Here is a 112,187-nt window from a genome sequence, read left to right on the forward strand (position 1 = left end):
ACCGTGAAAATAGACGACGGTTCGTGTTGGATCTCCGGCTGTGTAGACCCGCACCGGGACACCATCAGCGGATTTGTCCAACACATCCACTCCGTCGGGTCGGGGCTGGCGAAAATCCTGACACATGGTGTTGTACAACCGCCGCTGATCTTCAATGGACAGATCAACCGCATCGTCAGGATAGCTTTCAGCCGTGCGCCTTATGAACGCCCATGTTTCCTCATCAATCAGACGTTCATAATCCATTATCCCTCCCGGTCAGGCGACCCAATCCCATGGCCGGGTATACGATCCCAGCACTTTGCTGACATCGTCCTCTGCCGAGCCGTTCGCGTCAAGCTGCGCGACCAGGCCGCGTTTTTTATCGTCGATCACGCTTACGACACGCGCGGTCAGCCCAGCCTCTTCCAACGCGCCATTGTATACGCGGGTTATGGCCTGTTTACGCAGCTCAGGCTTGAACACCTTTCCAACTGCAGTCTTTGGAAGTTCATCCAGAATGGTCATATGCTTGGGTTGCGCCGCGCGTTCGTGGACTTGCACCTTGCAATACTCTATCAACTCTTTTTCGGTGACGCTGGCTCCGTCGACCAATTCGACAAAGGCGCAAGGCACTTCCCCGGAATGCGCATCAGGCTGGCCGATAGCCCCTGCAAAGGCAACCGCGTCATGGCCCAGCAGGGCCTCTTCAATTTCGGCCGGGTCGATGTTGTGGCCGCCACGAATAATCAGATCTTTCGCGCGCCCAGTGATCCAAAGATAGCCGTCTTCGTCAAACCGCCCTAAATCGCCTGTTCGCAGATACTTGTCGAAATGGTAGAGGTCTTGGTTCTTGTCCGCCTCGGTATAGGTGTTGCCGACATACACACCCGGATTCGACACACAGATTTCACCAATCTCGTCCAGGCCACACTCCTTAGGCCCATCCGGTCCGTCTTGCAGGATTTTCACATCCGTGTAGGGGAAGGGAAATCCGATTGAACCGATCTTCTTTTCTCCGTCAACCGGGTTGCACGAGACCAGACAGGTCGCTTCGGTCAGGCCATAGCCTTCGACGATGGTCACACCGGTCGCTTCTTCGAAACGGCGAAACAGTTCGACAGGCAGCGGGGCCGAACCCGAGAAAGCAGTTTTGACGCTTGAGATGTCAGCGTCCACCGGGCGTTGCATCTTGGCGGAAATCGCTGTTGGAACCGTGATGATGAAGCTGACCTTCCAACGCTCGATCAGTTTCCAGAAATTATCGAAGACGCCATCGCCGCGATACCCGGCTGGGGTCGGGAAGACTACATGCGCACCAGACGAGACTGCAGCCATCATGATCACGTGGACTGCAAAGACGTGGAACATGGGCAACGGGCACATGATGACGTCTTTTTCCGAGAACAACAGCGTGTGGCCAAGCCAGCCATTATAGATCAGGCCGGAATACGTATGCTGCGCCACCTTGGGCATGCCCGTCGTGCCACCTGTGTGGAAATAACAGGCGACCCGATCCTCTTTGCTGTCTTCAAACGTCAGTGTCGTGGGTTGCTTGGCCAGCTCTTTGTTAAAGTTTTTGTAGTCCGCATGGGCCAGTTTTACCTTATCTCCCATTTTAGGGCGCAACAGCGGCACAAGCCATGATTTCGGCGGTGTAAGATAGCGATTGAGGTCGATTTCGAGAATGGTTTTGACCTTGGGCGCGTGGCGCACTGCCTCTTCGACCTTTTGCGCAACATCGGCCTTCGGGAAGGACTTGAGCGTCACCACCACCTTGGCCCCGGTTTCACGCAGGATCGCGGCGATCTGCTCGGGTTCCAACAACGGGTTGATCGGGTTCACGATACCGGCAACGGCACCGCCCATCAATGCAACCAGCGTCTCGTTGCAATTGGGCAGGACGTAGGCAACAACATCTTTTTCACCAATACCAAGTGAGCGGAACAGGTTCGCCGCCTGGTTGACCTTGCCCAACAGCGCGGACCATGTCAGCGTTTCCGCCTTGTCCGTCGGACCAGATAACAGCTGGAAGCTGATCGCATTGCTGTTTGGAAAATTTCCAGCTGTTCGCGACAGCATCTGGTGAAGGGTGACCGGAACATCTCGGTCCTCCCATGGCATTTCCTGCTCCATTCTCACCTTGTCTTCCAAACCCACAAAAGCCATCTGGTTCCTCCCTTATCTCTCCCATGTCCGGCACAGGTTCTGTCTCCACCGCCAAGATGGAAGCAAAACCGCGCAGGTTCAATAAATGCCTTAACTGTGAAGACCCTGAAGGGATAGAATTACGCTGCGGAGCGAATTGTGTTACCCCTGCGTCACGTCATTCGGCAGCCATGCCATCGGTGAATTGCAGACGCGCCAACCTTGCATACAGCCCGCCCTGTGACACCAGATCATCATGTGTCCCTTGGGCTACGATGCGCCCGGCCTCTAACACAACGATCCGATCAGCCTTTTTAACGGTTGCCAGCCGATGCGCCACGATCAAAGTGGTGCGCCCGGCGCGCATCTTGTCCACGGCACCTTGCACCGCACGTTCGCTTTCTGCGTCCAAGGCCGAGGTCGCCTCATCCAACAGCAAAACCGGCGCGTCCCGCAGGATTGCACGGGCAATTGCGATACGTTGCTTTTGACCACCTGACAGCATGACGCCCCGCTCACCTACGTAACTGTCATAGCCATCTGGCAGGGCCACGATGAAATCATGTGCGGCGGCCGCGTGGGCGGCGGCCTCAACCTCGGCATCGGTCGCATCCAGACGCCCAAAGCGGATGTTTTCACGTGCCGAGGCGGCAAAGATCACCGGGTCCTGCGGCACAAGCGCCATATGACGACGGAAATCCGCCCTGTCGATATCGCGAAGGTCGACACCATCCAGAGTGACCTTCCCCGAAGCCGGATCATAGAACCGCTGGATCATCTGGATGACGGTTGTTTTACCCGCCCCTGATGGCCCGACAAAGGCAACGGTTTCGCCGGGCTTAATGTGCAAGGTTAAGTGCTCAAGCGCCGCCAGCTTTGGGCGCGAGGGATAACGAAAAGTCACGTCATCAAAGTGGATTTCACCCTTAACCGGCGAAGGCAGAGCAATGGGCTTTGCAGGATCGCTGACCGTGTCCTGCGCATTCAGCAGCTCGACCAGCCGTTCGGTCGCGCCTGCGGCACGCTGAAGTTCGCTCCAGATTTCCGACAAGGCCGCCACGGAGCCGGCCATGATGATCGAATAGATCACGAACTGAATCAGAACGCCTTCAGTCATCACGCCGTCGCGGACGTCATTGGCCCCCATCCAAAGCACGCCAACAATTCCCGAAAACACCAGAAAGATCACAATCACCGTCAGCACAGCACGTGTTTGAATGCGGCGCAGCGAGACAGTGTATGACGTTTCAGTCATGTCCGAAAACTGCATGCGGCTGGCCTGTTCGTGGGTAAAGGCCTGCACTGTTTGCACGGCACTCAACGCCTCGCCCGCGTTGCCGGAGGACGCAGCAATCCAATCCTGGTTTTCCCGGCTGATCACCCGTAGCCGCCGACCCAACAGCAGGATAGGCACCACCACCAACGGGATCAGCAGCAAAACCATGCCGGTCAGCTTAGCCGAGGTCAGCAGCATCAGCGCCAAACCACCAACGAACAGCAGGACGTTGCGCAATGCGATGGAAACAGACGAGCCAAGTACAGACTGAATCAGCGTCGTATCCGTGGTAATCCGGCTCAGGACCTCTCCGGTCATGATACGTTCGTAGAATTCGGGGCTCATGCCGATAACGCGGCTGAACACGGCCTTGCGGATATCAGCCACGACACGTTCGCCCAATCGCGTCACCAGCGCATAGCGCAGACCAGTACCAACGGCCAGAAAGGCGGCGATGCCAAGGGCGGCCAGAAAGTACCAATCCAGCAGCTCGCCGTCTTCAATACGGAAATTGTCGACCACACGCCGCACGGCCAGTGGCAGCGTCAGGGTCATGCCTGCCGTCAGAACCAACGCCACGATCGCACTGGCCATCAAAAAGCGATACGGTCGCATAAACGGCCACAGCGACGCCAGAACGCCAATTTTCTTCGATCCCGCGCGTTCTTCGCTTGCACCGGGTGCAGATTGCTTTGCCGGACTGGCTGAGGCGGTTTTTGCCATGCGTGGCCTTTAAATCATGTTCGCGTTTGTGTGATCGCTTCTTGGCGGCAGCAAACGGCGGGGTCAAGCCGCGCGTCATTAATAGGCAACCCGTAAGGGCCATTTGACGCAGGATTTTAAGGCTGACTTGGAGCGGGCGGCGGGAATCGAACCCGCTTCATCAGCTTGGAAGGCTGAGGTAATAGCCAGTATACGACGCCCGCTCAGCGAAGGTCGGTTTAAGCGAAGCGCCAAGTGTCGTCAAGCGCAGTTCGCGGCTTGAAAGCAATTTCTGCGCCCTGCCCACTTCGCGCATGAGACAAGGCCGTTGCCGACCGGTTAGCCGTTCTCAGACAGCCATGTGCAGGCGGAAAAATCCGACGCTATCCGGATCATCGAATCGAATCGCAACGGCCGCATAATGGGCTGCCCGATCAGGGATGCCGGATATGTCGTCGCAGCAGCCAGCGCATCCTGCAACGACACACCGACCTGAGTCACCAAGACTCGAATGGCCGTGGTCAGATCCAAGTCGGCCCCAGCCAGCGTTCCGTCCTCAAGCGTCAGGCGCCCGTTGGCCCGCGTGATTCGACGGCCCTCCAGATCAAACGAGGCGTGATCCGTGCCTGCAACGGCCATGGCGTCACTTACCAGAAAGATCTGACCGGGTGCGGTTTTGGCGGCCCAGGCTGCACGCATCACCGCGGGGTGGACATGGATGCCATCAGCGATCATCCCCGCCGACAACCCCCCACTGGCAAGGCACGCCCCGACCAGACCGGGTTCGCGGTTTCCCATCTGGCTCATCGCGTTGAACAAATGGGTGACACAGCGCGCGCCAGCCTTGGCATAGCGCTGGCATGTCGCGAAATCTGCGTTGGTATGGCCCAACGACACCAGAACACCCGCCTCACACAAGGCTTGAACCTGCTGCTCCGAGACGGTTTCGGGTGCCAGCGTCACTTTCAGGCAGGGCAAGTTCTCTGCCGCCTGAATCAGCGCTGCCAAATCCGCATCCTCCATAGGCCGGATCAAGGCACCATCATGCGCCCCCTTGCGCGCCACCGACAGGTGCGGCCCTTCAAGGTGTAGCCCGACCACCCCCGGAACGCCGGCCTGGACCGCCAGTATAGCCGCAGCGATGGCAGCTTCGGTTTTCTCGGGCGTGTCGGTGATCAGAGTTGGTAGCAGTGCCGCAACACCCAACCGTCGATGTGCCTCGGCGATCCTCCGTATGGTTTCGACCGATGGGTCATCGTTGAACATCACTCCGTCGCCACCATTTACCTGCAGATCAACGAAACCCGGGCACAGAATATCGCCGTTCAGATCGATGACCTGCCCTTCCGGGCTTCCCGTCTGGTCAGGTATGATCGCTGACAGCGTGCCGTCGCGAAAGGTGATCGCATGGTTGAAGTGCACAGATTCGCCATCGAACACAGCACCGTTGCGATATGTCACTGAATTAGGGGTCATACCGTCTCTGTCACTTTCCTGAGATGCCGCGGTGCGTCGGGGTCAATTCCGCGGGCCAACGCAACAGCTTCGACCATGCTGTAAAACGAGGTGATGTTGGCAATGGGGTCGGTAAGCCAGTGACCGGTACGTATCACAGGCAGGCTTTCGGCCTTGGTCACCTTGTCGGTGGCAGCAAACACAGCGGCCCCCTTGCCCGCCAACGCATCGGCGGCCTCGGCCGTTGCCTGCTCTGCGGCGTCGGCTGCTGCGAAAACGATCGTTGGGAATCCTTCCTCCACGATTGAAACGGGACCGTGCAGCACTTCGGCGGCCGAATAGCTTTCGGCGTGAATCTGGCAGGTTTCCTTGATCTTCAGCGCAGCCTCATTGGACATGGCAAAGGAAGGACCCCGGCCCAAGGTAAACAACGACCGGCCCGTGATCGCCATTGCCGCAGCAGACCAGTCGCACTGCGCGGCCTGCGCCAGATGGGCCGGCAAGGAGCGGATCGCCGTTATCAATTCACCATCGCCCTTGACCTCGGCCAACACGCATAGACCTGCGACCAGTGAGGTGACGAATGTTTTGGTTGCAGCCACGCTCAGCTCTGGACCCGCATGAAGGGGCAGGACCGCATCCGCCACCTCGGCAAGGCGCGAGGTCGTGTTGTTGGTTATCGCAACGGTCAGCCCCCCTGAGGACTTCAACGATCGGGTCATTCCGACAATGTCTGGGCTTTGACCTGACTGCGACACGGACAGGCAAACCGCACCATCTGCGCGCAGATCAACCCCATAGATCGAATTGATCGATGGCCCGACCGAGGCCACAGGCAGGTTCAACAACAACTCGCTGGCATATTTCAGATAGGTACAAGCATGATCCGACGACCCCCGCGCCACGGTGATCAAAAACCGGGGGTCGACCTCTTTCATCAAATCCACTGCGGTATAAATGTTGGCGGCCCCCTGGCTTAGCAACCGATCAACCGCGTCGGGGATTTCCAAAATCTCCTGTCGCATTTTCGAGCTGTTTTCTGACATGCTTTTCCGGCCTTTCCGGTTACAACCGCAATTCGGCGACAAAGTCATAGGTGTCGCCCCGATAAAGGGATCGGGTCAGTTCCGCGACCCGCCCGTTTTTCAGAAATGAAATTCGTTCGATGTTCAGCCCAGCGGCCCCTTCGGGAACATCCAGTAATTCTGCCTCGGGTGCAGCAAGATTGACGGCGGAGATTTTTTGCACCGCACGCACGGGCCGCCGACCCAAATCGTCCAGAACCTCATAGAGCGAGGTAGTGACCTCGATAGGATTGGGCAGAATGTCCAGCGGCAGCGCGGCGCGTTCGAGCGCCAGCGGACGCCCGTCAGCCTCGCGCAGGCGGTAGATGCGCGAAATCTGCTCACCTTCTGCAAGGCTCAATGCCTCGATTTCCTCGGGGGTCGGAGCAAAGACGCCGCGCTCCAGCCATTTGGACGTGGTGCGCATTCCGCGGCTGGCCATGTCCTCGGTGAACGAAGTTAAATGTGTCAGCGATTGCTCGACACGCGGCATACGATCACGAATGAAGGACCCCGACCCCTGACGCTGTTCGATCAATCCTTCCTGCACCAGCTCTTGAATGGCCTTGCGAACTGTGACCCGAGAAAGGTCTGTTATTTCAACCAGTTCCCGCTCCGATGGCAGCGAAGAATTGGGCGGCAGAACACCACTGTCGATGCCTTCCTGCAAACGATGCCGCAACTGAACATAGCGCGGACCTTTGTCCGGGCTCAGCCACAAGTCAGACCGCAAAAAGTCAGAGATGCTCATGCCGAACCTCCTTTGCTAAAGCCAAGGCTCCGGTCAGCGGCTCCCCCAGCGGCGGGCGAATGGCGGACCTCATGTCATCTGGCAGGTAGTCGGCGTAGTGCCCGGCTATCCCCCCGGTCAGACAGATCGCCTGACCTCTCTGCCACCCTAAGCGCCTTGCGGTTCCTTCAAGATAGCCCGCCCCGGCTTGCATGATTTCAACCGCAGCGGTATCGCCGGTTTGCGCTGCGGATGTGACCGCAGGAGCAAGCGCCCCGAACTGGGCGGGTGTGGCCGTTCCTGCAAATCGCACAATGCCCGCCGTGCCGTGCAGTTCACCCAACAGCTTTCGCGTCAAACCGGTCTCAATCCGCGTTCCATCAACGGCGCACAGCGCTTCAGCCAAGGCTCGGCGCCCGACCCATTGGGCCGAGGCCTCATCCCCCAGAACCGCCCCCCACCCCCCGGCGAAACGCATTGCGCCGTGTATTTGGATGGCAAGGAAGGATCCGGTTCCGCAATGTGCAATCAAGCCATCTTGCGCGCCCAATGCCCCGCGCACTGCGGCGGGCCGGTCATCTTCGACCCGCGCGCAGGTTAACCCCAACGCATCCCGCAGCCGCTGCGCAATCTGTTTGTCAGTAACGCCCGCCAAACCGACATAGGCCGGAAAACCAAGCATCTTGGCCCCTAGAAAACCAATTCGATCCGACACCTGATCTAAACCCGACCGAATCTGCGCAAGAGCGCCGTCAAAATCGGTTGAGACATTGGCCGCTCCGGTCTCGACAGAATGGACCACGCCATCAATCATACAGGCAACACGACATCGCGTTCCCCCACCATCAACAGCCAAAACGGCACTATTCTGAGACTCGGTCATGACAATACCATTATAATACCTTTCAGCCCCATGAAAGCCCTAATTCGTGAAAATTGGCCCATAATGACGAAAAAAACACCCGAATAACGCGCCCAAACTGGAAGAAAATAAAATCTGGACAAGTGGTATTAAATAGGTATTGTATATGCAGAACCGGGGAGGATTCTCTTGACGCTGCCGTCTACAGAACAACTGCATCCTGATGCCGAACACTTGGCCCAAGGTGACTTGGCCATAGCGGCACGCGCCCTGGCCGAAGGTCAGATCGCTGCAGCCGCGGTCGTTCGCGACGCGTTGGGCTGCATCGCTCAAGGCGCCGCAGCGATGGCGGAAACCATACGTAGCGAAGGTGTGCTGCACTATGTGGCCGCGGGATCATCCGGCCTGATGGCCGCAGCCGATGCGCAGGAATTGGGTGGCACATTCTCGATCCCGCCTGCCCGTCTGCGCATTCACATGGCTGGCGGCCTGCCCACCGGGGTCGAGATGCCCGGCGACTCGGAAGACGCAACCGAAGGCTTGAAACAGGCGCTGAGCGCAATCGAGGCCAAGGACACGGTGATCGCGGTTTCCGCCAGCGGGTCAACGCCCTACACGTTGGCCGCCGTGAATATCGCCCGCGCGCAGGGGGCAACCGTAATTGGGATCGCCAACAACGCGGACAGCCCTTTGTTGTTGGGCGCGGACATTCCAATTCTTCTAGCCACGCCGCCCGAACTGATTTCGGGCTCTACACGCATGGGTGCTGGCACAGCGCAAAAGATTGCATTGAACATGCTGTCCTCACTGATGGCGGTCGAGCTTGGCCACGTGCATCGTGGCATGATGGTCAATCTGCGCGCCGACAATCACAAGCTGAGGGCACGCGCCGCCGGAATCGTTGCCCGGATCGCAGAAGTGGATACTGCCACCGCGCAACAGGCGTTGGACACCGCGCACGGGGACGTGAAACCCGCCATTCTTATTGCCGCCAAAGCCCTGTCACTGGACGAGGCACGTGCACGCCTTCAGGCGACAAACGGATTAATGAATGCCGCACTGGCACGGGACTGAAATCAAATAAAACGGGAGAAAGATATGAGACACAGAAACCTGAAGATAGCCTTGCTGGGTACGACCCTGATGGCGACAACCGCTTATGCAGAAGACGTGACGCTGACGATCGAAAGCTGGCGCAATGATGACTTGACCCTGTGGCAGGAACAGATCATTCCGGCGTTCGAAGCACAGCACCCCGGAATCAAGGTTGAATTCACGCCATCCGCCCCGGCAGAATACAACGCTGTTCTCAATTCCAAGCTTGATGCGGGCTCGGCTGGCGACCTGATCACCTGCCGCCCGTTCGACGCCTCGCTGGCGCTGTATGAGGCCGGCCACCTGTCTGATCTGTCCTCGGTCGAAGCGATGAGCAATTTCTCGGACGTTGCGAAATCGGCCTGGCAGACCGATGACGGCTCGGTCACCTTCTGCGTGCCGATGGCCTCGGTGATCCACGGTTTCATCTACAATAAAGAGGCCTTTGCCGAACTGGGCATCGAGGTTCCCACCACCGAGGACGAATTCTTTGCCGCGCTGGAAAAGATCAAGGAAGACGGCACCTACATCCCGCTGGCCATGGGTACGAATGATCAGTGGGAAGCCGCCACGATGGGCTACAACAACATCGGCCCGAACTACTGGAAGGGTGAGGAAGGCAGACAAGCCCTGATCGCCGGTGAGCAAAAGCTGACAGATGAGCCGTGGACGGCACCTTTTGCAACCCTGGCTCGTTGGGGTGAGTATATGGGTGATGGGTTTGAGGCGCAGACCTACCCTGACAGCCAGAACATTTTCACCCTAGGCCGCGCCGCCATTTATCCGGCCGGATCGTGGGAGATTTCGGGCTTTAACGCGCAGGCCGATTTCGAAATGGGTGCCTTCAAGCCGCCTGTTCGCAGTGCAGGAGACACGTGCTACATCTCGGACCACACTGATATCGGAATTGGAATGAACGCCGCCACGGAACACCCCGAGGCCGCCGAAACCTTCCTGACCTGGGTTGCAAGCCCCGAATTTGCTGAGATTTTCGGCAACGCCCTGCCGGGTTTTTTCCCGCTGTCCAGCACTCCGGTCGAATTGCAGGACCCGTTGGCCAAGGAAATCGCAGAGTGGCGGGACGAGTGTGAGTCCACCATCCGCTCGACCTATCAAATTCTCTCGCGCGGAACACCGAACCTTGAGAATGAGACCTGGGGCGCGTCGGTTGCTGCGATCAAGGGTGCCAAGTCGCCCGAGGAACTGGGTGCTGAGCTGCAGGAAGGCCTGTCCAGCTGGTACGCGCCGCACCAGTAACGCATGACCAAACCTACTCGGGCGGCGCGGGTCGCCCGGGTACTCCTGACACCCCTTTGAAAGCGATCCCATGAACCGCCCACGCTTCCGCTGGCATATCGTCGTGTTTCTTGCACCTGCCGTGCTTGTCTACACCGCAGTGATGATTTTTCCGCTGTTCAACACGCTTCGGCTGGCGCTGTACACAGAAGTTGACCAGAGCCGGGTGTTCGTCGGATTGCAAAACTTTCAGACGTTGTTCTTTGACCCGATCTGGTCCGAGCAGTTCTGGAACGCGCTGGGAAACAACTTCTGGTTTTTCCTGATCCACATGCTTGTTCAGAACCCCATCGGCATCGCGTTGGCTGCACTGCTCAGCCACCCGCGCCTGCGGTTTGCGGCGCTGTATCGGTCGGCGATCTTCATCCCCACGATCCTGAGCTTTGTGATCGTAGGGTTTGCGTGGAAACTGATCCTGTCACCGATCTGGGGCATCGCGCCTTCGATGCTGGACGCGATCGGTCTGAAATCCCTGTTTGCGCCGTGGCTGGGGAAAGAAGAATACGCACTGACCACGTTGGCGCTGATTTCGGTTTGGCAGTTCGTCGGGATACCGATGATGCTGATCTATGCCGCCCTGCTGACCATTCCCGAGGAAATCCTTGAGGCCGGCGAGATCGACGGTATCACCGGCGCAGCAGCTTTCTGGAAGATCAAGCTGCCTTTGATCCTTCCCTCGATCGGCATTATCTCAATCCTAACTTTCGTAGGAAATTTCAACGCGTTCGACCTGATCTATGCAGCGCAGGGCGCGCTGGCCGGGCCTGATTTTTCAACCGATATTCTGGGTACTTTCATGTACCGCACGTTCTTTGGCTTCCAGTTGCAACTGGGTGATCCGCATATGGGATCAGCTATCGCAGGGGCCATGTTCGCGATCATCCTGGTCGGCGTCTGCATCTACCTTTTCGGCATCCAGACCCGGATGCGCCGCTATCAACTGTGAGGGTCCAGCGATGAACAAAGCACGCCACAACCCCCTGAACACCGCCGCGATGCACGGAGCGTTGATCCTGTACACGCTGATCGCGCTTTTCCCGGTCTTCGTCATCCTGATCAACAGCTTCAAATCCCGCCGTGCGATCTTTCGCGAACCTTTGGCTTTGCCCAGCGCCGACAGCTTCTCACTGGTCGGGTACGAGACGGTTATGAAACAGGGTGATTTCTTCCTGTATTTCCAGAACTCAATGATCGTTACTGTCGCCTCATTGTTCTTTGTTCTGCTGTTCGGCGCCATGGCGGCCTATGCCTTGTCGGAATACCGGTTCAAGGGAAACCTTGTAATGGGCCTTTATCTTGCATTGGGGATCATGATTCCGATCCGCATCGGCACCGTCGCGATCCTTGAGATGATGGTAGCGACCGGGTTGGTGAACACGCTCTGGGCATTGATCCTTGTTTACACGGCGCAAGGGTTGCCGCTGGCTGTGTTCATCCTGTCCGAATTCATGCGGCAGGTCAGTGACGATCTGAAGAATGCAGGCCGCATCGACGGGCTGTCGGAATACACGATCTTTTTCCGGCTGGTTCTGCCTTTGGTCCGACCGGCGATGGCGACGGTTGCCGTGTTCAACATGATCCCGATCTGGAATGACCTGTGGTTCCCGCTGATCCTTGCCCCGGCCGAGGAAACCAAGACGCTGACGCTGGGCAGTCAGGTCTTTATCGGGCAGTTCGTAACCGACTGGAACGCGGTTCTGTCGGCCCTGTCGATGGCAATCCTGCCGGTGCTTGTCCTCTATGTCATCTTCTCGCGCCAACTGATCCGAGGCATCACGTCAGGAGCTGTCAAATGACCAAAGTTCTGATCGCTGGCCTTGGCAATATGGGGCAGAGCCACGCCTTAGCCCACCACAACCACCCGGACGCAGAAATCGTCGGGCTGGTGAACCGATCCGGTCGCGTGGATCACCCCGACCTCGCAGGGTATCGCGCCTTTTCGGACTTCGGCGTCGCGCTGTCCGAGACAAACCCCGATATGGTCGTGATCGCCACCTATTCTGATAGCCACGCCGACTACGCCTGCGCCGCAATGGAGGCTGGCGCGCATGTATTCGTGGAAAAGCCCTTGGCGACCAACGTGGCAGACGCGCAGCTTGTCGTGGAAACCGCCACACGGCTCAATCGAAAGCTGGTGGTCGGCTATATCCTACGCCATCACCCGTCGTGGATGCGCCTGATCGCCGAAGCCCGCGAACTGGGTGGACCATATGTTTTCCGTCTGAACCTGAACCAACAATCCTCGGGCGCGGAGTGGGAAACGCATAAAGCCCTGATGCAGACGACCTCACCCATCGTGGATTGCGGCGTTCACTATGTTGATGTGATGTGCCAGATCACAGACGCGCAGCCCGTCCGCGTGCATGGGATGGGGCTTCGCCTGTCTGACGAGATCGCCCCGGACATGTACAATTATGGCCAGTTTCAGGTGATCTTCGAGGACGGCTCAGTGGGCTGGTACGAGGCGGGCTGGGGTCCGATGATGTCAGAAACCGCATTCTTCGTAAAAGACATCGTCTCACCCAATGGCTCGGTTTCGATCACGGACGGGAACAAGGGCGCGTCGGCTGATATCGACGGACACACCAAGGTCGGCGGCTTGCTGGTTCATACCCCGCAGGGCGACCGCACCATCGAAATGCCGGATGAGCCCGGCCATCAGGAACTCTGCGATGCTGAACAGGCCTATATGCTGCGCGCCATCGCCGAAGATATCGACCTGACGCGCCATATGAATGACGCTGTCCAATCCCTCGCCATTTGTTTGGCCGCGGATGAAAGCATCCGCACCGGCCAACCCGTTTCCCTTGAGGAGCCCGCAAAATGACTGCCTTGACCCTGACCAACGTGAACAAGTCCTTTGGAAACGTACATGTTTTGAAAGACATCACACTTGAGGTGGAAGAAGGCGAATTTGTCGTCTTTGTTGGCCCGTCAGGCTGCGGCAAGTCCACCCTGTTGCGCGTGATCGCGGGGCTTGAGGATGCGTCCTCGGGCGAGATCAACATTGACGGACAGCAGGTTAATCTGGTGCCGCCGTCCAAGCGTGGGATCGCCATGGTGTTCCAGAGCTATGCGCTCTACCCCCATCTCAGCGTGCGCGGAAACATGACGCTGGCCCTGAAGCAGGAAAGACAGCCCAAAGCAGTGATTGAGGAACGCGTGGCCAAAGCCAGCCGCATGCTGAACCTTGAACCCTATCTGGATCGCTATCCGTCGGAACTGTCCGGCGGTCAACGGCAGCGCGTGGCTATCGGGCGTGCCATCGTGCGCGAACCCAAGCTGTTTCTGTTTGACGAGCCGCTTTCCAATCTGGACGCGGCGCTGCGGATGAACACGCGGATCGAGATCGCAAACCTGCACCGGGCGCTGGATGCCTCGATGATCTATGTGACCCACGATCAGACCGAAGCGATGACGCTGGCCGATAAGATCGTCGTGCTGCGCGATGGACGGGTTGAACAGATCGGCAGCCCGATGGAGCTTTACAACAACCCGGTCAATCAGTTCGTCGCGGGGTTTCTGGGCTCACCTTCAATGAATTTCCTGCCCGAGGGGCTATTGCAGGGCGGTGGTCAAACCACCATCGGTATCCGCCCCGAAGACCTGTTCTTGTCAGATGACGGCCCGTTGGTTGCACGGGTGAGCCACGTGGAAAAACTGGGCGGGGATACAAATGTCATCGCCAAGGTCAACGACCATGCCGTGACTGCACGCTTGTTTGGACAGCATTCAATTTCCGAAGGCCAGGAACTGCGCTTTGCCTATGCTGCGGACAAAGCCTATCGGTTTGATACGGAAGGGCACCGTTTAGGCTAAGTATCTATGATCATTCATTTCTCACAACGCGATCTCTGAAAGTTTCGCTACAACCCCGGACCTTTGCCGAGGGGGCAAAGCATCTTTCCGTTTCGTCGCATTCTGGCTTTCGACAGCCTTAAGCATATTTTTTTTACAGGGTTGTTATCAAGGCGTCACAATCTCGCCCTAACTCCTTTTCATGATCTTTTCTGACAGCCAGGAGCCATCCGTGAAAAACGTTGATCTCACTAATATGTCCGCCGACGACTGGGACGAGCTGCATTTCCCCCGCCCCGAAGAAAATGACTTTGACCGCGTTGTTGAACGCGCAATATCGCGTCGTGGTTTTTTGGGCGGCGTGCTGGCCTTTGGGTCGGGCGCCGCAGCCATGGGTACTGGCCTTTTGGGGTCGACCGCAGCCCACGCCATCAGCGCCTCGCGCTTTGCTTTCACTCCGATCCCAGCACAGACAGACGGTGCCGTTCATGTGCCCGAAGGGTATGAGTGGAAAATGCTGATGCGCTGGGGCGACCCGCTGTTCTCGGCGGCTGATGGATATGACGTCACCGATGGTGGCCCGGTCCAGAATTCCGACATGGTTTTCGGTGAAAACACTGATGGGATGGAGACCTTTTCGTTCAAGGGTCATGAGCTGATTGCAATCAACCATGAATATCCGAACCGCAAGATCAACTTGCCCGCCGCGCAGGAAGGTGTCCCGGCCAGTGCCGACGATGTTCTGAAATTCCAGAACATTCAGGGCGTGACCGTTATGGAGATTACCGAAGGTGTTGACGGATGGTCGGTCGTCAAAGACAGCCCCTTCAACCGCCGTATTCACCACAATACCCCGATGAAGATCGTGGGCCCGGCAGCTGGGCATGATCTGCTGAAGACCAAAGCCGATCCGACCGGCACCGCGTCGCTGGGTACAATGAATAACTGCGGTTCGGGCAAAACACCGTGGGGCACTTACCTGACCTGCGAAGAGAATTTTAACGGCTACTTCGGCTCGACCGATGAAAACGCCAGCTATGATCCGAAAGTCGCAGAGGGCTTTGCGCGGTATGGCATCAAAGCAGAAAGCTGGAATTTCTACGAGCTGTTCGATCCGCGTTTTGACACGTCGAAAAACCCGAATGAGCCACACCGCGCGGGCTGGATCGTGGAAATCGACCCGACAAAACCGGACAGCACGCCGGTCAAGCACACCGGTCTGGGTCGTTTCAAACACGAAAATGCCGAGGTGACACTGGCCGCCGACGGTCGCGTGGTCGTCTACATGGGCGACGATGAGCGCGGCGAATACTTGTACAAATTTGTCTCGAACGACACCTATCGACCGGGTGCTGAGACCGAGGGTCTGCTGAACGACGGAACGCTTTATGTCGCCAAGTTCAACGACGACGCGACCGGCGAATGGCTGCCCCTGACGCCGGAAACCACCGGTATGGACGCGGCCGAGATTCTGATTTTCACCCGCATGGCTGCATCGGCTGCGGGTGGAACGACGATGGACCGTCCCGAATGGGTGGCATCAAGCCCGGTCGCGGTCGAAGCTTACTGCTGCCTGACCAACAACAAGAATCGTGGTGTGAAGCCCAATGCCGGTGGCGATGACACCGCAGTCAACGGGCCCAACCCTCGAGAGGCCAACAAGTATGGTCAGATCGTGCGCTGGCGTCCGTCGAATGACGATCATGCCTCTGAAAGTTTTGACTGGGATCTGTATGTCATGGCGGGCAATCCGGCGGTGCATTCAGATGAGCGCGCCGGGTCGGCGAATGTCAACGAAGGCAACCTGTTCAACTCGCCTGACGGCATGGCCATCGACTCAACCGGCCTGGTCTGGATTCAGACGGACGGCAATGATGACAACGAAGAAGACTTCGCTGGTCACGGCAACAACCAGATGTTGGTCGGCGACCCGGTCACAGGTGAAATCGCTCGTTTCATGACCGGACCGAATGGCTGTGAGGTCACAGGTCTGGCCTGGTCAACCGATCTGAGGACCATGTTTGTTGGCATTCAGCACCCAGGCAGCAACTGGCCGGATGGCGGTACGCCGCGGTCGGCGGTGATTGCGATCAAGCGTTCTGACAACGGTCTGGTTGGTTAAGCCGATCTAAAACGCCCCCAAGCTGAGCAGCTTTGGGGGCGTTTTTTCATCAGATATCCTGACCCGGCGGCTCCAAGGGTCCGCCGGTCGCCAGCAGGTGACGTTCCGATAGCCACGGGTTCAGCTCCAATGCATCGTTCAAAGCCTCGCGCGCTTCTTCGATCCGTCGCAAACCCAACAGTGTCAGCGCGCGGCCACTTATGGCAGCAACGTGGTTCGGGGACAGCTCGATGGCCTTGTCCAGATCGGGCAATGCGGCTTTAAAGTCGTGCCGCAGGTAATTTGCAAATGCGCGCTGATTGTACCCTTCGGCGTAAGACGGGCAGTAAGCGATCAGCTTGTTGAAATCTTCAATCGCACCCGACAAGTCCGATGCTCTGAGGCGCGACATGCCCCGGTCCAGCACAGCCTGTGCGCTTTCATCTGGCGCGTCGGCCCAGAATTCCCACAATTGGCTCGACAGGGCGCGGGCAGCCTGTTCAGTGTCAGCCTGTTGGATTTGCGCCAACACGCCGCTGATGTCATCGGTATGATCCGGAGCGGCGGGGCAGTCCTGAGCAGTCGCGGCTGAAGACACGATGAGAAGGATTGAGGCGACGGCGATCTGTTTCATACACCAAAAGTGACGCCGTCAGTTCATTCGTCAACCCATCCCTTCAAGCGCCCCTGAAACGCCTGTTTCTTTCACGGCCTCCATCGCAACAAAAGTTGACGTGTTGGCGACATGCGGAAGGGACGAAATCTTTTCAGCCAGAACCGCGCGGTATTCCGACATCGAGCCTGTTCGGATTTTCAGCAGATAGTCGAAATTCGACGCAATCATATGGGCTTGCTCAATCTCTGCCACTTTGCGCACCGCTGCATTGAACTCAGCCAGTGCCTTTTCGCGCGTATCGGTCAGGCGCACCTCGACAAAGGCGACATGATCCAGCCCGAGGCGGATCGGGTCAAGCAAAGCGCGGTAACCGGCGATGATCCCTTCGGATTCAAGCCTTTTTACCCGCGCTTGAGTTGGCGATTTCGACAATCCGATGCGCCGTCCAAGATCAGCGACCGAGATGCGCCCATCCTCGGCCAGAATCTTCAGGATCAAACGGTCAAACCGATCCAGATCGGGACGGTTCATCTGCATTGTCACACCTCAAAATTTCAGGTCAATCGCCTGTCAGAATCGAGATTTAAACCGACTGTCCTGAAAAATCGACTGTATACTCTACAAAAGCCCGGAGGATACATGACACACAGCCTGCGCACGCATATCGACGGTCAGACCTATGCCGATCAGTCCGCCATTCTGGACCAATTGATCAAGCAGGCCGACCTGTCCAAAGCCGACCGCGCCGCCATTTGCGCAACCGCAGCGCAGTTGGTGCGCGACATCCGCTCAAGCACCTCGCCCGGAATGATGGAGGTATTCCTTGCGGAATACGGCCTGTCCACCGACGAGGGCGTTGCGCTGATGTGTCTGGCCGAGGCCCTGTTGCGCGTACCTGACGCTGACACGATCGACGCGTTGATCGAAGATAAGATCGCGCCGTCGGACTGGGGCAAACATCTGGGCCGCTCCTCGTCTTCGCTGGTCAATGCATCGACCTGGGCGCTGATGCTGACGGGCAAGGTTCTGGATGAGGGAAAAACCTCTCCGGTCAGCGCGTTGCGGGGGGCGATCAAACGGTTGGGAGAGCCCGTTATTCGTACCGCTGTGGGCCGCGCGATGAAGGAAATGGGGCGGCAATTCGTTCTCGGCGAATCTATCCAGTCCGCGATGGACCGCGCCCGCGGGATGGAGGCAAAGGGATACACCTATTCCTACGACATGCTGGGTGAAGCTGCACGCACCGAGGCCGACGCGGCCCGCTATCACCTGTCTTACTCGCGCGCGATTGCGGCGATTGCGGACGCCTGCACCCACGACGACATCCGCGCAAATCCGGGGATATCAGTGAAATTGTCGGCCCTGCATCCGCGCTATGAATTGGCGCAGGAAAAACGGGTGGTGGACGAGTTGGTCCCTCGGCTGCGCGCGCTGTGCCTGCTGGCCAAGGCCGCCGGTATGGGACTGAACGTAGACGCCGAAGAAGCCGACCGCCTTTCACTGTCCCTACAGGTGATCGAGGCGGTTATGGCCGAACCTGCGCTGGCCGGATGGCACGGTTTCGGGATCGTGGTTCAGGCCTATGGCCCGCGCGCCGGGATCGTGCTTGATACGCTGTACGAAATGGCCGCGCGGCATGATCGCAAACTGATGGTGCGGCTGGTCAAGGGCGCTTACTGGGATACGGAGATCAAGCGCGCCCAAGTCGAAGGCGTCGATGGCTTTCCTGTATTCACACAAAAGGCGGTCACCGATGTTTCGTATATCGCCAATGCCCGCAAGCTGTTGAGCATGACGGACCGGATTTACCCCCAATTCGCGACCCATAATGCCCACACAGTCAGTGCCATCTTGCATATGGCCGACGGGCAACCGTTCGAATTTCAGCGCCTGCACGGGATGGGCGAGACCTTGCACCGTATCGTGAAGGATCAAAGCAAGACCCGCTGCCGTATCTACGCACCGGTAGGCGCTCATCGGGACCTTCTGGCCTATCTGGTGCGGCGCTTACTGGAGAACGGCGCGAACTCGTCTTTCGTGAACCAAATTGTGGACGAGAATGTGCCACCGGAAACCGTGGCTGCAGATCCATTCGACGCAATCCACAAGCCGAAACCGCCCCTGCCAACCGGCCCCGAATTGTTTCAGCCCGAGCGGCCAAATTCCATGGGGTTCGACCTGCATCATACACCCACGCTTGACAAGATCGACGTCGCCCGTGATGCGTTTCGCGCGCATCAGTGGCACGCGCAGCCACTTTTGTCCGAAAAGGCGCATCCAGAGGATGACAAGCCTATTCTGAATCCAGCGCAACCCTTGGATCGACCCGGCGCAGTTGCCCCGGCCAGCGCGCGCGATGTTGAGCTGGCTCTTGCCTCTGCCTGCCCCTGGCAATCCCCGGCGGTCGAGCGTGCACGGATTTTGAACAAAGCTGCCGACCTCTATGAGGCACATTTCGGCGAGTTGTTCGCCCTTCTGGCCCGTGAGGCGGGTAAATCCGTTCCCGATGCAGTTGCTGAACTGCGCGAGGCGGTCGATTTCTTACGCTATTACGCGGCAAATATCCCCGATGCTGAACCGGCAGGTACTTTTACCTGCATCAGCCCATGGAACTTCCCACTGGCGATTTTCACCGGCCAAATCTCGGCTGCTTTGGCAACTGGCAATGCGGTTTTGGCCAAGCCTGCCCCGCAGACGCCGCTGATCGCGCATCGGGCTGTGCAACTGATGCACGAGGCCGGAGTACCGCGCGACGCGCTGCAACTGCTTCCCGGTGGTCCGTCGGTTGGGGCGGCGCTGACATCTGATCCGCGCGTGTCGGGGGTGGCCTTTACCGGATCGACGGCCACCGCGCTGAAAATCCGCGCGGCGATGGCCGAACATATGCGGCCGGGCACGCCCTTGATCGCAGAAACAGGCGGGTTGAACGCAATGATCGTGGATAGCACCGCCCTGCCCGAGCAAGCTGTGCAAGCCATCATCGAAAGCGCGTTTCAGTCGGCGGGGCAGCGATGCTCAGCCTTGCGGTGCCTGTACGTACAGGAAGATATCGCCAAAGACCTGCTGACCATGCTCACCGGCGCGATGGAGGCGCTGACGGTCGGCGACCCATGGCATTTGTCAACCGATTGCGGCCCGGTGATTGACGAGGATGCTCGTCAGGGTATTGCGGATCACATTGCGCAGGCACGGGCGAAGGGACAGGTCCTCAAAGAACTGAATACGCCGCCCGAGGGGACTTTCATCGCGCCAACCTTGATTGAAATCCCCGGCATTGCCGCGTTGGAGCGTGAAGTCTTTGGCCCCGTCCTGCATGTTGCGCGGTTCAAGGCATCTGAAATTGATCAGGTCATCGCAGATATCAACGCCACCGGCTATGGGCTGACCTTCGGCTTGCACACGCGCATCGACGACCGCGTGCAGCACATCACCGAGGCCGTTCATGCGGGCAACATTTACGTCAATCGCAACCAGATTGGTGCAATTGTCGGATCGCAGCCGTTCGGTGGTGAGGGTCTGTCAGGCACCGGCCCCAAGGCGGGCGGGCCAAATTACATGACACGGTTCTGCAGACCGGATCGCCAAAACAGCGCCGCAGATTGGGACAGCACGATGAGCACGCTACCCACCCCTGAGGGACGAGCCATTGCGGTACGCACCCAATCCTTGCCCGGCCCAACGGGCGAGTCCAACCGGCTCAGCGAATTCCCTCGTGCGCCCCTTCTGTGTATGGGGCCGGGTGCGGAAGCTGCACAGGCGCAGGCCAAAGCGGTCGAAGCTTTAGGCGGCGCCGCCATCCGGGCAACTGGCATGATCGACCTGCACAGGTTGGAAAACGTCACCGGAGTCTCGGGCGTTCTGTGGTGGGGGGACGAAGATACCGCGCGTGAAATCGAACGCCATCTGGCCCGTCGCACGGGGCCAATCCTGCCGCTGATCCCCGGTCAGCCCGACCGCGCGCGCGTTATCGGAGAGCGTCACGTTTGCGTTGACACCACTGCCGCGGGTGGAAACGCGGCCTTGCTTGGCGGTGCGGCGTAACAGGACCTTGACGCTGGGCCGGTAAAAGCCCAGCGTCGCCCCATGTTTCCGATCCGTGACCATAACCCTTCGGGGCGCACGCCCTATGTCGTATACCTGCTGATGGCCGCCAATATCCTGATTTTCTTCAGCTATGTCGGGATCATGGAGAACGCACGACTGATCAATCAGCTGTATTTCGACTACGCGATCATCCCAGCCCGGATCACGGACGGCTTCGCTTTCGAAACCCTTGTGACCTCGATGTTCCTACATGGTGGATGGATGCATCTGGCGGGTAACATGCTGTTTCTGTGGATTTTCGGCGACAACCTTGAAGATGAGATGGGGCACCTGCCCTTTTTGCTGTTCTACATGGCCGCCGGTATTGGCGCGGGTCTGATCCACATTGCCACCGCGCCGGGTTCCGTCGTGCCGACCATTGGCGCATCCGGTGCGATCGCAGGGGTGATGGGAGGGTATCTGCTGCTTTTCCCCAAGGCCCGCGTGGACGTCTTGCTGATCCTGATCGTGTATTTTCGGATTTTCACGATCCCGGCGTTTATCATGTTGGGCCTTTGGCTTGGCATCCAGTTCATTGGTAGCCTGGCCAGCAACCCTGATGAGGGCGGGGTCGCCTATTGGGCGCATACGGGTGGTTTCTTTGTGGGTCTGCTGCTGTGCATCCCCCTTTGGCTGAAACGCGGCGGGCCGGGGTTTTGGAGCCGTACCCACGGCCATCCACCCCACCCCGAACACAAATACACGCTGACACAATCCCGCATACCCAAAATCCCGCGCAAATAGGTCCTAACGCTTAGACCTTTCCGGCAATCGGCCACCACTTAGCTCTGTGATCTCCTGCGCTGCACGCATGACCAAGGCACCCAGCCCCGCTGCGCGGTCTTGGCTGAACCGGACAGAAGGACCCGACACTGAAACACCCGCACATGGTTCGCCGCGGTCATTGAAGATTGCGGCACCGATACAGGACATCCCCTCGTACCGTTCCTGATGGTCATGCGACCAACCCCGCGCGCGCGTTTCCGCCAGATCCGCCCGCAACCCCTCGCCGGGTAATAGCGTGAATGACGTAAAACGCTCGGCGTCCGCCGACATCACCTTGCTTGACGCTGTATCGCTCATCGCGGACAGGATCGCCTTGCCAGTGCCAGAGGCATACATCGGTGTCCGTGCGCCAGGCGGAAAAAACGCACGGATCGGGTTGGGTGTTTCGACCTGCCCGACGAAGACAACCTCGGCACCATCCGGCACGGCGAGATTTGCCGTTTCACCGCTCTCCTCCATCAATCGCCGCAGAATAGGACGCCCAACTTCAATCACGCTGTTTCTGCGCAGGAACGAGGCACCAGAGCGATAAGCCTCAACCCCGATCATCCATTCCTGCCGGTCATCATCAAAGGCGGCAAAACTATGCTTTTGCAGTGTCGCCAGAATGCGGTGCGTAGTGGCCGTTGGAACATCTACCTCTCGGGCCAGATCGCTTAGCACGGCGCGCTCCATCCGGGCCAAGGTTGTCAGAACGTTCAGCGCCCGATCCAGTGACTGCATGGTCCCGGCCGAGCTTTCCTTGAATAGCGATTTTGGTCTGCCACGCGGTCTTTTCCGGTTTTCCATCTTTGGCTTTTCCTTTTTTGCACCGCAGGAAAATTCATACCGTTAATCTTCACCGCGAAAGTGAAAAACAAAAAGTTTCTTATTATCATACCGCTAGCATTTAAAATCCAAAAATGAAAATATTTTTCAAGAAAATTGCAAAAAGGAACCGAGTTGTTCACACTCAGGCCAAAGCAAAGGATGTAGTGATGTCCAATCAGAACCCGGTTTTTATTCCCGGCCCCACAAATATTCCGGATCGGCTGCGCTTGGCGATGCAGGTCCAGACGCAAGACCACCGCGCGCCCGATTTTGTGAACACTCTCGCACCTGTGCTTGAGGGTACCAAAAAGGTATTCGGATCAGCCTCTGGCCAGATCATCACCTTTCCAGCCAGCGGAACCGGAGGATGGGAGGCTGCAGTGACCAATACGCTCAGCCCCGGTGACACGGTTCTGGTGGCGCGTTACGGAATGTTCAGCCATCGCTGGATTGACTTGTGCCAACGGCATGGGCTCGATGTGCGGATTATCGAATGCGCCTGGGGCAGCGGCGCCCCTGCGGATCAGTTCGCCAAGGCCTTGGCTGCGGACACGGCTCATCAGATCAGGGCGGTTCTGGTGACACATAACGAGACGGCAACCGGTGTGCGTTCGGATATTTCGGCGGTGCGCAAGGCGATGGATGCCAGCGACCATCCGGCGATGCTGTTTGTGGATTGCGTCAGTTCGCTTGCCTCGATGCCGTTTGCGTTCGATGACTGGGGCGTTGATATCGCGGTGTCGGGTTCGCAAAAGGGTTTCATGCTGGCAACCGGCATGGCGATTCTATGCGTCAGTCCCAAGGCGCTGGCGGCGATTGAGACCGCCAAGCTACCGCGTACTTTCTTTGACTTCAAAGACATGATGAACGCCAACGCATCGGGCGGGTTCCCCTATACCCCGCCATTGCAACTGATCTACGGTATGCGCGAAAGCCTGAATATGCTGTTCGAGGAAGGCTTGGACAACGTCTATGCACGTCACACCCGGCTGGCCGAAGGTGTGCGCAAGGCCACTGCCGCATGGGGCCTGGACCTGGTGGCGCAGTCGCCCGAGCTTTACTCGGATACGGTTAGCGCGATTTATGTGCCGGAGGGCTTCGACAGCAATGCTCTGACCGATCATGCCTTTAACGCCTATGGCGTCAGTTTTGGCGTCGGCTTGGGTGAGATGAACGGCAAGGCCTTCCGCATCGGTCACTTGGGCAGTCTGACGGATGTCATGGTTCTAAGTGGTCTGGCCACGATCGAGATGGCGATGGCTGATCTGAACTACCCGATCGACCTCGGCAGCGGTGTTTCGGCGGCGCAGGAGTATTTCCGATCTGGGCGCACGACACCCATGAAAACCGCGGCATGAGGAGAAGCCCGATGTTGGACGCACTGACCACAGCCGATTGCCTGACCCTTGCCGATATGCGTGAAGCGCACGACCGTATCCGGCCCCATATCAACCGTACACCCCTGCTGCGCTCGGACTATCTGGACGATCTGACCGGCGCGCGGCTGTTTTTCAAATGCGAAAACTTTCAGGAGGCCGGAGCCTTCAAGGTGCGCGGTGCTTGCAACGCGGTCTTTGGCCTGAATGAGGCGGCCGCCAAACGCGGTGTGGCCACTCATTCCTCGGGCAATCATGCGCTTAGCCTGTCTTACGCGGCCAGCCGGCGTGGTATTCCCTGCAACGTGGTCATGCCGCGCACGGCGCCACAGGCCAAAAAGGACGCTGTGCGCCGCTATGGTGGGATTATCACCGAATGCGAGCCCTCGACCACCTCGCGCGAGGCGGTGTTTGCCGAGGTACAGGCGCGCACGGGGGGTGAGTTCGTACACCCTTACAACGACCCACGCGTGATTGCAGGCCAAGCGACTTGTTCGGCCGAGTTGCTGGAACAAACCGACGGTCTGGACGCGGTTGTCGCGCCTATTGGCGGCGGTGGCATGATCTCGGGCACTTGCCTGACGCTTTCAAACCTTGCGCCCGAGGTTCAGGTTTATGCCGCAGAACCCGAACAGGCTGACGACGCCTATCGCAGCTTCAAGGCGGGTCATATCATCGCCGATGATGCGCCGAACACCATCGCGGATGGCCTAAAGGTGCCGCTAAAGGAAAACACGTGGCACTTCGTTTCGAACTTCGTCAGCGACATCCACACCGCCAGCGAAGACGAGATTGTCGCAGCTATGAAAACCGCATGGAAACACCTGCGCATCGTGATGGAGCCCAGCAGCGCCGTGCCTCTGGCAACGATCCTGAAACACCCCGAGGTGTTCAAAGGCAAGCGTGTGGGGGTCATCATAACCGGCGGCAACGTGGATCTGGACAAACTGCCCTGGACCCGGGGTTAAGGAGGAAAACATGAACAAGCCCGTAAACATCGAACAGCTTGAGGTCGGCTTTGACATACCCGCCGCAATCGGCATGGACGCATCCGAGATCCAGACACCCGCATTGGTTCTGGATTTGGACGCACTGGAACGCAACATCAAGAAAATGGGCGACTATGCCAAAGCTCACGGCATGCGACACCGGGTGCACGGCAAGATGCACAAATCGGTCGATGTGGCGCGGCTTCAGGTCGAACTTGGCGGCGCGTGCGGTATCTGCTGTCAGAAAGTGTCAGAGGCCGAAGTTTTTGCCCGTGGTGGTATCAAGGACATTCTGGTCTCGAACCAGGTGCGCGATGCAGTCAAAATTGACCGACTTGCGCAAATGCCCAAGCTGGGGGCCCGAACGATTTGCTGCGTCGACGATCTAGACAATGTGTCCGACCTGTCCGAAGCAGCGCAGCGCCATGGCACCCAGATCGAATGTCTTGTGGAAATCGACTGCGGCGCGGGTCGTTGCGGTGTGACCACCACGCCCGACGTCATCGCCATCGCCAAGGCCATCGACGCGGCCCCGGGCCTGAAGTTTGCAGGTATCCAAGCCTATCAGGGTGCGATGCAGCACTTGGACGCGTACGAAGACCGCAAGGCCAAGATCGACATCGCCGTAGCGCAAGTGAAAGACGCTGTAGACGGGTTGAAGGCCGAAGGGTTGGAATGCGATATCGTCGGCGGTGGTGGCACCGGGTCTTACTACTTCGAAAGCACCTCGGGCGTTTACAACGAACTCCAGTGCGGGTCTTACGCGTTCATGGATGCCGATTATGGCCGCATTCTGGACAAGGACGGCAACCGGATCGACCGGGGTGAGTGGGAAAACGCCTTCTTTATCCTCACCACCGTCATGAGCCATGCCAAAGCGGACAAAGCTATCGTGGATGCCGGTCTCAAGGCGCAATCGGTGGACAGTGGGCTGCCGGTGGTCTTTGGGCGAACGGATGTGGAATACGTCAAATGCTCGGACGAGCACGGCGTAGTCGCCGACCCCGACGGCGTTCTGAGGATCAATGAAAAGTTGCATTTGGTGCCAGGCCACTGCGACCCGACCGCCAATGTCCATGACTGGTACGTGGGTGTGCGTGACGGCAAAGTCGAAGCCCTCTGGCCTGTGTCTGCACGCGGCAAAGTCTTCTAGGCGAGGGAAGGAAAATGAAAGATATGTCAGATAATGGCCTGCTGATTGTTAGCGAAGACCTTTGTCAGCAGTTGGTTGGCCGCAAAGAGGCGTTCGACGCGGTGCAAGACGTATTCGCCGCTATGGCGCGCGGTGACGCGTACAACTTCCCTGTCATCCGCGAGGCGATCGGTTATGCCGATGCGCTCTATGGTTTCAAGTCCGGGTTTGACCGCGCGGGTCAGGTGCTGGGCGTCAAATCCGGAGGATACTGGCCGGGAAACACCGAGAAAGGGTTGACCAACCACCAGTCCACCGTCTTTCTGTTCGATCCCGACACTGGGCGGCTGTCAGCGCTGGTTGGGGGCAACTACCTGACTGCTGTCCGCACTGCGGCGTCTGCGGCCGTGTCCATCGCCCATTTGGCCCGCAGAGACTCCAAAGTGCTGGGGATGGTCGGCGCGGGCCATCAATCCACGTTCCAGCTTCGGGCCGCCGCCGAGCATCGTGACTTTGAAAAGGTTGTCGCCTGGAACCCCCACCCCGAAATGCTGCCGCGTCTGGAAGGCGTCGCGCATGAGGTCGGACTGGAGTTTCAGGCCGTCACCCAAGAAGAGCTTGGCGCGCAGGCAGATGTCATCATTACGATCACCTCGGCTTTTGAACCCTTGTTGATGAAGGACTGGATCAAACCCGGCACCCATCTGGCATGTATGGGCACCGATACGAAGGGCAAGCAAGAGGTCGATGCCATGCTGGTGGCCCATGCCACCGTATTCACCGATGAGGTAGCGCAATCGATTACCATCGGAGAGACGCAGCACGCTGTCGCCGACGGTCAGCTGACCAAAGACCAGATTACCCCGATCGGAGCCGTTATCAACGGCGACCACCCGGGGCGTGGGTCAGACGAAGAGATCACCCTCTTCGACGGCACCGGAGTCGGACTGCAAGACCTCGCCGTCGCATCAGTTGCCGCAAAACTCGCGGACAAAGCCGGGTTGGCAGGCCGGGCAACTCTGTAAAGCGAATCCCGAAACAAAAAAGCGCGCCTTAATCGGGCGCGCTTGCTTTACGGGAATAAGCGATGGTCAGCCGCGGATTACTTTGGCGAATTGGTCAAAGATCGGCTCGTTCGAACAGATCACCTCACCATCATCAATCACGCTTCCTTCCGGATTTAAGGCCTGAACAAGGCCACCGGCTTCCTTCACGATGATGATCCCGGCGGCCAAATCCCATGCGTTCAGGCGACGCTCCCAAAAGCCTTCATAGCGGCCCGCAGCCACGTAGGCCATGTCCAGCGCCGCAGCGCCCCAGCGGCGTACACCGGCACAAACCGGCATCAAACGTGCAAGGTCCTGAAGAGTGGCAGGCAGGTCCGAACGGCCACCAAAAGGCAGACCGGTCGAGAAAATGGACTCGATCATGCGGTGACGGCCCGAGACGCGAATGCGGGTGTCATTCATCCACGCGCCCTCGCCTTTTTCGGCAAAGAACATCTCATCCTTGGCGGCGTCATAGATCACGCCAGCCACGATCTTACCCTTGTGCTCCAATGCGATAGAGATCGCCCAATGCGGAAGGCCGTGCAGGAAGTTCGTCGTGCCATCCAACGGATCAACGATCCAGCGGCGGGTTGGGTCCTCGCCATCGATTTCGCCGCCCTCTTCGGCCAGCCAGCCGTAAGTCGGGCGCGCACCAAGCAATTCCTCTTTCAGGATCGCCTCGGCGGCAATATCGGCCTTTGAAACAAAGTCACCCGCACCTTTCATCGACACCTGAAGGTTCTCGACTTCACGAAAATCCTTGACCAAAGAACGCCCCGCCTTGCGCGCGGCTTTGATCATGATGTTGAGGTTTGCACTGCCAACCATTGTCCAAAGGCTCCTGTCCGGTCAAACCGCGCGTATACTGGGGCAATGCGACCTTGCCAAGAGGAATGATGCGCATAGCTGACCGGCGTTTGGCGCCTACTGCGCTTGCAGCTTGCGCGCCTCGCTACCGGCCAATTCGATCAGCTCTTGCACGTAGGGTTTTTCAAGGTCTTCAGTACGCACTGCTGCGTACAGCCTGCGGGTGATTCCGTTCTTGGTCAGCGGTCGCGTGACATAGTCGGAATTGTACTTGACCTCACGCACTACCCAATCAGGCAAGACTGATACACCACGGTTTGACGCGACCAGCAACAGGATCACCGCAGTCAGTTCGACTTGACGGATCGCTGCAGGCTCAACCCGAGCGGGGATCAGCAACTGGCTGAACACATCTAGACGTGTACGCTCGACCGGATAGGTGATCAAAGTCTGGCCGCGGAAATCATCAGCATCAATGTACTTTTTCTGCGCCAGCTTATGTGACGAGGCGGCAACAAAAACCGCTTCGTAATCAAACAGTTCAATGAACTCGACACCCGGCAGACTTTCAGGGTCGGATGAGATGACAAGGTCAACCTCTTCTTTTTGCAATGCAGGCAGCGCGTCAAATGCAAGGCCGGGACGGATATCAACGTCCACATCCCCCCAGGATTTCCGGAAAGCCTCTAGCACGGGGAACAACCATTCGAAACAGGCGTGACACTCGATAGCAATGTGCATGCGACCGGTACGACCATCCCGAAGGGACGAAAATTCCTGTTGCGTCGCCTCGACTTGCGGCAAAATCTGCTCGGCCAAACGCAACAGCCGCAACCCTGCCGCTGACAGCTTCATCGGTTTGGACCGGCGCAGGAACAGCTCGACTCCGGCCTGATCCTCCAGCCCCTTGATCTGATGGCTCAGCGCGGATTGGGTGATGTTCAACTGATCCGCCGCACGGGCCAGGCCACCGCATTCATGGATGGCCTTGATCGTACGCAGGTGCCGGAATTCAATGTGCATTGAAGTAAGACTCATGTTGTTCTTGAGTAATATGAGTTTGTCTCACAATGCTCAAACTGGCACAAGGGGTACAGATTGGACCTGTGAGGCAGACATGACGAAACCAGAAATTTCATTCGAGTTTTTCCCGCCGCAAACGCTCGAGGCCTCATTCCGCCTGTGGGATACCGTTCAGACATTGGCTCCGCTTGAGCCGCGCTTTGTGTCTGTCACCTACGGCGCTGGTGGTACGACCCGCGAACTGACCCGCGATGCTGTGTCCACCTTGCACAAATCTTCCGGCCTGCCGGTGGCCGCGCACCTGACCTGTGTTGATGCCTCGCGCCAGGAAACGCTGGAGATCGCAGATACTTTTGCGGCCGCCGGCGTGCAGGATATCGTTGCGTTGCGTGGTGATCCCCCAAAAGGTCAGGACCAGTTCGTGCCACATCCCGACGGGTTTGCGCATTCGGTCGAACTGATCGAAGCTCTGGCCGACACCGGGAAGTTCAACATACGAGTCGGCGCTTATCCCGACCGGCACCCCGAGGCGCAGGATTTCGCCGCTGATATCGACTGGCTCAAAGCCAAGTTCGATGCGGGTGCCGACGAAGCCCTGACCCAGTTCTTTTTTGAAGCCGAGACTTTTTTCCGCTTTCGCGACGCGTGCGAAAAGGCCGGAATCGACAAACCCATCGTGCCCGGCATCCTGCCCATCGAAAACTGGAAAGGGGCCCGCAACTTTGCCCGCCGCTGCGGGGCGCATATTCCGGCCTGGATTGAGAATGCTTTTGACAAGGCACTTCGTGATGATCGCGAAGACCTGCTGGCTACTGCCTTGTGCACCGAACTATGCTCGGATTTGATCGAGGGCGGCGTGGACAAGTTGCACTTCTACACCCTGAATCGACCAGAACTTACGCGTGACGTCTGCTTTGCCCTGGGCATTACGCCTAGGGCCGCCTTGCAGAACGTCGCCTGAGGCAATCCCCTGTTGGTCACTTTGCCCGGAACCCATTGAGCTTCTGGGCTTTTCGCGGCGTCTCACATCATTCTCTCGCACCATGAATATGTAAACAATCCCCAAAACCAAACAGTTACTGTCCCCGTGGGGAGGATAAAAATTCGCTAAAGTTTGACAAATTCAAAGGCCTCCGCACACTGAGGGTGTTGTATTTGTTTAACGAGTTATTTGGGTATGGAGCCTGTTGAAAAAATTAATGCCCGCGCTGACGCGCTTGGGGCACTTGGACTGGACCAGACCGCCGGATCCGATGATATCCGGGACGCCTGGCGACACATAGCCTTTCATGCACATCCCGATCACAAGAATGGCGACTGCACGCATTTTGCCCGCGCCAAGGAAGCCTATGATTTCTTGCGCCGCGAAGGCCTGACAACCAAAGGCCCGACCACCGGCAAACCGCGTCGCCCAAAGCTGCGCAAGCGTGTGATTGAGCTGGAGAGCGCAGATATCGACGCCTGCCGCGTGTTGTTGAACACAGCTTTGGCGCACAGTTCAGATCAATCTGACGTGGCGTCGCCCACGCAAAACGAAACGGGCTCGGACCATGTTCCGGAAGCCGTGGGATTTTATGGCCGACATTTGACATATTTCGTTCCCACGCCTGTCTGTGAAGGATCGAACCGGGTGGCGTTGCCGACCTCTTTCCTGGCCTCGGCACGGCGCACGGAAACCGAAGTACTGAGCTTTCAGGCCAAAGATGCGGGCGCGGGCGAGGTCGTGGTGCCCGAAGCGATTATCACGTCCAAATTTCCGGGCGCAAAAAGCGTCCGCATAAAATTCGACGCGGATCAACAGATGCGAGACGATTTCTGGTTGCCGAACTGAATCGAAAAACCCGGCCAAGAGACGGCCGGGTTTATCCTTCGCAAAGCCCCAATTAGTTCGAAACTGGGCCTTCGGACGTAAATTTTGGGATAACCCTGGTCGATGCTGCATCACCTTCGAGTCCCGGCCAATTGCCTTCGGCAATGTTGATATTTCCGGGGACATCTTCTTCCCAGAAACCAACAACAACATCTGTGATATTTAGATAAAGTTTATCGTCAACGATCCGCCACAGGTTCGGATTTGCCGGAACCTTGCCTCCTTTTGATACGCCATATGCGCAGTGGCCATCATATTGGGGAGCGTAGTAAGCTGGATTTGCAAGGAATTTATCGCGGTTTTCCTCGGTCGCGAACGCCCATGTCGCACCATTGTATTCCGCAGTGATATCGGCATGGCCGCGCACGGCCTCGGGCTGAGACTGACCGACAGGTGCCTGATCAAGGCTGCGATAGGCCACAACATCATATCCCGAAACAGCAAAGCCGGTGCCATCCACATATTGATCACCGGCAAATGCCGGAACGGCAAGGGTCAGAGCAGTCGCTAGGGTCAGGGCGAAGCGTTTCATGCAGTTAATCCTTTTATCCACTAGAGTTGGCATCTGTTGAAAGGATACGCCTTTTTATTCTTTTGGGCAGTCCCGCTCGCGCCGGTGTGACCGCTAAAGAGGAAACGTTAGGCCTGCGCACCCAAATGTTACAAAACTAACCGAGCGTCCGGGGTTGGACTCGGGGCGTTGCAATATTAGCTGTTTGGCTTGACTGACCTGTAAACCGAACTTTGCTGAGAAAGAGACCATATGACCGACCAATCCCAGTATGACCCCCCCAAAGTCTGGACATGGGACAGTGAAAGCGGCGGGCAATTTGCCAATATCAACCGTCCCATTGCTGGTGCCACCCACGATAAGGACCTGCCGGTCGGAAAACACCCACTGCAGCTCTACTCTCTGGCGACCCCCAATGGCGTCAAAGTGACCGTGATGCTTGAGGAGTTGCTGGCACTGGGGCACGAAGGCGCAGAATATGATGCCTGGCTGATCAAAATCGGTGACGGTGATCAGTTCAGTTCGGGTTTTGTCGGGGCCAACCCGAACTCGAAAATTCCTGCACTATGGGACCGTTCAGGCGACACGCCTGTCCGTGTGTTTGAAAGCGCATCGATTCTCTTCCATCTGGCTGAGAAATTTGGCGCTTTCCTTCCGGAATCCGGACCTGAGCGCACAGAAGTCATGAATTGGGTATTCTGGCAAATGGGCAGCGCGCCTTACCTTGGTGGCGGGTTTGGTCATTTCTACGCCTATGCCCCAGAGAAAATGGAATATCCGATCAACCGCTTCACGATGGAAACCAAGCGGCAGTTGGATGTGTTGGACCGGCAGTTGGCCGAAAACACTTACGTCGCAGGCGAAGACTATACCATTGCCGACATGGCAATCTGGGCTTGGTATGGCCAATTGGTTTTGGGTCGCCTCTACAGCGCGGCCGAATTCCTGGACGCTGAATCCTACAAACACGTGATGCGTTGGGCCAAAGCGATCGACGAACGGCCCGCCGTAAAGCGGGGCCGGATGGTCAACCGCACGTTTGGCGAACCTGAAACCCAACTGCACGAGCGTCACGACGCCAGCGATTTCGAAACCCGTACACAGGATAAGCTGGAACCCGCCGCAGAATAGCGTGAACGCCCCGCGGCCAAATGGATCGCGGGGTTTTCTTACTTCAGCACAGGTGGTTTTTCCGGATCACGACCCGGAGCAACCTGTTCCACAACGCGCCGCTCAGGCTTTGGCAACTCGAACCGCAGACCAACCCGCGCCAGTGCCGCTGCCGCCGGGTCATGCGGTTTAAAGAACCCGACATCCATCGCACCCGCCTCGATCCCTGAAAATGTCAGGGCTTCCGAGGCGGCTTTGGCCAAAGCGGGCTCGGCCCCTTCGACCGCGCCGACAAATCCAAGCAAGTGCCCCGATCCCCCGTCTTCCGCCTTGGTTCCCACCAGAAACGCTGACTCGGCCAGACCAACGGCTGTTGCCAGCTTTGCGTCCAGCGCCTTTAGCAGGTCTTCCGGCAGGCCAACGGGTGGAAGGAACTGGGCCAAACGCTGTTGAACCTCTTCCGGTGCATGTTCCAATGTAGACGCGAGCCACCCCAACGCCTCGGCCGGGATCAGCATCGACGACGGCGCGACCTCAAGGTTCAGGCCCAGACCGATCCCCTGCCCCGACAGCATCGACGACAAGACCCGCCCCGACAGGGCCACATACGGCACGGGTCGTTCGGCGAAACGGGCCAGCCTGTCCTCACGGTCGAAGGCCAAAACAAAGCGGCCATCAGCGACATCGAACAACTCGGGCGAGATGCTTTCGCCCTGCGCCTCTTCGGTCAGCATCAAAAACAGCTCGCTATCCGCAAGGCGCTCAAAAAAGCGCAAGCGCGCTGCATCGTCTTGCGGGTTGGCCTCCATGGCGGCATGCGCTGAATCAAGCGCCGTTGTATCAGTCATTCAAAACCTCTTGAACCCGCGCGCGTAGAACTGGCAGAAGTTCTGCTTCGAACCACGGGTTTTTCTTCAGCCATGCCGTATTGCGCCAGGATGGATGAGGCAAGGGAAAGACACGCGGCGCATAGTCCCGCCAGCGTTGCACCGTATTCGTGACCGACCCTTGAGCACCCATATGAAACTTTTGCGCGTGGCCGCCAACCATTACTGTCAGTGGCACCTCTCCAAGCGTTTGCATAACCCGGTCATGCCACGTCTTGCCACAGATGCGCGGCGGGGGCAGGTCAGCTTTTCGTTCGTTATACCCCGGAAAGCAAAAGGCCATCGGAACAATCGACACGCGCGTGCGGTCATAAAAAATGGTTTCGTCAATCCCCAACCACTCACGCAGGCGGTCGCCCGAAGGATCGGTGAACGGACGCCCCGAGGCATGAACGCGCGCGCCCGGCGCTTGGCCGGCAATCAGCAAGCGCGCGCCAGAGTTGAACCAGACCACCGGTCGCGGCTCGTGCGCTGTATGCGTGGCGCGGAACTTTTCTGCACATATTTGGCAGGCCTCTATCTCTTCCTGTAACGAATTCATCAGATCGAAAGACTTCCTGCATCACATGGTTTGACGGTTGAAAGGAAAGATAGTCAACAGACAGCCAGGGACCAACAGGTTCAAATGTCACAAAAACGAAAAGGCGGCTTTGCTGGACATTGATCATTTGTTTCAAAATTCGACATACTATAGCCAAGACAGACCCATAAGGTGGCCGCGCTTACATCAGCCTGAGCGCTAAACCAAACAAACGTCAGAGCAGCAGGCCGAGAATGCTTGAGTTTGAGAATGTCAGTAAGTCCTTCTGGACCGGGACCCGCCGCAAGGTGATTCTGGACAGGGTTTCGTTTCGGATTGAGCTGGGGCGCTCAATTGGCATTCTCGCGCCAAATGGAACCGGGAAAACGACGCTGATCAACATGATGGCCGGACTTGAAAAACCGGATGAGGGCGTGATCAGAAAGAACTGCAGGGTTTCTTTTCCGATGGGGTTTTCGGGCGGTGTCGCAAAAAAACTCTCGGCCCTAGAAAACGCGCGCTACATCGCCAAAATCTACGGGATGGACCCCGATTATGTCGAAGCCTATTGCAACTGGCTGTGCAATCTGGGTGAGTATTTTACCCAACCGCTTGGGACGTATTCAACCGGTATGCGGGCGCGCTTTACCTTTGCGCTGATGCTGGCGCTGGACTTCGATATGTATCTGATTGACGAAGGCATGCCGGCGTCGACCGATGTCGAATTCAACCAAAAAGCCGGTGACATTCTGAAAGAGCGGCTGCGGACGACGACATTGGTGATCGTGTCCCACAACCCCAAAGTTCTTGAAAAATTTGCGCAGGAAGCAGCCGTTCTTCTGAATGGCCATCTTTACATGTTCGACACCTTGGAAGAGGCGAAGCAGCTATATGACTACCAAACCCAAGGCTAAAAAATACCGCTGGCGCCGCAGCCGACAGGACCCGGCCTCGGCTGATGCCCGTGCTGACGCGATTTCGCGTATCAGAGCGGCGACGCAACCGGCCGAGGCGGCGAATGACACGGCCCCAGCAACCGACATTGAGACGATCAAAAGCGAAGGTTTGACGGGTCGGCAGTTGCGCGTAGCAAGACGCCTGGCACAGAAAAATGGGCTTGAGGCGACGTCGGACTACGACGCGGTGCGGCTTTTGCGTCTGAAGGGCATAAATCCTTTCGAACGGGCCAACCTTCTGGATCTGGCTGCAAATAAGAAAAACCCCGAAGAACAGGCAAGGGACAAGATCAAGATTCAGCTGCCGCAGACGATCACAGAACAACCGCAGATCCTACCTGGCCCCAACCTAAGCCCTGCGGAACGGCGCAATCTTGAGATTGGACAGATACAGAAGGACATCGCGCGCCGCCGCAGACGAAAGCTGTTTGCCCTGTTTGCGCGGTTGACCGCCTTTGTCCTGCTACCGACGTTGATTGTGGGCACCTATTTCTACAGATACGCAACACCTATGTACGCCAGCAAATCTGCCTTTTCGATCTTGCAGGCAGATGGTGGTGGGGCTGCTTTTGGCGGGTTTCTTGCGGGGACGCAATTCGCCACAGCGCAGGATTCGGTCGCAACACAGGAATTTCTTGAATCCAAAGATGCACTCGTACGACTAGAGCAGGACACAAACTTCTCGGAGATCTTCAAGCAGGAGTGGATAGACCCGATCCAACGCCTGCCACAGGACGCATCGCTTGAAGAAACCCACAAGCTGTTCAGACGGATGATAACCATCGGGTACGACCCAAGCGACGGGATCATCCGAATGGAAGTCGCGGCGCCAAGTCCTGAAGTTTCGGTCAAGTTGTCCGAGCGCCTGCTGTCCTACGCAGAGGAGACCATAAACGGGTTGAGCGAGTTGAAACGCGAAGACCAGATGCGCGATGCAATCGCCACGTTCGAAAGCGCACAGCAAGAACGCAGAAAAGCTCAGGAAGCCCTGATTGAACTGCAGCTACAGGGGGCCGTTCTGGACCCTGAAAACGTGATTGCAGGCCTTCGCATGCGGATCAACGCGATCGAAGTTGAGTTGCAGGAAAAGGAACTGCAATTGGCCGCGCTGATGGACAATTTGCGCCCGAACCAGGCCAAGGTGGATGGCGTTCGCGCCGACATTCAGCGCCTTGAGTCAGTTCTGGCCGAACTGAACGCCGAAATGGTTGACGTCTCGGCTGGCGAGAATTCGTTGGCACGGCTGAGCGTTCGAATTCAGATGGCGCAGGCCGACCTAGCGGCGCGGGACTTGATGATGCAGACCGCCCTGGAGCAAGTGGAAAACACCCGCACCGAGGCAAACCGCAAAGTTCGCTATCTGACAGTGTCCGTGAACCCGGTTGCCAGTGAAGAACCCACCTACCCACGCAAGTTCGAAAATACGATTTTGGCTTTCCTGTTATTTGCTGGTATCTACCTGATGATCTCGCTTACCGCGTCGGTCCTTCGTGAACAGGTATCCTCGTAAGACATATGAAACATGTAAAAATCTCCGACCTCACGGTCGGCAATGATCTGCCTCTGACGATCATTGCCGGCCCTTGCCAGCTTGAAACCGCCGATCACGCCCAAATGATCGCCGGAAAAATGAAAGAGGCCTGCGATGCCGCCGGTGCGCAGTACGTATTCAAAGCTTCGTACGACAAAGCCAACCGGACGTCTTTGACCGGAAAACGAGGCATGGGGATAGACGCCGGGTTGAAGGTTCTGGACGAAATCCGCAAAGGGATGGGTATTCCGGTCCTGACTGACGTTCATACCGAATCTCAGTGCGCGCAAGCTGCTGAGTCGGTGGATGTTTTGCAGATCCCGGCATTTCTGTGCCGCCAAACGGATATGCTGCTGGCAGCGGGAAACACGGGCAAAGCCGTGAACGTCAAAAAGGGTCAATTCCTCGCCCCGTGGGAAATGCCTAATATTGTTGAGAAAATCGAAAGCACGGGCAATCAGAATATCCTGTTGACAGAACGCGGCACGTCGTTCGGATATAACACTCTGGTCGCCGACATGCGGTCGCTGCCGCAGATGGCGCAAACCGGATATCCTGTTGTGATGGATGCAACCCACTCGGTTCAGCAACCCGGCGGCAAAGGTGGGTCATCTGGCGGCCAGCGTGAATTTGCTCCGGTCATGGCCCGCGCCGCAGTGTCGTTGGGTGTCGGTGCCGTGTTTATTGAAACGCACCAAGACCCAGATAACGCACCATCCGACGGACCCAACATGATCCCCTTGCACCAGATGCCACAATTGGTTGAAACGTTGATGCGTTTTGATGCGCTGGCCAAGGCCAACCCGATTCAGATTTAAGCAGAGCGATAGCATGACCAAACCCATCCCAGAGGTGACCCCAAACACCTGGAGCTTTCTACGCGACCCGATGATCAAGCCCACCGGCTTCCGCGAGTATGACGCCCGCTGGAAATACCCTGACGAGATTAACTTGCCAGGTATGACAGCGCTGGGGCTGGGATTGGGCACGCAGATGTACAAACGCGGGATCGAGCCGGTGATCGCGGTTGGTAACGACTATCGCGACTATTCGCTGGCGATTAAGAATGCGCTGATCCTGGGCCTGATGCAGGCGGGGATTCAGGTCAAGGATATTGGCCCTGCCCTCAGCCCCATGGCCTATTTCGCACAGTTCCATCTGGATGTTCCAGCGGTCGCCATGGTCACCGCCAGCCACAATCCAAATGGCTGGACCGGTGTGAAGATGGGCTTTGAACGCCCGCTGACCCATGGCCCCGATGAAATGGCAGAGCTGCGCGATATCGTGCTGAACGGCGAAGGCGTGCCTCGGGAAGGCGGGTCATACGAATTCGTGGATGGCGTGAAAGAGGCATATCTAGACGATCTGGTAGGCGATTTCAGAATGTCCCGGCCGCTAAAGGTTGTCTGCGCGACCGGCAATGGAACCGCTTCGGCCTTTGCACCCGAACTTTTCGAAAGGATGGGGGTCGAGGTTGTACCCAGCCATAGCCGCCTCGACTACAGCTTCCCCAACTACAACCCCAATCCCGAAGCGATGGAGATGCTGCACGACATGGCCGACACCCTGAAATCCAGCGGTGCCGATCTGGCACTGGGTTTTGATGGTGATGGTGACCGTTGCGGCGTTGTGGATGACGAGGGTGAGGAGATCTTCGCCGACAAGGTCGGTGTGATCATGGCGCGCGATCTGGCCAAGATTTACCCCAACTCGACATTTGTAGCGGACGTGAAATCGACCGGATTGTTTGCCAGTGACCCGGAACTGAAAGCGCTTGGAGCAAAAGCCGACTACTGGAAAACCGGGCACAGCCATATGAAACGCCGGGTCAAGGAAATCAACGCTTTGGCAGGGTTCGAAAAATCGGGCCACTACTTCCTGGCCGAACCGATCGGCCGCGGCTATGACTGCGGCATGCGGGTGGCGGTTGAAATCTGCAAGCTGATGGACCGCAATCCGGACCAAAGCATGTCGGACCTGCGCAAGGCGTTGCCAAAGACATGGTCGACACCCACCATGTCGCCCTATGCCGCCGATACCGAGAAATACGACATCCTCAAACGGTTGGTCGATAAGCTGGTTGCCAAAGCCGATGCCGGCGAAAAACTGGCAGGCCGTGCGATCAAAGAGGTTGTCACCGTCAACGGGGCGCGGGTCATTCTGGACAATGGCAGTTGGGGTCTGGTGCGCGCGTCTTCGAATACCCCGAACCTTGTTGTGGTTTGCGAAAGCAGCGAGAGCGAGGATGAAATGCGCGCGATCTTCGCGGGTATTGACGCGGTTATCCGGACAGAACCCGGCGTTGGCGATTACGACCAGACGATCTGAGAGGCTGTTTTTGGGCGCCTTCGGGCGCCCTAATCCGCACCAAGCAGTTTGAGCAGACCTTTCTTCGCCTCTTCCTCAAGCTTTTTCTTCAAGGCATCCTCGGCGCTTTCTCTGTCCGTCACCACGGTGTCCAACTCCTCGCTAACCTTTTCAAAAACCTTTTGCTTGGCATCGTCCTCAAGGTCTTTGAGCTGCCCTTCTGCGGCGGCCTCAATCACTTTGGTCAGGTCCGGTTTGATCGAGGGGCTGCTCCACGGTCCAACAATACGAACGGGCACTGACAGGCCCTGTCCGGAATTGGCCCGCAACGCTGTGGGCGTAAACATATAGTCAAGTGTGCGCGCACCTAGATTGACCTTTCCGGTCCCGTCTGCGCGGAAATTATCCAGTGACATCAACAGATCAGTGTTGGTCAACACACCCTGACCCATCGTGAAACTGGCCGAGAGGCTGTTGAAAACCGTGGTCCCGCCTGCACCCTCGCCACGCCCCATCAAGCGATCTAGGTCCAAGCCTGAGATTACGCCCGGACCCACCTTCAGACTGCCCTTGCCGCTGAGGGATCGCATGATCTGATCTTCGGTTTGCCCAACGCCCAGGAATTCGAACTCACCCGACCCAGTACCTGACAGCCGTTCAACTCCGACCAGTGTAGTCAGGGCTTGCTGAACATCCATGTCTTGCGCCGTCAGCTTGCCGCCAACCGAAAGGCCATTGCGATTGTTAGCCACCACCTGCCCGTTTACTTTCCCCGAAAACAAAGTAGCCGGGTTCATGCCAAGCACTGCGCGGGACCGATCAAGGCTCAGCGTCAGGTCGCTGGGGCCAAGTTTGATTTCGGGCAAAATAATGGATGAGGCCGTCAGGCGAATCTCTCCGTTTGCCAGCGACAGGCTTGAAGCATCGATCGGTGTCGTTGACCATCCATCGCGTGGCGTTGACCCCGCGCCCGCACCTGTGCCAGCCCCAGACGCCGCTGGCGCAGTATTGTATCGCGACAGGTCGATATCGCCACCAGTCAGCCGCGCCGTGACTTTCGGTGGGTCCGATATCTCGATATCTGCCTCACCGGTAAATCGGTTGTTGTCCAACTGCGCCACCATGTTGCGCAGCGAAATGCGTCCGGCACTGGTATAGGTCATCTGCCCTGACACATCGGCCACCCGACCCAATCCCAATGGCACCCCGACGCCTGTCTGCCCAAAAGCCGCCAGCATTTGTTCGGTGTTTGTCGTCTTCACCTCTAACGCGCCATCCATTTCACCAGCGAGGTTAACGCGCCCGTCGAACCCAACCTCACCCCCCGGCGCGCGCAGCGCCAGTTGCAGCGGCGTGACAGCACCCGAGGCGAAAGCCGGCAGGTCCGGGATTTTCAGATCCACACTTACTTTGCCCCCAGGCACAGCCATCTGAGCAGCCATAACCATGGGTGACGCCGGTCCCGGCCAGCTTGCGGACAGATCAACATTGGCAAAGTCGAACTTGGTCGCACCATTCTCAGTATAAATCAGCCGCGCATTGGTGAGTTCCAGTTGATCCAGAGTCACAGCACGCTGCTGTGACGTTTCAGGCGGTGAACTACCTATGCTGCCTGTCACGGCCTTCGGCTCAACCGGCTGGAGCTCCCAATTGCCACGGCCATCGGAAAGCTCCAGCCGCAGCACCGGGTTGTCCGCGACCACGCGCCGAATCCTTAGATCGCCGTTCAACAGCGCTGCGGCGTCTACACCCATAGCGAGGCTTTCAGCGCTCAGCATCGGCTCGGACCCAGCCCAAGGCGCATTTCCAAAGGTCACCGGACCGGCCTCAAGCCCCAAAACCGGCCAGAACGACAGTTTTACGTCCCCTGACAGCTTTAACTTGCGGCCTGTTTCGGTCTTGACCTGTTCGGCCAGAATCGCCGCCAGTTTATCTCCCGGCATCAGCAGCAAGGCGCCGATGACCAGCCCGAATGCCGCGACGAAAATAAAAAGAATGCGCAATAGCCACTTCATTTAACTGCTCTCCGCTTATTTGGCATGCGTTGAAAAGATCATTCAAACCCTGCGCCGCATTTGCAAGAGGAAGCGTTCCCCACTATATGCCGCGCCATGACCACGAACCCGCCAAACCTCCGCCCAGACCTCGCGCCCGCCGCCCGGATGCCCGAGTCGCCACGTTCGAACCAGCCTACGATTGGTATGGTGTCTCTGGGCTGTCCCAAAGCATTGGTCGATAGTGAGCGTATTCTGACCCGCCTGCGCGCAGAAGGATACGGCATTTCGCCAGATTATTCCGGGGCAGATGCCGTAATCGTGAACACCTGTGGGTTCCTCGACAGCGCCAAAGCCGAGTCTCTGGACGCCATTGGTGAGGCTTTGGTGGAAAACGGCAAGGTCATCGTAACTGGCTGCCTGGGCGCGGACCCTGATTATATCCGCAAGCACCACCCGCGCATCATGGCCGTGACGGGGCCGCATCAGTACGAGCAGGTGTTGGATGCCGTCCATTCGGCGGTTCCACCCAATCCCGACCCCTTTGTCGATCTTCTGCCAGCCAGCAGCGTGCAACTAACGCCGCGGCATTACAGCTATCTCAAGATTTCCGAGGGCTGCAATCACAAGTGTAAGTTCTGCATCATCCCAGACATGCGTGGCAAACTGGCCAGTCGTCCGGCGCACGCTGTCCTACGTGAAGCCGAGAAACTGGTCGAAAACGGGGTGCGTGAGCTACTGGTGATCTCGCAGGATACCTCGGCCTATGGGTTGGACCGAAAATATGATGTGAACCCATGGAAAGACCGCGAAGTGCGCAGCCATATCACCGATCTGGCGCGTGAACTGAGTCAACTCGATGCTTGGGTGCGTCTGCACTATGTCTATCCCTACCCGCATGTGCGCGATCTGATTCCCCTTATGGCCGACGCAGGTTGCAACGTTTTACCGTACCTGGATATTCCGTTCCAACACGCCCATCCGGACGTACTGAAACGCATGGCACGCCCTGCCGCCGCCGCGAAAACGCTGGACGAGATTGCCGCGTGGCGCGCAACCTGCCCCGATATCACGCTGCGCTCGACCTTTATTGTCGGCTATCCGGGTGAGACCGAGGCCGAGTTTCAGACCCTCCTCGACTGGATGGATGAGGCGCAACTGGATCGCGTCGGTTGCTTTCAATACGAAAACGTCGATGGCGCGCGTTCCAACGACTTGCCGGATCATGTTCCAGCCGAAGTCAAACAAGACCGCTGGGACCGCTTTATGGAAAAAGCGCAGTCGATTTCCGAGGCGAAACTGGCCGCCAAAGTTGGTCAAATCATTGATGTGATCGTGGACGAGGTCGATGACGAGGCCGCCACCTGCCGCACCAAATCGGATGCGCCCGAGATCGACGGTAACCTGTTCATTGATGAAGCGCATGAAAACCTGAAGCCCGGCGACATTGTCCGGGTTGAGGTGGACGAGGCCGGTGAATACGATCTGTGGGGTAAGCTGGCCTGACACCGTCACCTGCAATGGCCGAAATCTGACCCAATTTACTGGCTTTTTATAACGGAAGGGTTGATCATAACTGGGCAGCCAGCCAGGAAGGAGGGCTCAATGTCCTATCCGCGCCTCTTTGACCTGAAATATGTGATGGCCATCCTTGCCGCCCAGCTTTGCGCCTTACCTGCCATTGCCGACTCTTACCGATCGGGCGGATTCATAATCATAGGCTCCACACCGCCAAGCTTTTTGGACCATAGCAAACACAAGGTGCATCGGTACTATGGTGCGCCAAGAGTCTATCACCCGAAACCCGAGCATGAGTACAAGGCCAAACCGGACCACTACCACCACAGGGCCAAGCCCAAACTCCGCTATTTCAAACCGGTCAGGCGTCACCATCAAACGGTACGCGGCTTCCGCAACAAACACGCCTCACCGTATTTCATTCAAAGACGTTATGGCATTCAGCGCCGTGGTTTACGCTTTGGCGGCGACTGGCGAAAGCACTGAGCCAACTACACCAGACTCAGCAGCCCGATCACCCAAGCCACCCCGGCTGCCACCGCCGTTACAGCAACAGCCGCACTAGCTGCATCCTTCGCTTGGCCGGCTAACCTGTTGTGATCGGTTGACGTGTGATCGACAGCACGCTCAATCGCGGTGTTGAACAGCTCGGCGACCAGAACAAGCAACCCCAGAACCAGTATCAAAGCACGCATCCCGTCGCCCAACGGCAGCCAAACAACCAGCAGCGCCGACAAGATGTTTGCCCAAACCCAAGTACGAAATGAATACTCTTCACGCCACGCGACAACCAGCCCCTGCCAGCTCCAGCGCGTACGATTCTTGAGGCGGACAAAAAAGGTTCTCATTTGCCGTCGATATCCTGTTGTATTGAGTTCCGGCCCTCAACGCAGTGTATTGGGCACGAAAAAGCCGCCCGAGGGCGGCCTGATCTTTGGTCGCGAGCGAGCGGCCTGGCAGAGCCGCCCGCGTCATCCTTATTGCGAGACCGGGTTACAGACGGTCTGGCCCGCTTCGGTCGTTGCCAGCTCGGTCCCGGCCGGGCAGCTTGGCGTACCGAATTTGTCATACTCGGGGGTGATGAAAACCGGTGCCGGCTCCTCTTGTTGCGAGCAAGCCGCCAAAACAAGGGCAAATGCGCCAACGGCGACAAATTTGAGTTTCATGTCCGTCATTCCTCTATTAATTTTCTGATATTGCCCGAGTATTTGGGGCCTCAGGTAGGATACGGCCTGAATGGTATTTTTGCAACGCAATCAATCACAAAGTCGTGAATAAAGGCGGAACAACGCCGGTAAACCCCTCAGAAACTGCAAGTTTATGAGCAAACGCTACCGTTTTCCGTATGTCGCCCTAAACTGTTGTCATGACATTTGCGAAAGACGGAGTAGCCACATGCCAGACCAACCAGCCATTGCGCAAAAAGGCCCCTACGCGGTCGATGTGATCGAAGGGAAAAGCTATTTCTGGTGTGCCTGTGGGCTGTCCAAGCGCCAGCCTTTCTGCGACGGCTCCCACAAAGATACCGATCTTGAGCCCGTCAAGTACACGGCGGAAAGCAGCAAGAAAGTCTTTTTCTGTGGCTGTAAATGCAGCGCGAACCCGCCCTTATGCGATGGGTCACACTCTGGGTTGTAGTCAGGTTTTTAACGGGTTCAAAAGATCGGCGCTGGCACAAAATTCCGGGGCCTCATGGGCCTCGGACTGCTGCCGTGACAACCATAACGCACATCGATCACTGCACTGTGCCGCTCGACAACGACCGACCATTTCTGCGTAGCGGTCCGGCGTTAGTCGCCCTGTCGCCATAGCTTCGGACAGCGAGATATTCATGCATCGCGCCACCGAGCGGGTAAGCCAGAAATGTTGCTCAACATCCTCTAAATTGTCTTTTGCCATCAGACTTCCTGACTTGAACGGGTTTGCAACGCCGCAAACCGTTGCCGATTCCTGCAGGTCTGCGGCGCATTTTTTACGGTTTCATGCCGGTCCAGCCACTCAGGGCATCGATTGGCCCAGTCGCAGCCCCGGCACTGATGAACCATCTCAGCCCAGTCCTGCTGTGTCAGATGCCCTTGTTCATGCGCTGCCACGATGTCCGCGCCGGTTGCCCGCCCCATCCGCAGGACAAGTCGAAGATGGGTCATGATCTCTCCGAGATGGGGCATGGAACACTCCTGTCGTTAAGGGATCAGTTTGCTGAGCAACTCTTGATTACGGCAATACTCTGGCGTTTTGTCCACTTGGCCGGATTGCTTCAGATACCCCTCGCAATGCGCGGGGTTGGCGCATCCGGTGCATCGCAAGACGGCTTCGGAAAGCTCGTCGAGCGAAACGTCGCCATCTATCGCCGACTGTTGAAGGTCCACGCCAAGCTTGGTCGCCATTTCATCGACCAGACCCGCATGGTGTTTCAGAACTTCACGGTTGGGCATGAGCAGATTTCTCCCTGTCGCACGTCCAGAACAGGGTATCGCAACCTTGCGCGCGGGCATTTGACTCAGGTCAAAGCCCGGCCCCGACGTGATCCAGATAGGTGCGGGTGGCATCCTGAACCCGGCGAAAACGGTCCCCGCCCAGTTTTTTGCCACCATACCATCGGGTGACGACCACCACATGCCCGTCCAGTCCGGCCCGCTCCAGCATGCGCAGGATCACCATACCGGCACCACTTTCCCCATCATCCGCCTTGAGCGCACCTGTCGGCAAAATGGCTGCCCACGTGTTATGCGTCGCCTTGGCATAGGCTTTGTCAGACTTGAGATCCTGCAACACCGCGTCAACATCCGTGCGCGTATGGACAGGTGCACCCGAAACAGCGTATTTCGATCCTCGATCCGTCAGGATCACGCCCAGTCGTGTCAAAGATGTCATTCCGTCAGACCCAGCTGCCTTGCCGTTTCGACAACGATCTGAACACGCTCGGCGTTTGGGGGATGGGTGCCCAAAAACTCGTCACCAGGATCGGGAAGCCGATCAAAATACTTTGCGCCGACCAAAGGATCATACCCGGCGTTGTGGGTTATAATCGTACCCAACTGATCCGCCTCAAGCTCGAAGTCTTTCACATTCACCTGCACGCCAACTTCAGCGCCAAGTTTTTGTGACCGTTCAAGCTCTTTCCCGTCCTCGCCATACAACTTTCCCAAATCATTGAAGATCGCGGCGCTTTCCTGAGCGATTTCGGTCTGTCGGGCAATATGTCCCAACACGTGATGCGCTGTCTCATGCGCCATTACAAAAGCCAGCTCGTCCGGATTCTTGGCGGATTGAATCATCGAGCGGGTGAAGATGATGACTGGCTGATCCTGTTTGTCGAGGGTCTGGAACGCATTGACTGGGGCGCGAGGGTTGAGGTCAACCAGAATTGTGAAATCGCAGTTGCTGACCTTGGACTGGCGCAGGCATTCGGCGCGGGCCGCTTTGCCGACGGCGCGGCTGATATCCTGAAAAGCCACAGCGTCCACCTGAAAATCGCCCGAATCCGGCGACCATTCCTCTGCTGGTTGCACGCGCAGGAAGTCTGCGCTGCATGCCACCAGCACCAGAGGAAACAGCAAAAAAGTCAGACGGCGCATAGATGTTCCTTTGAAACGGCTACCCGTTTTTTTAACCATAGCTATGTCACGGCGGTTCCGCCACTGCCAGATTGTGCGGCAACGGGTTGCATTGCGGCGCGGCACCTTGCACTCTGACTGCATGTTTTCGATTGAGCATGAATTCGACGCGACGGTTATCACCCTGGTAGACGAAGGCCCTGCGCCTTTGCAGGAGGACGTCGTCATCAACAGCTTCGCCGAATGTGTGACGCTTGAGCAGTTTGACCCACGGACAGAGCAGATACAGAAGATAACCCTGTCGCCCGAACAGGTTCGCGATCTGGCCGCTGCACTTGATTTGCCGGAAGGGGTGTATCAAATTCACGAACGGCCAAGTCAGGGCGCATAGACGAACAGCTTGTCACGCGCGCTATGCCCTTGTTTCAGGATCAGGTCGGACGGGGCAACGCCCATAGCCATCGCGAGTATCCGGCGCACAGCATCATTTGCCTTGCCGTTTTCGGGTGGCGCGGTCACAGCTATGCGGATCATGCCTTTGTCAGACGCGATACTGTCCCTTGCGGCTTTTGGCGTTACCTTCACAGGAATCGCCGTGCCTGACCGGGCGTAACTGCTGAGATCAGGTACATTGCGCAATTTTGGTTTAGCCAAGTTGTCCCCCCTCTGCCCCCGATCACTGTTGCACAGGAGACAGAGGCGTGAAATTGATCCCAAGCGTCCAGCGTAGTGCACTTGAAACAAGCCAGATGTTCAACCAGGTACAGACTGTTTATGTGAAGGAAGTTAACATATGTCTTTGAAGAATCCGACCGCTCTGGAATTTCTGCAATCGCGTCGGTCGCGCCCTGCGAAGTCACTGATTGCCCCGGCGCCGTCACGTGACGAGCTGTTACCCCTGCTGACCGCCGCAGCCCGCAGCCCCGACCACGGCAAGCTGGAACCGTGGCGTTTTATCGTGCTTGAGAAAGGCGCAATGCCGCGCTTGTCTGCGCTGACGCATGACCGGGGCGTTGCCTTGGGCAAAACCCCTGAGGAGATCACCAAGGCCCAAAGCCAGTTCGATATGGGTCATCTGGCCGTAGCGGTGATTGAAGTGCAAAAGCCATCGGAGAAGATCCCCGCAATCGAGCAGACCTATTCCGCAGGCGCTGTTTGCCTGGCCCTTTTGAACGCGGCCCTTGCAGCGGGTTGGGGCGCGAACTGGCTGTCCGGCTGGCAGGTTCACGACCCTGAATTCTGCCATCACGCGTTTGATTTGCAGGACAATGAACGTGTCGCTGGCCTGATCCACATCGCAACCGAAGGCACGACCCCGCCGGAACGTCCCCGGCCGGATGTTGCGGCCATCACAGAATGGGTCTCTGAGTGATGATACTGAGTGCGTTCTTCGCGGCACTGGGCCAGATCGGTGATCCCAAGTTTCGCGCCGTCCTGCTTCGGGGTGTTGGTCTGACGATCATACTGCTGATCCTCGCCTGCGCCGGGGCAATCTGGCTGATCAATCGGTTGTCTGGCGATGAGATAGCTCTGCCGTGGATCGGCACCGTGCCGTGGTTGAACGACGTTCTGAACTACTCTGGCATCTTTGTCGTGCTGATCTTGCCGGTGTTCCTGATGGTGCCGGTTGCCTCGGCGATTACATCCATGTTTTTGGAAGAGGTCGCGCAAGCTGTTGAGGATAAACATTATCCCACCCTGCCCGCAGTTCCCGGCATCCCGTTCAGCGAAGGGTTAAGGGATGCGATAGGGTTTATGGGGGTGCTGATCGTGGCCAACCTTCTGGCTCTGATCCTCTATGCGATTTTCACGCCGTTGGCACCGTTCATATTCTGGGCCATGAATGGTTTCTTGCTGGGCCGTGAATACTTCACGCTGGCTGCGATGCGCCGCGTTGGGCGTGAAGGTGCGCGCAAGTTGCGGACCAAGCACTCCGCAACTATCTGGCTGGCGGGAACGTTGATGGCTATTCCCTTGTCGGTGCCTTTGGTGAACCTGTTGATCCCAATACTGGGGGCCGCAACTTTCACGCACTTGTATCACAAGCTGACAGGATCCACCGCCTGATAGCTACTCGCGCGGCTCCAACTGGTTCAGCCAGTCAAAATCGCGCACCGAAATCACACCCGAGATGATGATCCCTGCGATAATGGCCCAGAGCACCACCGAGATCCCGGTGGTGATCCACATTTTCTTCTTCATGTGATGAACTTCAGGCGCACCCGCATGCGTACCGGGCACGATTTCGCCCAGGTCGCCCTGCGTTTTGATGCGGATCGGCAATACGACCAACAACGTCATGAACCAAATGACGGCGAACAGTACTAATGCAGCAGTGATCGTCATGACAGCCCCTTTTCAAATTAGACCTGCTCAAGCTCGACCAGGCAGCCGTTGAAATCCTTGGGATGCAGGAACAGCACCGGCTTGCCATGCGCACCAATCTTGGGCTCACCCGACCCCAGAACACGGGCACCGGTTTCCTTCAGATGGTCGCGGGCAGCGATGATGTCGTCAACCTCATAACAGACATGATGAATGCCCCCGGCGGGGTTCTTTTCCAGAAAGCCGTTGATCGGGCTGTCATCGCCCAGCGGATAGAGCAGTTCAATCTTGGTGTTCGGAAGCTCGATGAACACAACCGTCACGCCGTGATCAGGTTCATCCTGCGGTGAGCCGACCTTGGCACCCAGCGCACTCCGATACTGCTCGGAAGCGGCCTCAAGATCAGGTACGGCAATGGCAACGTGGTTCAGACGACCAATCATAATACTCTCCTCCGTTCTGCGTTGCAGCGGTTATGAGGGCTGCAGAGACAAAGAACAAGTGCGCCAAATTGCCGTTAACCCTGTGTTAGCCAGAAGTTCCTAGCTTGAGGCATCTGCTGATTAGGAGTTCTGCTATGGATGATTCGAGCCCCTTCGCCTCTCCCGCTCAGCCAACGGCCACACGGCCGCTGCTGGGTCAAACCATTCTGGTTGTTGAAGACAGCCGTTATGCCTGTGACGCCATCCGGCTGATGTGTTTACACAGCGGCGCGCGCATCCGACGTGCGGATTGTCTGAAATCAGCACGCCGCCACCTGCAGCTTTATCGGCCTTCAGTCATTCTGGTGGATATCGGACTGCCGGACGGCTCTGGCGACGAACTGATCGCTGAACTGTCGCAAGCTACGCCGCGTATCGGCGCCATTTTGGGAATGTCGGGCGATGACCACGCGCAGGATACAGCCCTTCGCGCAGGGGCGGATGGGTTTCTTGCCAAGCCGTTAAAGTCGCTGTCATATTTTCAGCAACTTATCTTGAACAGTCTGCCCGAGGATCGCCGCCCCAACAGCCTGCACGCCGTTCGGGATGAAATCATTTGCCCAGATCCAATGGCCTATCAGGATGACATGGCTCACATTGCCGAAGTGCTGACCGAGCCGAATGATCGCAGGACCCTGGATTATGCTGCGCAATTCCTTCGGGGGGTTGCCGAACATGCCGAAGACGCCGTGTTGGCGGATGCGGCGCAAAAACTGGCCGAATCCCGTGCCAGCAGCACACCCGTGACGGCCTTGACGGCTCAGGTTGCCGGCATCGTCCAGACACGGTTGCAACAACGCGAGGCGATTTGAGATGCTAACGGCTTATTTCCTGACGGTCACAATCGTAAGTATTTGGATATACTTCCAGGTCCGCGCCACGGCACGCGGCATCAGGGTTGCGCGCAGGTCGCTACCCTGCGTGCAGCACATCCTATCCGAAAACGGTCAGGATCACGCTTTAGCGTTGATGCCATGCAACGCGCTTGAACGCCACACCCCAGGGAAGAAACCCGCCGCGGGCGATGCGGCGGGTACGTGATCATTCCTGTGGGATAATGCGAAGCCCCAGTTCCATCAACTGATCTGAGGTTGGGTCGGATGGCGCGTCCATCATCAAGTCTTCGGCTCGTTGATTCATCGGGAACATCATGACCTCTCGGATGTTGGCCTCATCAGCCAAAAGCATCACGATCCGGTCAATTCCCGCGGCGCAGCCACCATGTGGCGGGGCGCCATAGTGGAACGCATTGTAGAGCGCGCCAAAGCGGCTTTTCACCTCATCCTCGCCGTAGCCTGCAAGCTCAAAGGCTTTCAACATGATTTCAGGCTTATGGTTCCGGATCGCACCCGAGACAATCTCATACCCGTTGCAGGCAAGGTCATATTGGTAACCCCTAACCTCAAGCGGATCGCCATTCAGCGCGTCCATCCCGCCCTGCGGCATTGAGAAGGGGTTGTGTTCAAAGTCGATAGCGCCGGTTTCTTCATCCTGCTCGTAAATCGGGAAATCCACGATCCAGGCAAAGGCGAAACGGTCTTTTTCCATCAGGCCAAGCTCTTCGCCGATCACATCGCGCGCCTTACCGGCGACCTTTTCAAAGGTTTTCGGCTTTCCGCCGAGGAAGAACGCCGCGTCGCCTACGCCCAGACCCAATTGCTGGCGGATCGCCTCGGTCCGTTCCGGTCCGATGTTTTTCGCCAGTGGACCTGCGGCCTCCATACCCTGACCTTGATCCCGCCAGAAGATGTAGCCCATGCCGGGCAGGCCTTCTTTCTGGGCAAATGCGTTCATGCGGTCACAGAACTTACGGCTGCCCCCGGTGGGCGCAGGGATGGCGCGAATTTCGGTGCCCTCCTGCTCAAGCAGCTTTGCGAAAATCGCGAAGCCAGACCCGCGGAAGTGGTCAGAGACCACTTGCATTTTAATGGGGTTCCGCAGATCCGGCTTGTCTGTGCCATACCACAGTGCTGCGTCCTTGTAGGAAATCTGCGGCCAGTCCTGATCAACCTTTCGGCCACCGCCGAATTCTTCGAAAACGCCGGTCAGGACAGGCTGGATCGTGTCGAACACGTCCTGCTGCTCGACAAAGGACATCTCAAGGTCGAGCTGATAGAAATCGGTGGGCGAACGGTCCGCGCGCGGGTCTTCGTCACGGAAGCACGGCGCGATCTGGAAATACTTGTCGAATCCCGACACCATGATCAGCTGCTTGAATTGCTGCGGAGCTTGCGGCAGCGCATAGAATTTGCCCGGGTGCAGGCGCGACGGAACAAGAAAATCGCGCGCGCCCTCTGGCGACGACGCGGTAATGATCGGCGTCTGATATTCGCGGAATCCCTGATCCCACATGCGGCGACGCATTGAGGCGACAACGTCCGAGCGCAAAGTCATGTTGCGCTGCATCCCCTCGCGGCGCAGGTCCAGGTAGCGATGGCGCAATCGCGTTTCCTCGGGGTATTCCTGATCGCCAAAGACCATCAGAGGCAATTCCTCTGCCGCGCCCAGAACCTCAAGCTCACGCACGTAAACTTCGATCTCACCAGTTGGCAGTTTCGGGTTCACCAAATCGGCGTCACGCGCTTTTACCGTGCCGTCGATGCGGATACACCATTCCGAGCGCACTTTCTCAAGCTCTTCAAAGGCCGCGCTGTCACCGTCGCACAGAATTTGCGTCACACCAAAATGGTCGCGCAGGTCTATGAACAGGACGCCGCCGTGATCTCGAACACGATGCACCCAACCAGACAGGCGAACGGTGTCGCCAACATTGGCGGCGGTCAGAGCGGCGCAGGTGTGGCTGCGGTAGGCGTGCATGGATCATATCCCTTCGGGCGCAGAATTCGTCGCGCCGATACACCGCGTCAGGCAGCGAAAGTCAAGGCGGGTCTACCGCTCAAAACGGCCTTTGCACGTTACCTGAGTAGAAATAGACACCCAGACCGGCAGCAAAGATGATGTTACCTGCAATCGCGTGCAGAAGAACCGCGTAGAAAAACGATCCGCGCCTGCGGTAGGCCCAGGTGAACAGCAGCCCTCCGGCAAAGGTCATGGCGGCGACGATCCAGCTCCAGTACATCAAATGCGCCAGAGAAAACACTGCTGCATTCAGCAGATAGGCCGCCCATCCGTTCGGCAGAATCGCGTGATAGCGACGGAAAAACAAAGAGCGGAACAACAGCTCTTGCGGCAGGGCCGACAGCACAGGGTAGCCAAGCCAGATAACCAGCAAGAATTCCGGCCGGTTGCGCAGCAGGAAAAACGCCGCCTCCGGTCGTGTGACCATGACAACAGCGGCACAGAATGCGGTCATGAAAACGGCAAACACGGCGAGTTCGGGCCAGGACCAGTTGCGCCAATTATACCGCAGTTCGGCCCAGGCAAAGCCGCGTGTGAAGTGCAGCAACACGATGCCAAGGGCTGTGAAGGTGAACAGAGACGGGAACATCCAGTTGGGTGGAAAGAACACCGCAATCAGCACCGGTGCAGCAATGAAAAACAGCCCAAACTCGAGCCGCAACCGCAATTGCGGTGCCGCGCTGTCGGCCCAATCGGTTTGTTTGCTCACTGTATTGCTAGCTCCGCCCGGATTAGGCCACGCAACGAATTCCCTACGTAAAGCTTTTCCGCGTTTTTTAGGTCGGTTAGGGTCAGGGTGGCTTCGGTTACCCGTTCGTTATCAAGCAATTCTTGCCGCAGTATGCCCGGCAATACGCCACTGGTCAGAGCGGGCGTCAGGCGGCGTCCGTCCGGCATGTGCACGAACAGATTGGTGATCGTGCCTTCGCACAGCTCTGCGCGTTCGTTCAGGAACAAAACCTCGTCGATGCCTTCTGGCAACGCCGCACGTGCGGTATCATAGACGGAACGCTGCGTCGTCTTGTGCCGCAGCCAGAGATCCGATGCAATCAGACGTGTTTCGGCGATAGTCACCCGCCAGACCGCGGGGTTATAGGCCAGTTTTGCGGTTGTCAGATCAAACTGCCCATCCACAGCCAAGGTTAGCCGGCACCTTAACGGTATTTCCCCCGCGACCTTATCAAGTTTTTCACCAGCAAGCCCCGCATCGAATGGAATGCCGAATACGTCTGCGGTTCGTGCCATGCGCGCCAAGTGGCGGTCACGCCGCACAAAGCCTTGCCCGGGCCGAAAAGCCATGGTTTCGATTATGCGGAAGTCAGGGTCAGTTGGTGGGCAAAGCGGGCTTTCCATAGCGCTTCCTCGTATTCTGATGGGGCCGTGCTGTCCCAGACTACGCCGCCGCCCACGTTAAGGGTGGCCTTGCCATCCTCGACCATCAAGGTTCGGATCGCCACGTTGAACTCGGACCGTCCGTCAGGCGCTGCCCAACCAATCGCTCCGCAATAGATATCGCGGGGCCAAGGTTCGAGGTCAGACAAAATCTCCATCGCGCGAATCTTGGGCGCACCAGTGATCGAGCCGCAAGGAAACAGCGCGGTCAGAATGGTCGAAAGCTCTGCCCCCAGATGCAATTGCGCCCGCACCAATGAGATCATCTGATGCACGGTCGCATAAGTCTCAACCTTGAACAGTTCGGGCACTTTGACCGAACCGGGTAACGCAACGCGACTGATATCGTTGCGCAACAAATCGACAATCATCAGGTTCTCAGCCCGGTTTTTCGCGTCGGTCGAAAGAAAGGCACGGCGGCGGGCGTCCTCGGCCATGTCATCACTGCGCGGCTGGGTGCCCTTCATCGGACGGGTTTCAATCCCGCGCTCGGCGTCGGTGCGAAAGAACAACTCGGGCGAACGACTCAATAAGTCTGGCAAGCCGTCCTGCTGCACCAAAGCCCCGTAGCCAACCGGCTGGCCGGCGGTGAGCGCGGCATAGAGCGAAGCACTGTCGCCCTTGGCGATCAGGTCGATGGGAAAGGTCAGGTTTGCCTGATAGATATCCCCTGCCCCGATGGCGTCATGAACCTGTTTAAAGGCTTGTGTATACCGCGCCTCATCCCAACGCGGTACAAAACCGCTGACCTCACCGCGTGCTGGCGGCAGGGCACGCTGCGTCGGCGCCTCATACACGCCGAAGCACAACAAAGGCAGGCGGCGGTTCTTGGGTAAACGTTCGGCAAGGCGCGGTTCCAGTGTATAGCCAAGCTCATAACTGGCATATCCTGCCAACCACGCGCCGTTCGCGCGCGCCTGATCCAGCGCCACCAGGGCCTGGGGCACATCGTCCGGCTTGTCTGCACGGATCACATCGGCTGGCTGGTCGAAACTGGTTCCCGGCCCGGCTGGCCCCTGATCGAAACGAATACGCAAGTGCATCCTCATTTGTCGTGCTGCGCGATATAGAGGATACGGCGGCGAGGGAAAGAGAGGAAAGCGGCAATTTCACCGCTGTTTCCGATACCTCTTGAACCTTTTCGCGCGGTCCCTATAACGCAGGACAATTTGGGCGCTTGGGGGTGCCCTGACTCGCGGACAATCGAAGGAACAAGGCCATGCCCAGAAGAACCGACATCCAGTCGATCATGATCATCGGAGCGGGGCCCATTGTTATCGGTCAGGCGTGCGAGTTCGACTATTCCGGCGCTCAGGCCTGCAAGGCGCTGCGCGAAGAAGGATACCGGGTCATTCTGGTGAACTCAAACCCGGCCACCATCATGACCGACCCGGGATTGGCAGACGCCACTTACATCGAACCAATCACCCCCGAGATTGTCGCCAAGATCATCGAAAAAGAACGCCCCGACGCGCTGCTGCCCACGATGGGTGGTCAGACCGGCCTGAACACTTCGTTGGCTTTGGAAGAGATGGGCGTGCTGGAAAAATTCGGGGTCGAGATGATCGGCGCCAAACGCGACGCCATCGAAATGGCCGAAGACCGCAAGCTGTTCCGCGAGGCGATGGACCGGCTTGGTCTGGAAAACCCCAAGGCAACCATCGTGACCGCCCCTAAAAAAGCAGATGGCAGCGCTGATCTGGACGCAGGCGTGCAGATCGCCTTGGATGAGCTGGAAGAGATCGGCCTGCCCGCCATCATCCGCCCCGCCTTTACCCTTGGCGGCACTGGCGGTGGCGTGGCCTATAACCGTGAGGATTATATCCATTTCTGCCGTTCGGGCATGGATGCCTCGCCCGTCAACCAGATCCTTGTCGATGAAAGCCTGCTGGGCTGGAAGGAATACGAGATGGAGGTGGTGCGCGACACTGCCGACAACGCCATCATCGTCTGTTCGATCGAAAACGTCGATCCGATGGGTGTGCATACCGGTGACTCGATCACTGTGGCCCCTGCCCTGACGCTGACCGACAAGGAATACCAGATCATGCGCAACGGCTCGATTGCCGTTCTGCGTGAGATTGGGGTCGAAACCGGCGGCTCGAACGTTCAATGGGCGATCAACCCCGATGATGGCCGTATGGTCGTGATCGAAATGAACCCGCGTGTGTCGCGGTCCTCGGCGCTTGCGTCCAAGGCGACCGGTTTCCCCATTGCAAAGATCGCCGCTAAGCTGGCCGTGGGCTACACGCTGGATGAGTTGGACAACGACATCACCAAAGTCACGCCCGCGTCGTTCGAGCCGACCATCGACTATGTCGTCACAAAGATCCCGAAATTTGCGTTCGAGAAATTCCCGGGCTCGGAACCCTACCTGACCACCGCGATGAAGTCGGTGGGTGAGGCGATGTCTATCGGCCGCACCATCCACGAATCGATGCAGAAGGCTCTGGCCTCGATGGAATCGGGTCTGACCGGTTTTGATGAAATCGAAATCCCCGGCCTGAACGTTGGTGTCTGGGAAGAAGCCGACGACAAGGCCGCCGTGATCAAGGCGATCAGCCAGCAAACGCCCGATCGTCTGCGCACCATCGCGCAAGCCATGCGCCATGGCCTGTCAGACGACGAAATCTTTGGTGTCACAAAGTTTGACCCCTGGTTCCTCGCCCGCATCCGCGAGATTATCGAGGCCGAGCGTGAGGTTCGCAAAAACGGCCTGCCAATGACTGAAGACGGTCTTCGTCGGCTCAAGATGCTGGGCTTTACCGATGCACGTCTGGGTAATCTGACTGGCCGTGACGAAGACAACGTGCGCCGCGCCCGTCGGAACCTCGGTGTTTCTGCCGTCTTCAAACGCATCGACACCTGCGCTGCCGAATTCGAAGCGCAAACGCCCTATATGTATTCGACATACGAAGCCCCGATGATGGGTGAAGTCGAGTGTGAGGCACGTCCAAGCGACCGCAAAAAGGTCGTCATCCTCGGCGGTGGGCCCAACCGGATCGGTCAGGGCATCGAGTTCGACTATTGCTGCTGTCACGCCTGTTTCGCACTGACCGACGCCGGGTACGAGACCATCATGGTCAACTGCAACCCCGAGACGGTTTCGACCGACTATGACACTTCGGACCGTCTGTATTTTGAACCGCTGACCTTCGAACACGTCATGGAAATCCTGACGAAAGAGCAGGAAAACGGCACGCTGCATGGTGTGATCGTTCAGTTCGGCGGCCAGACTCCGCTGAAACTGGCCAACGCGCTGGAGGCCGAAGGCATTCCGATCCTCGGCACCACCCCGGATGCCATCGACCTTGCCGAAGACCGCGAACGGTTCCAGGCGCTGGTCAATGAGTTGGGCCTGAAACAGCCCAAGAACGGCATCGCCGCGACGGATGCGCAGGCGCTGGAAATTGCCGAAGAGATCGGCTTTCCGCTCGTGATCCGCCCCTCTTACGTTCTGGGCGGGCGCGCGATGGAAATCGTCCGCGATATGGAGCAGCTAAAGCGCTACATCAACGAAGCCGTGGTGGTTTCTGGTGCCAGTCCGGTTCTGTTGGACAGCTACCTTGCCGGTGCTGTGGAATTGGACGTAGACGCGCTGTGTGACGGAACCGATGTCCATGTTGCGGGCATCATGCAGCATATCGAAGAGGCCGGCGTTCATTCTGGCGACTCGGCCTGCTCGCTGCCGCCTTATTCCCTCTCCAAGGAAATCATTGCAGAGATCAAGGAACAGACATTCAAGCTGGCCAGAGCGCTGAACGTCGTTGGCCTAATGAACGTTCAGTTCGCGATCAAGGATGATGAGATTTATCTGATCGAAGTTAACCCGCGTGCATCGCGCACAGTGCCGTTTGTCGCCAAGGCCACCGACAGCGCGATTGCGTCGATTGCCGCGCGCATCATGGCGGGTGAGAAACTGTCGAACTTCCCACAGCGCCCTCCGTATCAAGAGGGTCAGGATACAAAGATTGCCGACCAGATGACTTTGGCCGACCCGAACATGCCGTGGTTCTCGGTGAAAGAGGCCGTGTTGCCTTTTGCCCGTTTCCCCGGCGTCGACACCATCCTGGGGCCGGAAATGCGATCCACCGGTGAGGTAATGGGCTGGGACCGCGACTTTCCGCGCGCTTTCCTTAAGGCACAGATGGGTGCGGGCATGGTGCTGCCGTCCAAAGGTCGGGCGTTTATCTCGATCAAGGATGCTGACAAGACCCCTGCGATGCTTGAGGCCGCCCAAGTCCTTGCCGAACAAGGGTTTTCGTTGGTGGCCACGCGCGGCACCCAGTCCTGGTTGGCCAAGCACGGAGTTGCCTGTGATGTGGTCAACAAGGTCTATGAGGGCCGCCCGGACGTGGCCGACATGCTGAAAGACGGTCAGGTGCAGCTATTGATGAACACCACCGAGGGCGCGCAGGCGGTTGAAGACAGCAAGTCCATCCGCTCAATTGCCCTCTATGACAAAATCCCCTACTTCACCACCGCAGCCGCAAGCCATGCCGCAGCACTGGCGATCAAAGCGCAGGCCGAGGGGGATGTTGAGGTAAAATCGCTACAGGGCTGAACGGCCGTGTGAGCTGCCAGAGTGTCCAAGGTGTTGATCTAGCCAGATCAGCATCTGGCATTCTCGCTATTACGGCGTCGTTAGCGTGTGAGAGTGGTATTTGATCAAAATCGGCATATTCCCTTAGGTAACCATCCCTTGATCAAATCCCATTGTGACTGCATTTTAGGCGGATTCGAAACCTTCAGGACCCGCCATGTACACGCCCGCAATCACAGGCACAGGTGTTTTCACGCCCGAAAACATCATCACCAATGCTGAACTCGTCGCTGCCTTCAACGCATATGCAGACAAGCAAAACGCTAAGAATGCAGACAAAATCGCAGCTGGTGAGATTGAGCCGCTGCAGCATTCCTCGGAAGAGTTCATCCTCAAGGCATCGGGCATCGAAAACCGGTACGTGATGGACAAATCCGGCGTGCTGGATCCTGACGTAATGCACCCCCTTTTGCGCCAACGCAGCGATGACGAACCGGGCATTATGACCGAGATGGCGGTAGACGCGTGCAAGAAAGCCTTGGCACAGGCTGGACGCAAGGCCGAAGACGTTGATCTGGTGATTTGCGCAGCCTCGAACCACGAACGGGCCTACCCGGCGATTGCGATCGAAATTCAGCAAGCGCTGGGGATCAACGGCTTTGGATTTGACATGAATGTTGCCTGCTCGTCGGCCACGTTCGGCATTCAGGCCGCAGCGGATATGATCCGCTCGGGCTCGGTCAGATCGGCGCTGGTGGTGAACCCCGAAATCTGCTCGGGCCACTTGGAATGGCGGGACCGCGATTGCCACTTTATCTTCGGGGACGTGGCAACGGCCACCCTGATCGAGCGGATCGAAGACGCGCAAGGGCCACATTTCGAAGTCCTCTCGACCCGCTGCGCCACGTCTTTTTCGAATAACATTCGTAATAACAACGGCTTCCTGCGCCGGTCGCGCCCCGCCGGCGTGGTTGATCGGCGCGACATGCAATTCATGCAGAACGGCCGCAAGGTGTTCAAGGAAGTACTGCCGATGGTCAGCAAACACATCTCGGATCACATGGAAGCCGAAGGTGTAACCAGCAGCGACCTGAAACGCCTGTGGCTGCACCAGGCCAACAAGACGATGAACGATTTCATCGGCAAAAAGGTATTGGGGCGTGAACCGGAACCCGAGGAGCAGCCTAACATTCTGCAGGACTACGCCAACACATCCTCAGCCGGATCCATCATCGCGTTTTCCAAATATTCTGATGATTTGGCTGACGGTGATATCGGGTTGATCTGCTCGTTCGGGGCTGGCTATTCGGTCGGGTCAGTGATTGTGAAGCGGCACGGTTAGACGAGCCGCTGACAAGCAGGAATTCTTGCAGTCAGGGATTGAAGCTGGGGGGCGGCAAGCGAGCCTCAGCTTACGCTTTCCTCTTCCAGATGCAGCTTCATTTCGATCAACACCTGTTGCAGCAGACTGGTTTCTTTCAGCAGGCGTTTGGCTTCGTTGACAGTGATGATCCCGTCTTCTATGGCGGCTTGGTATTCGGTCATCAGCATCGCAAAGCGCTGGCTCAGCGCGATGACGTCGGAATTCACCCCTCCGGTTCGCGGCGTGTCCGTGTTTCGACCGTCATAGGACAATGTGATGTTCTTCAAATCGGCCAGCGCCGATGTCACATGCGGGAAATTCGAAACAGCCTCCAGCCTGGCCACGGCGTCGACGGGCATGAACCGGTCAGCGTGTTCGGCATTGTCTGAATAATACCGACCCAAGGTTGCCTTGGATTTGCCGGTAATCTCGCACGCAGACTCTATGCCAACGTCTTTGACCAACGCTTCTGTGTGCTTCTTCAGATAGGCTCCGATATCTGCCATATTTTTACCTTTTCTGCCTGCGTCACCCACAACATCTGCCCGTGCGGGGGAAAGGGACAGGAAAATTCCCATACTCTAGTCATAATTGAAATGCCATAAATTGGCTATCCCTCAGATATGCAGGGGTTTTGTGAGTGAGTGGTGGCCCTTCCGGCCAGTAATGAGTGATTGCGAGGCACTATTTTTTGGCCCCGCTGTGTGAAGGCCCATGTTGGCCGATGACGTCGCTGGTGTGGGCGCAGGGGATCCATCCCCTTTGAGCGTAAGCTCTGCCCCTGCAACGACAGCGGCGACGTCACTTTTATGCATGGCTGTTATAGCCTTGCCGGGACACGTAAGGCCATTTAGACCCGGGCGCATGGCAAAACTGTACTTCAACTATTCCACGATGAACGCGGGTAAATCGACCGTGTTGCTGCAAGCCTCGCACAATTATCGCGAACGGGGCATGGATACTTATCTGATGACCGCGGCGCTGGACGGGCGCGCCGGGATTGGAAAGATTGCGTCACGCATAGGCATTTCCGCCGATGCCGACACGTTTTCTTCAAGCGACGACGTGTTTGCGATGATCCGACAGCGGCTGGACCAAGGTGAAATCGCATGTGTCTTTGTCGACGAAGCGCAGTTTCTTTCAGAAGAGCAGGTTTGGCAGTTGGCGCGCGCCGTGGATGACCTGAGCGTGCCGGTGCTTGCCTATGGTCTTCGGGTGGATTTTCAGGGTCGCCTTTTCCCGGGATCAGCTGCCTTGCTAGCCCTCGCAGACGAGATGAGAGAGGTGCGTACCATCTGCAAATGCGGGCGGAAAGCGACGATGGTGATTCGACAGGATGAGAACGGAAACACCATCATCGAAGGTGCACAGGTACAGATTGGCGGCAATGAAACCTACGTCTCGGTTTGTCGCAGGCACTGGCGCGAGGCAGTTGAACCCTAGACCGGATTCGGCAGCGGTCGCCCTGCGACAAAGGCCGCAACGTTATCCAGCGCCATAAGGCCCATGTTGCTACGCACCTCTTCGGTCGCAGTGCCCAGATGCGGCAGCAGGGTCACATTCTCCATCTCGCACAGAGCCTGCGGGACAGCAGGTTCAAACTCATAGACATCCAGACCAGCACCGGTGATCTTGCCCGATTGCAAGGCGGCGATCAGGGCGGCTTCGTCGACGACCTCTCCGCGCGCGATATTGATCAGGATGCCCGAGGGTTTCATGGCCTCCAGCACCTGTGCGTTGATCAGATGGTGCGTCTCAGCACCGCCGGGGACGGCAAGGATCAGAAAATCAACGTATCCTGCCAGAGTGGTCAGGTCAGCGACATACTCGGCAGGGTAGTCCACCTGTTTCGGGCTGCGCGATTGATAGGCCACCTGCATTCCGAACCCAAAGTGGCACCGACGCGCAATGGCCTGACCAATCCGTCCCATGCCAACAATGCCGATGCGTTTGCCGGTGACGTGATGTCCCAACATCTGCGTTGGATGCCAGCCCTGCCAGTGACCTGCACGGACCAAGCGTTCGCCCTCACCCGCGCGGCGGGCGGTCGATAGCAGCAAGGTCATGGCGATATCAGCCGTCGCGTCCGTCACGGCACCGGGCGTGTTGGTTACGGCGATACCCACGGTTTGCGCGGCGTCGACGTCGATATGGTTGTACCCGACGCCAAAATTCGCCAGCAGCCCACAGCGGGGGTCCGCGACTTCGGCAAAGACCTGAGCCGAGAACTGATCGCCCAAGGTCGGTACGACCACGTCATACTCCCTCAACGCGCGCAGCATCTCATCACGCGTCATCGGCACGGTCTCCTTTCGGATTTCCGCGTTAAACTCAGCCCGGGCGCGGGCCTCGACGGCGGGAGTCATCGGGCGTGAAATCAGCACCTTCATCAATGCATCCGTCCACCGATGGGAACCTCGCCATCCGGGCCGATAAGGACAACCTCACCGTTTTCGTCTGGCAGGCCCAACACCAGAACCTCGGACATGAACCGGCCGATCTGGCGTGGGGGGAAGTTCACGACGGCCATCACTTGTTTTCCGATCAGAGTCTGCGGGTCGTAATGCGCCGTGACCTGAGCCGAGGTCTTCCGCTCGCCGATCTCATCCCCAAAGTCGATCCACATCTTGATCGCCGGTTTGCGGGCCTCGGGGTATGGCTCGGCACGGGTTACTTCGCCTACGCGGATATCGACCTTTAGAAAGTCGTCGAATGTAATCTCACTCACGAGACAGCTCCTTGGATCGATCTGTTGCAGCTTTGACTGCGCGGCGCAGCAGGTCAGGGAAACCGGTTTCTTCGTGCATTAACACCTCAAGTGCGGCCTGCGTGGTGCCGTTGGGGGATGTCACGTTGATGCGCAGTTGCGAGGGGGCTTCCTCGGCAGCCACGGCCAGCGCACCGGCCCCAGCCACGGTGGATTTGGCCAGTTTCATCGCCAATTCGCCCGGCAAGCCCTCGGCCTCGCCCGCCGCCGCCAGCGTTTCGATCAGGTGAAACACATAGGCCGGGCCCGAGCCGCTCAGCCCGGTGACAGCGTCCATCTGTGCCTCATCATCCAGCCGGACGGTCTCACCAATTGCAGACAACAGGTTTTCCGCAAGGGATACGTCTGCATCTGATGCCTGTGCGTTGCCGATCAGAGCCGTGATCCCCTTGCGGATTGCCGCAGGTGTGTTCGGCATGGCGCGCACGATCGGGGTATCTTTGCCCAACACGCTTTCAAATGTGGCAATAGACGTGCCTGCTGCGACCGACACAAACAGGGTGTCGCCACCGCCCAGCGCCTTGATCGCTGGCAGGGCCTCACCCATCATCTGCGGTTTGACCGCAACCAGCACCACGGCGGGGGCCTCGGGCAATGGAGTGTTGATGTTGACGCCCTGCGCCTTCAACCAGTCCGAGGGGTTTGGATCGATGACCCAGACAGCAGATGCGGGCAGACCATGCTCTAACCATCCGGCGAGCATGGCTGATCCCATTTTGCCGCATCCCAGAAGCACAAGCCCCTGCTCGGCGACGCGTGACATGTCCATGATTGCCCCTCTCGTTAGTCGGTTCGGGGCAAAGCTTTACGCGCGGCCGTAGGCCTCTGCAATGGCGACTTGCATCGCATCTTCCGGATCACGGTTACCCCAGGTGACCAGTTGGATCGCCGGGTAGTACCGCTCAGCGCTTAGCACTGCGGCTGTGATCATGGTGTCGATCTGCTCCGGGCTGGCCATCTGGCCGCCGGCCAGAACCAAACCATACCGATAGACCATCAGCTTCTGATTGGCCCAGTACGTGAACGCCCCGGCCCAACACTGATCATTCATCTTGTTCAGAAGTTCATACAGCTCGGTCTCACGCTCGGCAGGTGGCTCCATTTCAAACGAGCACACCATGCGCAGCGTTTCATCATAGTTGGACCAGGCCAGAGTGATTGAGTATGTGCGCCACTGCCCTTCGACAGCCATTGCGATCTGGTCATCCCCGATCCGGTCAAAATCCCAGTCGTGATGCTCGGCCAAGTGCTCGACTATATCAATCGGATGAAGGTCTTCTTCGAGAAACTGCTCGGAAAGGGCCATAATGCCACCTCACTTTTCTCTAGCATTTTGGGGCTGGCAGTGCCCCAGCGCTAGTTGCCTGCTCTACAAGCCGGGCTTCCCCCTTGGGCCTGTACTAAATATGGTGCGATGCGAGACAGGGGTCTGGCAACCCTATTTCTTGGGGATAGCAGCAATAAGTTGTGGATAGTCAGCAACGGCACTCAAAATATTGGCGCAGACCTCAGCTTTGTCTTGATTAAATTCCGCAAGGCGTCAGAATGCACCGCACCGTACAACCCAAGACGGGATTGCGCGGCGCGTTACTTTGCCCTGAAAATCAAGATCGTAAGAAACGGGACGGCTTTACTTGTCCAGCTTCGCCTCAAGCGCGGCGATGCGTGCTTCCAGCGCTGCGTTCTCTTCGCGGGCTTTTTGCGCCATCGCGCGTACGGCGTCGAACTCTTCACGGGTCACGAAGTCACGATCGGCCAGCCAGCGATCAATCATTGACTTCATCGCATTCTCGGCCTCTTCCCGCGCGCCCTGAGCCACCCCCATGGCGTTGGTCATCAACTGGGAAACGTCATCCAGGATTTTGTTGCGGGTCTGCATATCTTTACTCCGGTCTGTCGGTTGGTCTTTATATGGGGGACGATTGGCCCGGACTCAAGGTTGACTTGCCCCTCAAACCCCGGGCAATGAGACGCACATGCAGGCTGTTCTGAATTTCCCCGATCTGTCACCCGAGCTTTTCTCGATCTCACTGTTCGGGATGGAGTTTGCCCTTCGGTGGTACGCGCTGTCCTATATCGCCGGTATCCTGATTGCATGGCGGATGGGGGTTATGGCGTTGCGGCGACCTGCCCTCTGGCCCGAGAAAACGCCACCGATCAAGCCTGAACAGCTTGAGGACCTCATCACATGGATCATTCTCGGCGTGATTGTAGGTGGGCGACTTGGGTTCGTCCTGTTCTATCAGCCCGCATATTACCTCTCGAACCCTCTGGAGATTCTGAAAGTCTGGCAGGGCGGCATGGCATTTCATGGCGGGTTGCTTGGGGTTGTGGTCGCTTCGTATCTCTATGCGCGGCGTCAGCAAAGCCCGGTTCTGTCCTTGGCAGACTTGATTGCCCATACGGTGCCACCCGGATTGCTGCTGGGGCGGCTGGCGAATTTCATCAATGCCGAACTTTGGGGGCGCCCCAGTGAATTGCCTTGGGCCGTGATTTTCCCCGGTGGAGCCGCGCAGGATTGCCCAGGCGTTTTGGCCGGGATGTGCGCCCGGCATCCATCGCAATTGTATGAGGCCGCATTAGAGGGCTTGCTGCTGGGCATCCTGCTTTTGTGGCTGGCATATCGGCGCGGAGCATTCCACAAGCCCGGCCTGATCACCGGTGTTTTCCTAGCCGGGTACGGCGCGTCGCGGTTTTGCGTCGAATTCTTCCGGCAGCCCGACGCGCAGTTTATCTCGCCCGGCAATCCGTTGGGCTTGGCGCTGCATATAGGTGGGTACGGCCTGACAATGGGGCAATTGCTGTCGCTGCCGATGATTGGCCTGGGCTTGTGGCTTGCCCTGCGTGCAAGGCGGATCGCATGACTTTGATGGATCATCTGCTTGAGCGAATCGCGCTGGACGGCCCGATAAGCGTAGCCGACTTCATGACTGAATGCCTGCTGCATCCGACTTTTGGCTATTACACGACTCGCGATCCGCTTGGCACACAGGGCGATTTCATCACTGCCCCGGAAATCAGTCAGATGTTCGGTGAGTTGATCGGCCTGTCACTGGCACAAAGCTGGCTGGATCAGGGTCGCCCAGACCCTTTTGTACTGGCCGAACTTGGCCCGGGTCGTGGCACGTTGATGGCGGATATGCTGCGCGCCACCGCTGGTGTGCCCGGTTTCACGGATGCCGCCCAGATCGTACTGTTTGAAGCCTCGCCCACATTGAGAGACATCCAGGCACAGACGCTGTCAGGCTATCAACCGCGTTGGGTCGACTCGGTGGCAGACCTGCCCGAAGCCCCGTTGTTTCTGGTGGCAAATGAGTTTTTCGACGCCCTGCCCATTCGCCAGTTTCTGCGTGATGGAACGGGTTGGCGCGAACGGCTTATCGGTGCCGACGGCAATACACTGACCTGGGGGTTGGGCCCGCAATCAGATCAGGTTGCGCTGATGGATCGGCTAGACGACACCAAAGATGGTGATCTGGTCGAGCTTTGCGCCGCAGCGATACCCATCATTGCCGTGATCGCCCGGCGGATCGGCACGCATGCCGGGGCTGGGCTGATCGTGGACTATGGTGACTGGCATTCGCTTGGCGATACATTCCAGGCGCTTCACGGGCACACGCACACAGACCCTTTGGACAAGCCCGGCCAAGCTGATCTGACAGCGCATGTGGATTTCGAACCTTTGGCGATTGCGGCCCGCGCTGCAGGATGCGCTCATACGCGGCTCACCCCCCAGGGGATTTTTCTGGAACGGCTTGGTATCGCCACCCGTGCGCAATCCCTTGCAGCGACTCTCGGCGGGTCCAAGCTGGAAGAGCTGGTTGCCGCACATCGCCGGTTGACGCATCCGGACGAAATGGGAAACCTGTTCAAAGTGCTGGGCTTGTACCCCTCGCCCTCCTCGCCGCCACCGGGACTTGAGCCATGACCTTGGAAATTTTGACCTCAGATTTGCTGAACCCCGTACGCCACGGGTTCTTCAGCCGCCGAGGCGGCGCGTCATCGGGCATTTTCGCGGGGCTCAATTGCGGCTATGGCTCGTCCGATCAAACCGAAGCCGTAACGCTGAATCGAAAGCGGGTCGCACAGGCGATGGAGGTTGCGCCAGACGCCCTGGTCGGAGTCCATCAGGTTCATTCACCAACTGTTCTGACGGTCGACGCCCCGATAAATGGGGATAAGCCAAGGGCAGACGCCGTCGTCACCGCGACCCCGGGATTGGCTTTGACGATTCTGACTGCCGATTGTCAGCCAGTCTTGTTTGCAGATACGGAAGCAAACGTGATCGGAGCTGCGCACGCGGGTTGGCGCGGCACTTTGGACGGAGTGTTGGAAGCTACGCTTGACGCAATGGAAGCCCTCGGTGCAACGCGGGAAAACATCACTGCCGTGATCGGCCCCTCGATCTCACAGTCAGCTTACGAGGTTGGCCCCGAATTTCTGGACGAATTCGCCGCTGATTCACCAGACAACCTGCGTTTTTTTGCAAACGGACACGGCGATCGGCTGCAATTTGATCTTCCCGCCTTTGGGCTGCACAGATTGCGTCAGGCGGGCGTGGGTCAGGCTGAATGGACACGCCACTGCACCTACTCCGATGCTGAAAGATTCTATTCGTACCGCCGGTCTACCCACGCGAAAGAAGCGGATTACGGACGCCTGATTTCCGCCATAAAACTTTAAGCAAAACCCGAATTAAGGCAATTTCGCCGCTTTTTCGCCACAATTGTTTGGCTAGCTAAGTCACTACAATTTGATAATTTTTGTCCGCTCTCAGGTGTTTATCTGTCAGTACCCCCGCAGGGCGCGACGTATTTAAAGAAGAGGAATCGCAAAGTCTCGTTTGTCCTGAATTCATCCCGGATCAGCCTTATCGCCGCCGCAATAGCCAAGCAAATTAGGACCCCAGAGGAAAAGGGACGTCGGTCCCAAAACGAGCAGGACAACACAATGAAGAGGAAATCGCGTTTTCTCTGCGCCGTTCTTGCGGCCACCAGAGAGCATGAGCTGGAAATGCCTTGGAAACGGGTTTCCAGTCAATCAATCAGGGTCGCACGCCGCATGGCGGCACGTAGCTGACCATGAAAACCCCGCGAGCCAAGCTGCCGGTTCCGGGACGAGACGCACATCGGAGGGGTGCTCCGATCCGGTGTGTGGCCTGCCGCCGGTATTTTGCGCGGTTCAGGTTCGGAGCCTGTTTGCGTAGGCAATTTCGCCTGCGTTTGTATGAGTTTGCAGGGGGGTCAATGTGATGACCAACAGCGTTGAGGTTTCTGTCGCGGCTCGCGGTCGAGATGCCTGTTGTGCTGCGGTCATCGATTTCTTGCAAGGCAAAAGTAAATCCGATCAGGCGCTGCTGCACGGGGGTTCAGCTTACCTGTTCGTTTCTTAGAGGGGACGGAATTGTAATGACTATCCCAAATTCTTTATCGCGCGCTGCCAGGAATGCCGTTGAAACGTCGGCATTGCTGCGCGATGGGCCAAGGTCGAAAACACAGAAAAAAGCGCAGCTTAGGCGCTATGAAGTCAGCACACTGATGAAAAACGGGGAAGTCGTTCAAACACGTCACATTGCCCCTGCACTGCCAATGTTCGAAGACGCGTTCTGTGCTTTTACGCGCGGAGCCTTGGTTGAAACCGAATCGGGCCCGATGGCCTTCGAAGACCTGTTGCCGGGCGATACTGTCCTGACTCAGACCGGCGCTTCGGAAACAGTCCTTTGGAAGGGGTCGGTTATGTTGATTCCCGGACGTCAGGATTCACACGGCCGCACGCGCCCGTTAACAAGGATCATGGCCGACACATTTGGCATGCAAAAGCCGATGTCTGGTGTCATTGTTGGCCCTTCCGCGCGGTTACTAGGTACGCCGTCACACTTGCGTCACGTGAACGGAGAGGGACCGGTGCTTACACCCGTGCATGAGTTCCAGGACGGTATGAGTGTAATCGAAACACTGCCACCAACTCCGATTGAGCTGTTCCATATCTGTTTGAAAAGGCACGCTGTCATCAATGTGGATGGTTTGCAGTTCGAAACCTACCATCCGGGCGTCAACGCCGTGCGTAGGCTCAGCCATTCTCTCAGGTCGATCTACCTGAATTTGTTTGCGCATATCGACACGCTAAGTGACTTCGGGCCTTTGGTCATGCCGCGGGCTGGTGACGGAGAGGTGGATGCGATAACCGCGTGAATCGCGTTAAAGTCTGCTATACGGGGGCAATATGCAGTTACTCATCAGTTGGGTGGTCTATGTTTCGGTGGCAGCGGTCCTGCCACCCATAAAACCACATCCTAAGCTTGCAGGGATCAGGCCGTCCGACTCATCCGGTCTTCGAGGACGTCGAATGGCACGCCTGGTTCATCTTTTGCGCCGCGAATAACCAACGACGTCTTGACGCTTGCAACATTCGGCGTGGTCAGCAATGCACCGGTCAGGAACTGCTGAAAACTGCTCAGATCAGGGGCCACGCATTTCAGGATGAAATCCACCTCGCCGTTCAGCATGTGACATTCCCTGACCAAAGGCCACTCGCGGCAGCGTTCCTCGAATGCGCTCAACTCGGACTCGGCCTGACTTTCCAGACCGACCATTGCAAAGACCTGAACCTCGAATCCCAGCTCACGCGAATTCACATCAGCGTGGTAGCCACGGATCAGTCCTGATTCCTCAAGAGTTCGTACGCGCCGCAGGCATGGTGGGGCCGAAATTCCCACGCGTTTTGCCAGTTCGACATTGGTCATGCGACCGTCTGCCTGCAGTTCCGCCAGAATCTTGCGGTCAATCTCATCCAGCCGTATCGCGACCATCAAATGCTCCTGATTTTTCGGTTGTTATATCAGCAGCCAGAAGATGCGCAATAATATTTCACGACTGCGCAATATTGTTTATTCTTCCCTCCCCTCTTTGCGCGGTATTCGCAGCATGCATAGCAGGTACAAAGCACGAAGGGGCTTTAAGGGTGGCTGGCGGACCGCTATATCCCACCGTCAGGGGCCAAGCGGCCCAATCAGGCAGATCGAGTTAGGGGTACCATGGCCGAAACACGTCACACCAAGGTTCTGATCATCGGATCAGGACCCGCTGGTTACACTGCGGGCGTCTACGCAAGCCGCGCAATGCTGAATCCGATCCTGGTTCAGGGCATCGAACCCGGCGGTCAGTTGACCACCACGACCGAGGTCGAGAACTGGCCCGGCGATACCGAAGTTCAGGGCCCGGACCTGATGGTTCGCATGCAGGACCACGCCAAGGCGATGGGATGTGAGGTCATTGGCGATATCATCAGCAATCTGGACATCTCGAAACGTCCGTTCACTGCCAAGGGCGACAGCGGCACCACCTATACCGCCGATTCAGTCATTCTGGCCACCGGAGCGCGCGCGAAATGGCTGGGTCTTCCGTCAGAGGACAAGTTCAAGGGTTTTGGCGTTTCAGCCTGCGCCACCTGCGACGGTTTCTTTTACCGTGGGCAGGAGATTGTGGTGATTGGCGGCGGCAACACCGCCGTGGAAGAGGCGCTGTTCCTGACCAATTTCGCCAGCAAAGTCACGTTGATCCATCGCCGCGATGAACTGCGGGCGGAGAAGATTTTGCAGGACCGGCTGCTCAAGCACGAAAAGATCGAACCGCTGTGGTTTCACGAACTGGAGGAGGTCATTGGCACCGATGCCCCCTTGGGTGTCGAGGGCGTGCGCGTCAAGAACGTAAAAACCGGCGAGATCACCGAGATACCCTGCAAGGGCGTCTTTGTCGCCATTGGCCACGCCCCTGCAAACGAGCTGGTCAAAGACACGCTGGAAACGCACATGGGCGGCTATGTGGTCACCAAGCCGGGATCAACCGAAACATCGGTGCCGGGTGTGTTTGCAGCGGGCGACCTGACCGACCACATCTACAGGCAGGCAGTGACAAGCGCCGGTATGGGCTGCATGGCCGCCCTGGACGCCGAGCGTTTTTTGGCGCAACACGATTAAACGACCCCTGGAATTCCCCGAACCGTTCGGGGAATTCTGACATCTCATTGGGCACAACCGCAGCTTGACCCATACGCTCGCGCGTATCAGACTCGGGCCAGGATAAGCGAATGCAGGTGGCCTGAGTGAAAAGCGTATTGTGGCAAGGCGGGTGGACAACCCGGCTGCGGATCGGCAGCGGTTTGGTCCTGTTCGCCTATGCCTTCTTTCACTTCATTAATATCGGGTTGGGCCTGTTCCACACCGATTACCTGCACAGCATGCAGAAAGGTCGCCATGTCGTCACGCGACACGACCTCGGCAGCGTGATCCTGTACGCTGCGCTGTTCATCCATTCCGGGCTTGCGCTCTATTCCATCAGTCAACGCCGGACGATGCGGATGCCCTTCAGCACAGGCTTGCAAATTGTTCTGGGTCTTCTGATCCCACTGCAGCTTATCGCCCATATCGTCCACACGCGCTACGCCCATGAGGTTTTTGCCGTCAACGACGAGATGGGCTATATCATCGCTCTAATGTGGCCCAGCTCTGCGGTGTGGATGCAAAGCGTTCTGCTGCTGGTTGTCTGGGTCCACAGCTGCATCGGTTTACACATGTGGCTGCGGCTAACTAGCTGGTGGTCAAGGACTGTACCCTATCTGATCGGTGCAGCCGTATTTGTGCCTTCGTTTGCACTGGCCGGGTTGCTGACCGAAGGGCGCCGTATCTGGGTCGATTTTGGCGATCCCTTCCTGCGGGATCAATACATCGAGCATTACAATTGGCCCTCGCCCGAGGCTTTTCAGACCATGACCCAAGTGGAAAACAACGCGCTTATGGCATTCCTGATGGCGCTTGGGGCGGCGCTTTTGGTTTTCGTCGTGCGCAAACTATGGCGGCGCAGACATTCCGTGCGGGTAAACTATGTCGAAGGCCCCGAGGTGGTCGCCGAAAAGGGCATGACGCTTCTGGAAATCTCGCAGGCCAACGGCGTTCCGCACACAGCCCTGTGCGGCGGCAAAGGTCGGTGCACGACGTGTCGTGTGATCGTCGAAGATGGCGCCGACAAGCTGCCTGCGCCCAGCGAGGTCGAGGCCCGCAGCCTTGCCGCCGTCGGTGCCCCTGATGGCGCACGGCTGGCTTGCCAGATCCGTCCGACCGAACCGCTGACCGCGTTTCGCATGTTCCGCCCCGATGGCGGACGTAAACGCGCCCATGCCAGCCACGGACAAGAGCGTAAACTGGCCGTGCTGTTCCTTGATATGCGCGGATTTACCTCGCGGACTACTGGTCAATTGCCGTACGACATTGTGTTCCTATTGAACCGGTTCTTCGACGCGATTGTTCCGGCGATTACTGCGCATGGCGGTGCTGTCGATAAATACATGGGTGATGGTCTGCTGGCTGTATTTGAAAAGCCCGACGCTGAACGATCAGCTCAGGCCGGGCTTGCCGCCGCTGCTGATGTCAGTCTTGACCTTGCGCGCTTTAACCAGCAACTCCAAAGCGAGGCCAGCCCCGGCATACGCATTGGGATGGGGCTGCATCTGGGTGATCTGGTGCTGGGTGACATCGGCGCTGTGGGCAGTTCCGCACATACAATCATCGGCGATGCGGTCAACGTGGCCAGCCGGCTTGAGGGCGAAACCAAGGCCTTGAAGGCTGAGCTTTTGGTTTCAACCGAGTTGCTGCAAGCTGCGGGATATGACAGCGACCCGGCTGACCTTCAATCCTTTGACCTTCGCGGCGTTGCAAAGCCGATTCTCGCCCTGCCCGTGGCAAAAGCATCCGATCTTTTTGAGCATAAAGCGGCCTTGGAACAGACGTACTAAATCCACCCGACGACAGCGCATCAATGGGAATAAAGTCGGGAAAAGTCGACTGTTGCGAAAAAATCTTCCAATCCGGTCAAAAACCGCGCATATCGTCCTTTATTTCCTGAATGTATATGGACTCCGACAAGCGCTCGGGGCACATGCCCCAGCAAACACCCCTGAACCACCGGTAAAACCGCACTTCGACAAGAGTATTCCCATGACGATGTTAAGCAATCTTGCTCCGATCCCAGAACTGTATGTGTCATATGACTCGGCGCAAAAGCTGAAAGTGGAAGCCGCCGACCTGACCAGCTGGGACCTGAGCCCCCGTCAGATCTGCGATTTGGAACTGCTGATGAATGGCGGTTTCAATCCGCTCAAAGGCTTCCTGAGCGAGGCCGATTATGACAACGTCGTCGAGAACATGCGTCTTGCTGACGGCACCTTGTGGCCAATGCCAATCACGCTGGACGTCAGCGAAGATTTTGCTGACACAATCGAACTGGGTCAGGACATCGCCCTGCGCGATCAGGAAGGTGTCATCCTTGGCACCATGACAGTCACCGACCGCTGGACCCCGGACAAAGCGCGCGAAGCCGAAAAAGTGTTCGGCGCAGATGATGACGCGCACCCGGCGGTGAACTACCTGCACAATGTGGCCGGAAAGGTTTATCTCGGTGGTCCCGTTACAGGTATCCAGCAGCCGGTTCACTATGACTTCCGCGGTCGCCGTGACACTCCGAACGAACTGCGCGCCTATTTCCGTAAGCTGGGCTGGCGGCGCATCGTGGCCTTCCAGACCCGTAACCCGCTACACCGCGCGCACCAGGAACTGACCTTCCGCGCCGCGAAAGAAGCACAGGCCAACCTGCTGATCCACCCGGTTGTCGGCATGACCAAGCCGGGCGACGTGGATCATTTTACCCGTGTTCGCTGCTACGAGGCGGTGCTGGACAAATACCCGGCCTCGACCACCTCGATGTCGCTGCTGAACCTTGCGATGCGCATGGGTGGCCCGCGCGAGGCGGTCTGGCACGGCCTGATCCGTGCCAACCACGGCTGCACCCACTTCATCGTTGGCCGCGACCACGCCGGCCCGGGCAAAAACAGCAAGGGTGAGGATTTCTACGGGCCGTACGACGCACAGGATCTGTTCCGCAAATTCCAGGACGAGATCGGCGTCGAAATGGTCGATTTCAAGCATATGGTCTACGTACAGGAACGCGCCCAGTATGAGCCAAATGACGAGATTCTGGACAAAGAGAACGTCACGATCCTGAATATCTCGGGCACCGAACTGCGCCGTCGTCTGGCCGAAGGTCTGGAAATCCCCGAATGGTTCAGCTTTCCCGAAGTTGTGGCCGAGTTGCGTAAAACCAAACCGCCGCGCAGCCAGCAGGGCTTTACGGTGTTCTTCACCGGTTTCTCGGGTTCGGGCAAATCCACCATCGCCAACGCGCTTATGGTCAAGCTGATGGAGATGGGTGGCCGTCCGGTGACTCTGTTGGACGGGGACATCGTTCGTAAAAACCTGTCGTCGGAATTGGGCTTTTCGAAAGAGCACCGCGACCTGAACATCCGCCGTATCGGCTACGTGGCCTCTGAGATCACCAAGAATGGCGGGATCGCCATCTGTGCTCCAATCGCGCCTTATGCCACGACCCGACGTGCAGTTCGCGAAGAGATCGAACAGTTCGGTGCCTTCTGCGAGGTGCATGTTGCGACCTCGATCGAAGAATGCGAACGTCGCGACCGAAAAGGTTTGTACAAGCTGGCGCGCGAGGGCAAGATCAAGGAATTTACCGGCATCTCCGACCCTTACGACGTGCCGCAGAACCCTGAACTGAGCGTCGAGACCGAGAATGTCGATGTCGACAATTGCGCCCATCAAGTGCTGCTTAAACTGGAAAGCATGGGCTTGATCGCCGCTTCCTAAAATCTGGCAAATTCGAATAGACGGCTCCCGGTATACGGGGGCCGTTTTTCTTTGGAAGCATTACATAAGCGCCCGTTGGCGTAGGTCCCCACAGCAACACTGGCTTGCCATCAATTGCCCCCTGCCCTTACCATTCGGCGCAGGCGTTGAGTTGCTACCCTCTGGCGCGCTGTTCAACCCGCCCAAGGGTCAGCCCGGGGTCGCGTCCAATTCCGCGCGCAGCAGCCGCGCGGCCCTGCTTTCGAAATCGCCGTACTCGGCTGCTTGCTGTTGGATGAACTGCAAGTGCGGCAAGCGTGCGGCAAAGTCCTCAATCGAAGCGGACTGGATCGCGCGGCGGATATCGACCTCGGACTCACACAGGATCATGCCAGACGTATCGAAGAAATCGCCGATATTCGGGCACCCCCAATAGATCGGTACTGTCGAACAAAGGATCGCGTCGATCAGCTTTTCCGAGAAGTAGTTCCTCTCGCGCACATTCTCGATCACCACGGAATAACGGTAGGGCGCCAGCCCGTCTGATTTTCGCTCGAACGGTGTATATCCCCGGCCCATGATGTCCACATCCGCGCCGGTGTCCCGAACCCAGTCGATCACTGCATGGCGCAGCCTGTGCCCTTCAAGATCGCGCTTGGCCGAGGCGATCAGCGAGCAGGTCTTGGTTTTCTCAACGCCAAGATCCCGCCAGTCGGGCACCATCGTCACGCCATAGGGCAGGAACACCGCGTTCGGTATGTTTTCAAGCAACACGTCATGAAAGGTGAAAACGCGGAAAAATCGCCGCCAAGTATACCGCAGCATTCGGTCGTGTTTGCCGTGAATGGCCGAAGGCTCACCCATCATCAGAGAAATGCGTGCGCGTGTGCCACGACGCAGCCGAAGATGCACGGTTGAGTTCGGGTACATGATCAGGTGGTCAGTACGCTCCAGATCGCCGACCGTCTTTCCGACCAAACGGTCGGGGCACCCCTCGGGCCAGATCAATTCGGATAAAGGGACCGAAGCAAGTTTCGGTCCAAGACGGTGCCCATAGGGCAATATCGCGATGGCAGGCTGGGTCATTTAGTGACCTCCGGCAAGTCAACCTGGCCGCGCATCAGAACATATCCGCGTCCGGCCACCTTTATGCCGGTCATTGCATCAACCGGCCCTACACGCGTCACGGTGGCCCGACCCGGGCGGCCCATGTCATGGCCTTGTTCTGCCGTAAAGCTGTCCTTGGTCATCAGCCCGTTTTTCCAAAGATAGGCCGCCATCGCACCGGTTGCCGATCCGGTAAACGGATCCTCGGGCGGGCTGGGCGGTGCCATCAGTAGGCGCGAGAAGGTATCACCTGCGTCTGTTGCGCCCTTGAGTGTCACTAAGAAAGGCTCTGCCATGTCTACACCGGAATAGCCCGCCTTTGCAGTAAGCTCGCGCAACGCGTCGACGTTCAGCTTCGCGGCACGAAGTGAATCGTGATCCCGCAGAACCGTAATGCAAAATGGCAAACCGGTGGATACAAACTGAGGCGGGGCAACAATCGCGTCCTTGGGCAGACTGACGGTGGCAGCAACCATACCGGCAGGTATGACCTTGCCGAATTGCGGCGCGACTTGGGTCATCTCAATCTCGTCGCCGTTCAGGCGGATTGAAACAAGGCCCGCACCGGTTTCCAAAGTCAGCGTATCGCCCGTAATCAGGCCGCGAGACTTCATAGCCGCGACCGTTGCTATGGTGGGATGTCCGGCAAAGGGGATTTCCCGGCTTGCCAGAAAGTAACGCACGCGAAAATCAGCCACATCGGATGGCCCGGTGAACGTACATTCGACCAAGGATGTCTCGCGCACATAGGCGGTGCAAATTTCTTCCGACAAAACCGCGCCGCCGTGGACAACGGCGCATCCGTTGCCACCAAAGGCGCGGTCGGTAAAGGCGTCTACCCAGTCGAAGTCAAACCAGCTCATGTCGTGCGCCCTCCGTTCTGCGCCCCATTACAGAGTCGCATGTCTGGCTTTAAGGGCACCAGATGTCACGGAGAAAATAGTGCGCGCTGGCACTGTATCAGTGCACGGCTACCGGCGAAAAGTCATGCTCGCGTGCCAGAACGAAAGCCAGCTTGCGATCCGCGACCAGCGCCAGTTGCTGACCGTCAGAATTGTGGACGGCATATAACTGATCCAGATCACCGGCCTGCTCTCTGACTTCTTGCGGCAGATCGGCGACTTCGACCGTTTTTACATAGGCGATCCTGTCGCCCCCGGTGTTCAGCTCGATCGGTGTATTCATAGCTCTTACCCCTTTCTTATGTTGATCTTTTGCACCACGGTTTCAGGCACAGCTCGGCTTAGATCCACGTGCAGCAGACCGTTTTCGATGATCGCCTCGCCCACCTCAACACCATCCGCCAGCACGAACATGCGCTGGAACTGACGTGCGGCGATTCCGCGATGCAGGAATATGCGCCCCTCGCTATCGTCGCGTTGACGACCCCGGATGACCAGTTGACGATCTTCGATGGTGATCGACAGATCCTCTTCGGCGAACCCAGCCACCGCAAGCGTGATACGGTAAGAAAAATCCGATGTCTGTTCGATGTTATAGGGCGGGTAACCTTCGTTGCCAGCCTTTGCAGACCGTTCCAGAAGGCGTTCCAACTGCTCGAACCCCAAAAGATGCGGGTATGAGCCAAGAGTAAGTTTTGACACGTATTTTCGTCCTTTTTTGTCAAAGCGACGTATGGTGCGGCCCCGTTCCGGCAACCGCGTGTAATAGAATATGGGATTGTTCAGCGATGTCCACAAGGTCTGGCGATATAAACCCTGACGCACTATCTTGTGTGGGAAGCACCACAACAACCATTGAGTCGCCAATGAACGCGCCCACCGATCTATCGATGAAAACAGACGAGGTTTTGCGGGTTGAGCTCGAGGTTTTCCGCCGCCAGCACCGCGATCTGGATGAGGCGATCGAGGCGCTGCAATCCACTGGTACGGCTGATCAGCTTACGATCAAGCGCCTCAAAAAGCAGAAATTGCGGCTGAAGGACATTATTCGCCTGATTGAAGACCGTTTAACGCCTGACATCATCGCCTGACGCATTGCCACGAAGGTCGATTTGGATATAGTGCGCGCTCTTTCGAAAGGCAGGGACGCAAGCGGATGAGCGATGTGAAAGTGGGGATCATCATGGGCAGCCAATCAGACTGGCCCACGATGAAAGAAGCCGCAACCATTCTGGATGAGCTGGGCATCGCCTACGAAAAACACATCGTCTCGGCACATCGGACGCCGGACCGTTTGTGGGAGTATGGCAAAACCGCCGTGTCGCGCGGATTGCATGTCATCATTGCCGGGGCCGGAGGGGCGGCGCACCTGCCGGGCATGATGGCGTCAAAAACGCGGGTACCGGTGATCGGTGTTCCGGTGCAGACACGCGCGCTGTCGGGTGTCGACTCTCTGTATTCCATCGTTCAGATGCCTAAGGGGTTTCCGGTTGCGACCATGGCAATCGGTGCCGCCGGGGGCGCGAATGCTGGTCTGATGGCAGCAGGTATCCTGGCCTTGCAGGACAGCGCTTTGGCCAGTCGTCTGGATGCGTGGCGCGAAGCGCTGTCCGCTTCGATCCCAGAGGAGCCGGTCGATGACTGATGCACTTAAACCCGGCGCTAGGATCGGGATTCTGGGCGGTGGTCAACTGGGGCGTATGTTGTCGGTCGCAGCGTCTCGACTGGGGTTCGTGACGCATATTTTTGAACCCGGCCCCAATCCGCCCGCCGGGCAGGTGGCCGACAGGGTGACAACCGCGGCCTATGACGATGCCGATGCGCTCAAAGCCTTTGCCGAATCTGTTGATGTCATCACTTATGAATTCGAAAACATCCCGACCGAAGCGCTGGACATGTTGGAAGCCCATCGCCCGATCCGTCCGGGGCGCGAGGCTTTGAGCGTGAGTCAAGACCGGCTAACCGAAAAGACGTTCTTGCAAGGGCTTGGTCTGAAGACTGCGCCATTCGCCGATATCACGGACATGGACAGCCTGAACGCCGCAATTGAGCAAATCGGTACTCCGGCTATCCTGAAAACCCGTCGCTTTGGCTATGACGGTAAAGGCCAAGCGCGATTGCGCACGCCCGAGGACGCAAAGACCGCTTTGGCCGACATGGCAGGCGCGCCCGCGATCCTAGAAGGCTTCGTGGACTTCACGCATGAAGTGTCGATCATTGCCGCGCGCGGCGTGGATGGTCAGGTCGCCTGTTTTGATCCTGGCGAGAATGTTCACCGCGATGGCATACTTCATACAACGACGGTTCCGGCCCGACTGCGCCCTGCACAGCGCACGGACGCAGTTCTGCTGGCCGCCAACATCCTCAACGCGCTGGACTATGTCGGTGTTATGGGGGTTGAACTGTTCGTAACACCCGCAGGCCTGATCGTGAATGAGATCGCCCCACGTGTGCACAATTCGGGCCATTGGACACAGAATGGCTGCGCGGTGGATCAATTTGAACAGCATATTCGCGCTGTGACAGGTTGGCCTTTGGGCGACGGGCAGCGGCATTCGGATGTGGTCATGCAAAACCTGATCGGTGCCGACATGGACCGTGTTCCTGAACTGGCGCAAGAGCGCGACGTGGCCCTGCATCTTTATGGCAAGGCCGAGGTCAAGGCCGGTCGCAAAATGGGACATTTCAACCGCATTTCGCGGTGATCAGCCGAGGAACCGCGCTGCGATATCCCCCGACATATAGCTGACCCGCCCACCAGCCAGCGTGGCTGCAACACGCTGGGTATCAGCGTCAAGAATGACCAGATCAGCGCGTTGGCCCGGCGCCAGCGTGCCACGATTCTGCAACCCAAGTACGCGCGCCGGGCCCGACGATACAAGTGCCCAAGCCCCGGCCATATCCAACAAACCAGTTTTGGCCAGCATCAAAGCCGCACGTCTGGGACTGGGATAGTGGTAGTCCGAGGCCAATGCGTCGCAATACCCCATGGTGATAAGGTCCAATGCACTGACGTTGCCCTTGTGCGAGCCGCCGCGCACGACATTGGGCGAGCCCAGAATAACATGGTCCCCCGCCGCACGGGCGGCTTCGGCCGCGGCGAGTGTTTCCGGGAATTCGGCAATTCGCGCGCCGCGCGCGCGCCATACAGCGCGGTCCTGCGCCGTGGCATCGTCATGGCTGCCCATGCGCACACCCTGCGTGGCCAGCACTGCGCACAACGCATCCAGCGCCTCTGGCACTTCGCCCCCTCGGTCATGCATGGACAGCAACATCTCAAAGTGCTTATCCGGATTTCTTCCGGCCTTGAGCGCCTGCCCCGTCAGCCGCGGCGGTTTACGTCGTTCCGCCAGCCGATCATGCGGTAGGTGGTCGTTGAACACCACGTAGGGCACCTGCCAGTCGGCAATGCGTTCCGGCAGTCCCGCATAATCGTCCAACATATGCGTTTCGAAACGAAGCTGCGGCATCATATCAGTCACGACACGATCCTTGACCAAGGCGATGGCCTCAAACACCTGCCCCGCGAATTCGGGACCGCGCACGCCGCCCTCCCAACTGTGGAATTGGGCCAGAACCGCAGTGGTGATGCCGTTGGCCGCCAGTTCAGCCTCGACCGAGAGGATTCCTTCGTCCATCTGCTTCATTGCCCCGCGGCGCGGTGCGATATGGCGCTCAAATCCATCCCCATGCAGGTCAATGATCCCCGGCAGAACGAGATAGCCAGACAGATCAACTTGTCGCCCTGCGTAATCAGCTTGTATGAAGCCGTCGGCCACGGACAAGTCGGCAGGCACAAGACCCTCCTCCGGCAGCAGCACCTCTGCGCCGGTGAACGTCAGGTTTAATGAGGTCATTGCGATGGCTCCGACTCGGGTTCCGAACAATCTTGCCCAAGGCAGATTTCGTCGATGACATGCGTCACCCAGTCCAACCAGGTTATATCCGGATCGAAGCGTCCGAACTCAATGAAATGCAGCGCCTGCGCCATCACGAGCGGATTGTTCATCATGAAAGTGTGGGTGACGGGCAAGACGATATGTTCTTTCATGCCCTCAACCTTCGTTGTTTCGATCGACACCTTGCCATCGTCCCTGCCCTCAATCATCGAGGATGACAGAGGGTTCAGGGAATTCTCGCCGGCGATCACTCCCAACTCGAAATCCACGGCTGGCAGCTGGCCCGGAATACCCTCAGGGCCGGTGCCCAACGCCAATCCCGCAGGCCCGTGAAGCATACCAAAAACCTCAAATGCGCCCAGTTCGTCGACCAACTGGCTTCCCTGGTTGGGCGGGCCAAGCATGACCACGCGCCCCAGATTGTCAGGATGATGATCCTGTAACCAATAACGCAACAAGATGCCACCCATCGAATGCGCCACCACGTTCACGGTTTCATCACCACAGGCGGCAAAGGCTTCCGGAAGGGTCTGATCGGCGAGCTCGGGGATCGGCAGATCGGTCGAGGGATATCCAGGACGTACCACGGAATAGTCATGCGCCTGAAAAAGCTCCTCCATAACAGCAAAAGACGTTTCGGTCCGTGCAAGGCCATGCAACAAAACCACGCATTTTGCATGGGTCACAGCAGGAACAACAAGGAAGAGTAGCGCGAGCGTAAATCTCATAGTCGCCAGATAAGCCCTAACCGCAGTCGATGAAACCCCTAGCGCGGCCTCAGGCGCAAAACGGCCAGTGCTATGCCGCCCAGAACCAATGCCGCACCCAGTATCAGGCGCAGACTAGCGACCTCTCCCAGCAAGAGCACCCCACCCAGTATGGCTATGATCGGAACGCTCAATTGAACCACGGCCGCCGTGGTCGGCACTAGCTGCGGCAGAACGCGGTACCACAGCGCATATCCCATACCCGAGGTGACAGCGCCAGAGACTATCGCCAGACCGTACCCAGCGCCTGTCATGCGCCACTCGCCCCCTGCCACAATCAGGGCCAAAGCTGTCAGAGGCAGGGCGACGATGAAATTTGCCGCCGTACCAGCCAGCGCGTCCGGTTCCGAGCGCCCGACCAGCGAGTAGGCTGCCCAGCCGATCCCGGCAGCGGTCATCAGCAGCGATCCGGCTGGATCAACCTGAACTGCGCCGACCGGCCACAGAACATAGGCAAGCCCCGCAAGGGCAATGACCGCACCCGCGATCTGACGGCGCGTCGGCGCGCTGCCGGTCACAGATGTCACCGCGAACATGGTGATCTGCACCACTCCAAACAGAATGAGAGCACCCAACCCGGCATCCAGCGTCAGATAGGCGATGGAAAACCCGATCATGTACATCGACAACGCCCCTGCCCCCGCGATCCGGCGACGATTGCGCAGCGGTAGGTGCCCAGCCCTGAACCAGACCAGAATGCTTAGAACCAAAGCTCCGGACAGCACGCGGACAACCGCAAAACCAGCAGGATCACTGGCGCCGGTGTCAATCGCCAGTCGGTTCAGGATCGAATTCGCCGCAAAAGCGCACATAGTCAGGGCAGTGAGTAGAAACAATCGCATATCAACCGCATAGCGGTATCGCGCGCGTTTGCACACTCACATTCATGCACAACAGTCTGCAAAAAGAAACGGGGTCGCACAAAGGCGACCCCATCCCTTAGCTTTTTGGCGGTCCCGTTCGGCAGCTTGGCCTCTTGGCCAAACGCCTGTCGGGGTCGTCAGAATTCGCAGGGCGAATTCGACGTGCTTACATCATGCCGCCCATGCCGCCCATGTCGGGCATGCCACCGGCAGGTGCCGCGCCTTCTTTGGCGGGCTTGTCGGCAACCATCGCTTCGGTGGTGACCAGCAGGCCAGCAACCGATGCCGCATCTTCCAGAGCGGTACGGACAACTTTGGCCGGGTCGATCACGCCGAACGAGAACATGTCGCCATATTCTTCGGTTTGCGCATTGAAGCCGAATGCTGCGTCGGACGATTCACGGACTTTGCCCGCAACGACCGCACCGTCAACACCTGCGTTCTCGGCGATCTGGCGCAGCGGCGCTTCGATTGCTTTGCGAACGATGTTGATACCTGCGTTCTGGTCAGCGTTTGCGCCTTCCAGAGTTTCCAGTGCTTTACCGGCCTGAACCAGAGCAACACCACCGCCGACAACAACGCCTTCCTGTACGGCTGCGCGTGTTGCGTTCAGAGCATCGTCCACACGGTCCTTACGCTCTTTCACTTCAACCTCGGTCATGCCGCCGACGCGGATAACCGCAACACCGCCCGCCAGTTTGGCAACGCGCTCTTGCAGCTTCTCACGGTCGTAGTCGCTGGAGGTTTCTTCGATCTGAGTGCGGATCTGAGCAACACGTGCTTCGATCTCGGCTTTCTCGCCAGCACCGTCAACGATGGTGGTTTCGTCTTTGGTGATTTCGATCTTCTTGGCGGTGCCCAGCATGTCCATGGTGACGGACTCGAGCTTCATGCCCAGATCTTCCGAGATGACCTGACCGCCGGTCAGGATCGCGATGTCCTGCAGCATGGCTTTACGGCGATCACCGAAGCCCGGTGCCTTGACAGCAGCAATTTTCAGGCCGCCGCGCAGTTTGTTGACAACCAGAGTTGCCAGCGCTTCGCCTTCAACGTCTTCGGCAATGATCAGCAGCGGCTTCTGCGACTGGATCACCTGCTCCAGCAGCGGAACCATCGGCTGCAGCGACGACAGTTTCTTTTCGTGCAGCAGGATCATGCAGTCTTCAAGCTCTGCAACCATCTTGTCTGCGTTGGTGACGAAGTAAGGCGACAGATAACCGCGGTCGAACTGCATACCCTCAACAACATCGGTCTCGGTTTCCAGACCTTTGTTCTCTTCGACGGTGATAACACCTTCGTTGCCGACCTTCTGCATCGCGTCTGCGATCTGCTGACCGATTTCGGCTTCGCCGTTGGCCGAGATGGTGCCAACCTGAGCGACCTCTGCCGAGTCCTTGACTTCGCGCGACGCAGCTTTGATGCCTTCAACAACCTTGGCAGTCGCCAGGTCGATGCCGCGCTTCAGGTCCATCGGGTTCAGGCCAGCAGCAACCTGTTTCAGACCTTCGCGAACGATGGCTTGTGCCAGAACGGTTGCAGTGGTGGTGCCGTCGCCGGCTTCGTCATTGGTGCGGCTGGCGACTTCTTTCACCATCTGCGCGCCCATGTTTTCGAACTTGTCTTCCAGTTCGATTTCCTTGGCAACCGAGACACCGTCCTTGGTGATGCGCGGTGCGCCAAAGGACTTGTCCAGAACAACGTTGCGGCCTTTGGGGCCCAGGGTCACTTTTACCGCGTCGGCCAGAGTGTTGACACCCTTGAGCATGCGGTTGCGGGCATCGGTGTCAAATTTGACGTCCTTAGCAGCCATGTCTTTTCTCCTTGAGAAATTTGTTGAAAATGAAGATCAGAGAAAGCGTGCGGGCTTACTCAATGATCCCCATGATGTCGCTTTCTTTCATCATCAGCAGCTCTTCGCCGTTGACCTGAACCTCGGTGCCCGACCATTTGCCGAACAGGATCTTGTCACCAGCTTTTACAGCCATTGCGATCAGTTCGCCGCTGTCCTTGCGTGCGCCTTCGCCGGTTGCGACGACTTCACCTTCGCTGGGCTTTTCTTTTGCGCTGTCAGGAATGATCAGGCCGCCTGCGGTTTTCTCTTCGCTTTCGGTACGGCGAACCAGCACGCGGTCATGAAGCGGTTTCAATGCCATCTTTGCAGCTCCTTGGGCTCAAAGTTTATTTATCCTCCCCTCGCCGGCTGGCGAGGCGTTAGCACTCGACCCTTGTGAGTGATAACGACGCATAGCTAGGAGGTCTAAAACGCCGAGTCAACAAGCTGTGATATTTTTTTTGAAAGCAGGGCTCAGTCAGGCTGTTCCCAGCTATAGGCCCAGTGTTCAAGGCCTTTCTCTCCGGCTTCAGTCAGGCTGTAGGTGCCCTTTTGAACCTTAGCAAACCAGCCATAATGGTTGTCACGCATTAAACGGGTTGCCGATGGAACACCAGTGGCCCTCGCCACCTCTGAACCTTTCGTCGCACCACATTCAGCCAGATGTGCGGCACATTTCAATGCGTCTTGCCGATAGGCCGTCACGATGCCGTGCCGGGTTGCTCCACCTGCATTTGGGTCGCCCTCAAGCCGGTCAAATGCCCGCAGCAATTGCGCGGCCTTGGCCTTGTTTTTGCGCGGCGCATATGGGCCGGGATCTGCGTGCACCTCAACCGCTCCGTCTGCGCGCACCGTGATCAGACCCAGGCCCAACCGTCGGCAGAGCGCCACGTTGTCTTTGAGAGCGCGTCGGGCAGAACGCCCCGTCGGCTTGCAAACCGCGATATAGACGTAATCTGTAACCTTGAGGCGCGTGATAGCCTGGTGAAACAATGCCAACGAAAACCTAAGCTTTAGCTCGACGATCACCAGCTCATCCCCATTACGTACGGCCACGATATCGGCTGCACCCACCTCGCCTTTGACGGTATAACCCTGACGCTCCAACAGCGCTTTGATCGGGGGATAGAGGTCTTGCTCACGCTTCATGGATGCATGCTATGCGATTTGCATTGGATTGCCAGCCCGCACCCGCGCCGTAAGCAGAGGTAATGCACAGGCTGGGCACAAGGCAGACCATGCTTGCGTATTTCAGACCAACCGTCGCAGCGGGGCCTATGCCGGGTGACAACCTTGCCAGACCGCCCTATAACGCGCGCAAATTTATCATCCTCAGGACACTGACATGACAACCCTTGTATTTGGCCACAAATCCCCCGACACCGACTCGACAGGATCGCCGATCCTGTGGGCGTGGTACCTGAACGAAGTCAAAGGCGAAAAAGCCGAAGCGGTGCTGCTGGGCGAACCCAACACCGAGGCCGCTTTCCTGCTGCAACGCTGGGATCTGCCCAAGCCGCGCATCATCGACGATGTCGAGGCGGAAACTCCGGTTGTTATCGTCGACACGAACAACCCGGCAGAGTTGCCCGCCAGCATCAACAGCGCCGACATTCGCGCCATCATCGACCACCACAAGCTGGTCGGCGGGCTGGAAACCAAAGGTCCGATCGACATCACAGTGCGCCCGCTGGCCTGCACTGCAACGATCATGGTCGACCTGATGGGCGATGACGCGGCCAAAATGCCTGACTGGGCAAAAGGAACTGCCCTGACCTGCATCCTGTCTGACACGCTGGAATTCCGCTCGCCCACCACCACCCCGCATGATCGATATGTGGCCGAGAAACTGGCCGCCGATCTGGGTCTGGACATCGCGGCCTATGCTGCCGACATGTTCGCGGCCAAGTCGGATGTCTCGTCCTTCTCAGACGCCGAACTGATCCGCATGGACAGCAAGGAATACGAGGTGGACGGCACCAAGTTCCGCGTCTCGGTTCTGGAAACCACCGCTCCGGGCGTTGTCCTGGACCGCAAGGCAAGCCTGGCAGGGTCGATGGCAGAGGTCGCCAAGGAAGACGGCGTTGATCAGGTTCTGCTGTTCGTGGTCGACATCCTGAACGAAGAGGCCACCCTGCTGGTTCCCAACGATCTGGTTAAAGGCGTGGCTGAGAAAAGCTTTGGCGCATCGGTCGAAGGTGACGCGGTGGTCCTGCCCGGTATCATGAGCCGCAAAAAGCAGATCATTCCAAACCTCAAGGTCTGAACGCACTCCAGGCAAAAATAAAGGCGTCCTTCCGGACGCCTTCGTTACATAGGTGGCATGCCCTCAAAGCTGGGCATGCCGTCCGGGATCACGTGGAAATCCTGCTTTTCCGCAACAAAGACCGCAGCACTTGCCCCACCGAAAACAGATGGGTCATCCAGAGTTCCGATCTTCAGGATCACCGGGTCCACGCCCGGACGAAGCGTGGTGAGGTGTGTTCCGCAGTCCGCGCAAAACTCACGCGTGACCGCCAAGGCGCGATCGGTACGTGTATACTGTTTCGGTGCTCCCGCAATGTATTTGAACCCGTCGCGCGGCAAAAGCACGAACAGGTTGGGCCCTCCACCCGACACATGCTGGCACGCCCGGCAATGGCACTGGCCTTTGAAGATCGGCTCGCCCTCGGCCCGATACCGCACTGCGCCGCAATAGCATCCACCTTCCACAATCATCAGTGATCTCCTTTTTTGACGACTATGGACAAGGTTCCGCAAAGCGGGCAGTGTCATGATTGACATTATTAGGACCAATATGGACAAATGCAGACTGTTCAGGTCGTGATCCTGCACCCCACCCCGTGCCAGATGTCGAGCTTGTTCATCACGAGCGAAATGCTGGACACCGCAAACCGGGTCGCCCGCTTTCATGGAAGCGAAACGCGGTTCCATTCCACTGTTCTCACGCCTGAGAACTGTGGTCCGGTTTCAGAGTCCCCGGATCTTATCATCCTGCCCGGCCTCGGCACCGCCACCGAACCCGAGGTCAGGGCGACAATGGGCCTAGGCAGTTTTTCAACCTTGGTTGATGCGTTAAAAAACCTTGCAGGGCCGGAAACGGTCGTTGCAGGGGCCTGCTCGGGCTGCTTTGCGCTCGGGGCTGCAGGCCTGTTGGACAGGCGTAAAGTAACGACAACGTGGTGGCTGGCCCCTCTGCTGCAATCCCTGTTTCCTTTGGCGCGCCTTCAGTCCGGCGAGTTGGTTGTTCAGGATGGCAATCTTGTCACCGCGGGCGCGTCGTTTTCACAAATCGACCTCATGTTGTCGCTTATCGAGTGGTTTGCCGGTCTGGCTATTGCCGAAGACTGCCGGCGGTTTCTGTTGGCGGACAATCGGCCCAGCCAGCTTCCCTACATTTCCGTCGCGACGCTGGTCGCGGGCCACCCTGCCCTGCAAAAGGCCGAACTGTATGTCAGGCGCAACCTGATGCAACAGATAAGCCTTGCCGAGTTATCTGAGGCGGCCGGTCTGACACCCAGAACCTTTTCGCGCAGGTTATCGAAGGCTACGGCGCTGACCCCATCAGGTTTCATGCAAACCATTCGGGTGACTGAGGCGATCCGCCTTGCGCGCTCGGGCAAACGCACTCACGAGGAAATTGCGGAACGTGTGGGATATGCGGATAGCACAGCATTGCGCAGAATCGTCCGTAAGCGAACCGGTCAGACCCTGGAAAGTTTTCGCCGCTGAAGACTTTCCTTTTCGATGGTCAATACATGGGGGTTGATGCATATAACGCAGGACTCAGTTTACCCGGACCGTGCATCATGACCCAAATCCTCTCGTCGCTCTCTGAAATCTCTGACCGTTACAAAGCGTTGTTCGTTGATCTTTGGGGGTGCGTCCATAATGGCATCACGGCCTTCCCCGAAGCCGTCGCTGCCTTGCAGGATTACCGCGCAAAGGGTGGAGTTGTGGTACTGCTCACAAACTCTCCAAAACCCCGTGCGGGCGTGGCGGAACAATTGGTGCAGTTCAAAGTCCCTGCGGACGCCTATGACACAATCGCGACCAGCGGAGATTCAGCGCGGTCCGCGATGTTTCGCGGGGCTGTCGGGCACAAAGTTTACTTCATGGGGGAATGGGAACGCGACGCCGGGTTCTTTGAGCCGTTGAAGCTGTTGCATCACCCGATCAAAATTGAGCGTGTGCCTCTGGACCAAGCCGAGGGGATTGTGTGCTGCGGTCCGTTTGATCCGATGGCCGACCCTTCCGTGAACCGCCCGGATTTCCTGTATGCCAAGACGAAGGGTATGAAACTGCTTTGCGCTAACCCCGATATCGTTGTCGACCGGGGCGAGGTGCGGGAATGGTGTGCCGGGGCGCTGGCAAGGCTTTACACAGAAATGAGCGGTGAGAGCCTTTATTTCGGCAAACCCCACCCACCGATCTACGATCTGGCCCGCCGCAGGTTGCAGGAACTTGGCCACGACATCCCGAACGGCGACATTCTGGCGATTGGCGACGGCCCGCATACCGACATTCTGGGCGCTATGGGAGAGGGAATTGATTCCCTGTTTATCTCGGGTGGATTGGCCGCCGCCGAGACAAAAACCGAGCATCACCCACACCATGACTCCTTAAGTGAATATATCCAAAAGGAAAAAATTAATCCCACCTATACAATCGGTCGTCTGCGATAGTCAGAAAAAGCTTGATTTTCTGCGACTGCGAAGTAATAAAGTTACCGAACTAGGGTGGCTTGTGTTTTTTTGTTGCCCGAAGAACGAAAGCGAGGGTGACATGTTGGACAATCTTCCACGCGGCACAATCTGTATTGAAGACATCGAAATGGGCATGAGCCGCCACCTGCGCAAAGTGGTGACAGACGAAGATATCGAGATGTTCGCGCAGGTGTCGACAGACCGGAATCCGGTGCATCTGGATGACGATTACGCCCGCGACACAATTTTCGAGGGGCGCATCGCACATGGGATGCTAACTGCGGGTCTGATCTCGGCCGTGATTGGCGAACAGCTTCCCGGACACGGTACGGTCTATTTGGGCCAGTCGTTGAAATTCCTCGCTCCGGTCCGGCCGGGCGACATGGTCTATGCCGAGGTCAAAGTGACCGATATCGACTTTTCCAAACGTCGGGTGAAGCTGGATTGTCACTGTGCTGTGGACGGCAAAAAGGTGCTGATTGGCGAGGCAATGGTGCTCGCCCCCTCTCGTAAGTTCGACTGATCGTTCGAAAAGAGTATCCCAAAGTTCGAACTCTGATCGCCAATGCAGGCGATACGCAGGCTCTCGCGGCTTGCGGCCAATTCCGGCCCGACGGAAGGGCACAAAGCATTTTTGCCCGGCGCAAAGATGAGGTGCTTGAATATGGCTGAGAGGAACAGTACCCACACCTCATGCATATCATCCGGGACTATCAGTTTATCGAACCTCAGGACCGCGGCGCCAGCGTGGCGATCGGGAATTTTGACGGCGTCCATCTCGGCCATCAGTCGGTGATTGAACTGGCGCGCAATGCGGACCCGGATGCTCCTCTTGGCGTGTTGACGTTTGAACCGCATCCCAGGGAATACTTCGCGCCGGACGCCCCCCCATTTCGCCTGATGCGTGGTAATACACGCGCGCACCGGTTGGAAAAGCTGGGTGTTCAGAAACTCTATGAACTGCCCTTCAATGCCGCTTTGGCCGGGCTTACCCCCGAAGAATTTGCCCGCATCGTGATCTGCGACGGGCTGGGCCTGTCACATGTTGTGGTGGGTGCGGATTTCTGTTTCGGCAAAGGGCGCAGCGGGACGGCTGACGACATCCTGCGATTTGGCCAGCAAATGGGCTTTGGCGTCACCATTGCCCCCTTGATGCAGCGATCCGAAAATGTCGTGTCGTCCACCGCAATCCGCACCGCACTGACCGAAGGCCGCCCCCGCGATGCGGCCACCATGCTGGGCCACTGGCACCGGATCGAAGGTGAAGTGATCGGCGGCGAGCAGCGTGGACGCGAACTGGGTTTTCCCACTGCAAACATGTCCATCGAGGGGCTGCACCCGCCGAAATTCGGTGTCTACGCGGTGCTGGTCGATGTGCTGGACGGCCCTCATCAGGGCAGCTACCACGGGGCGGCCTCGGTCGGGGTGCGGCCAATGTTCAATGGCGAAGTGCCCAATATCGAAACTTTCCTATTCGATTTCTCTGGCGACCTTTACGGCTCAACCCTGTCGGTGGCGCTGGTCGAGTATCTACGACCTGAGATGAAATTTGACGGTTTGAACGGTCTGATCGCACAGATGGATACCGATTGCGATCAAGCCCGCACCCATCTGGCGGCGCTATGACGACAGACCCTATTGATCGCAATGGTCTGGGTCACCGGTTCTGGGAACGCAAACCACTGACCAAGATGAACCAGCGCGAATGGGAGGCGCTGTGCGATGGCTGTGGCAAGTGCTGCCTGAACAAGCTGGAGGACGAAGATACTGGCGAGGTCGCTCTGACCTGCGTTGCCTGTCGTCTGCTGGATGATGAGACGTGCCGCTGCACGCAATATGACATCCGCCACCAGTTTGTGCCGGAATGCATTGTGATGAAGCCAGACAACATCGACGACCACGCCTATTGGCTGCCGCAAACCTGCGCTTACCGTCTGCTGTGGGAGGGCAAACCCCTATACGACTGGCATCCTTTGATCTCCGGTACGCCAGACAGCGTGCACGCCGCCGGAGTCTCGGTCAAGGATCGCACGATATCCGAGTTCGAAACCCCCATCGAAGAGTGGGAAGACTATATCATCGAGGAGCCCAGCTAATGTATTTCGCTTCTGACAACTCTGGCCCGGTCCATCCCAAGGTCTTGGCCGCATTGAACGAAGCCAACCTGGGCTATCAAATGGCGTATGGTGCGGACACTCTGATGAACGAAGTGCGTGATCGCATTCGCGGTATCTTTGAAGCCCCCGGCGCGGCGGTCTATCTGGTGGCCACCGGGACGGCGGCGAATTCGCTGGCGCTGGCGACTTTGGCGAACCCTTGGGATACAATTTTTTGCTCACCGGTGGCGCATATCCATGAGGATGAGTGCAACGCGCCGGAGTTTTACACCGGAGCCAAGCTGACGCTTGTTCCCGGCGGCGACAAGATGGACCCCGAGGCCCTGCGGCGATCAATTCTGGCTGAAGAAACACGCGGCGTACATGGCCCACAGCGTGGGCCGGTGTCTATCACGCAAGTCACCGAGCGCGGCTCGGTCTATTCGCTGGCGGAATTACAAGCGCTGTGCAGTGTGGCCAAGGAATACAACCTGCCTGTGCATCTTGATGGAGCGCGCTTTACCAACGCGCTGGTGGCGCTGAATTGTTCCCCGGCCGAGATGACATGGAAATCAGGCGTGGACGCGGTCAGCTTTGGCGGTACGAAAAACGGATTGATGGGGGTCGAGGCGGTTGTTTTTTTCGACGAAGCCAAAGCCTGGGAATTCGAACTGCGGCGCAAACGCGGGGCACATTTGTTCTCGAAGCATCGGTATCTTTCGGCGCAGATGGCGGCCTATCTGCGGGACGATCTTTGGCTGACCATGGCGCGTCAGGCCAATGCCAACTGTGCGCGTCTGGCTGACGGGTTGCGCGCGAAAGGCGCAACCTTTCTGCACGAACCGCAGGCCAATATGATCTTCGCCCAGTTTTCCCGCGCCCGGCACAAGCAACTGCATGAGGCCGGGGCGGTCTATCACCTGTGGGGGGCCGATCTGAGCGGCGCAGATGACGAAGAAATTCTCACCTGCCGCCTGGTTTGTGACTGGTCGATCGGTGACGACGATATCGACCGATTCCTTGCCCTGCTTTGACGGTCGCGCCCCTCAGCCTTTCATCTCGGTAAGGTGCCGGTCCAGATCGTTCAGACTGTCCTGACCCCAGAAACGCTGATCGTCTTCGGTGATATAGAATGGCGCGCCGAACACACCGCGATCAACGGCTTCTTCCAGATTGGCGGCGTAGGTTTCGGCACCGACCAGCAGGCCGCTGTCGGCAAGGCTTGGATCGAAGCCCGCCTGTGACAAGCAATCGCGGATCACATCATCCTGCGCGATGTCTTTTTCTTCAGCCCAGCAGGCGCGCAGGAAAGCTTGGACCAGTTTGCCAACGTCACCAGACCCGCCTTTTACCGCTGCAATCACGGCGTAGGATGACGGTGCCATATTCGTGGGCCAATGTGCCGGTTGAAGATTGAAATCCATTCCAAGGTTCTTGGACTGCCGCAACAAGTCCTGCGCCCGGTATTCGATTCGCGACCGATGCCGATCTTTCGGCGGCGTCCCTCCGGTACGACCGAACAGCGCCATGATATCCAGCGGCTTGTAGTTGATGGTGGCGCTGTGTTTGGCCGCGATCTCCTCTAACCGCGCGCCGGCCAGGTAAGTGAAGGGCGAGAGTGTCGCAAAATAGTAGTCAATCTGGGCCATGTGCACTTTCTCCGCTGCGTTATCTTTGCTGGACCGTAAGGCCGTGCTAAGCGGTGTTGAAATCACGAATCTGTCACATTTGCCATTGCTGCCCGGGGATATCAGCCGATGCCGACACTCAACGAACCCAAGCTGATCGCTGGGAACGCCAATCTTCCGCTAGCCGATTCAATCGCTCGCCGTATGAGCCTGTATCGCGGGGTCGATCAGGGTCTGGTCGATGCGCGTGTTGAGCGGTTCAACGATGGTGAAATTTTCGTCGAAGTTTTCGAAAATGTCCGTGGTGAGGACATGTTTATTGTCCAGCCGACCTCGAACCCGGCCAACGATAACCTGATGGAACTGCTGATTATCGCTGACGCGCTGCGCCGTTCGTCGGCCCAGCGGATAACCGCAGTGATCCCCTATTTCGGATATGCCCGTCAGGACCGACGCACCAAGGCCCGCACCCCCATCAGCGCCAAGCTTGTCGCCAATATGCTGACCGGCGCCGGGATCGAGAGGGTGCTGACCATGGATCTGCACGCGGCCCAGATTCAGGGCTTTTTCGACATCCCGGTGGATAACCTTTATGCCTCACCGATCTTTGCTCTGGATGTCATGCACCAATTCAAGGACAGCCTGGATGAGATTATGGTGGTCTCACCAGACGTAGGCGGTGTGGCCCGCGCACGCGAGTTGGCCAAGCGCATAAACGCCCCGCTGTCGATCGTGGACAAACGCCGTGAGAAGGCGGGCGAAGTGGCTGAGATGACCGTTATTGGCGACGTCAAAGACAAGATCTGCCTGATCGTGGACGATATGTGCGACACAGCCGGGACATTGTGCAAAGCGGCGCAGGTTCTGATGGATAACGGTGCCAAGGAAGTTCATTCCTACATCACGCATGGTGTGATGAGCGGCCCTGCAGTCGAGCGTGTGACGAATTCAGTAATGAAATCTCTGGTTCTGACGGATACGATCCAGCCAACCAAAGAGGTCGCCAAGGCCAAGAACATCCGCATCGTCCCAACCGCGCCTATCTTTACTCAGGCGATCCTGAATATCTGGAACGGCACCAGCGTGTCATCCCTGTTTGAGGACAAGACACTGCGGCCGATTTACGAGTCGATGTACCATATGGACTAAGGGTTTGCGCTGGGGGGCACGTCATCGTGCCCTCCAGAGATACGTTTCAGTTGGCCGACCTCATCGGGGAGCTTCGAAACATCCCGGCACGGGCGGCAGGTACAATTCTGTAATGGAATCGAAAACTGTAGATGATCGGCGGGATCTTGTGCCGCAATGACAGTTGCCAAAGCTGACCAACGGCCTCGTGAATTCTGTTGACTACCATGCCGGCATCAATGCATTCCTGCAGTGGCTTGGCCGTTGTCTGATACAGTTTTATGTCACCTTGAGAAAGCGGACTGCCCCGCAGCGGAGTGCGGTCAGGCGATATCCCAATCGTCCTCATGCGAGAGGTCCCCGATTGCCGTCCACACCACGCGGATACGGGCAATCTTGGTGTCTGACCAGGTTCGAAAAATCGCTTTGAAGCCGTCCTCGGTGATGTCTTCGGCCTTTACCTCGGCGCGCAGCGCGGATGAGGTGTCCACGTCCCAAAGCGCCACGCCTATTTGCACAACCGGGACCGAGCGGAAGGTCTCACTAAACCGAATTTCCGCAGAACGTTCGCGTGGTCCTTCACCGGTCCACATACCCCCACCCTCAGCAAACTCTGAGAACAAAATCTTTTCGCCCTGATCGACACCGATGGGATGGGAGATAAATTTCTTCATTTCACTATCAGTTTGATTGAATTCCCGTAAGGTATCTAATCCATTGGGCAAAATCACGACAAAAAAACGGCCCCGAAACATCGGGGCCGCTTTACAAAGACAATTACGCTTTGGCCTTACAGGCTCATATGGGTTCCAAGGGCTTCCATGTCGGCCAGCAGCTTGGCAGCTTCGTCGACGATGGTCTGATCGTCGCCGTTTTTTGCCTTTTCATGCGAGGCGCGCGCCTCGGCGATCAGCTCATCCAGATGCGCACGGGTTACTTCGTCCACCGGAATGGCCTTTTCAGCCAATACCGACAACCCGTCGCCGTTGATCTGAGCAAATCCGCCGGTCACCAGGTATTCGCTGGATCCTTCGGGCGCGTCGACCTTCAGGACGCCCGGGCGAAGCGTGGTGATGGTGGGGGCATGGTCAGGCATCGCCGTCATGTCCCCGTCCGCGCCGGGAATCTGGACCGCTGTCGCGCTGAGCGAAGCAAGGCTCCGCTCAGGGCTGACAAGGTCGAATTGCATCGTGTTTGCCATCAGGGATACTCCTTAGGCGGCCGCCGCAGCCATCTTTTCGGCCTTGGCGATCACTTCGTCGATGCCACCAACCATCAGGAAGGCCGCCTCGGGCAGGTGATCGTATTCGCCGGCAACAACGGCCTTGAACGACGAGATGGTGACATCCAGTGGAACCTGAACGCCCGGGCTGCCGGTGAAGACTTCGGCCACGTCGAACGGCTGCGACAGGAAGCGTTCGATCTTACGGGCGCGGGCAACGGTCAGCTTGTCCTCTTCCGACAGTTCGTCCATGCCGAGGATAGCGATGATGTCCTGCAGCGACTTGTAACGCTGGAGGATCTGCTGAACGTCGGTTGCAACCTTGTAGTGCTCTTCACCAACAATGGCCGGGTCAAGCAGGCGTGAGGTCGAGTCGAGCGGGTCCACGGCCGGGTAGATACCCTTTTCCGAGATCGCACGGTTAAGAACGGTGGTCGCGTCCAAGTGCGCGAACGAGGTTGCCGGCGCAGGGTCGGTCAGGTCGTCCGCAGGCACGTAGATCGCCTGAACCGAGGTGATCGAGCCAGCCTTGGTCGAGGTGATACGCTCCTGCAGGGCACCCATGTCGGTGGCCAGTGTCGGCTGGTAGCCCACGGCTGACGGAATACGACCCAGCAGAGCCGAAACCTCGGAGCCCGCCTGTGTGAAGCGGAAGATGTTGTCGACGAAGAACAGAACGTCGGTACCGGACTGATCGCGGAACTGCTCGGCCAGGGTCAGACCTGTCAGAGCAACACGCGCACGCGCTCCCGGAGGTTCGTTCATCTGACCGTAAACCAGGGCAACCTGCGATTCCGACAGATTGTCCGGCTTGATAACGTTCGATTCGATCATCTCGTGGTACAGGTCGTTCCCTTCACGGGTCCGTTCACCAACACCCGCGAACACGGAAAAGCCCGAGTGCACTTTTGCGATGTTGTTGATCAGTTCCATGATCAGAACGGTTTTGCCCACGCCAGCACCGCCGAACAGGCCGATCTTACCGCCTTTGGCGTAGGGGGCCAGCAGGTCAACAACCTTGATGCCGGTGACCAGAATTTCCGACTCGGTCGACTGTTCGTCGAACTCGGGTGCGGGCTGGTGGATCGCGCGGGTTTCAGTTGTTTCAACGTCGCCCTTTTCGTCGATCGGCTCACCGACCACGTTCAGAATGCGGCCCAGGGTGGCGTTGCCAACAGGAACCGAGATCGGCGCGCCGGTGTCGGTCACCTCTTCGCCACGGACAAGACCCTCGGTCGCGTCCATCGCGATGGTGCGGACAGTATTTTCACCTAGGTGCTGAGCAACTTCCAATACCAGGCGCTTGCCGTTGTTGGTGGTTTCCAGCGCGTTCAGAATTTCAGGCAGCTGATCTTCGAAGTGCACGTCGACGACGGCCCCGATGATCTGTGTGACTTTGCCTTTTGCATTCGCCATGTTTCGTCTCCGGTTAGTCTCTACAGCGCTTCGGCGCCGGAAATAATTTCAATCAGCTCGTTGGTGATCACGGCCTGACGCGAGCGGTTGAACTGGATCGTCAGTTTGTCGATCATCTCACCCGCGTTGCGTGTCGCGTTGTCCATCGCGGACATCCGTGCACCCTGTTCCGAGGCCCCGTTTTCAAGCAGAGCCGAGAAGATCGCGGTCGCGACCCCCTTGGGCAGCAGTTCTGCCAGAATGGCCTCTTCGCTGGGCTCGTAATCGAAGACCGCACTGCTATCGTCATCCTCGGTGTCCTCAAACGAGGCGGGGATGATCTGCTGTGCCGTCGGGATTTGAGTCACAACGTTCTGGAACTTCGAGTAGAAGATCGTGGCAACGTCGAACTCTCCATCGTCAAAGCGGGTCAGGATATCCTTTGCGACGTCCTGCGCATTTGCATAGCCAATGCGCTTGACCTCGCTCAGGTCGATATGTCCAACGAACAGATCGCCAAAATCACGCTTGAGCGCGTCGCGGCCTTTCTTGCCAACGGTCAGAATCTTGACCGTTTTGCCCTTACCGCGCAGCTCTTCCGCCTTGGCGCGAGCCAGCTTGGCTATGTTCGCGTTGAAACCGCCACACAGGCCGCGTTCTGCCGTCATGACAACCAGCAGATGGACATCCTCACTGCCTGTTCCACGTAACAGCCTGGGGGCGCTGTCGCTGCCCCCGACCGAAGCGGCCAGTCCCGCCATCACGGCATTGAACCGCTCGGCATAGGGACGTGACTGTTCGGCAGCTTCCTGGGCGCGGCGCAGTTTTGCGGCCGCGACCATCTGCATGGCCTTGGTGATCTTGCGGGTCGATTTGACCGACTCGATCCTGTTTTTAAGGTCCTTAAGATTTGGCATGTGCCCGCCTCTCCCTTAAGCGAAGGTTGCGGCGTATTCGTCCAGCGCAGCCTTGATCTTGTCAGAAGCGTCACCCTTGATCTTGGGATCTTCGTCCGTGATCCACTTAAGCAGGTCGGCGTGCTTTCCGCGCAGGTGCGACAGCAGGCCAGCTTCGTAACGACCGACATCCGAGACGCTGATCTTGTCGAGGTACCCGTTGGTTCCCGCGAAAATGACGCAGACGATTTCCGCGTTGGTCAGCGGCGAGTATTGCGGCTGCTTCATCAGCTCAGTCAGACGCGCACCACGGTTCAGCAGCTGCTGGGTTGCGGCGTCGAGGTCCGAGCCGAACTGCGCAAACGCGGCCATTTCGCGGTACTGCGCCAGTTCCAGCTTAACCGGACCGGCAACCGATTTCATCGCATCGGTCTGGGCCGACGAGCCCACACGCGAAACCGACAGACCGGTGTTCACAGCAGGACGGATACCTTGGTAGAACAGTTCGGTTTCCAGGAAGATCTGGCCGTCGGTGATCGAAATCACGTTGGTCGGAATAAACGCCGAAACGTCACCACCCTGCGTTTCGATAACCGGCAGAGCGGTCAGCGAGCCTGCACCGAAGTCTTCGTTCAGCTTCGCCGAACGCTCCAGCAGACGGGAGTGGAGGTAGAACACGTCACCCGGATAGGCTTCACGTCCGGGCGGACGGCGCAGCAGCAGCGACATCTGACGATAGGACACAGCTTGTTTTGACAGGTCATCATAGATGATCAGCGCGTGGCGGCCATTGTCACGGAAGTATTCAGCCATCGCGGTCGCGGCGTAAGGTGCCAGGAACTGCATCGGCGCCGGGTCGGACGCGGTCGCGGCAACAACGATCGAATATTCAATCGCGCCGGACTCTTCCAGTTTCTTCACCAGCTGCGCAACAGTCGAACGCTTTTGACCGACCGCAACGTAGACGCAGTACAGCTTCTTGGACTCGTCGTCACCCGCTGCGTCGTTATAGACTTTCTGGTTCAGGATGGTATCCAGAGCCACAGCGGTCTTACCGGTCTGACGGTCACCAATGATCAGCTCACGCTGGCCACGGCCGATGGGGATCATCGCGTCAACCGATTTCAGTCCGGTTGCCATCGGCTCATGCACCGATTTACGCGGGATGATGCCAGGGGCCTTAACGTCTGCAACGCCGCGCTTGGAGGCGTTGATCGGGCCTTTGCCGTCCAGCGGGTTGCCCAGACCGTCAACAACACGGCCCAGCAGTTCGTCACCGATCGGAACGTCCACGATCGAGTTGGTGCGCTTAACGGTGTCACCTTCTTTGATGTCACGGTCGGAACCAAAGATAACGACACCAACGTTGTCGCTTTCCAGGTTCAGCGCCATGCCCATGATGCCGCCGGGGAATTCGACCATCTCACCGGCTTGTACATTGTCCAGACCGTATACACGGGCAATCCCGTCACCGACGCTCAGCACGCGGCCGATTTCGGCTACTTCGGCTTCCTGACCAAAATTCTTGATCTGGTCCTTCAGGATTGCAGAAATCTCTGCAGCTTGGATTCCCATTTATCCGACCTCTTTCATTGCATTCTGTAGGGAGTTCAGCTTCGAGCGGATCGAGCTATCGATCATCTTCGAGCCCACTTTAACGACAAGACCGCCGATGAGGCTTTCATCCACGGTCGCATTGATTGTCACGGTCTTGCCCACACGCTCGGACAGCGTTTTGGACAGTTTTTCCATCTGAGTTTTGGTCAGCGCTTTGGCCGACGCGACATCGGCGGTCACTTCGCCACGCTCTTCGGCCAGCATGTCACGCAGAACCTGCACCAGTTGCGGCACAACAAACAGGCGGCGCTTTTGCGCCATCAGGCCCAGCGTGTTGCGCAGAATTGCATGCAGACCCATTTTGTCGGCAATGGCAGTGATCGCGCCTTCCTGTTCAGCGCGCGACACCAGAGGCGAGGCGATCAGGTCGCGCAAGTCGGCGCTTTCGCTCAAGGCCGCTGCCAGATCATTTATGCCGGTTTCCAGGCCTGCAAGGTCATTATTCTCTTTTGCAATCTCAAAGATTGCGGTGGCATAGCGCTCGGCAATGCCTGTGGAAATCGAAGCTGGTTCGGACACGTCCACCCTTCCGATACTTTAGGCCCCGAATTCGCGTTGCGGCAGCTACCCCGGGGGCGTGAAGACACCCCGTCCATTTAGGGCGGGGATCAAAATCACCGGGGATGTAGCAGAGCCTATCCAACCAAGCAATACGCTATAGCGGTAACAGAAATATCCACAAATTATTAATTTTCATACACTTACGCAAAGTGCGACGGTTTGGACCCGTTGACGCAGTTGAAAAATGTTACGAATATTCAGGTTTTAGCGATTCCTGTGACTTATTTCCCGCATTTTTTCCGCCTTGATCACGAAGATCGATCATGCGGGTTTCAACAAACCATCCAACGCTTTCAGGGGTCGCCGCGCTGCATCTTTCGTGACGCTGCCACTTGGCGGTTGGATATGCTTGCTGGCTTCAATCATCAGGACACCGCCCGCCATAATTGTGGGCACACGCTGCCCGGTTTTCTCGATCAGGCTTCCTGATTTAAGCCAGAAGCGCCGAAACGACGGTGGCATATAAAGGGCAGAGCAGTGGCTTTCAGGAAGAAAATAATGGGCCTTCAATTGGCTTTCCAATTGCGATGCTGAATACGGACGCCCAAAGCCAAACGGCGTCCGGTCTGTACGCGACCATAGCCCGGCCCGATTCGGCACTATAAAAAGCGCCCGCCCGCCCGGCCCAAGAACGCGCCAGCATTCATTCAGCAAGTCGCTTGGTCGGCTCGACGTTTCCAAACCATGCATCACCACCAGCTTGTCGACATGACCGGTTTCAACAGGCCAGAGGGTTTCTTCGGTCAAAACAGATACATTCGGCAGCCCAGCGGGCCACGGCATGACCCCTTGGGGGCCGGGCATCAGCCCAATCACCCGCCGCGCATCCGCGAGATAAGGTCGCAGTAAGGGTACGGCGAACCCGAATCCGACCACCGTCTGCCCTTTGGCCTCAGGCCACAACTCAATCAACCGCCCACGAATAGCCGCCTGCGCCGCGCGACCCAACGTGCTGCGATAGTAAAAATTCCTCAAATCCTGCACATCAAGATGCATTGCAGACACCCGGTCAATCGGCTTAGCTGCCCGCAGTCTAGCAACGAAAGGGCAAAAGGCCATGCCTCTTGAGATCGTAACCATCCCATGTCTCAGCGATAACTACGCATTTCTGGCGCATGACGCCGCAAGCGGTCAAACCGCTCTCATCGACGCGCCCGAGGCGGGCCCGATTCTGGCCGAGTTGGATGCGCGTGGCTGGAAGCTGAGCCACGTTTTGCTGACCCACCATCACTGGGACCACGTGGACGGGCTGGCCGGTATCCTGGAAAAACATCCGGCCAAGGTTATCGGCGCTGCGGCTGATGCCCACCGCCTGCCCCCGCTGGATCAGCAAGTGGCCGACGGCGACAGTTTCGACCTTGGCGGCGAACCCGTGCAAGTGCTGGACGTATCAGGCCACACGGTTGGCCACGTGGCATATTACCTGCCGAAAAGCGCGGCCGTCTTTACCGCCGACAGTCTGATGGCCCTCGGCTGTGGGCGCTTGTTCGAAGGGACCGCACCGCAAATGTGGACGTCTCTGTCCAAACTGGCGGCCTTGCCCGACGAAACAATCGTGTATTCTGGTCACGAATATACACAATCGAATGCCAAGTTTGCGATTACAGTTGATCCGGACAACGCTGCGTTGCAACAGCGCATGGCCGAAATCAACCATGCCCGTACTGCCGGGCAGCCGACGGTTCCGTCCTCGCTGGCGCTGGAAAAAGCCACAAATCCCTTTTTACGCGCCGCAGATCCGGCGATTCAGGCACATTTGGGCATGAAAAACGCAGACCCGGCTGAGGTTTTTGCGGAAATCAGGGCTAGAAAAGATCGCTTCTAGTGCCTATTTCACGCTCTTCGCGGCAACGGTCACATTAAATGTGACTGTCAAGTGAAAGAAAACCCTTGAAGCCGGGCCACGATCAACCAAACTCTAATAGTATGAGGACATGGTCGGATCGGGGCCGAAGCCCGCCCCCATGCGACCCAAGACAAGAAGAGGAGCACCCACGTGCCTTCATTCTCGAGCACATTAGAACAAGCCATTCACGCGGCCCTGGCGGCTGCGAACGAAAGGCGACATGAATTCGCCACGCTGGAGCATTTGCTGCTGGCGCTTCTGGAAGAGCCTGACGCCATCCGCGTCATGAAGGCATGCAGCGTTGACCTGGATGAGTTGCGCAGCACGCTTGTCGAATTCATCGACGAGGACCTGTCAAACCTCGTCACTGATATCGACGGATCTGAGGCTGTTCCGACGGCCGCGTTCCAGCGCGTGATCCAACGTGCGGCAATCCACGTGCAAAGTTCAGGCCGGACAGAAGTCACCGGGGCCAACGTTCTGGTTGCCATTTTTGCCGAACGCGAAAGCAATGCCGCCTACTTCCTGCAAGAACAGGATATGACCCGCTATGACGCTGTGAACTTCATCGCGCATGGCGTGGCCAAAGACCCTGCTTATGGCGAAAACCGCTCAGTCTCAGGCGCGGATCAAGTGGAAGAAGAAGCACAGTCCAGCACTGCTGAAGGCGATCAGAAAGAAAGTGCGCTGGGGAAATACTGTATTGATCTGAACGCGAAATCGCGCGCTGGTGACGTTGATCCCCTGATCGGCCGGGCAGATGAGGTTGAGCGCTGTATTCAGGTGCTGTGCCGCCGCCGCAAGAACAATCCGCTGTTGGTGGGTGATCCGGGCGTGGGCAAAACCGCTATCGCCGAAGGCTTGGCGCACAAGATTGTCGCGGGTGAGGCCCCCGACGTGCTGGCAAACACCACGATCTATTCGCTGGACATGGGCGCACTGCTGGCCGGAACACGTTATCGCGGTGACTTCGAGGAACGCTTGAAGGCCGTTGTGACCGAGTTGGAAGATCACCCCGACGCAGTCCTGTTTATCGATGAGATTCACACTGTGATCGGTGCCGGTGCCACCTCTGGCGGCGCAATGGACGCGTCAAACCTGCTGAAACCAGCCCTGCAGGGTGGCAAGCTGCGGACCATGGGATCTACCACGTACAAAGAATTCCGCCAGCATTTTGAAAAAGACCGCGCGCTCAGCCGCCGGTTCCAGAAAATCGATGTGAACGAACCTTCGGTCGAAGACAGCGTGAAGATTCTTCGTGGCCTCAAGCCTTACTTTGAGAAACACCACGAGATCAAATACACGGCGGACGCAATCAAGACTGCCGTAGAGTTGTCAGCGCGCTACATCAATGATCGCAAACTGCCGGACAAGGCCATCGACGTGATTGATGAGGCCGGTGCCGCACAGCATCTGGTTGCTGAAAGCAAGCGCCGCAAGACCATCGGAGTGAAAGAGATTGAGGCCGTGGTCGCCAAAATCGCGCGCATTCCACCCAAAAACGTCACCAAGGACGATGCTGAGGTTCTGAAAGACCTCGAAGCTTCGCTGAAACGGGTGGTGTTTGGTCAGGATGAAGCGATCGAGGCGTTGGCCAGTGCGATCAAGCTGGCGCGTGCGGGTCTGCGTGAACCTGAGAAGCCCATCGGTAACTACCTGTTCGCAGGTCCAACCGGTGTCGGTAAGACCGAAGTGGCAAAACAACTCGCGGATAATCTGGGCGTTGAACTGCTGCGCTTCGATATGTCCGAATACATGGAGAAACATGCCGTCAGCCGTCTGATCGGTGCGCCTCCGGGCTATGTCGGGTTTGATCAGGGTGGTCTTTTGACCGACGGCGTGGACCAGCATCCGCACTGCGTGCTGCTGCTGGACGAGATTGAAAAAGCCCATCCGGACGTCTTCAACATCCTGTTGCAAGTGATGGACCACGGAGAACTGACCGATCACAACGGCCGTACCGTGAATTTCCGCAACGTGGTATTGATCATGACCTCGAACGCGGGTGCGCAGGAACAGGCTAAGGCAGCGATCGGCTTTGCCCGTGACCGCCGTGAAGGGGAAGATACGGCCGCCATCGAGCGCACCTTTACGCCGGAGTTCCGCAACCGTCTGGACGCGGTTATCTCGTTCGCGCCACTGCCGAAAAGCGTTATTCTGCAAGTGGTCGAGAAGTTCGTGCTGCAGCTTGAGGCTCAGTTGCTGGACCGTAACGTGACAATTGATCTGACACCCAAGGCCGCTGAATGGCTCGCGGATAAAGGGTATGACGACAAGATGGGCGCACGTCCATTGGGTCGCGTGATCCAAGAGCATATCAAGAAGCCTCTGGCCGAAGAACTTCTGTTCGGCAAACTGGCCAAGGGCGGAGTTGTTCGTGTCTCGGTCAAGAAAGGCGAACTGAACCTTGAGATTTTTGGTCCGGATCAGCCGCGCATTCCAGGTGACAAGCCACCGCTTCTGACAGCGGACTGACCAACGGCGAAAAATGATACTAGAAAGCCCGGTTGATGGTCCAACCGGGCTTGTGTGCGCCACACTCTTGTGGCCATTCTTCTTTCATAGGGCGCTCGGCCCAACTTGGTGTAGTTTGGCCCTTGGTTCTTGTTGGTAGTTCAAACACCAAAGCTGGCGCTGGGTGGGGCGTTGTTCTCGCAATTTCAACCTATGCCCAATCTGCCACCGCTTGAAAGGCAAGAGACAGCTCACGCGCCAAAGTGTGACAGTTTGGGTTCTGCGGACCCGCTCAGCGCGTAAATAGAACTCCCATCGCAACGGACCGCATCTATGTCATGCATAGGCAGCGTTTAGCGCTCGGTCAGCTTCAATTCGATCCGACGGTTCTGGGCACGGGCTTCGGGTGTGTCTGCGGGGTTGACGGGCTGAAACTCTCCGAACCCATTGGCGGCCAGCCGGTTTGGCGGAATTCCCAGCGCCTCGACCATATATCGCACGACGGAAAGCGCCCGACCTTGGCTAAGCTCCCAGTTGTCGCGATATCGCCCAGTCCCGGCTAAGGGTACGTTGTCGGTGTGACCATCAACCCGGATCACCCAATTCAACCCCTCAGGAATTTCCGCAGCTACGCTGCGCAGGATATTGGCCACCTTGGCGACCTCTTGCTGCCCGACCGGTGACAGAACGGCTGACCCGGTGTCAAACAGAACCTCGGACGAGAACACGAAACGGTCGCCTTCAATCCGCACGCCCTCTTCATCACCCAGAACATCGCGCAGACGGCCAAAAAACTCTGATCGATACCTTTGCAAATCCTCGGCCTGCGCCACCAGGTCTTCGGCTTCGGCTTCGAGACGGGCGCGCTCAGCCTCTTCCAATATCCGGCGGCGGCGCTCTTCCGAGGCCGCACGGGCCAAGGCAGCGTTCAGATCCTGCCCCAGCGTCTGGATGCGGATATCTGCCGCGGCGTTGCGATCCGCGTAGTCGTCCAACAAGGCCTGAAGCCCGCCCAATTGTTCACGCAGTGCCGCCATTTGCTGGTTGAGCAAAGCAGTTTCGCGCTGCGCTTTTTCAGAAATCGCCTGTTCTGCTGACAACGTTTCGCGGGCGACGGACAGCAGGGCCGCGCGCTCTTCGGCCAGCGTGCGCTGTTCCTGCGCTTCGGCCTGCGCCTCTGTTTGCGCAGCCAATGCCGCCTCAAGCTGGGCCCGAAGGTCTTGCGCGTTCAGGTCGCCAAACTGTCGTTCCAATTCTGCCTTCGCGGCTTGCGCCGCTGCCAGCAGGGTCAACGTCTCCTCGGCCTCTTTGCGCTGCGCTTCCAGGGCAAGTGTCATGGCAGTCAGTTCCGCATCAGCATTCTGTAACCGGTTGCGCAAGTTTTCGGCAGCGGCGGCTTCGGCCAGTTTAGCGGCCTCTTCTGCGCTCAATTCTTCCTCAAGCTCAGATATGCGGGTCGACTGCGCAGCCTCGTTTTGCTCCAGGTCAGCGACCAGAGCTTCAAGCGCTTCTCGCTGGGCTGCGGCCAGACGCGCGGCCTCAGTTTGTTCATCGATCTCGGCCCGGCTTTGCGCCAAGGCAAGGTTCAAAGCGTCCTGTTCGTTCTGCAAGTCGGCGATTTCGCCCTGTGCGCGCTCTTGTTCAAGCAGCAGGGCCGCAACCTGATCCTCAAAATCGGTCAGTTGAATCTGTGCTTGCACCAGCTCTGTCTCAACCTGGGTCAGCGTTGAGTTCAGCACACCCATGCGCGCCTGCAACCGGCTGTTTTCGCGTTCTTCCAAACCCAACGCGCCGGCCAGTGCGGCGACCTCATCCGACAGGGCGGTCAACTCATCCTCTTGCCCCGAGATCGTTTCTCGTAACACGAACTGGACCACCATGAAGATGGTCAGTACAAAGGTCAGCACCATGAGCAGACCGGTGATCGCATCCACAAAGCCGGGCCAGACCGAACCCTGGAACCGCTGACCTGTACGACGCGATAGGGCCATACCTTACTCTCTTTCCGGCGCGGTCCGAACAGCGCCGCGGGGCAATGTCAGAGCTTTGACCAACAGTTCGATATCCTTGCGGATTTCACTCATGCTTTCCTGACGACCAGCCGAGATTTCTTCGAGGATACGCAGCAATTGCACATCCATCGACCGCAGGCGCATGCGGCTTTCGGCATCAATTCCGTCACCGGTGCCCTGCTCACGCATGTGATCCAACAAGGCATCCTGTCCGAGGGCCACCCGCTCAAGGGCGGCTGTCACACCCTCGTTGTTTTCCTGCCGCTGGTTCATCTCGCCAATTGCATCAGTCAACTGACCCAGCTTGGACGACACCGCAGCGCGGTCTGCTTCTTGCGCTGAAAACAAGTCCTGCAAGGCGTTCATTTGTTCTGACATCGCATCCAAAACCGGGGTCAGAACAGCCAGTTCAGCACCGCCTTCGTCGCTGGCCCCGAATCCTACCCGCGTGATCGAGGAAAGCCATTCCTCAAGCTCGCGGTAGAAGCGGTTTTGGCCATGCCCTGCAAAAAGCTCCAACAAGCCCACGATCAACGATCCGGCAAGACCCAGAAGCGACGAGCCAAAGGCCACGCCCATTCCCTGCAATTGCGATTCAAGCCCGACCATCAGTCGGTTGAAAACAGCCAGCCCCTCTTCGCCCTCTTGCGGGTTAAGGCTGCGGATGGTGTCAACAATTGCCGGAACCGTAGTGGCCAGCCCGAAGAACGTGCCCAAAAGACCAAGGTAAATCAGGACATTGGTGATATAGCGGGTGATCTCTCGTTCTTCTTCGACACGTTCGGCCACGGAATCCAGGATGGACCGCGTCGAAGTTGAACTGATCTGAGACCGCGCGCCCCGTTCGCGCAGCAGCGACGCCAGCGGCGCCAACAATTGCGGTGTACGGGCATCTTCACGGACCACACCGCCCACAAAAGCTTCGATCCAGCGCACCGACCCGATGAGCTGTGCGACCTGATAGAAACAGGCGAACACGCCGATCACAAAGACCAGAATGATAAAGCCGTTCAGATAAGGGTTGGCATAGAAAACCGGCAGCACATAGGGCAGCGCCATGAAGACCCCGAACCCTGCCAACGCGATCGCGACCAGCATCGTAACGATCTGACGAATGGGTTGCGAGAAATGTGGTCTCGCGCCCTGATGTGCCTGCGCCATGCGCGTGGTTCCCGGTTTTTGCCTGCTCTTGCGTGAATCTAGCGAAATTGCGTCGGTGACGCCAAGGGTTTATGCGGTGATGGTCCGCACCCGTTGCGCTAACCACTCAAGATCAGGATCGCGCAGGCCGATCTCGGCCAGATGTTCAGCAGTGTTGTAAAGATATTCGGTGTTCGGTCCACGCCCACCGACGGCATGGGCGATAATCCGGGCTTGATCTTCCAGTGGCATACCACCGCAATACTGCACGTGGTCGGCATCGATCACGTAGGTCACGGCATTGACCGTCTCACCCGAGTCGAGATGTACATCCAGCATCGCCTCGACATAAGCCGATGAAATCAGCTCACGTTCACGCAGTTCCTGAAGGGTGCGATCCTCATGGCCTGCTTCAACCGCCAAGGCCAAGCCTTTGCAGTTGGCTTCGGCCTGTTCATCCAAGGCCAAAACCAGTCCGGGATGTTCTTCGGTGCCGCGATGATGGATCGAGCTCATGCAGAAAGACCGGGCGTAGCCATGCAATGTGGCGCGTTCGCTGCGTGAAACCGGGAATCCCGGATTCCACAGCAGCGATCCATATCCGAAAACCCACATCGTCATAGCTCTGGCCCTTGCCCGTTTGCACCTATAAACATCAATTCCGAGGTGGGAAAAAGGGCGAACTGCCATGCGCGGTCTGATACGAGCAGTCATTTTCATAGTTGTGATCTGGAGCGCCTACTGGTTCGTCGCAGGTTTCGGTCTGCGCAACGCAATCACCGCGTGGTTCGATGCACAGCAGGCGCGCGGCTGGCAAGCCGAATTCTCGGACGTTGAAACCGACGGGTACCCGTTTCACCACATGACGCGTCTGAATAACCCCGCGCTGGCCGATCCGGGCACCGGCACGGCATGGAGCGCAGACTGGATCGAATTCCAAAGCCCCGCGATCTGGCCTGGACGACAGGTCCTTCGGTTTGCCGATACGCCTCAGCGCCTGTCCTATTTCGACCAGACCGCAACCATTCAAGCCAGTGACCTGCAAGCCGAATTGCAACTTCAACCCGGTGTGGCCCTGGTTCTTGAGAAGATGGCGCTGACTGCGGGCCCGTGGTCAATCACCGACGACACCGAGGCGCTGGCCGGCGGCAATACATTGGCCCTGGTGATGGAGCAGAGCGCAATACCCGAGGCATACGTAATCCGCGCCCAAGTCGACGGTTTCACACCCGGAGACGACCTGCGCGAGTTGATGCGCTCGGCCACGACGTTGCCGCAGGCTTTTGAGACGCTCGAACTGGACTTGACCGCAACGTTCGACAAACCGTGGGACCGCTCTGCCCTGGAAGAAAGCAGACCGCAGCCGATAAAAATCGACCTGCGGTTGGCCGAGATGAAATGGGGTGCATTGCGCCTGTTCGCAGCCGGTGAGTTGGATGTTGATGCGCAAGGCATTCCAACCGGCGAAATTGCAATCCGGGCCGAGAATTGGCGCGACATGATCGCCATGGCCAACGCCGCCGGTGCTTTGCCGGATCAGGCGGTTGACACGGTGACGCGCGCGCTGAATTTCATGGCGGGTCTGGGCGGCAATCCGAATACGCTGGATATGCAGCTGAATCTTAGGGATGGTTTTGTGGCCTTGGGCCCCCTGCCGCTTGGCCCTGCCCCTCGTCTGATCTTGCGCTAGCGGCAGTATGGGCCACGGCGATGGCGCGCCGTATCCAGGTGGAAATGGTCCTGGTGATACCGGTCTGCATTTGGCCCCAGCACAGTGCCAAACGGACCACACGCGCCACGCCAAACCTTGGTAAGCTGACGTTTTGACGGATTCTTGCGCCAGCCGTTCAACACCGTCACAACCTCACCATCCGCCATTTTAAAACCCGAGATATCAATCGCCCGGCCTTTGCCGTGCTCTGAGATCCTTGCACCTTTTTGGTTATTCCGGGTGCGGCAGGCATAGTGGGCGGCGACCTGCAATTCAACCACCGGCCCGCGCCGTTTGAAGGTTGGTATAACGGACTTGTCGACCCACTTGTTCAGGGCAATCGCCGTACCACAATCCATTGTCGATGGACGGCTAAGAGTCACACCTGAAACCGAGGTGATCTGAACCGCCTCTTTGATCCCACACGCCTTGATCTTTCCGGGCACACGACCGACCGGCTTACCCTGAATGGCGATATCCCCACAAACCGAGCTTTTGCGCAGCTTGCGCTTGTTGAACAGCGCCTCTTGCTCTAACGCCTTTGGCCGCAGATAGGGCATCAGCGAGGTATCCGGCCCCAGCAAGGGTAAATTTGCAGGACGAGCAGCGACTGCCAGGGTTTGCGGAGACACCGGGCGCAGAGCCGGGCGAACCTTGACGTTTGGTACGGAGGACGCGAAAGCAAAGGATGTTCGCGCGACGGGAACCAGCGACTGTTCTGGAGGGGAGGCGTTGGACCCTGTGGCGCTGACGGCCACACATCCGATCACCAACATCCTCCAGAGGTGCCTCATGTGTTCGCCTTTCCCCTTCCGAAATCCGGCGCATCCGTATCCTGCCCCGCGTCGATGATCCCACGGCGTATCGCGCGCGTGCGGGTGAAATAGTCGAACAGATGCTCGCCATCACCGGTACGGATAGCACGTTGCAGCGCAAAAAGCTCTTCGGTGAAGCGGCCCAGAATTTCCAGCGTCGCCTCCTTGTTCGACAGGAACACATCCCGCCACATGGTCGGGTCCGAGGCGGCAATCCGCGTGAAATCCCGGAAACCGGCAGCCGAGTATTTGATAACCTCGCTGTCCGTCACCCGGCGCAGGTCGTCTGCCACACCCACCATCGTATAGGCGATCAGGTGCGGCGCATGCGAAGTGACAGCCAGAACCAGATCATGATGCTCTGCGTCCATTTCATCTACATAAGACCCCATGCCCTCCCACAGTGCACGCAGGCGGGCAATGGCGTCGGGATCCGAATCTGCAACCGGCACCAACAAGCACCAGCGGTTGTCGAAAAGCTCGGCAAAACCAGATTCGGGGCCGGAATGCTCGGTCCCGGCCAATGGATGGGCCGGAACGAAATGCACGCCATCAGGAACATGGGGTGAGACCGCCTGAATCACATGGCCTTTTACAGACCCCACATCAGTGACGGTCGCCCCCGGCTTCAAGGCTGGCGCGATTTCCTCGGCCACTGCGCCCATCACCCCGACGGGAATACACAGAACCACCAGATCGGCGCCCTCGACCGCCTCTTGCGCTGTCTCACAGACCCGGTCGCACAGGCCGATCCGCCGTGCAGTCTCACGGGTCGCCTTGGACCGTGCATAGCCGGTGACCTCATTGGCTAGGCCCGCGCGTTTGATAGCCCAGAACATGGATGACGCAATCAGACCCAGTCCGATCAGAGCGACGCGGTCATATACCTGACTCATGCGGCACCCCTTTTGAACGCGGTAATGGCCGCGACGACACGACGGCAGGCCTCTTCGTCACCCACGGTGATGCGCAGTGCGTTCGGCAGGTTGTACCCTGCGACGCGCCGCACAATCAGACCTTGGGTCTTGAGAAAGTCGTCACAGGCCTCGGCCTCGGCCTGATCGGCAAAACGCGCGAGGATAAAGTTGGTGCATGAGGCATCCGAGGCAACGCCAATCTTGGCCAGTTCATCTGACAACCACACGCGCAGGCGCGCATTCTCGGCCTGACAAAAGGACAGAAAATCCTGATCAGCCAACGCCGCTTCGGCCGCAGCCAACGCCGTCAAAGACAGGTTGAAAGGCTGGCGCACCCGGTTCAGCACATCGATGATTGCCTTCGCGGCATAGCCCCAGCCAACGCGCATTCCGCCCAGCCCGTAGACCTTTGAAAACGTCCGGGTCATGATCACATTCTCGAACCGATCCACCAGCGATGCGCCGCCGTCAAATCCATCGACAAATTCGGCATAGGCCCCGTCAATCACCATCAGGCAGGTCTGCGGCAAAGCCTCGGCCAGTCTTACCAGTTCAACCTCGGCAATCATGGTCGAGGTCGGATTGCCCGGGTTGGTCACGAACACAATCCGCGTTTGGTCGGTTAGAGCGGCAAGAATATTGTCCACGTCCACGCGGCGCTCACGCTCTGGCACCATGACAGGCGTCGCCCCGGCCATACGGGCGATGATCGGGTACATCGAGAAACCATGCTCAGTATAAATGACCTCATCCCCCGGCCCGGCATAGGCCTGGGCGACAAACTGCAGTACCTCATCGCTGCCAACACCGCAGACGATCCGCGCGGGGTCCAGCCCGTGACGCTTTCCAATCGCTGCCCGAAGACTGGCGTGGTCCGTACTTGGATAGCGGTGCAGCGTTGCCGCACTGTTTCGCACGGCCTCAATCGCTTTGGGGCTGGGACCGAAAGGGTTTTCGTTCGAGCTGAGTTTGATCACATGCTCAACCCCGGCCAGATGCGACTGGCCGCCCTGATACAGCGCGATGTCCATAATGCCGGGTTGAGGTATGATCTTGTTCATAAGAGGCTCCGTTGATTGAAGCCTCTCATACCTGTCTCAACGGGGTGAGAAAAGCGGCAATTCCGTCACGCCGCCCGGAAACGGGCTGTCGCCGGGTCAGCGCTGTAAAACGGTGCAAATTCTTCGGTTCGGCGCGACAGGTCGTTAACGCTGTCGATGATGAACTGAACGGTATCCTCATGCATCAGATATGAAAAGTTCAGCCGCACCCAACCGGGCTTTTTCATCTCTTCCCCCGCAGACAGAGATGCATACAGTTGGTCCGACGTTGCACGGTCAATCCCCAGCAGACGATGCGCATACGGCCCGGCACAGGCACACCCGCCCCGTGCCTGTATGCCATAAACATCGCTAAGCATTCGGGTAAACAGTTGCTGGTGTACGGGCTGACCTGAATTGTCGCGTACAAGAAAGGAAAATATCGGCAGGCGATGCGGGTTGCCCGCGCCCAAAAGGGTCAGGTTCGGGTTTCCGCGCCAACCTTCCAACGCCATACGGTTGTACTGCGCCTCGCGGCAGGCGATCTCATCGGTGCCGACAACATCCTTGACGATGAAAGCAAGCGCTGCACGAATGTCTCCGATCACATTGGGCGTACCGGCCTCTTCCCGCGTAGCCAGATCTTCGCTGTAGTCATGCCGCCAGGGCGAGACAAAGCTGACCGTGCCGCCACCGGGCCAACTGGGGCACGTCCGCTTTACGGCCTTCTGGTTGACGATCAGGACACCTGACGCCCCCGGCCCGCCCGGAAACTTATGCGGTGAAACTACGATGGCGTCCTTGCGCGCATCCTCGGGGCCCATGTCCATTGGCAGGTAGGGGCCGCCACCCGCGTAATCCCACACCGAAACTGCCCCATGCGCCTTGAGCAACCGCGTTATCGGGTCCGGATCGGTGATGATTCCCGTCACGTTTGAAGCCGCCGAAAAAGATCCGATAACCAGATCCGATGCGGCATTCTCGACCAGAATTTGTTCCAGTACAGCCAGATCAACGCCGCCGTCAGCCGCCTCGGGCACCTCGATCACACGCGCCTTGCTTTCACGCCACGGCAGGATGTTCGAGTGATGTTCATACGGCCCGATCAAGACAACCGGCCGGTCAGCTGTATTTACACCCAATAAGCTGACCAGCCGGTTCAGGCCCGCGGTGGCACCGGACCCGGTGAAAATCACCGCATCCTCTCCCCGTGTCGCACCAACGATGCGGGCTATTTCGGAACGCGCTTCGCGGCGTAAACGCGTCATGTATGATCCGCAATAGGAGGCCTCGGTGTGGCTGTTCGCATAAAAAGGCAGCACCTGTTCGGCAACAAACCTTTCAACCTGACGCAGCGCACGCCCCGAAGCGACGTAATCCGCATAGACCAGCGGCACGTCACCGTGCAAACCCGGGATCAGAACGTTTTCTCCGATCAACCCGTCACGCAGGCTAGCAATGCGAGTGGTGGTTTGGATATCTGCGCGAAACTTGGACAGGGTCATGGTTTGGGCTCCGTATTGCACCACCCAATATGATTGAGGTGCAGCACAGAAACTTCACAAAATTTTGCTGATTTTCTCCCTATTTTGTGTCAGATGACTTCATATGAGTGAAAAGTTAGATCGAATTGACACACGCATCCTGAAAGAGCTTCAACAGGACGCTACCCTCTCCCAACGCGAGCTGGCCGACCGAGTCGGCCTGTCACAGAACGCCTGCTGGCGGCGGCTCAAGTCACTGAACGAAAACGGCGTACTGATTGGGTCCACTGCGAGGATCGCGCGTGAGAAACTTGGATTAAGCCTTGTGGTTTTTGTCATGCTGCGCACGCGCCATCACTCGGCCGAGTGGCTGCAGGCCTTTCGCCGCCACGTTCTGACCATCCCCGAGGTGGTGGATTTTCACAGGATCGGTGGTGACTACGATTATCAGCTGAAAGTAGTCACACAGGACATGGCGTCATACGACAGGGTCTACCAGCGCCTGATTGAAAAGGTCGAACTGGACAGCGTGACCTCTTACTTCGCAATGGAAGCAATCGCCGAAGGGCGACCGCTGCCACTCTGATCCGCTCTTCATCTGGCCGAAAATATCCCGGGGGAATCGCGGCCTGACGCGATGGGGGCAGCGCCCCCCTTTAACAAAAAAGACCGCGCCTTCTGGCGCGGCCTTTCGGAATTCGATATCAGCGAAGATTAGTTCTTCGCGTAGAATTCGACGACCAGGTTCGGCTCCATAACAACCGGGTAAGGCACATCACCCAGGCCCGGTGCGCG

General features: G+C 57.8%; 116 protein-coding genes and 1 tRNA gene (2 of these 117 running past the window's edge). 52 read left to right on the forward strand and 65 right to left on the reverse strand.

Features of this window, described 5'->3' with window-relative positions; all coding sequences use genetic code 11:
• The 8 genes from AVO44_RS09710 to AVO44_RS09745 form a co-directional block, all read right to left on the reverse strand.
• Window positions 1-246: the beginning of an alpha/beta hydrolase gene (locus AVO44_RS09710; RefSeq protein WP_068335997.1), read on the reverse strand. 678 nt of this gene lie to the left of the window's left edge; 246 of the gene's 924 nt are visible here — the first part of the coding sequence; it begins with the start codon at window positions 244-246; its stop codon lies off the left edge, out of view.
• Between the two features lie 12 nt (window positions 247-258).
• Window positions 259-2,148 carry an acyl-CoA synthetase gene (locus AVO44_RS09715; protein WP_068336000.1) on the reverse strand — a complete coding sequence of 630 codons (1,890 nt, stop codon included), beginning with the start codon at window positions 2,146-2,148 and terminating at the stop codon, window positions 259-261.
• A 157-nt stretch (window positions 2,149-2,305) separates the two neighbouring features.
• On the reverse strand, window positions 2,306-4,126 hold the full coding sequence (locus AVO44_RS09720) for an ABC transporter transmembrane domain-containing protein (protein WP_068336003.1): 1,821 nt from the start codon (window positions 4,124-4,126) through the stop codon (window positions 2,306-2,308).
• Between the two features lie 128 nt (window positions 4,127-4,254).
• Window positions 4,255-4,329, reverse strand: a tRNA-Gly gene (locus AVO44_RS09725).
• 115 nt (window positions 4,330-4,444) lie between these two features.
• On the reverse strand, window positions 4,445-5,581 hold the full coding sequence (nagA, locus tag AVO44_RS09730) for an N-acetylglucosamine-6-phosphate deacetylase (RefSeq protein ID WP_068336005.1): 1,137 nt from the start codon (window positions 5,579-5,581) through the stop codon (window positions 4,445-4,447).
• Window positions 5,578-6,585, reverse strand: a complete 1,008-nt coding sequence (locus AVO44_RS09735) for an SIS domain-containing protein (RefSeq protein ID WP_420865716.1) — start codon at window positions 6,583-6,585, stop codon at window positions 5,578-5,580. Before AVO44_RS09735 ends, nagA begins: the two co-directional genes overlap by 4 nt.
• Window positions 6,586-6,625: 40 nt before the next feature.
• The gene (locus tag AVO44_RS09740; protein WP_068336011.1) at window positions 6,626-7,375 is read right to left on the reverse strand and encodes a GntR family transcriptional regulator; all 750 of its coding nucleotides are present in this window, start codon (window positions 7,373-7,375) and stop codon (window positions 6,626-6,628) included.
• A complete protein-coding gene (locus tag AVO44_RS09745) occupies window positions 7,362-8,237 on the reverse strand; it encodes a glucosamine kinase nucleotide-binding domain-containing protein (RefSeq protein ID WP_068336014.1) in 876 nt (291 codons plus the stop codon). The genes AVO44_RS09740 and AVO44_RS09745 overlap by 14 nt, the downstream gene beginning before the upstream one ends.
• Before the next feature lie 168 nt (window positions 8,238-8,405).
• Here AVO44_RS09745 and AVO44_RS09750 point away from each other — a divergent pair, with 168 nt between their 5' ends.
• The 7 genes from AVO44_RS09750 to AVO44_RS09780 all read left to right on the forward strand — a co-directional run bounded on the left by AVO44_RS09750 (window position 8,406) and on the right by AVO44_RS09780 (window position 16,527).
• The gene (locus AVO44_RS09750) at window positions 8,406-9,290 is read left to right on the forward strand and encodes an N-acetylmuramic acid 6-phosphate etherase (protein ID WP_068336017.1); all 885 of its coding nucleotides are present in this window, start codon (window positions 8,406-8,408) and stop codon (window positions 9,288-9,290) included.
• A 24-nt stretch (window positions 9,291-9,314) separates the two neighbouring features.
• Complete coding sequence (locus tag AVO44_RS09755; protein WP_068336020.1) at window positions 9,315-10,568, forward strand: ABC transporter substrate-binding protein; 1,254 nt, start codon at window positions 9,315-9,317, stop codon at window positions 10,566-10,568.
• A 70-nt stretch (window positions 10,569-10,638) separates the two neighbouring features.
• A complete protein-coding gene (locus tag AVO44_RS09760) occupies window positions 10,639-11,553 on the forward strand; it encodes a carbohydrate ABC transporter permease (protein ID WP_068336023.1) in 915 nt (304 codons plus the stop codon).
• Between the two features lie 10 nt (window positions 11,554-11,563).
• Entirely contained in the window at window positions 11,564-12,403 is an 840-nt protein-coding gene (locus tag AVO44_RS09765; RefSeq protein ID WP_068336026.1) for a carbohydrate ABC transporter permease, read from the forward strand.
• Complete coding sequence (locus AVO44_RS09770) at window positions 12,400-13,434, forward strand: Gfo/Idh/MocA family protein (protein WP_068336028.1); 1,035 nt, start codon at window positions 12,400-12,402, stop codon at window positions 13,432-13,434. Before AVO44_RS09765 ends, AVO44_RS09770 begins: the two co-directional genes overlap by 4 nt.
• On the forward strand, window positions 13,431-14,426 hold the full coding sequence (locus AVO44_RS09775; RefSeq protein WP_068336031.1) for an ABC transporter ATP-binding protein: 996 nt from the start codon (window positions 13,431-13,433) through the stop codon (window positions 14,424-14,426). Before AVO44_RS09770 ends, AVO44_RS09775 begins: the two co-directional genes overlap by 4 nt.
• A gap of 211 nt (window positions 14,427-14,637) precedes the next feature.
• The gene (locus AVO44_RS09780; protein ID WP_068336391.1) at window positions 14,638-16,527 is read left to right on the forward strand and encodes a PhoX family protein; all 1,890 of its coding nucleotides are present in this window, start codon (window positions 14,638-14,640) and stop codon (window positions 16,525-16,527) included.
• 49 nt (window positions 16,528-16,576) lie between these two features.
• Here the strand turns inward: AVO44_RS09780 and AVO44_RS09785 are convergent, their stop codons facing one another.
• Together AVO44_RS09785 and AVO44_RS09790 are read right to left on the reverse strand one after the other, a co-directional pair.
• Window positions 16,577-17,140 carry a tetratricopeptide repeat protein gene (locus AVO44_RS09785; protein ID WP_068336034.1) on the reverse strand — a complete coding sequence of 188 codons (564 nt, stop codon included), beginning with the start codon at window positions 17,138-17,140 and terminating at the stop codon, window positions 16,577-16,579.
• A gap of 30 nt (window positions 17,141-17,170) precedes the next feature.
• Window positions 17,171-17,659, reverse strand: a complete 489-nt coding sequence (locus tag AVO44_RS09790) for an Lrp/AsnC family transcriptional regulator (RefSeq protein WP_068336036.1) — start codon at window positions 17,657-17,659, stop codon at window positions 17,171-17,173.
• Window positions 17,660-17,761: 102 nt separating this feature from the next.
• Here AVO44_RS09790 and putA point away from each other — a divergent pair, with 102 nt between their 5' ends.
• Both putA and AVO44_RS09800 read left to right on the forward strand, forming a co-directional pair.
• The gene (gene putA / locus AVO44_RS09795; protein WP_068336039.1) at window positions 17,762-21,163 is read left to right on the forward strand and encodes a bifunctional proline dehydrogenase/L-glutamate gamma-semialdehyde dehydrogenase PutA; all 3,402 of its coding nucleotides are present in this window, start codon (window positions 17,762-17,764) and stop codon (window positions 21,161-21,163) included.
• Window positions 21,164-21,205: 42 nt separating this feature from the next.
• Complete coding sequence (locus AVO44_RS09800) at window positions 21,206-21,949, forward strand: rhomboid family intramembrane serine protease (RefSeq protein WP_068336041.1); 744 nt, start codon at window positions 21,206-21,208, stop codon at window positions 21,947-21,949.
• A 3-nt stretch (window positions 21,950-21,952) separates the two neighbouring features.
• On the opposite strand, the gene AVO44_RS09805 is transcribed toward AVO44_RS09800, so the two are convergent.
• Window positions 21,953-22,780: an IclR family transcriptional regulator gene (locus tag AVO44_RS09805; RefSeq protein WP_068336045.1), complete on the reverse strand. Its 828-nt coding sequence runs from the start codon at window positions 22,778-22,780 to the stop codon at window positions 21,953-21,955.
• Window positions 22,781-22,968: 188 nt separating this feature from the next.
• On the opposite strand from AVO44_RS09805, the gene bhcA reads away from it, so the two are divergent.
• From bhcA to bhcD, 4 genes are read left to right on the forward strand one after another with little or no spacing between them, the layout of a single operon-like run.
• Entirely contained in the window at window positions 22,969-24,159 is a 1,191-nt protein-coding gene (bhcA, locus tag AVO44_RS09810; RefSeq protein WP_068336395.1) for an L-aspartate--glyoxylate aminotransferase BhcA, read from the forward strand.
• 11 nt (window positions 24,160-24,170) lie between these two features.
• Window positions 24,171-25,145: a beta-hydroxyaspartate dehydratase BhcB gene (bhcB, locus tag AVO44_RS09815; RefSeq protein ID WP_068336048.1), complete on the forward strand. Its 975-nt coding sequence runs from the start codon at window positions 24,171-24,173 to the stop codon at window positions 25,143-25,145.
• A 10-nt stretch (window positions 25,146-25,155) separates the two neighbouring features.
• Window positions 25,156-26,319 (forward strand): 3-hydroxy-D-aspartate aldolase BhcC, encoded by a 1,164-nt coding sequence (gene bhcC / locus AVO44_RS09820; protein ID WP_068336051.1) that lies wholly within the window; start codon window positions 25,156-25,158, stop codon window positions 26,317-26,319.
• Window positions 26,320-26,342: 23 nt separating this feature from the next.
• Window positions 26,343-27,323: an iminosuccinate reductase BhcD gene (gene bhcD / locus AVO44_RS09825; RefSeq protein WP_099045658.1), complete on the forward strand. Its 981-nt coding sequence runs from the start codon at window positions 26,343-26,345 to the stop codon at window positions 27,321-27,323.
• A gap of 66 nt (window positions 27,324-27,389) precedes the next feature.
• On the opposite strand, the gene AVO44_RS09830 is transcribed toward bhcD, so the two are convergent.
• Complete coding sequence (locus tag AVO44_RS09830) at window positions 27,390-28,175, reverse strand: inositol monophosphatase family protein (RefSeq protein ID WP_068336056.1); 786 nt, start codon at window positions 28,173-28,175, stop codon at window positions 27,390-27,392.
• 96 nt (window positions 28,176-28,271) lie between these two features.
• On the reverse strand, window positions 28,272-29,177 hold the full coding sequence (locus AVO44_RS09835; protein WP_068336058.1) for a LysR family transcriptional regulator: 906 nt from the start codon (window positions 29,175-29,177) through the stop codon (window positions 28,272-28,274).
• Between the two features lie 94 nt (window positions 29,178-29,271).
• On the opposite strand from AVO44_RS09835, the gene metF reads away from it, so the two are divergent.
• Both metF and AVO44_RS09845 read left to right on the forward strand, forming a co-directional pair.
• Complete coding sequence (gene metF / locus AVO44_RS09840; protein WP_068336061.1) at window positions 29,272-30,138, forward strand: methylenetetrahydrofolate reductase [NAD(P)H]; 867 nt, start codon at window positions 29,272-29,274, stop codon at window positions 30,136-30,138.
• A gap of 216 nt (window positions 30,139-30,354) precedes the next feature.
• Entirely contained in the window at window positions 30,355-31,008 is a 654-nt protein-coding gene (locus tag AVO44_RS09845) for a DnaJ domain-containing protein (RefSeq protein WP_068336064.1), read from the forward strand.
• Between the two features lie 52 nt (window positions 31,009-31,060).
• On the opposite strand, the gene AVO44_RS09850 is transcribed toward AVO44_RS09845, so the two are convergent.
• Window positions 31,061-31,579, reverse strand: coding sequence for a YHS domain-containing (seleno)protein (locus AVO44_RS09850; RefSeq protein WP_068336067.1), 519 nt, complete (start codon window positions 31,577-31,579; stop codon window positions 31,061-31,063).
• Between the two features lie 231 nt (window positions 31,580-31,810).
• Between AVO44_RS09850 and yghU the strand changes: the two genes are divergently transcribed.
• Window positions 31,811-32,689, forward strand: a complete 879-nt coding sequence (yghU, locus tag AVO44_RS09855) for a glutathione-dependent disulfide-bond oxidoreductase (protein ID WP_068336071.1) — start codon at window positions 31,811-31,813, stop codon at window positions 32,687-32,689.
• Window positions 32,690-32,727: 38 nt separating this feature from the next.
• On the opposite strand, the gene AVO44_RS09860 is transcribed toward yghU, so the two are convergent.
• Together AVO44_RS09860 and AVO44_RS09865 are read right to left on the reverse strand one after the other, a co-directional pair.
• Window positions 32,728-33,516, reverse strand: a complete 789-nt coding sequence (locus AVO44_RS09860) for an SseB family protein (RefSeq protein WP_068336075.1) — start codon at window positions 33,514-33,516, stop codon at window positions 32,728-32,730.
• Window positions 33,509-34,096 carry a uracil-DNA glycosylase family protein gene (locus AVO44_RS09865; RefSeq protein WP_068336078.1) on the reverse strand — a complete coding sequence of 196 codons (588 nt, stop codon included), beginning with the start codon at window positions 34,094-34,096 and terminating at the stop codon, window positions 33,509-33,511. Before AVO44_RS09865 ends, AVO44_RS09860 begins: the two co-directional genes overlap by 8 nt.
• Before the next feature lie 233 nt (window positions 34,097-34,329).
• Here AVO44_RS09865 and AVO44_RS09870 point away from each other — a divergent pair, with 233 nt between their 5' ends.
• The 4 genes from AVO44_RS09870 to AVO44_RS09885 are packed head-to-tail and all read left to right on the forward strand — an operon-like array spanning window position 34,330 to window position 38,890.
• On the forward strand, window positions 34,330-34,989 hold the full coding sequence (locus tag AVO44_RS09870; RefSeq protein ID WP_068336081.1) for an ABC transporter ATP-binding protein: 660 nt from the start codon (window positions 34,330-34,332) through the stop codon (window positions 34,987-34,989).
• On the forward strand, window positions 34,967-36,541 hold the full coding sequence (locus AVO44_RS09875) for a KpsE/RkpR family capsule polysaccharide export protein (RefSeq protein ID WP_068336084.1): 1,575 nt from the start codon (window positions 34,967-34,969) through the stop codon (window positions 36,539-36,541). Before AVO44_RS09870 ends, AVO44_RS09875 begins: the two co-directional genes overlap by 23 nt.
• A gap of 5 nt (window positions 36,542-36,546) precedes the next feature.
• Window positions 36,547-37,380: a 3-deoxy-8-phosphooctulonate synthase gene (gene kdsA / locus AVO44_RS09880; protein ID WP_068336087.1), complete on the forward strand. Its 834-nt coding sequence runs from the start codon at window positions 36,547-36,549 to the stop codon at window positions 37,378-37,380.
• A gap of 13 nt (window positions 37,381-37,393) precedes the next feature.
• The gene (locus tag AVO44_RS09885) at window positions 37,394-38,890 is read left to right on the forward strand and encodes a phosphomannomutase/phosphoglucomutase (RefSeq protein ID WP_068336090.1); all 1,497 of its coding nucleotides are present in this window, start codon (window positions 37,394-37,396) and stop codon (window positions 38,888-38,890) included.
• 29 nt (window positions 38,891-38,919) lie between these two features.
• Here AVO44_RS09885 and AVO44_RS09890 read toward each other — a convergent pair whose 3' ends face one another.
• Window positions 38,920-40,884 carry an AsmA family protein gene (locus AVO44_RS09890; protein WP_068336092.1) on the reverse strand — a complete coding sequence of 655 codons (1,965 nt, stop codon included), beginning with the start codon at window positions 40,882-40,884 and terminating at the stop codon, window positions 38,920-38,922.
• 96 nt (window positions 40,885-40,980) lie between these two features.
• On the opposite strand from AVO44_RS09890, the gene rimO reads away from it, so the two are divergent.
• Together rimO and AVO44_RS09900 are read left to right on the forward strand one after the other, a co-directional pair.
• Window positions 40,981-42,369 (forward strand): 30S ribosomal protein S12 methylthiotransferase RimO, encoded by a 1,389-nt coding sequence (gene rimO / locus AVO44_RS09895; protein WP_068336095.1) that lies wholly within the window; start codon window positions 40,981-40,983, stop codon window positions 42,367-42,369.
• 99 nt (window positions 42,370-42,468) lie between these two features.
• Window positions 42,469-42,867, forward strand: coding sequence for a hypothetical protein (locus AVO44_RS09900; RefSeq protein WP_068336098.1), 399 nt, complete (start codon window positions 42,469-42,471; stop codon window positions 42,865-42,867).
• A 5-nt stretch (window positions 42,868-42,872) separates the two neighbouring features.
• On the opposite strand, the gene AVO44_RS09905 is transcribed toward AVO44_RS09900, so the two are convergent.
• A complete protein-coding gene (locus AVO44_RS09905; RefSeq protein ID WP_068336101.1) occupies window positions 42,873-43,229 on the reverse strand; it encodes a diacylglycerol kinase in 357 nt (118 codons plus the stop codon).
• Between the two features lie 129 nt (window positions 43,230-43,358).
• Window positions 43,359-43,547 (reverse strand): hypothetical protein, encoded by a 189-nt coding sequence (locus AVO44_RS09910; RefSeq protein WP_068336397.1) that lies wholly within the window; start codon window positions 43,545-43,547, stop codon window positions 43,359-43,361.
• A 229-nt stretch (window positions 43,548-43,776) separates the two neighbouring features.
• Here AVO44_RS09910 and AVO44_RS09915 point away from each other — a divergent pair, with 229 nt between their 5' ends.
• Window positions 43,777-44,019 carry a CDGSH iron-sulfur domain-containing protein gene (locus AVO44_RS09915; RefSeq protein WP_068336104.1) on the forward strand — a complete coding sequence of 81 codons (243 nt, stop codon included), beginning with the start codon at window positions 43,777-43,779 and terminating at the stop codon, window positions 44,017-44,019.
• On the opposite strand, the gene AVO44_RS09920 is transcribed toward AVO44_RS09915, so the two are convergent.
• The 5 genes from AVO44_RS09920 to AVO44_RS09940 all read right to left on the reverse strand — a co-directional run bounded on the left by AVO44_RS09920 (window position 44,020) and on the right by AVO44_RS09940 (window position 45,959).
• Window positions 44,020-44,280, reverse strand: a complete 261-nt coding sequence (locus AVO44_RS09920; protein WP_068336107.1) for a DUF6455 family protein — start codon at window positions 44,278-44,280, stop codon at window positions 44,020-44,022. It abuts the gene before it with no gap.
• Window positions 44,280-44,549 (reverse strand): DUF6455 family protein, encoded by a 270-nt coding sequence (locus tag AVO44_RS09925; RefSeq protein ID WP_068336110.1) that lies wholly within the window; start codon window positions 44,547-44,549, stop codon window positions 44,280-44,282. The genes AVO44_RS09920 and AVO44_RS09925 overlap by 1 nt, the downstream gene beginning before the upstream one ends.
• Before the next feature lie 15 nt (window positions 44,550-44,564).
• Window positions 44,565-44,816 (reverse strand): DUF6455 family protein, encoded by a 252-nt coding sequence (locus AVO44_RS09930; RefSeq protein WP_068336113.1) that lies wholly within the window; start codon window positions 44,814-44,816, stop codon window positions 44,565-44,567.
• A gap of 70 nt (window positions 44,817-44,886) precedes the next feature.
• A complete protein-coding gene (locus AVO44_RS09935) occupies window positions 44,887-45,255 on the reverse strand; it encodes a YigZ family protein (RefSeq protein ID WP_068336116.1) in 369 nt (122 codons plus the stop codon).
• Window positions 45,252-45,959: a M48 family metallopeptidase gene (locus tag AVO44_RS09940; RefSeq protein ID WP_068336119.1), complete on the reverse strand. Its 708-nt coding sequence runs from the start codon at window positions 45,957-45,959 to the stop codon at window positions 45,252-45,254. Before AVO44_RS09940 ends, AVO44_RS09935 begins: the two co-directional genes overlap by 4 nt.
• A 121-nt stretch (window positions 45,960-46,080) precedes the next feature.
• Here AVO44_RS09940 and AVO44_RS09945 point away from each other — a divergent pair, with 121 nt between their 5' ends.
• Entirely contained in the window at window positions 46,081-46,329 is a 249-nt protein-coding gene (locus AVO44_RS09945) for a phosphomannomutase (protein ID WP_068336401.1), read from the forward strand.
• Here the strand turns inward: AVO44_RS09945 and AVO44_RS09950 are convergent.
• On the reverse strand, window positions 46,317-46,592 hold the full coding sequence (locus AVO44_RS09950) for a DUF167 domain-containing protein (RefSeq protein WP_068336122.1): 276 nt from the start codon (window positions 46,590-46,592) through the stop codon (window positions 46,317-46,319). The genes AVO44_RS09945 and AVO44_RS09950 overlap by 13 nt on opposite strands.
• 139 nt (window positions 46,593-46,731) lie before the next feature.
• On the opposite strand from AVO44_RS09950, the gene AVO44_RS09955 reads away from it, so the two are divergent.
• On the forward strand, window positions 46,732-47,310 hold the full coding sequence (locus AVO44_RS09955) for a nitroreductase family protein (protein ID WP_068336124.1): 579 nt from the start codon (window positions 46,732-46,734) through the stop codon (window positions 47,308-47,310).
• A complete protein-coding gene (locus AVO44_RS09960) occupies window positions 47,310-48,005 on the forward strand; it encodes an EI24 domain-containing protein (RefSeq protein WP_068336126.1) in 696 nt (231 codons plus the stop codon). The genes AVO44_RS09955 and AVO44_RS09960 overlap by 1 nt, the downstream gene beginning before the upstream one ends.
• Before the next feature lie 3 nt (window positions 48,006-48,008).
• Here AVO44_RS09960 and AVO44_RS09965 read toward each other — a convergent pair whose 3' ends face one another.
• Window positions 48,009-48,284 carry a DUF1467 family protein gene (locus tag AVO44_RS09965; protein ID WP_068336130.1) on the reverse strand — a complete coding sequence of 92 codons (276 nt, stop codon included), beginning with the start codon at window positions 48,282-48,284 and terminating at the stop codon, window positions 48,009-48,011.
• A gap of 17 nt (window positions 48,285-48,301) precedes the next feature.
• Window positions 48,302-48,706 (reverse strand): methylmalonyl-CoA epimerase, encoded by a 405-nt coding sequence (mce, locus tag AVO44_RS09970; RefSeq protein ID WP_068336133.1) that lies wholly within the window; start codon window positions 48,704-48,706, stop codon window positions 48,302-48,304.
• A gap of 134 nt (window positions 48,707-48,840) precedes the next feature.
• Here mce and AVO44_RS09975 point away from each other — a divergent pair, with 134 nt between their 5' ends.
• Window positions 48,841-49,557: a response regulator gene (locus AVO44_RS09975; protein ID WP_068336136.1), complete on the forward strand. Its 717-nt coding sequence runs from the start codon at window positions 48,841-48,843 to the stop codon at window positions 49,555-49,557.
• Window positions 49,558-49,786: 229 nt separating this feature from the next.
• On the opposite strand, the gene aspS is transcribed toward AVO44_RS09975, so the two are convergent.
• The 4 genes from aspS to AVO44_RS10000 form a co-directional block, all read right to left on the reverse strand.
• The gene (aspS, locus tag AVO44_RS09985; RefSeq protein ID WP_068336142.1) at window positions 49,787-51,562 is read right to left on the reverse strand and encodes an aspartate--tRNA ligase; all 1,776 of its coding nucleotides are present in this window, start codon (window positions 51,560-51,562) and stop codon (window positions 49,787-49,789) included.
• A 79-nt stretch (window positions 51,563-51,641) separates the two neighbouring features.
• Window positions 51,642-52,313 (reverse strand): CPBP family intramembrane glutamic endopeptidase, encoded by a 672-nt coding sequence (locus AVO44_RS09990; RefSeq protein WP_068336145.1) that lies wholly within the window; start codon window positions 52,311-52,313, stop codon window positions 51,642-51,644.
• Window positions 52,310-52,903, reverse strand: a complete 594-nt coding sequence (locus AVO44_RS09995) for an aminotransferase class IV family protein (protein WP_233421967.1) — start codon at window positions 52,901-52,903, stop codon at window positions 52,310-52,312. The genes AVO44_RS09990 and AVO44_RS09995 overlap by 4 nt, the downstream gene beginning before the upstream one ends.
• Before the next feature lie 8 nt (window positions 52,904-52,911).
• Window positions 52,912-54,039, reverse strand: a complete 1,128-nt coding sequence (locus tag AVO44_RS10000) for an aminodeoxychorismate synthase component I (RefSeq protein ID WP_068336151.1) — start codon at window positions 54,037-54,039, stop codon at window positions 52,912-52,914.
• Between the two features lie 176 nt (window positions 54,040-54,215).
• Between AVO44_RS10000 and carB the strand changes: the two genes are divergently transcribed.
• Window positions 54,216-57,560 carry a carbamoyl-phosphate synthase large subunit gene (carB, locus tag AVO44_RS10005; RefSeq protein WP_068336154.1) on the forward strand — a complete coding sequence of 1,115 codons (3,345 nt, stop codon included), beginning with the start codon at window positions 54,216-54,218 and terminating at the stop codon, window positions 57,558-57,560.
• Between the two features lie 196 nt (window positions 57,561-57,756).
• Window positions 57,757-58,881 carry a beta-ketoacyl-ACP synthase III gene (locus AVO44_RS10010; RefSeq protein ID WP_068336157.1) on the forward strand — a complete coding sequence of 375 codons (1,125 nt, stop codon included), beginning with the start codon at window positions 57,757-57,759 and terminating at the stop codon, window positions 58,879-58,881.
• Between the two features lie 65 nt (window positions 58,882-58,946).
• Here the strand turns inward: AVO44_RS10010 and AVO44_RS10015 are convergent, their stop codons facing one another.
• Entirely contained in the window at window positions 58,947-59,408 is a 462-nt protein-coding gene (locus AVO44_RS10015; RefSeq protein WP_068336404.1) for a hypothetical protein, read from the reverse strand.
• A 358-nt stretch (window positions 59,409-59,766) separates the two neighbouring features.
• Between AVO44_RS10015 and AVO44_RS10020 the strand changes: the two genes are divergently transcribed.
• On the forward strand, window positions 59,767-60,345 hold the full coding sequence (locus tag AVO44_RS10020; RefSeq protein ID WP_068336160.1) for a thymidine kinase: 579 nt from the start codon (window positions 59,767-59,769) through the stop codon (window positions 60,343-60,345).
• On the opposite strand, the gene AVO44_RS10025 is transcribed toward AVO44_RS10020, so the two are convergent.
• The 5 genes from AVO44_RS10025 to AVO44_RS10045 form a co-directional block, all read right to left on the reverse strand.
• Complete coding sequence (locus AVO44_RS10025; protein ID WP_068336163.1) at window positions 60,342-61,292, reverse strand: 2-hydroxyacid dehydrogenase; 951 nt, start codon at window positions 61,290-61,292, stop codon at window positions 60,342-60,344. The genes AVO44_RS10020 and AVO44_RS10025 overlap by 4 nt on opposite strands.
• Complete coding sequence (locus AVO44_RS10030; RefSeq protein ID WP_068336166.1) at window positions 61,292-61,630, reverse strand: tRNA-binding protein; 339 nt, start codon at window positions 61,628-61,630, stop codon at window positions 61,292-61,294. Before AVO44_RS10030 ends, AVO44_RS10025 begins: the two co-directional genes overlap by 1 nt.
• A complete protein-coding gene (gene proC / locus AVO44_RS10035) occupies window positions 61,623-62,438 on the reverse strand; it encodes a pyrroline-5-carboxylate reductase (protein ID WP_068336170.1) in 816 nt (271 codons plus the stop codon). The genes AVO44_RS10030 and proC overlap by 8 nt, the downstream gene beginning before the upstream one ends.
• A 36-nt stretch (window positions 62,439-62,474) precedes the next feature.
• Window positions 62,475-62,975 (reverse strand): type III secretion system chaperone family protein, encoded by a 501-nt coding sequence (locus AVO44_RS10040; RefSeq protein WP_068336173.1) that lies wholly within the window; start codon window positions 62,973-62,975, stop codon window positions 62,475-62,477.
• Window positions 62,976-63,299: 324 nt separating this feature from the next.
• A complete protein-coding gene (locus AVO44_RS10045; RefSeq protein WP_050604795.1) occupies window positions 63,300-63,548 on the reverse strand; it encodes an accessory factor UbiK family protein in 249 nt (82 codons plus the stop codon).
• Window positions 63,549-63,645: 97 nt separating this feature from the next.
• Between AVO44_RS10045 and lgt the strand changes: the two genes are divergently transcribed.
• From lgt to AVO44_RS10065, 4 genes are all read left to right on the forward strand, one after another.
• The gene (gene lgt, locus AVO44_RS10050) at window positions 63,646-64,533 is read left to right on the forward strand and encodes a prolipoprotein diacylglyceryl transferase (protein WP_068336176.1); all 888 of its coding nucleotides are present in this window, start codon (window positions 63,646-63,648) and stop codon (window positions 64,531-64,533) included.
• The gene (locus AVO44_RS10055) at window positions 64,530-65,597 is read left to right on the forward strand and encodes a class I SAM-dependent methyltransferase (protein ID WP_068336178.1); all 1,068 of its coding nucleotides are present in this window, start codon (window positions 64,530-64,532) and stop codon (window positions 65,595-65,597) included. The genes lgt and AVO44_RS10055 overlap by 4 nt, the downstream gene beginning before the upstream one ends.
• Window positions 65,594-66,352, forward strand: a complete 759-nt coding sequence (pgeF, locus tag AVO44_RS10060; RefSeq protein ID WP_068336181.1) for a peptidoglycan editing factor PgeF — start codon at window positions 65,594-65,596, stop codon at window positions 66,350-66,352. Before AVO44_RS10055 ends, pgeF begins: the two co-directional genes overlap by 4 nt.
• A gap of 725 nt (window positions 66,353-67,077) precedes the next feature.
• On the forward strand, window positions 67,078-67,860 hold the full coding sequence (locus AVO44_RS10065; protein WP_068336184.1) for a Hint domain-containing protein: 783 nt from the start codon (window positions 67,078-67,080) through the stop codon (window positions 67,858-67,860).
• A gap of 116 nt (window positions 67,861-67,976) precedes the next feature.
• On the opposite strand, the gene AVO44_RS10070 is transcribed toward AVO44_RS10065, so the two are convergent.
• Window positions 67,977-68,477: an Lrp/AsnC family transcriptional regulator gene (locus tag AVO44_RS10070; protein WP_068336187.1), complete on the reverse strand. Its 501-nt coding sequence runs from the start codon at window positions 68,475-68,477 to the stop codon at window positions 67,977-67,979.
• Window positions 68,478-68,702: 225 nt separating this feature from the next.
• On the opposite strand from AVO44_RS10070, the gene trxB reads away from it, so the two are divergent.
• The 3 genes from trxB (at window position 68,703) to AVO44_RS10085 (ending at window position 73,376) form a co-directional block, all read left to right on the forward strand.
• Window positions 68,703-69,644 (forward strand): thioredoxin-disulfide reductase, encoded by a 942-nt coding sequence (trxB, locus tag AVO44_RS10075; RefSeq protein ID WP_068336189.1) that lies wholly within the window; start codon window positions 68,703-68,705, stop codon window positions 69,642-69,644.
• 125 nt (window positions 69,645-69,769) lie between these two features.
• Window positions 69,770-71,455 (forward strand): adenylate/guanylate cyclase domain-containing protein, encoded by a 1,686-nt coding sequence (locus tag AVO44_RS10080; protein WP_068336192.1) that lies wholly within the window; start codon window positions 69,770-69,772, stop codon window positions 71,453-71,455.
• 202 nt (window positions 71,456-71,657) lie between these two features.
• Complete coding sequence (locus AVO44_RS10085; protein ID WP_068336406.1) at window positions 71,658-73,376, forward strand: bifunctional sulfate adenylyltransferase/adenylylsulfate kinase; 1,719 nt, start codon at window positions 71,658-71,660, stop codon at window positions 73,374-73,376.
• Between the two features lie 189 nt (window positions 73,377-73,565).
• Here AVO44_RS10085 and AVO44_RS10090 read toward each other — a convergent pair whose 3' ends face one another.
• The 4 genes from AVO44_RS10090 to AVO44_RS10105 all read right to left on the reverse strand — a co-directional run bounded on the left by AVO44_RS10090 (window position 73,566) and on the right by AVO44_RS10105 (window position 76,066).
• Window positions 73,566-74,441, reverse strand: coding sequence for a glycosyltransferase family 10 fucosyltransferase (locus AVO44_RS10090; protein WP_068336195.1), 876 nt, complete (start codon window positions 74,439-74,441; stop codon window positions 73,566-73,568).
• A complete protein-coding gene (locus AVO44_RS10095; RefSeq protein WP_068336197.1) occupies window positions 74,438-75,325 on the reverse strand; it encodes a PhzF family phenazine biosynthesis protein in 888 nt (295 codons plus the stop codon). Before AVO44_RS10095 ends, AVO44_RS10090 begins: the two co-directional genes overlap by 4 nt.
• A gap of 97 nt (window positions 75,326-75,422) precedes the next feature.
• Window positions 75,423-75,647, reverse strand: coding sequence for a DUF1150 family protein (locus AVO44_RS10100; protein WP_068336200.1), 225 nt, complete (start codon window positions 75,645-75,647; stop codon window positions 75,423-75,425).
• A gap of 5 nt (window positions 75,648-75,652) precedes the next feature.
• The gene (locus AVO44_RS10105) at window positions 75,653-76,066 is read right to left on the reverse strand and encodes an Hsp20 family protein (protein ID WP_068336409.1); all 414 of its coding nucleotides are present in this window, start codon (window positions 76,064-76,066) and stop codon (window positions 75,653-75,655) included.
• 164 nt (window positions 76,067-76,230) lie between these two features.
• Between AVO44_RS10105 and AVO44_RS10110 the strand changes: the two genes are divergently transcribed.
• From AVO44_RS10110 to AVO44_RS10120, 3 genes are all read left to right on the forward strand, one after another.
• Window positions 76,231-76,455, forward strand: a complete 225-nt coding sequence (locus tag AVO44_RS10110) for a YdcH family protein (protein WP_058280035.1) — start codon at window positions 76,231-76,233, stop codon at window positions 76,453-76,455.
• A 65-nt stretch (window positions 76,456-76,520) separates the two neighbouring features.
• Window positions 76,521-77,009 (forward strand): 5-(carboxyamino)imidazole ribonucleotide mutase, encoded by a 489-nt coding sequence (gene purE, locus AVO44_RS10115; RefSeq protein ID WP_068336204.1) that lies wholly within the window; start codon window positions 76,521-76,523, stop codon window positions 77,007-77,009.
• On the forward strand, window positions 77,002-78,069 hold the full coding sequence (locus AVO44_RS10120) for a 5-(carboxyamino)imidazole ribonucleotide synthase (protein WP_068336212.1): 1,068 nt from the start codon (window positions 77,002-77,004) through the stop codon (window positions 78,067-78,069). Before purE ends, AVO44_RS10120 begins: the two co-directional genes overlap by 8 nt.
• On the opposite strand, the gene AVO44_RS10125 is transcribed toward AVO44_RS10120, so the two are convergent.
• The 6 genes from AVO44_RS10125 to AVO44_RS10150 all read right to left on the reverse strand — a co-directional run bounded on the left by AVO44_RS10125 (window position 78,070) and on the right by AVO44_RS10150 (window position 83,873).
• Window positions 78,070-79,221: an alpha-D-ribose 1-methylphosphonate 5-triphosphate diphosphatase gene (locus tag AVO44_RS10125; RefSeq protein ID WP_068336215.1), complete on the reverse strand. Its 1,152-nt coding sequence runs from the start codon at window positions 79,219-79,221 to the stop codon at window positions 78,070-78,072.
• Window positions 79,218-79,991, reverse strand: coding sequence for an esterase/lipase family protein (locus AVO44_RS10130; protein WP_068336218.1), 774 nt, complete (start codon window positions 79,989-79,991; stop codon window positions 79,218-79,220). The genes AVO44_RS10125 and AVO44_RS10130 overlap by 4 nt, the downstream gene beginning before the upstream one ends.
• Window positions 79,992-80,029: 38 nt before the next feature.
• Window positions 80,030-80,872, reverse strand: coding sequence for a DMT family transporter (locus AVO44_RS10135; RefSeq protein WP_068336222.1), 843 nt, complete (start codon window positions 80,870-80,872; stop codon window positions 80,030-80,032).
• A gap of 187 nt (window positions 80,873-81,059) precedes the next feature.
• Window positions 81,060-82,703: a chaperonin GroEL gene (groL, locus tag AVO44_RS10140; protein WP_068336226.1), complete on the reverse strand. Its 1,644-nt coding sequence runs from the start codon at window positions 82,701-82,703 to the stop codon at window positions 81,060-81,062.
• A gap of 55 nt (window positions 82,704-82,758) precedes the next feature.
• A complete protein-coding gene (gene groES / locus AVO44_RS10145) occupies window positions 82,759-83,046 on the reverse strand; it encodes a co-chaperone GroES (RefSeq protein ID WP_039523824.1) in 288 nt (95 codons plus the stop codon).
• 152 nt (window positions 83,047-83,198) lie between these two features.
• Window positions 83,199-83,873, reverse strand: a complete 675-nt coding sequence (locus AVO44_RS10150; RefSeq protein WP_068336231.1) for a DUF2161 domain-containing phosphodiesterase — start codon at window positions 83,871-83,873, stop codon at window positions 83,199-83,201.
• A gap of 196 nt (window positions 83,874-84,069) precedes the next feature.
• On the opposite strand from AVO44_RS10150, the gene AVO44_RS10155 reads away from it, so the two are divergent.
• Window positions 84,070-84,990, forward strand: coding sequence for a manganese-dependent inorganic pyrophosphatase (locus AVO44_RS10155; RefSeq protein ID WP_068336234.1), 921 nt, complete (start codon window positions 84,070-84,072; stop codon window positions 84,988-84,990).
• Window positions 84,991-85,034: 44 nt separating this feature from the next.
• Here AVO44_RS10155 and AVO44_RS10160 read toward each other — a convergent pair whose 3' ends face one another.
• Window positions 85,035-85,442, reverse strand: a complete 408-nt coding sequence (locus tag AVO44_RS10160; RefSeq protein ID WP_068336236.1) for a GFA family protein — start codon at window positions 85,440-85,442, stop codon at window positions 85,035-85,037.
• Between the two features lie 87 nt (window positions 85,443-85,529).
• On the opposite strand from AVO44_RS10160, the gene AVO44_RS10165 reads away from it, so the two are divergent.
• From AVO44_RS10165 to AVO44_RS10190, 6 genes are all read left to right on the forward strand, one after another.
• Window positions 85,530-86,456 (forward strand): GlxA family transcriptional regulator, encoded by a 927-nt coding sequence (locus AVO44_RS10165; RefSeq protein WP_068336241.1) that lies wholly within the window; start codon window positions 85,530-85,532, stop codon window positions 86,454-86,456.
• A gap of 77 nt (window positions 86,457-86,533) precedes the next feature.
• Window positions 86,534-87,409, forward strand: a complete 876-nt coding sequence (locus AVO44_RS10170) for an HAD family hydrolase (RefSeq protein ID WP_068336243.1) — start codon at window positions 86,534-86,536, stop codon at window positions 87,407-87,409.
• Window positions 87,410-87,509: 100 nt separating this feature from the next.
• Window positions 87,510-87,953 (forward strand): MaoC family dehydratase, encoded by a 444-nt coding sequence (locus AVO44_RS10175; protein WP_068336412.1) that lies wholly within the window; start codon window positions 87,510-87,512, stop codon window positions 87,951-87,953.
• A 170-nt stretch (window positions 87,954-88,123) separates the two neighbouring features.
• Entirely contained in the window at window positions 88,124-89,056 is a 933-nt protein-coding gene (locus AVO44_RS10180; protein WP_068336245.1) for a bifunctional riboflavin kinase/FAD synthetase, read from the forward strand.
• Complete coding sequence (locus tag AVO44_RS10185; RefSeq protein WP_068336247.1) at window positions 89,053-89,526, forward strand: YcgN family cysteine cluster protein; 474 nt, start codon at window positions 89,053-89,055, stop codon at window positions 89,524-89,526. Before AVO44_RS10180 ends, AVO44_RS10185 begins: the two co-directional genes overlap by 4 nt.
• Window positions 89,526-90,560 carry a threonine aldolase family protein gene (locus AVO44_RS10190; protein ID WP_068336250.1) on the forward strand — a complete coding sequence of 345 codons (1,035 nt, stop codon included), beginning with the start codon at window positions 89,526-89,528 and terminating at the stop codon, window positions 90,558-90,560. Before AVO44_RS10185 ends, AVO44_RS10190 begins: the two co-directional genes overlap by 1 nt.
• Window positions 90,561-90,572: 12 nt before the next feature.
• On the opposite strand, the gene AVO44_RS10195 is transcribed toward AVO44_RS10190, so the two are convergent.
• Window positions 90,573-91,175, reverse strand: coding sequence for a 2-hydroxychromene-2-carboxylate isomerase (locus AVO44_RS10195; RefSeq protein WP_068336253.1), 603 nt, complete (start codon window positions 91,173-91,175; stop codon window positions 90,573-90,575).
• A 108-nt stretch (window positions 91,176-91,283) separates the two neighbouring features.
• Here AVO44_RS10195 and AVO44_RS10200 point away from each other — a divergent pair, with 108 nt between their 5' ends.
• Complete coding sequence (locus AVO44_RS10200; protein WP_068336255.1) at window positions 91,284-92,303, forward strand: ribose-phosphate pyrophosphokinase; 1,020 nt, start codon at window positions 91,284-91,286, stop codon at window positions 92,301-92,303.
• A 302-nt stretch (window positions 92,304-92,605) separates the two neighbouring features.
• Here the strand turns inward: AVO44_RS10200 and AVO44_RS10205 are convergent, their stop codons facing one another.
• The 7 genes from AVO44_RS10205 to AVO44_RS10235 form a co-directional block, all read right to left on the reverse strand.
• Window positions 92,606-92,956 (reverse strand): H-type lectin domain-containing protein, encoded by a 351-nt coding sequence (locus tag AVO44_RS10205; protein WP_068336414.1) that lies wholly within the window; start codon window positions 92,954-92,956, stop codon window positions 92,606-92,608.
• Between the two features lie 116 nt (window positions 92,957-93,072).
• Entirely contained in the window at window positions 93,073-93,483 is a 411-nt protein-coding gene (locus AVO44_RS10210; protein ID WP_068336258.1) for a F0F1 ATP synthase subunit epsilon, read from the reverse strand.
• Window positions 93,484-93,495: 12 nt separating this feature from the next.
• Window positions 93,496-94,920, reverse strand: coding sequence for a F0F1 ATP synthase subunit beta (atpD, locus tag AVO44_RS10215; RefSeq protein ID WP_068336261.1), 1,425 nt, complete (start codon window positions 94,918-94,920; stop codon window positions 93,496-93,498).
• 20 nt (window positions 94,921-94,940) lie between these two features.
• Window positions 94,941-95,816 carry a F0F1 ATP synthase subunit gamma gene (locus AVO44_RS10220; RefSeq protein WP_068336264.1) on the reverse strand — a complete coding sequence of 292 codons (876 nt, stop codon included), beginning with the start codon at window positions 95,814-95,816 and terminating at the stop codon, window positions 94,941-94,943.
• A gap of 15 nt (window positions 95,817-95,831) precedes the next feature.
• Window positions 95,832-97,370 (reverse strand): F0F1 ATP synthase subunit alpha, encoded by a 1,539-nt coding sequence (gene atpA / locus AVO44_RS10225; RefSeq protein ID WP_068336267.1) that lies wholly within the window; start codon window positions 97,368-97,370, stop codon window positions 95,832-95,834.
• A complete protein-coding gene (locus AVO44_RS10230) occupies window positions 97,371-97,931 on the reverse strand; it encodes a F0F1 ATP synthase subunit delta (RefSeq protein WP_068336269.1) in 561 nt (186 codons plus the stop codon).
• Window positions 97,932-98,234: 303 nt separating this feature from the next.
• Window positions 98,235-98,969, reverse strand: a complete 735-nt coding sequence (locus tag AVO44_RS10235; protein WP_068336416.1) for a methyltransferase domain-containing protein — start codon at window positions 98,967-98,969, stop codon at window positions 98,235-98,237.
• A 61-nt stretch (window positions 98,970-99,030) separates the two neighbouring features.
• Between AVO44_RS10235 and gloB the strand changes: the two genes are divergently transcribed.
• Window positions 99,031-99,798 carry a hydroxyacylglutathione hydrolase gene (gloB, locus tag AVO44_RS10240; RefSeq protein ID WP_068336272.1) on the forward strand — a complete coding sequence of 256 codons (768 nt, stop codon included), beginning with the start codon at window positions 99,031-99,033 and terminating at the stop codon, window positions 99,796-99,798.
• A 171-nt stretch (window positions 99,799-99,969) separates the two neighbouring features.
• Complete coding sequence (gene clpA / locus AVO44_RS10245; RefSeq protein ID WP_068336274.1) at window positions 99,970-102,294, forward strand: ATP-dependent Clp protease ATP-binding subunit ClpA; 2,325 nt, start codon at window positions 99,970-99,972, stop codon at window positions 102,292-102,294.
• Between the two features lie 332 nt (window positions 102,295-102,626).
• On the opposite strand, the gene AVO44_RS10250 is transcribed toward clpA, so the two are convergent.
• The 3 genes from AVO44_RS10250 to AVO44_RS10260 all read right to left on the reverse strand — a co-directional run bounded on the left by AVO44_RS10250 (window position 102,627) and on the right by AVO44_RS10260 (window position 106,046).
• Window positions 102,627-104,264, reverse strand: coding sequence for a peptidoglycan -binding protein (locus AVO44_RS10250; RefSeq protein ID WP_068336279.1), 1,638 nt, complete (start codon window positions 104,262-104,264; stop codon window positions 102,627-102,629).
• A gap of 3 nt (window positions 104,265-104,267) precedes the next feature.
• A complete protein-coding gene (locus AVO44_RS10255; protein WP_068336283.1) occupies window positions 104,268-105,446 on the reverse strand; it encodes a biopolymer transporter ExbB in 1,179 nt (392 codons plus the stop codon).
• A gap of 69 nt (window positions 105,447-105,515) precedes the next feature.
• Entirely contained in the window at window positions 105,516-106,046 is a 531-nt protein-coding gene (locus AVO44_RS10260) for a gamma-glutamylcyclotransferase (protein ID WP_068336285.1), read from the reverse strand.
• Window positions 106,047-106,113: 67 nt separating this feature from the next.
• Here AVO44_RS10260 and AVO44_RS10265 point away from each other — a divergent pair, with 67 nt between their 5' ends.
• A complete protein-coding gene (locus AVO44_RS10265; protein WP_068336288.1) occupies window positions 106,114-107,115 on the forward strand; it encodes a DUF2125 domain-containing protein in 1,002 nt (333 codons plus the stop codon).
• On the opposite strand, the gene AVO44_RS10270 is transcribed toward AVO44_RS10265, so the two are convergent.
• From AVO44_RS10270 to AVO44_RS10285, 4 genes are all read right to left on the reverse strand, one after another.
• Window positions 107,112-107,930, reverse strand: coding sequence for an extensin-like domain-containing protein (locus AVO44_RS10270; protein WP_068336290.1), 819 nt, complete (start codon window positions 107,928-107,930; stop codon window positions 107,112-107,114). The two genes, AVO44_RS10265 and AVO44_RS10270, sit on opposite strands and share 4 nt — an antisense overlap.
• Window positions 107,927-108,847: a prephenate/arogenate dehydrogenase family protein gene (locus AVO44_RS10275; protein WP_068336293.1), complete on the reverse strand. Its 921-nt coding sequence runs from the start codon at window positions 108,845-108,847 to the stop codon at window positions 107,927-107,929. The genes AVO44_RS10270 and AVO44_RS10275 overlap by 4 nt, the downstream gene beginning before the upstream one ends.
• Window positions 108,844-109,929 carry a histidinol-phosphate transaminase gene (gene hisC / locus AVO44_RS10280; RefSeq protein WP_068336296.1) on the reverse strand — a complete coding sequence of 362 codons (1,086 nt, stop codon included), beginning with the start codon at window positions 109,927-109,929 and terminating at the stop codon, window positions 108,844-108,846. The genes AVO44_RS10275 and hisC overlap by 4 nt, the downstream gene beginning before the upstream one ends.
• Before the next feature lie 65 nt (window positions 109,930-109,994).
• Complete coding sequence (locus AVO44_RS10285) at window positions 109,995-111,413, reverse strand: aminotransferase class V-fold PLP-dependent enzyme (protein WP_068336298.1); 1,419 nt, start codon at window positions 111,411-111,413, stop codon at window positions 109,995-109,997.
• 103 nt (window positions 111,414-111,516) lie between these two features.
• On the opposite strand from AVO44_RS10285, the gene AVO44_RS10290 reads away from it, so the two are divergent.
• Window positions 111,517-111,978, forward strand: a complete 462-nt coding sequence (locus AVO44_RS10290; protein ID WP_068336301.1) for an Lrp/AsnC family transcriptional regulator — start codon at window positions 111,517-111,519, stop codon at window positions 111,976-111,978.
• Between the two features lie 128 nt (window positions 111,979-112,106).
• Here AVO44_RS10290 and rpsD read toward each other — a convergent pair whose 3' ends face one another.
• A protein-coding gene (rpsD, locus tag AVO44_RS10295) for a 30S ribosomal protein S4 (protein ID WP_068336304.1) crosses the window boundary here: on the reverse strand, window positions 112,107-112,187 show its final stretch. The gene runs 540 nt beyond the window's last position; 81 of the gene's 621 nt are visible here — the last part of the coding sequence; the start codon falls outside the window, past its right edge — the gene reads right to left on this strand; it ends in the stop codon at window positions 112,107-112,109.

Origin of the sequence: Ruegeria profundi (assembly GCF_001507545.1) — a bacterium.
GTDB classification, from domain to species: Bacteria; Pseudomonadota; Alphaproteobacteria; order Rhodobacterales; family Rhodobacteraceae; genus Ruegeria; species Ruegeria profundi.

Bases quoted from the DNA above. Each gene is read 5' to 3' on its own strand.
- AVO44_RS10275 (WP_068336293.1), bottom strand. From the start codon at position 108,847: ATGAGTCAGGTATATGACCGCGTCGCTCTGATCGGACTGGGTCTGATT.
- AVO44_RS10160 (WP_068336236.1), bottom strand. From the start codon at position 85,442: ATGATTGTGGAAGGTGGATGCTATTGCGGCGCAGTGCGGTATCGGGCC.
- AVO44_RS10190 (WP_068336250.1), top strand. From the start codon at position 89,526: ATGTATTTCGCTTCTGACAACTCTGGCCCGGTCCATCCCAAGGTCTTG.
- AVO44_RS10025 (WP_068336163.1), bottom strand. From the start codon at position 61,292: ATGAAGGTGCTGATTTCACGCCCGATGACTCCCGCCGTCGAGGCCCGC.
- AVO44_RS10085 (WP_068336406.1), top strand. From the start codon at position 71,658: ATGACGATGTTAAGCAATCTTGCTCCGATCCCAGAACTGTATGTGTCA.
- AVO44_RS10135 (WP_068336222.1), bottom strand. From the start codon at position 80,872: ATGCGATTGTTTCTACTCACTGCCCTGACTATGTGCGCTTTTGCGGCG.
- AVO44_RS10235 (WP_068336416.1), bottom strand. From the start codon at position 98,969: ATGCATCTTGATGTGCAGGATTTGAGGAATTTTTACTATCGCAGCACG.
- groL (WP_068336226.1), bottom strand. From the start codon at position 82,703: ATGGCTGCTAAGGACGTCAAATTTGACACCGATGCCCGCAACCGCATG.
- AVO44_RS09975 (WP_068336136.1), top strand. From the start codon at position 48,841: ATGGATGATTCGAGCCCCTTCGCCTCTCCCGCTCAGCCAACGGCCACA.
- AVO44_RS09775 (WP_068336031.1), top strand. From the start codon at position 13,431: ATGACTGCCTTGACCCTGACCAACGTGAACAAGTCCTTTGGAAACGTA.
- AVO44_RS09785 (WP_068336034.1), bottom strand. From the start codon at position 17,140: ATGAAACAGATCGCCGTCGCCTCAATCCTTCTCATCGTGTCTTCAGCC.
- trxB (WP_068336189.1), top strand. From the start codon at position 68,703: ATGGCCGAAACACGTCACACCAAGGTTCTGATCATCGGATCAGGACCC.
- AVO44_RS09740 (WP_068336011.1), bottom strand. From the start codon at position 7,375: ATGAGCATCTCTGACTTTTTGCGGTCTGACTTGTGGCTGAGCCCGGAC.
- AVO44_RS09745 (WP_068336014.1), bottom strand. From the start codon at position 8,237: ATGACCGAGTCTCAGAATAGTGCCGTTTTGGCTGTTGATGGTGGGGGA.
- AVO44_RS09755 (WP_068336020.1), top strand. From the start codon at position 9,315: ATGAGACACAGAAACCTGAAGATAGCCTTGCTGGGTACGACCCTGATG.
- pgeF (WP_068336181.1), top strand. From the start codon at position 65,594: ATGACCTTGGAAATTTTGACCTCAGATTTGCTGAACCCCGTACGCCAC.
- AVO44_RS10205 (WP_068336414.1), bottom strand. From the start codon at position 92,956: ATGAAGAAATTTATCTCCCATCCCATCGGTGTCGATCAGGGCGAAAAG.
- bhcD (WP_099045658.1), top strand. From the start codon at position 26,343: ATGTCAGATAATGGCCTGCTGATTGTTAGCGAAGACCTTTGTCAGCAG.
- lgt (WP_068336176.1), top strand. From the start codon at position 63,646: ATGCAGGCTGTTCTGAATTTCCCCGATCTGTCACCCGAGCTTTTCTCG.
- yghU (WP_068336071.1), top strand. From the start codon at position 31,811: ATGACCGACCAATCCCAGTATGACCCCCCCAAAGTCTGGACATGGGAC.
- AVO44_RS09830 (WP_068336056.1), bottom strand. From the start codon at position 28,175: ATGGTTGGCAGTGCAAACCTCAACATCATGATCAAAGCCGCGCGCAAG.
- gloB (WP_068336272.1), top strand. From the start codon at position 99,031: ATGCCTCTTGAGATCGTAACCATCCCATGTCTCAGCGATAACTACGCA.
- AVO44_RS10065 (WP_068336184.1), top strand. From the start codon at position 67,078: ATGACTATCCCAAATTCTTTATCGCGCGCTGCCAGGAATGCCGTTGAA.
- AVO44_RS10100 (WP_068336200.1), bottom strand. From the start codon at position 75,647: ATGAATACACCGATCGAGCTGAACACCGGGGGCGACAGGATCGCCTAT.
- kdsA (WP_068336087.1), top strand. From the start codon at position 36,547: ATGAAACATGTAAAAATCTCCGACCTCACGGTCGGCAATGATCTGCCT.
- AVO44_RS09770 (WP_068336028.1), top strand. From the start codon at position 12,400: ATGACCAAAGTTCTGATCGCTGGCCTTGGCAATATGGGGCAGAGCCAC.
- AVO44_RS09735 (WP_420865716.1), bottom strand. From the start codon at position 6,585: ATGCGACAGGAGATTTTGGAAATCCCCGACGCGGTTGATCGGTTGCTA.
- AVO44_RS10255 (WP_068336283.1), bottom strand. From the start codon at position 105,446: ATGGCGCAGGCACATCAGGGCGCGAGACCACATTTCTCGCAACCCATT.
- AVO44_RS09715 (WP_068336000.1), bottom strand. From the start codon at position 2,148: ATGGCTTTTGTGGGTTTGGAAGACAAGGTGAGAATGGAGCAGGAAATG.
- putA (WP_068336039.1), top strand. From the start codon at position 17,762: ATGACACACAGCCTGCGCACGCATATCGACGGTCAGACCTATGCCGAT.
- bhcB (WP_068336048.1), top strand. From the start codon at position 24,171: ATGTTGGACGCACTGACCACAGCCGATTGCCTGACCCTTGCCGATATG.
- AVO44_RS09960 (WP_068336126.1), top strand. From the start codon at position 47,310: ATGATACTGAGTGCGTTCTTCGCGGCACTGGGCCAGATCGGTGATCCC.
- AVO44_RS10185 (WP_068336247.1), top strand. From the start codon at position 89,053: ATGACGACAGACCCTATTGATCGCAATGGTCTGGGTCACCGGTTCTGG.
- AVO44_RS09935 (WP_068336116.1), bottom strand. From the start codon at position 45,255: ATGACATCTTTGACACGACTGGGCGTGATCCTGACGGATCGAGGATCG.
- AVO44_RS10250 (WP_068336279.1), bottom strand. From the start codon at position 104,264: ATGGCCCTATCGCGTCGTACAGGTCAGCGGTTCCAGGGTTCGGTCTGG.
- AVO44_RS10020 (WP_068336160.1), top strand. From the start codon at position 59,767: ATGGCAAAACTGTACTTCAACTATTCCACGATGAACGCGGGTAAATCG.
- AVO44_RS09860 (WP_068336075.1), bottom strand. From the start codon at position 33,516: ATGACTGATACAACGGCGCTTGATTCAGCGCATGCCGCCATGGAGGCC.
- AVO44_RS10200 (WP_068336255.1), top strand. From the start codon at position 91,284: ATGCCGACACTCAACGAACCCAAGCTGATCGCTGGGAACGCCAATCTT.
- AVO44_RS10170 (WP_068336243.1), top strand. From the start codon at position 86,534: ATGACCCAAATCCTCTCGTCGCTCTCTGAAATCTCTGACCGTTACAAA.
- AVO44_RS09945 (WP_068336401.1), top strand. From the start codon at position 46,081: ATGTTTTCGATTGAGCATGAATTCGACGCGACGGTTATCACCCTGGTA.
- AVO44_RS09940 (WP_068336119.1), bottom strand. From the start codon at position 45,959: ATGCGCCGTCTGACTTTTTTGCTGTTTCCTCTGGTGCTGGTGGCATGC.
- AVO44_RS10125 (WP_068336215.1), bottom strand. From the start codon at position 79,221: ATGACCTCATTAAACCTGACGTTCACCGGCGCAGAGGTGCTGCTGCCG.
- AVO44_RS10040 (WP_068336173.1), bottom strand. From the start codon at position 62,975: ATGGCCCTTTCCGAGCAGTTTCTCGAAGAAGACCTTCATCCGATTGAT.
- AVO44_RS10045 (WP_050604795.1), bottom strand. From the start codon at position 63,548: ATGCAGACCCGCAACAAAATCCTGGATGACGTTTCCCAGTTGATGACC.
- AVO44_RS10270 (WP_068336290.1), bottom strand. From the start codon at position 107,930: ATGAGGCACCTCTGGAGGATGTTGGTGATCGGATGTGTGGCCGTCAGC.
- AVO44_RS10090 (WP_068336195.1), bottom strand. From the start codon at position 74,441: ATGACCCAGCCTGCCATCGCGATATTGCCCTATGGGCACCGTCTTGGA.
- AVO44_RS09890 (WP_068336092.1), bottom strand. From the start codon at position 40,884: ATGAAGTGGCTATTGCGCATTCTTTTTATTTTCGTCGCGGCATTCGGG.
- AVO44_RS10210 (WP_068336258.1), bottom strand. From the start codon at position 93,483: ATGGCAAACACGATGCAATTCGACCTTGTCAGCCCTGAGCGGAGCCTT.
- hisC (WP_068336296.1), bottom strand. From the start codon at position 109,929: ATGAACAAGATCATACCTCAACCCGGCATTATGGACATCGCGCTGTAT.
- AVO44_RS09995 (WP_233421967.1), bottom strand. From the start codon at position 52,903: ATGGCTTTTCGGCCCGGGCAAGGCTTTGTGCGGCGTGACCGCCACTTG.
- AVO44_RS09790 (WP_068336036.1), bottom strand. From the start codon at position 17,659: ATGCAGATGAACCGTCCCGATCTGGATCGGTTTGACCGTTTGATCCTG.
- AVO44_RS09870 (WP_068336081.1), top strand. From the start codon at position 34,330: ATGCTTGAGTTTGAGAATGTCAGTAAGTCCTTCTGGACCGGGACCCGC.
- AVO44_RS10195 (WP_068336253.1), bottom strand. From the start codon at position 91,175: ATGGCCCAGATTGACTACTATTTTGCGACACTCTCGCCCTTCACTTAC.
- AVO44_RS09805 (WP_068336045.1), bottom strand. From the start codon at position 22,780: ATGGAAAACCGGAAAAGACCGCGTGGCAGACCAAAATCGCTATTCAAG.
- purE (WP_068336204.1), top strand. From the start codon at position 76,521: ATGAGCGATGTGAAAGTGGGGATCATCATGGGCAGCCAATCAGACTGG.
- nagA (WP_068336005.1), bottom strand. From the start codon at position 5,581: ATGACCCCTAATTCAGTGACATATCGCAACGGTGCTGTGTTCGATGGC.
- AVO44_RS10155 (WP_068336234.1), top strand. From the start codon at position 84,070: ATGACAACCCTTGTATTTGGCCACAAATCCCCCGACACCGACTCGACA.
- carB (WP_068336154.1), top strand. From the start codon at position 54,216: ATGCCCAGAAGAACCGACATCCAGTCGATCATGATCATCGGAGCGGGG.
- mce (WP_068336133.1), bottom strand. From the start codon at position 48,706: ATGATTGGTCGTCTGAACCACGTTGCCATTGCCGTACCTGATCTTGAG.
- AVO44_RS10290 (WP_068336301.1), top strand. From the start codon at position 111,517: ATGAGTGAAAAGTTAGATCGAATTGACACACGCATCCTGAAAGAGCTT.
- AVO44_RS09955 (WP_068336124.1), top strand. From the start codon at position 46,732: ATGTCTTTGAAGAATCCGACCGCTCTGGAATTTCTGCAATCGCGTCGG.
- AVO44_RS10220 (WP_068336264.1), bottom strand. From the start codon at position 95,816: ATGCCAAATCTTAAGGACCTTAAAAACAGGATCGAGTCGGTCAAATCG.
- AVO44_RS09910 (WP_068336397.1), bottom strand. From the start codon at position 43,547: ATGAAACTCAAATTTGTCGCCGTTGGCGCATTTGCCCTTGTTTTGGCG.
- atpA (WP_068336267.1), bottom strand. From the start codon at position 97,370: ATGGGAATCCAAGCTGCAGAGATTTCTGCAATCCTGAAGGACCAGATC.
- rimO (WP_068336095.1), top strand. From the start codon at position 40,981: ATGACCACGAACCCGCCAAACCTCCGCCCAGACCTCGCGCCCGCCGCC.
- AVO44_RS09905 (WP_068336101.1), bottom strand. From the start codon at position 43,229: ATGAGAACCTTTTTTGTCCGCCTCAAGAATCGTACGCGCTGGAGCTGG.
- AVO44_RS10260 (WP_068336285.1), bottom strand. From the start codon at position 106,046: ATGACGATGTGGGTTTTCGGATATGGATCGCTGCTGTGGAATCCGGGA.
- AVO44_RS10120 (WP_068336212.1), top strand. From the start codon at position 77,002: ATGACTGATGCACTTAAACCCGGCGCTAGGATCGGGATTCTGGGCGGT.
- AVO44_RS10015 (WP_068336404.1), bottom strand. From the start codon at position 59,408: ATGGCAGATATCGGAGCCTATCTGAAGAAGCACACAGAAGCGTTGGTC.
- AVO44_RS09760 (WP_068336023.1), top strand. From the start codon at position 10,639: ATGAACCGCCCACGCTTCCGCTGGCATATCGTCGTGTTTCTTGCACCT.
- AVO44_RS09915 (WP_068336104.1), top strand. From the start codon at position 43,777: ATGCCAGACCAACCAGCCATTGCGCAAAAAGGCCCCTACGCGGTCGAT.
- AVO44_RS09920 (WP_068336107.1), bottom strand. From the start codon at position 44,280: ATGGCAAAAGACAATTTAGAGGATGTTGAGCAACATTTCTGGCTTACC.
- AVO44_RS10000 (WP_068336151.1), bottom strand. From the start codon at position 54,039: ATGCACTTGCGTATTCGTTTCGATCAGGGGCCAGCCGGGCCGGGAACC.
- AVO44_RS10285 (WP_068336298.1), bottom strand. From the start codon at position 111,413: ATGACCCTGTCCAAGTTTCGCGCAGATATCCAAACCACCACTCGCATT.
- AVO44_RS10130 (WP_068336218.1), bottom strand. From the start codon at position 79,991: ATGAGATTTACGCTCGCGCTACTCTTCCTTGTTGTTCCTGCTGTGACC.
- AVO44_RS10055 (WP_068336178.1), top strand. From the start codon at position 64,530: ATGACTTTGATGGATCATCTGCTTGAGCGAATCGCGCTGGACGGCCCG.
- AVO44_RS09965 (WP_068336130.1), bottom strand. From the start codon at position 48,284: ATGACGATCACTGCTGCATTAGTACTGTTCGCCGTCATTTGGTTCATG.
- AVO44_RS09925 (WP_068336110.1), bottom strand. From the start codon at position 44,549: ATGCCCCATCTCGGAGAGATCATGACCCATCTTCGACTTGTCCTGCGG.
- AVO44_RS10175 (WP_068336412.1), top strand. From the start codon at position 87,510: ATGTTGGACAATCTTCCACGCGGCACAATCTGTATTGAAGACATCGAA.
- AVO44_RS10095 (WP_068336197.1), bottom strand. From the start codon at position 75,325: ATGAGCTGGTTTGACTTCGACTGGGTAGACGCCTTTACCGACCGCGCC.
- AVO44_RS10070 (WP_068336187.1), bottom strand. From the start codon at position 68,477: ATGGTCGCGATACGGCTGGATGAGATTGACCGCAAGATTCTGGCGGAA.
- proC (WP_068336170.1), bottom strand. From the start codon at position 62,438: ATGGACATGTCACGCGTCGCCGAGCAGGGGCTTGTGCTTCTGGGATGC.
- AVO44_RS10180 (WP_068336245.1), top strand. From the start codon at position 88,124: ATGCATATCATCCGGGACTATCAGTTTATCGAACCTCAGGACCGCGGC.
- AVO44_RS09765 (WP_068336026.1), top strand. From the start codon at position 11,564: ATGAACAAAGCACGCCACAACCCCCTGAACACCGCCGCGATGCACGGA.
- AVO44_RS09845 (WP_068336064.1), top strand. From the start codon at position 30,355: ATGGAGCCTGTTGAAAAAATTAATGCCCGCGCTGACGCGCTTGGGGCA.
- AVO44_RS09900 (WP_068336098.1), top strand. From the start codon at position 42,469: ATGTCCTATCCGCGCCTCTTTGACCTGAAATATGTGATGGCCATCCTT.
- AVO44_RS10150 (WP_068336231.1), bottom strand. From the start codon at position 83,873: ATGAAGCGTGAGCAAGACCTCTATCCCCCGATCAAAGCGCTGTTGGAG.
- groES (WP_039523824.1), bottom strand. From the start codon at position 83,046: ATGGCATTGAAACCGCTTCATGACCGCGTGCTGGTTCGCCGTACCGAA.
- atpD (WP_068336261.1), bottom strand. From the start codon at position 94,920: ATGGCGAATGCAAAAGGCAAAGTCACACAGATCATCGGGGCCGTCGTC.
- AVO44_RS09885 (WP_068336090.1), top strand. From the start codon at position 37,394: ATGACCAAACCCATCCCAGAGGTGACCCCAAACACCTGGAGCTTTCTA.
- aspS (WP_068336142.1), bottom strand. From the start codon at position 51,562: ATGCACGCCTACCGCAGCCACACCTGCGCCGCTCTGACCGCCGCCAAT.
- AVO44_RS09930 (WP_068336113.1), bottom strand. From the start codon at position 44,816: ATGCCCAACCGTGAAGTTCTGAAACACCATGCGGGTCTGGTCGATGAA.
- bhcC (WP_068336051.1), top strand. From the start codon at position 25,156: ATGAACAAGCCCGTAAACATCGAACAGCTTGAGGTCGGCTTTGACATA.
- AVO44_RS10010 (WP_068336157.1), top strand. From the start codon at position 57,757: ATGTACACGCCCGCAATCACAGGCACAGGTGTTTTCACGCCCGAAAAC.
- AVO44_RS09865 (WP_068336078.1), bottom strand. From the start codon at position 34,096: ATGAATTCGTTACAGGAAGAGATAGAGGCCTGCCAAATATGTGCAGAA.
- AVO44_RS09800 (WP_068336041.1), top strand. From the start codon at position 21,206: ATGTTTCCGATCCGTGACCATAACCCTTCGGGGCGCACGCCCTATGTC.
- AVO44_RS09875 (WP_068336084.1), top strand. From the start codon at position 34,967: ATGACTACCAAACCCAAGGCTAAAAAATACCGCTGGCGCCGCAGCCGA.
- bhcA (WP_068336395.1), top strand. From the start codon at position 22,969: ATGTCCAATCAGAACCCGGTTTTTATTCCCGGCCCCACAAATATTCCG.
- AVO44_RS10110 (WP_058280035.1), top strand. From the start codon at position 76,231: ATGAACGCGCCCACCGATCTATCGATGAAAACAGACGAGGTTTTGCGG.
- AVO44_RS09720 (WP_068336003.1), bottom strand. From the start codon at position 4,126: ATGGCAAAAACCGCCTCAGCCAGTCCGGCAAAGCAATCTGCACCCGGT.
- metF (WP_068336061.1), top strand. From the start codon at position 29,272: ATGACGAAACCAGAAATTTCATTCGAGTTTTTCCCGCCGCAAACGCTC.
- AVO44_RS10265 (WP_068336288.1), top strand. From the start codon at position 106,114: ATGCGCGGTCTGATACGAGCAGTCATTTTCATAGTTGTGATCTGGAGC.
- AVO44_RS10165 (WP_068336241.1), top strand. From the start codon at position 85,530: ATGCAGACTGTTCAGGTCGTGATCCTGCACCCCACCCCGTGCCAGATG.
- AVO44_RS09850 (WP_068336067.1), bottom strand. From the start codon at position 31,579: ATGAAACGCTTCGCCCTGACCCTAGCGACTGCTCTGACCCTTGCCGTT.
- AVO44_RS09835 (WP_068336058.1), bottom strand. From the start codon at position 29,177: ATGCACATTGAATTCCGGCACCTGCGTACGATCAAGGCCATCCATGAA.